95 protein-coding genes and 6 tRNA genes (2 of these 101 running past the window's edge) are annotated in these 115,343 nt (G+C 37.1%); 85 read left to right on the top strand and 16 right to left on the bottom strand.

The annotated features are described in order from the left end of the window. From J4771_RS07185 to J4771_RS07160, 6 genes are all read left to right on the top strand, one after another. A protein-coding gene (locus tag J4771_RS07185) for a bifunctional 4-hydroxy-2-oxoglutarate aldolase/2-dehydro-3-deoxy-phosphogluconate aldolase (protein ID WP_224134305.1) crosses the window boundary here: on the top strand, nucleotides 1-271 show its 3' portion. The gene continues 395 nt to the left of window position 1, outside the view; the window shows 271 of its 666 coding nt (coding positions 396-666); its start codon lies beyond the left edge, outside the window; the stop codon is at nucleotides 269-271. 182 nt (nucleotides 272-453) lie between these two features. Continuing rightward, nucleotides 454-1,989: an MFS transporter gene (locus J4771_RS07180; protein ID WP_224134304.1), complete on the top strand. Its 1,536-nt coding sequence runs from the start codon at nucleotides 454-456 to the stop codon at nucleotides 1,987-1,989. Nucleotides 1,990-1,997: 8 nt separating this feature from the next. After that, nucleotides 1,998-3,467, top strand: a complete 1,470-nt coding sequence (locus J4771_RS07175) for a tagaturonate reductase (protein WP_224134303.1) — start codon at nucleotides 1,998-2,000, stop codon at nucleotides 3,465-3,467. 12 nt (nucleotides 3,468-3,479) lie between these two features. Then, on the top strand, nucleotides 3,480-5,090 hold the full coding sequence (locus J4771_RS07170) for a UxaA family hydrolase (protein WP_224134302.1): 1,611 nt from the start codon (nucleotides 3,480-3,482) through the stop codon (nucleotides 5,088-5,090). 216 nt (nucleotides 5,091-5,306) lie between these two features. Beyond that, nucleotides 5,307-5,501 (top strand): type II toxin-antitoxin system RelE/ParE family toxin, encoded by a 195-nt coding sequence (locus tag J4771_RS07165; RefSeq protein ID WP_262900156.1) that lies wholly within the window; start codon nucleotides 5,307-5,309, stop codon nucleotides 5,499-5,501. A 38-nt stretch (nucleotides 5,502-5,539) separates the two neighbouring features. After that, complete coding sequence (locus tag J4771_RS07160) at nucleotides 5,540-5,848, top strand: HigA family addiction module antitoxin (protein ID WP_224134301.1); 309 nt, start codon at nucleotides 5,540-5,542, stop codon at nucleotides 5,846-5,848. A gap of 69 nt (nucleotides 5,849-5,917) precedes the next feature. Here J4771_RS07160 and J4771_RS07155 read toward each other — a convergent pair whose 3' ends face one another. Then, nucleotides 5,918-6,934 carry a LacI family DNA-binding transcriptional regulator gene (locus J4771_RS07155; RefSeq protein WP_224134300.1) on the bottom strand — a complete coding sequence of 339 codons (1,017 nt, stop codon included), beginning with the start codon at nucleotides 6,932-6,934 and terminating at the stop codon, nucleotides 5,918-5,920. 179 nt (nucleotides 6,935-7,113) lie between these two features. Here J4771_RS07155 and J4771_RS07150 point away from each other — a divergent pair, with 179 nt between their 5' ends. The 7 genes from J4771_RS07150 to J4771_RS07120 all read left to right on the top strand — a co-directional run bounded on the left by J4771_RS07150 (nucleotide 7,114) and on the right by J4771_RS07120 (nucleotide 20,275). After that, complete coding sequence (locus J4771_RS07150; RefSeq protein WP_224134299.1) at nucleotides 7,114-8,595, top strand: glycoside hydrolase family 28 protein; 1,482 nt, start codon at nucleotides 7,114-7,116, stop codon at nucleotides 8,593-8,595. Nucleotides 8,596-8,605: 10 nt separating this feature from the next. Then, nucleotides 8,606-11,605 (top strand): SusC/RagA family TonB-linked outer membrane protein, encoded by a 3,000-nt coding sequence (locus J4771_RS07145; RefSeq protein WP_224134298.1) that lies wholly within the window; start codon nucleotides 8,606-8,608, stop codon nucleotides 11,603-11,605. Between the two features lie 69 nt (nucleotides 11,606-11,674). Beyond that, on the top strand, nucleotides 11,675-13,468 hold the full coding sequence (locus J4771_RS07140; protein ID WP_224134297.1) for a RagB/SusD family nutrient uptake outer membrane protein: 1,794 nt from the start codon (nucleotides 11,675-11,677) through the stop codon (nucleotides 13,466-13,468). Nucleotides 13,469-13,649: 181 nt separating this feature from the next. Beyond that, nucleotides 13,650-16,868 carry a pectinesterase family protein gene (locus tag J4771_RS07135; RefSeq protein ID WP_224134296.1) on the top strand — a complete coding sequence of 1,073 codons (3,219 nt, stop codon included), beginning with the start codon at nucleotides 13,650-13,652 and terminating at the stop codon, nucleotides 16,866-16,868. A gap of 55 nt (nucleotides 16,869-16,923) precedes the next feature. Then, nucleotides 16,924-18,258 (top strand): T9SS type A sorting domain-containing protein, encoded by a 1,335-nt coding sequence (locus J4771_RS07130; protein ID WP_224134295.1) that lies wholly within the window; start codon nucleotides 16,924-16,926, stop codon nucleotides 18,256-18,258. A 207-nt stretch (nucleotides 18,259-18,465) separates the two neighbouring features. Then, nucleotides 18,466-19,254 (top strand): T9SS type A sorting domain-containing protein, encoded by a 789-nt coding sequence (locus J4771_RS07125; protein WP_224134294.1) that lies wholly within the window; start codon nucleotides 18,466-18,468, stop codon nucleotides 19,252-19,254. A gap of 202 nt (nucleotides 19,255-19,456) precedes the next feature. After that, nucleotides 19,457-20,275: a T9SS type A sorting domain-containing protein gene (locus J4771_RS07120; RefSeq protein WP_224134293.1), complete on the top strand. Its 819-nt coding sequence runs from the start codon at nucleotides 19,457-19,459 to the stop codon at nucleotides 20,273-20,275. 483 nt (nucleotides 20,276-20,758) lie between these two features. On the opposite strand, the gene J4771_RS07115 is transcribed toward J4771_RS07120, so the two are convergent. After that, a complete protein-coding gene (locus tag J4771_RS07115) occupies nucleotides 20,759-23,257 on the bottom strand; it encodes a pectate lyase family protein (protein WP_224134292.1) in 2,499 nt (832 codons plus the stop codon). A gap of 328 nt (nucleotides 23,258-23,585) precedes the next feature. Here J4771_RS07115 and J4771_RS07110 point away from each other — a divergent pair, with 328 nt between their 5' ends. Genes J4771_RS07110 through J4771_RS07090 form a run of 5 tightly spaced genes read left to right on the top strand, consistent with a single transcriptional unit; the run spans nucleotide 23,586 to nucleotide 29,383 of the window. Next, on the top strand, nucleotides 23,586-24,464 hold the full coding sequence (locus J4771_RS07110; RefSeq protein WP_224134291.1) for an alpha/beta hydrolase: 879 nt from the start codon (nucleotides 23,586-23,588) through the stop codon (nucleotides 24,462-24,464). A gap of 23 nt (nucleotides 24,465-24,487) precedes the next feature. After that, nucleotides 24,488-25,465 carry a DUF4861 family protein gene (locus J4771_RS07105; protein ID WP_224134290.1) on the top strand — a complete coding sequence of 326 codons (978 nt, stop codon included), beginning with the start codon at nucleotides 24,488-24,490 and terminating at the stop codon, nucleotides 25,463-25,465. A gap of 5 nt (nucleotides 25,466-25,470) precedes the next feature. Continuing rightward, nucleotides 25,471-26,676, top strand: a complete 1,206-nt coding sequence (locus J4771_RS07100; RefSeq protein ID WP_224134289.1) for a glycoside hydrolase family 88/105 protein — start codon at nucleotides 25,471-25,473, stop codon at nucleotides 26,674-26,676. A 6-nt stretch (nucleotides 26,677-26,682) separates the two neighbouring features. Beyond that, nucleotides 26,683-28,647: a pectate lyase gene (pelA, locus tag J4771_RS07095; RefSeq protein ID WP_224134288.1), complete on the top strand. Its 1,965-nt coding sequence runs from the start codon at nucleotides 26,683-26,685 to the stop codon at nucleotides 28,645-28,647. Then, nucleotides 28,634-29,383 (top strand): rhamnogalacturonan acetylesterase, encoded by a 750-nt coding sequence (locus tag J4771_RS07090; RefSeq protein WP_224134287.1) that lies wholly within the window; start codon nucleotides 28,634-28,636, stop codon nucleotides 29,381-29,383. Before pelA ends, J4771_RS07090 begins: the two co-directional genes overlap by 14 nt. A gap of 8 nt (nucleotides 29,384-29,391) precedes the next feature. Here the strand turns inward: J4771_RS07090 and J4771_RS07085 are convergent, their stop codons facing one another. Then, a complete protein-coding gene (locus J4771_RS07085; protein ID WP_224134286.1) occupies nucleotides 29,392-29,625 on the bottom strand; it encodes a discoidin domain-containing protein in 234 nt (77 codons plus the stop codon). 67 nt (nucleotides 29,626-29,692) lie between these two features. Between J4771_RS07085 and J4771_RS07080 the strand changes: the two genes are divergently transcribed. From J4771_RS07080 to J4771_RS06995, 18 genes are all read left to right on the top strand, one after another. Further along, nucleotides 29,693-30,796 carry an Mrp/NBP35 family ATP-binding protein gene (locus tag J4771_RS07080; protein ID WP_224134285.1) on the top strand — a complete coding sequence of 368 codons (1,104 nt, stop codon included), beginning with the start codon at nucleotides 29,693-29,695 and terminating at the stop codon, nucleotides 30,794-30,796. 120 nt (nucleotides 30,797-30,916) lie between these two features. After that, a complete protein-coding gene (locus tag J4771_RS07075; RefSeq protein WP_224134284.1) occupies nucleotides 30,917-31,165 on the top strand; it encodes a NifU family protein in 249 nt (82 codons plus the stop codon). A gap of 135 nt (nucleotides 31,166-31,300) precedes the next feature. Then, a complete protein-coding gene (locus J4771_RS07070) occupies nucleotides 31,301-32,161 on the top strand; it encodes a BadF/BadG/BcrA/BcrD ATPase family protein (protein ID WP_224134283.1) in 861 nt (286 codons plus the stop codon). A 94-nt stretch (nucleotides 32,162-32,255) separates the two neighbouring features. Further along, nucleotides 32,256-34,538, top strand: a complete 2,283-nt coding sequence (locus tag J4771_RS07065) for an NADP-dependent malic enzyme (protein WP_224134282.1) — start codon at nucleotides 32,256-32,258, stop codon at nucleotides 34,536-34,538. A 196-nt stretch (nucleotides 34,539-34,734) separates the two neighbouring features. Next, entirely contained in the window at nucleotides 34,735-35,319 is a 585-nt protein-coding gene (gene ruvA / locus J4771_RS07060) for a Holliday junction branch migration protein RuvA (RefSeq protein ID WP_224134281.1), read from the top strand. A gap of 3 nt (nucleotides 35,320-35,322) precedes the next feature. Next, nucleotides 35,323-42,405 carry a T9SS outer membrane translocon Sov/SprA gene (gene sov / locus J4771_RS07055; RefSeq protein WP_394369762.1) on the top strand — a complete coding sequence of 2,361 codons (7,083 nt, stop codon included), beginning with the start codon at nucleotides 35,323-35,325 and terminating at the stop codon, nucleotides 42,403-42,405. A gap of 52 nt (nucleotides 42,406-42,457) precedes the next feature. Beyond that, entirely contained in the window at nucleotides 42,458-43,456 is a 999-nt protein-coding gene (locus J4771_RS07050) for an acyltransferase family protein (RefSeq protein ID WP_224134280.1), read from the top strand. Nucleotides 43,457-43,510: 54 nt separating this feature from the next. Then, nucleotides 43,511-44,176 carry a GTP cyclohydrolase I FolE gene (folE, locus tag J4771_RS07045; RefSeq protein ID WP_224134279.1) on the top strand — a complete coding sequence of 222 codons (666 nt, stop codon included), beginning with the start codon at nucleotides 43,511-43,513 and terminating at the stop codon, nucleotides 44,174-44,176. Nucleotides 44,177-44,249: 73 nt separating this feature from the next. After that, the gene (gene cysS, locus J4771_RS07040) at nucleotides 44,250-45,716 is read left to right on the top strand and encodes a cysteine--tRNA ligase (protein ID WP_224134278.1); all 1,467 of its coding nucleotides are present in this window, start codon (nucleotides 44,250-44,252) and stop codon (nucleotides 45,714-45,716) included. 263 nt (nucleotides 45,717-45,979) lie between these two features. Continuing rightward, nucleotides 45,980-47,143, top strand: coding sequence for a T9SS type A sorting domain-containing protein (locus tag J4771_RS07035; RefSeq protein WP_224134277.1), 1,164 nt, complete (start codon nucleotides 45,980-45,982; stop codon nucleotides 47,141-47,143). A gap of 250 nt (nucleotides 47,144-47,393) precedes the next feature. After that, a complete protein-coding gene (locus tag J4771_RS07030) occupies nucleotides 47,394-50,015 on the top strand; it encodes a 4-alpha-glucanotransferase (RefSeq protein ID WP_224134276.1) in 2,622 nt (873 codons plus the stop codon). 474 nt (nucleotides 50,016-50,489) lie between these two features. Further along, complete coding sequence (locus tag J4771_RS07025) at nucleotides 50,490-51,479, top strand: hypothetical protein (protein WP_224134275.1); 990 nt, start codon at nucleotides 50,490-50,492, stop codon at nucleotides 51,477-51,479. 134 nt (nucleotides 51,480-51,613) lie between these two features. After that, nucleotides 51,614-52,123, top strand: coding sequence for a hypothetical protein (locus J4771_RS07020; RefSeq protein WP_224134274.1), 510 nt, complete (start codon nucleotides 51,614-51,616; stop codon nucleotides 52,121-52,123). A 119-nt stretch (nucleotides 52,124-52,242) separates the two neighbouring features. Then, the gene (locus J4771_RS07015) at nucleotides 52,243-53,223 is read left to right on the top strand and encodes a glycosyltransferase family protein (RefSeq protein ID WP_224134273.1); all 981 of its coding nucleotides are present in this window, start codon (nucleotides 52,243-52,245) and stop codon (nucleotides 53,221-53,223) included. A 307-nt stretch (nucleotides 53,224-53,530) separates the two neighbouring features. After that, nucleotides 53,531-53,941, top strand: coding sequence for a hypothetical protein (locus J4771_RS07010; RefSeq protein ID WP_224134272.1), 411 nt, complete (start codon nucleotides 53,531-53,533; stop codon nucleotides 53,939-53,941). A gap of 106 nt (nucleotides 53,942-54,047) precedes the next feature. Beyond that, nucleotides 54,048-54,554: a ferritin gene (locus J4771_RS07005; protein ID WP_224134271.1), complete on the top strand. Its 507-nt coding sequence runs from the start codon at nucleotides 54,048-54,050 to the stop codon at nucleotides 54,552-54,554. Nucleotides 54,555-54,575: 21 nt separating this feature from the next. After that, a complete protein-coding gene (locus tag J4771_RS07000) occupies nucleotides 54,576-56,462 on the top strand; it encodes a DUF3857 domain-containing protein (protein WP_224134270.1) in 1,887 nt (628 codons plus the stop codon). Beyond that, a complete protein-coding gene (locus J4771_RS06995) occupies nucleotides 56,459-58,387 on the top strand; it encodes a DUF3857 domain-containing protein (protein ID WP_224134269.1) in 1,929 nt (642 codons plus the stop codon). Before J4771_RS07000 ends, J4771_RS06995 begins: the two co-directional genes overlap by 4 nt. Before the next feature lie 50 nt (nucleotides 58,388-58,437). On the opposite strand, the gene J4771_RS06990 is transcribed toward J4771_RS06995, so the two are convergent. Then, on the bottom strand, nucleotides 58,438-61,596 hold the full coding sequence (locus J4771_RS06990) for a UvrD-helicase domain-containing protein (protein ID WP_224134268.1): 3,159 nt from the start codon (nucleotides 61,594-61,596) through the stop codon (nucleotides 58,438-58,440). A gap of 3 nt (nucleotides 61,597-61,599) precedes the next feature. After that, nucleotides 61,600-61,959 (bottom strand): GIY-YIG nuclease family protein, encoded by a 360-nt coding sequence (locus J4771_RS06985; RefSeq protein ID WP_224134267.1) that lies wholly within the window; start codon nucleotides 61,957-61,959, stop codon nucleotides 61,600-61,602. Between the two features lie 578 nt (nucleotides 61,960-62,537). On the opposite strand from J4771_RS06985, the gene rpsU reads away from it, so the two are divergent. From rpsU to J4771_RS06940, 9 genes are all read left to right on the top strand, one after another. After that, nucleotides 62,538-62,735, top strand: coding sequence for a 30S ribosomal protein S21 (gene rpsU / locus J4771_RS06980; RefSeq protein WP_224134266.1), 198 nt, complete (start codon nucleotides 62,538-62,540; stop codon nucleotides 62,733-62,735). Nucleotides 62,736-62,816: 81 nt separating this feature from the next. Further along, nucleotides 62,817-63,704 carry a tyrosine-type recombinase/integrase gene (locus tag J4771_RS06975; protein ID WP_224134265.1) on the top strand — a complete coding sequence of 296 codons (888 nt, stop codon included), beginning with the start codon at nucleotides 62,817-62,819 and terminating at the stop codon, nucleotides 63,702-63,704. After that, a complete protein-coding gene (locus J4771_RS06970; protein ID WP_224134264.1) occupies nucleotides 63,701-63,991 on the top strand; it encodes an HPF/RaiA family ribosome-associated protein in 291 nt (96 codons plus the stop codon). Before J4771_RS06975 ends, J4771_RS06970 begins: the two co-directional genes overlap by 4 nt. A 103-nt stretch (nucleotides 63,992-64,094) precedes the next feature. Continuing rightward, nucleotides 64,095-64,168 (top strand) — tRNA-Thr (locus tag J4771_RS06965). A 15-nt stretch (nucleotides 64,169-64,183) separates the two neighbouring features. After that, nucleotides 64,184-64,266 (top strand) — tRNA-Tyr (locus tag J4771_RS06960). A gap of 83 nt (nucleotides 64,267-64,349) precedes the next feature. Continuing rightward, nucleotides 64,350-64,422, top strand: a tRNA-Gly gene (locus J4771_RS06955). 50 nt (nucleotides 64,423-64,472) lie between these two features. Next, nucleotides 64,473-64,544, top strand: a tRNA-Thr gene (locus J4771_RS06950). 74 nt (nucleotides 64,545-64,618) lie between these two features. Next, the gene (locus J4771_RS06945) at nucleotides 64,619-65,302 is read left to right on the top strand and encodes a response regulator transcription factor (protein WP_224134263.1); all 684 of its coding nucleotides are present in this window, start codon (nucleotides 64,619-64,621) and stop codon (nucleotides 65,300-65,302) included. Further along, on the top strand, nucleotides 65,299-66,648 hold the full coding sequence (locus J4771_RS06940) for a sensor histidine kinase (RefSeq protein WP_224134262.1): 1,350 nt from the start codon (nucleotides 65,299-65,301) through the stop codon (nucleotides 66,646-66,648). Before J4771_RS06945 ends, J4771_RS06940 begins: the two co-directional genes overlap by 4 nt. A gap of 1 nt (nucleotide 66,649) precedes the next feature. Here the strand turns inward: J4771_RS06940 and J4771_RS06935 are convergent, their stop codons facing one another. Further along, entirely contained in the window at nucleotides 66,650-67,291 is a 642-nt protein-coding gene (locus J4771_RS06935; protein ID WP_224134261.1) for a very short patch repair endonuclease, read from the bottom strand. Between the two features lie 292 nt (nucleotides 67,292-67,583). Between J4771_RS06935 and tuf the strand changes: the two genes are divergently transcribed. The 22 genes from tuf to J4771_RS06825 all read left to right on the top strand — a co-directional run bounded on the left by tuf (nucleotide 67,584) and on the right by J4771_RS06825 (nucleotide 90,198). Continuing rightward, nucleotides 67,584-68,771, top strand: coding sequence for an elongation factor Tu (tuf, locus tag J4771_RS06930; protein WP_224134260.1), 1,188 nt, complete (start codon nucleotides 67,584-67,586; stop codon nucleotides 68,769-68,771). Between the two features lie 56 nt (nucleotides 68,772-68,827). Beyond that, nucleotides 68,828-68,898 (top strand) — tRNA-Trp (locus J4771_RS06925). Nucleotides 68,899-68,911: 13 nt separating this feature from the next. After that, the gene (gene secE / locus J4771_RS06920) at nucleotides 68,912-69,115 is read left to right on the top strand and encodes a preprotein translocase subunit SecE (RefSeq protein WP_224134259.1); all 204 of its coding nucleotides are present in this window, start codon (nucleotides 68,912-68,914) and stop codon (nucleotides 69,113-69,115) included. Between the two features lie 14 nt (nucleotides 69,116-69,129). Continuing rightward, a complete protein-coding gene (gene nusG / locus J4771_RS06915; RefSeq protein WP_224134258.1) occupies nucleotides 69,130-69,672 on the top strand; it encodes a transcription termination/antitermination protein NusG in 543 nt (180 codons plus the stop codon). A gap of 156 nt (nucleotides 69,673-69,828) precedes the next feature. Continuing rightward, on the top strand, nucleotides 69,829-72,114 hold the full coding sequence (locus J4771_RS06910; RefSeq protein ID WP_224134257.1) for an esterase/lipase family protein: 2,286 nt from the start codon (nucleotides 69,829-69,831) through the stop codon (nucleotides 72,112-72,114). 207 nt (nucleotides 72,115-72,321) lie between these two features. Further along, nucleotides 72,322-72,765 (top strand): 50S ribosomal protein L11, encoded by a 444-nt coding sequence (rplK, locus tag J4771_RS06905; RefSeq protein WP_224134256.1) that lies wholly within the window; start codon nucleotides 72,322-72,324, stop codon nucleotides 72,763-72,765. An 11-nt stretch (nucleotides 72,766-72,776) separates the two neighbouring features. Then, nucleotides 72,777-73,469: a 50S ribosomal protein L1 gene (gene rplA, locus J4771_RS06900; protein WP_224134255.1), complete on the top strand. Its 693-nt coding sequence runs from the start codon at nucleotides 72,777-72,779 to the stop codon at nucleotides 73,467-73,469. 17 nt (nucleotides 73,470-73,486) lie between these two features. After that, the gene (gene rplJ / locus J4771_RS06895) at nucleotides 73,487-74,125 is read left to right on the top strand and encodes a 50S ribosomal protein L10 (RefSeq protein WP_224134254.1); all 639 of its coding nucleotides are present in this window, start codon (nucleotides 73,487-73,489) and stop codon (nucleotides 74,123-74,125) included. Between the two features lie 101 nt (nucleotides 74,126-74,226). Then, complete coding sequence (gene rplL / locus J4771_RS06890; RefSeq protein ID WP_224134253.1) at nucleotides 74,227-74,598, top strand: 50S ribosomal protein L7/L12; 372 nt, start codon at nucleotides 74,227-74,229, stop codon at nucleotides 74,596-74,598. Nucleotides 74,599-75,065: 467 nt separating this feature from the next. After that, entirely contained in the window at nucleotides 75,066-78,893 is a 3,828-nt protein-coding gene (rpoB, locus tag J4771_RS06885; protein ID WP_224134252.1) for a DNA-directed RNA polymerase subunit beta, read from the top strand. A 104-nt stretch (nucleotides 78,894-78,997) separates the two neighbouring features. Further along, nucleotides 78,998-83,263: a DNA-directed RNA polymerase subunit beta' gene (gene rpoC, locus J4771_RS06880; protein ID WP_224134251.1), complete on the top strand. Its 4,266-nt coding sequence runs from the start codon at nucleotides 78,998-79,000 to the stop codon at nucleotides 83,261-83,263. A 110-nt stretch (nucleotides 83,264-83,373) separates the two neighbouring features. Beyond that, a complete protein-coding gene (locus J4771_RS06875) occupies nucleotides 83,374-83,679 on the top strand; it encodes a DUF3467 domain-containing protein (protein WP_224134250.1) in 306 nt (101 codons plus the stop codon). Between the two features lie 222 nt (nucleotides 83,680-83,901). Then, a complete protein-coding gene (locus tag J4771_RS06870) occupies nucleotides 83,902-84,303 on the top strand; it encodes a thermonuclease family protein (RefSeq protein ID WP_224134249.1) in 402 nt (133 codons plus the stop codon). 336 nt (nucleotides 84,304-84,639) lie between these two features. Then, a complete protein-coding gene (locus tag J4771_RS06865) occupies nucleotides 84,640-84,966 on the top strand; it encodes a helix-turn-helix domain-containing protein (RefSeq protein WP_224134248.1) in 327 nt (108 codons plus the stop codon). A 3-nt stretch (nucleotides 84,967-84,969) separates the two neighbouring features. Further along, entirely contained in the window at nucleotides 84,970-86,139 is a 1,170-nt protein-coding gene (locus J4771_RS06860; RefSeq protein ID WP_224134247.1) for a DNA cytosine methyltransferase, read from the top strand. After that, complete coding sequence (locus tag J4771_RS06855) at nucleotides 86,139-86,909, top strand: DUF3883 domain-containing protein (RefSeq protein WP_224134246.1); 771 nt, start codon at nucleotides 86,139-86,141, stop codon at nucleotides 86,907-86,909. The genes J4771_RS06860 and J4771_RS06855 overlap by 1 nt, the downstream gene beginning before the upstream one ends. Nucleotides 86,910-86,912: 3 nt before the next feature. Next, a complete protein-coding gene (locus tag J4771_RS06850; RefSeq protein WP_224134245.1) occupies nucleotides 86,913-87,182 on the top strand; it encodes a hypothetical protein in 270 nt (89 codons plus the stop codon). Further along, nucleotides 87,182-88,042 (top strand): DNA damage-inducible protein D, encoded by an 861-nt coding sequence (gene dinD, locus J4771_RS06845; RefSeq protein ID WP_224134244.1) that lies wholly within the window; start codon nucleotides 87,182-87,184, stop codon nucleotides 88,040-88,042. Before J4771_RS06850 ends, dinD begins: the two co-directional genes overlap by 1 nt. Further along, nucleotides 88,043-88,378, top strand: a complete 336-nt coding sequence (locus tag J4771_RS06840; RefSeq protein ID WP_224134243.1) for a hypothetical protein — start codon at nucleotides 88,043-88,045, stop codon at nucleotides 88,376-88,378. After that, complete coding sequence (locus tag J4771_RS06835) at nucleotides 88,379-88,750, top strand: hypothetical protein (protein ID WP_224134242.1); 372 nt, start codon at nucleotides 88,379-88,381, stop codon at nucleotides 88,748-88,750. 11 nt (nucleotides 88,751-88,761) lie between these two features. Beyond that, nucleotides 88,762-88,983, top strand: a complete 222-nt coding sequence (locus J4771_RS06830; RefSeq protein ID WP_224134241.1) for a hypothetical protein — start codon at nucleotides 88,762-88,764, stop codon at nucleotides 88,981-88,983. A gap of 159 nt (nucleotides 88,984-89,142) precedes the next feature. Further along, nucleotides 89,143-90,198, top strand: a complete 1,056-nt coding sequence (locus tag J4771_RS06825; RefSeq protein WP_224134240.1) for a DUF3644 domain-containing protein — start codon at nucleotides 89,143-89,145, stop codon at nucleotides 90,196-90,198. Between the two features lie 265 nt (nucleotides 90,199-90,463). On the opposite strand, the gene J4771_RS06820 is transcribed toward J4771_RS06825, so the two are convergent. From J4771_RS06820 to ribB, 3 genes are all read right to left on the bottom strand, one after another. Then, nucleotides 90,464-91,228, bottom strand: a complete 765-nt coding sequence (locus J4771_RS06820; protein WP_224134239.1) for a TIGR03915 family putative DNA repair protein — start codon at nucleotides 91,226-91,228, stop codon at nucleotides 90,464-90,466. A gap of 4 nt (nucleotides 91,229-91,232) precedes the next feature. After that, nucleotides 91,233-92,489, bottom strand: a complete 1,257-nt coding sequence (locus tag J4771_RS06815) for a putative DNA modification/repair radical SAM protein (RefSeq protein ID WP_224134238.1) — start codon at nucleotides 92,487-92,489, stop codon at nucleotides 91,233-91,235. A 279-nt stretch (nucleotides 92,490-92,768) separates the two neighbouring features. Continuing rightward, complete coding sequence (gene ribB, locus J4771_RS06810; protein ID WP_224134237.1) at nucleotides 92,769-93,890, bottom strand: 3,4-dihydroxy-2-butanone-4-phosphate synthase; 1,122 nt, start codon at nucleotides 93,888-93,890, stop codon at nucleotides 92,769-92,771. Nucleotides 93,891-94,115: 225 nt separating this feature from the next. On the opposite strand from ribB, the gene J4771_RS06805 reads away from it, so the two are divergent. Both J4771_RS06805 and J4771_RS06800 read left to right on the top strand, forming a co-directional pair. After that, nucleotides 94,116-94,295: a type II toxin-antitoxin system HicA family toxin gene (locus J4771_RS06805; RefSeq protein WP_224134236.1), complete on the top strand. Its 180-nt coding sequence runs from the start codon at nucleotides 94,116-94,118 to the stop codon at nucleotides 94,293-94,295. Between the two features lie 10 nt (nucleotides 94,296-94,305). Further along, nucleotides 94,306-94,698, top strand: coding sequence for a type II toxin-antitoxin system HicB family antitoxin (locus J4771_RS06800; protein ID WP_224134235.1), 393 nt, complete (start codon nucleotides 94,306-94,308; stop codon nucleotides 94,696-94,698). A gap of 20 nt (nucleotides 94,699-94,718) precedes the next feature. Here J4771_RS06800 and J4771_RS06795 read toward each other — a convergent pair whose 3' ends face one another. Then, nucleotides 94,719-95,717 (bottom strand): LLM class flavin-dependent oxidoreductase, encoded by a 999-nt coding sequence (locus J4771_RS06795; protein ID WP_224134234.1) that lies wholly within the window; start codon nucleotides 95,715-95,717, stop codon nucleotides 94,719-94,721. Between the two features lie 68 nt (nucleotides 95,718-95,785). Between J4771_RS06795 and J4771_RS06790 the strand changes: the two genes are divergently transcribed. The 11 genes from J4771_RS06790 to J4771_RS06740 all read left to right on the top strand — a co-directional run bounded on the left by J4771_RS06790 (nucleotide 95,786) and on the right by J4771_RS06740 (nucleotide 105,945). Then, nucleotides 95,786-97,162 carry a DUF4403 family protein gene (locus tag J4771_RS06790; protein WP_224134233.1) on the top strand — a complete coding sequence of 459 codons (1,377 nt, stop codon included), beginning with the start codon at nucleotides 95,786-95,788 and terminating at the stop codon, nucleotides 97,160-97,162. A 59-nt stretch (nucleotides 97,163-97,221) separates the two neighbouring features. Next, nucleotides 97,222-97,292 (top strand) — tRNA-Cys (locus J4771_RS06785). A gap of 149 nt (nucleotides 97,293-97,441) precedes the next feature. Then, nucleotides 97,442-98,002, top strand: coding sequence for a YMGG-like glycine zipper-containing protein (locus tag J4771_RS06780; RefSeq protein WP_224134232.1), 561 nt, complete (start codon nucleotides 97,442-97,444; stop codon nucleotides 98,000-98,002). 61 nt (nucleotides 98,003-98,063) lie between these two features. Continuing rightward, on the top strand, nucleotides 98,064-99,596 hold the full coding sequence (locus J4771_RS06775) for a T9SS type A sorting domain-containing protein (protein WP_224134231.1): 1,533 nt from the start codon (nucleotides 98,064-98,066) through the stop codon (nucleotides 99,594-99,596). After that, entirely contained in the window at nucleotides 99,597-101,237 is a 1,641-nt protein-coding gene (locus J4771_RS06770; RefSeq protein ID WP_224134230.1) for an LIC_10190 family membrane protein, read from the top strand. It abuts the gene before it with no gap. 87 nt (nucleotides 101,238-101,324) lie between these two features. Beyond that, a complete protein-coding gene (aroC, locus tag J4771_RS06765) occupies nucleotides 101,325-102,386 on the top strand; it encodes a chorismate synthase (RefSeq protein WP_224134229.1) in 1,062 nt (353 codons plus the stop codon). 120 nt (nucleotides 102,387-102,506) lie between these two features. After that, a complete protein-coding gene (locus tag J4771_RS06760; protein ID WP_224134228.1) occupies nucleotides 102,507-103,079 on the top strand; it encodes a thioredoxin family protein in 573 nt (190 codons plus the stop codon). A gap of 32 nt (nucleotides 103,080-103,111) precedes the next feature. Next, on the top strand, nucleotides 103,112-103,663 hold the full coding sequence (locus tag J4771_RS06755) for a TlpA family protein disulfide reductase (RefSeq protein WP_224134227.1): 552 nt from the start codon (nucleotides 103,112-103,114) through the stop codon (nucleotides 103,661-103,663). Nucleotides 103,664-103,738: 75 nt separating this feature from the next. Continuing rightward, the gene (locus J4771_RS06750; protein WP_224134226.1) at nucleotides 103,739-104,080 is read left to right on the top strand and encodes a YkvA family protein; all 342 of its coding nucleotides are present in this window, start codon (nucleotides 103,739-103,741) and stop codon (nucleotides 104,078-104,080) included. Between the two features lie 325 nt (nucleotides 104,081-104,405). Continuing rightward, entirely contained in the window at nucleotides 104,406-105,311 is a 906-nt protein-coding gene (miaA, locus tag J4771_RS06745) for a tRNA (adenosine(37)-N6)-dimethylallyltransferase MiaA (RefSeq protein ID WP_224134225.1), read from the top strand. A gap of 76 nt (nucleotides 105,312-105,387) precedes the next feature. Then, complete coding sequence (locus J4771_RS06740) at nucleotides 105,388-105,945, top strand: thioredoxin family protein (protein ID WP_224134224.1); 558 nt, start codon at nucleotides 105,388-105,390, stop codon at nucleotides 105,943-105,945. 178 nt (nucleotides 105,946-106,123) lie between these two features. Here J4771_RS06740 and J4771_RS06735 read toward each other — a convergent pair whose 3' ends face one another. Both J4771_RS06735 and J4771_RS06730 read right to left on the bottom strand, forming a co-directional pair. Further along, nucleotides 106,124-106,762, bottom strand: coding sequence for an MBL fold metallo-hydrolase (locus J4771_RS06735; RefSeq protein ID WP_224134223.1), 639 nt, complete (start codon nucleotides 106,760-106,762; stop codon nucleotides 106,124-106,126). A 40-nt stretch (nucleotides 106,763-106,802) separates the two neighbouring features. Next, nucleotides 106,803-106,961 (bottom strand): hypothetical protein, encoded by a 159-nt coding sequence (locus J4771_RS06730; protein WP_224137864.1) that lies wholly within the window; start codon nucleotides 106,959-106,961, stop codon nucleotides 106,803-106,805. Between J4771_RS06730 and J4771_RS06725 the strand changes: the two genes are divergently transcribed. Continuing rightward, entirely contained in the window at nucleotides 106,918-108,129 is a 1,212-nt protein-coding gene (locus J4771_RS06725; protein WP_224134222.1) for a type IX secretion system plug protein, read from the top strand. The genes J4771_RS06730 and J4771_RS06725 overlap by 44 nt on opposite strands. Before the next feature lie 487 nt (nucleotides 108,130-108,616). On the opposite strand, the gene J4771_RS06720 is transcribed toward J4771_RS06725, so the two are convergent. From J4771_RS06720 to J4771_RS06710, 3 genes are all read right to left on the bottom strand, one after another. Then, the gene (locus J4771_RS06720) at nucleotides 108,617-109,183 is read right to left on the bottom strand and encodes a Crp/Fnr family transcriptional regulator (protein WP_224134221.1); all 567 of its coding nucleotides are present in this window, start codon (nucleotides 109,181-109,183) and stop codon (nucleotides 108,617-108,619) included. A gap of 143 nt (nucleotides 109,184-109,326) precedes the next feature. Continuing rightward, nucleotides 109,327-110,355 (bottom strand): ferrochelatase, encoded by a 1,029-nt coding sequence (gene hemH, locus J4771_RS06715; RefSeq protein WP_224134220.1) that lies wholly within the window; start codon nucleotides 110,353-110,355, stop codon nucleotides 109,327-109,329. A gap of 78 nt (nucleotides 110,356-110,433) precedes the next feature. Continuing rightward, a complete protein-coding gene (locus J4771_RS06710; protein ID WP_224134219.1) occupies nucleotides 110,434-111,312 on the bottom strand; it encodes a NifU family protein in 879 nt (292 codons plus the stop codon). Nucleotides 111,313-111,499: 187 nt separating this feature from the next. Between J4771_RS06710 and J4771_RS06705 the strand changes: the two genes are divergently transcribed. The 3 genes from J4771_RS06705 (at nucleotide 111,500) to J4771_RS06695 (ending at nucleotide 113,839) form a co-directional block, all read left to right on the top strand. Continuing rightward, the gene (locus J4771_RS06705; RefSeq protein WP_224134218.1) at nucleotides 111,500-112,012 is read left to right on the top strand and encodes a gamma carbonic anhydrase family protein; all 513 of its coding nucleotides are present in this window, start codon (nucleotides 111,500-111,502) and stop codon (nucleotides 112,010-112,012) included. Between the two features lie 314 nt (nucleotides 112,013-112,326). Beyond that, nucleotides 112,327-112,887 (top strand): GNAT family N-acetyltransferase, encoded by a 561-nt coding sequence (locus J4771_RS06700; RefSeq protein WP_224134217.1) that lies wholly within the window; start codon nucleotides 112,327-112,329, stop codon nucleotides 112,885-112,887. Between the two features lie 16 nt (nucleotides 112,888-112,903). Continuing rightward, nucleotides 112,904-113,839: a YihY/virulence factor BrkB family protein gene (locus J4771_RS06695; protein WP_224134216.1), complete on the top strand. Its 936-nt coding sequence runs from the start codon at nucleotides 112,904-112,906 to the stop codon at nucleotides 113,837-113,839. Nucleotides 113,840-114,120: 281 nt separating this feature from the next. Here the strand turns inward: J4771_RS06695 and J4771_RS06690 are convergent, their stop codons facing one another. Beyond that, nucleotides 114,121-114,573: a hypothetical protein gene (locus J4771_RS06690; protein ID WP_224134215.1), complete on the bottom strand. Its 453-nt coding sequence runs from the start codon at nucleotides 114,571-114,573 to the stop codon at nucleotides 114,121-114,123. Between the two features lie 126 nt (nucleotides 114,574-114,699). Here J4771_RS06690 and J4771_RS06685 point away from each other — a divergent pair, with 126 nt between their 5' ends. Next, nucleotides 114,700-115,343: the 5' portion of a helix-turn-helix domain-containing protein gene (locus J4771_RS06685; RefSeq protein ID WP_224134214.1), read on the top strand. The gene runs 1,483 nt beyond the window's last position; only the first 644 of its 2,127 coding nucleotides appear in the window; the start codon lies at nucleotides 114,700-114,702; its stop codon lies beyond the right edge, outside the window.

The following is a 115,343-nucleotide window of genomic DNA, read 5'->3' as shown; positions in this document are numbered from 1 at the left end:
AAATTTCATCAAATTATTTCCAGGAAATATGCTCGGTCCTGATTTCTTAAGTGGAATCAAAGACATTTTCCCAAATCTACTTTTTATGCCGACAGGAGGAGTTGACACGACTCGCGAAAACATCGAAGGTTGGTTTAAAGCAGGCGTTTCCGCAGTAGGAATGGGAAGCAAACTCATCAGCAAAAAACTGATGAGCGAACAAAATTATGCTGTAATCGAATCTGAAACGAAAAAGGTTTTGGAAACGGTACATTCAGTAAAAAAATCGTAAAAATAGTTTAGGAATTTATTCGTGTTTTAAAGGCTTCGAGAACCTCAGCCTCAGAAAGAGCTAAATGTAAACAGTTAGTATTAGAGATGTCATGTTGAGGCTCTCGAAGCGTCATGATAGATTAAAAACTCCAAAAAGTAAATTAAAACTTTCAAGAATTTAACCAACCAAAACCAGAATCTATGAATCAGGGAACCAATACAAAAGCAACAAACTTCAGGTGGTCCATCTGTGTGATGCTGTTTTTTGCTACGACCATTAATTATTTGGACAGGCAAGTACTTTCTTTAACTTGGAAAGATTATATGCAGCCAGAATTCCATTGGGACAATAATGATTATGGAAATATTACGGCATTGTTCTCGATTTTCTATGCGGTGAGTATGCTTTTCGCAGGAAAATTCATTGATTGGATGGATACCAAAAAAGGTTTTCTTTGGGCGATTTTCATTTGGTCGCTTGGTGCGGTAATCCACGCTTTTTGTGGAATTGCAACTTCGGGAATTCTTACAGGAAATTGGTTCGTAGGTTTTGAGGGAGCAAAAGAACACATTGCAACGGTAAATAACGTAGGTCTTGTTATCAGTACGAGTGTTACGCTTTTCATTTTTGCGAGATTGATTCTTGCCATCGGTGAAGCGGGAAATTTTCCTGCAGCAATCAAGGCTACAGCGGAATATTTCCCAAAAAAAGACAGAGCATTTGCAACAAGTATTTTCAATGCAGGTGCAACAGTTGGAGCATTAGCTGCACCGATTTCCATTCCGTTTATCGCAAAAGCGTATGGTTGGGAAATGGCGTTCATCATTATTGGTGCGCTTGGTTTTGTTTGGATGGGATTTTGGATTTTTTACTATAAAAAACCACACCTTCATCCAAAAGTTAATACAACGGAACTTGCCTATATCAATCAAGATATCGAAGATACACCAGCAATTAATGTGGAAGGAGAAGATACAGGCAAGAAATTCACATTGGCAGAAAGTTTCAAATACAGACAAACTTGGGCATTTGCATTCGGAAAATTTATGACCGATGGCGTTTGGTGGTTCTACCTTTTTTGGACTCCGGCTTATTTAAGTTCGGTTTACGGAATGGACAGTACGCAAGCTGCTTTACCGCTTTTCGTGTTGTATGTCATCACTTTATTGTCGATTATCGGAGGTTGGCTACCAAGGGTTTTTGTGGAGAAATTTGGGATGAATCCTTACTCAGGAAGAATGCGCGCAATGTTGATTTTCGCATTTTTCCCATTGCTTGCATTACTTGCACAGCCAGGAGGAAACATCAGTTATTGGATTCCCGTAATCATCATCGGTATTGCAGGAGCGGCGCATCAAGCGTGGTCTGCCAATATTTTCTCAACCGTGGGAGATATGTTCCCGAAAAAAGCCATCGCAACCATCACAGGAATCGGTGGAATGGCGGGAGGAATTGGTTCTTTTTTAATTAATAAAGGTTCAGGAAAACTGTTCGATTTCGCCCATAAAAATTGGACCACTGTTGATGGAGTTCCTTTCCTACAGAAATATCCACAATTCAACACCGAAAGAATTCCTGATGGTTTCTTCACAAAACTGAAAGAATCGGGTGCGGTAATTTCAGACGGAATCAACACGGGTTATATGATTATCTTCTCAATTTGTGCGGTGGCTTACTTAATTGCGTGGTTCGTGATGAAAACTTTAGTTCCGAAATATAAAATAATTCAAGAATAAAAATTAAAATGGACACTCAAATCAATAATAAGCTTAAACTGAACCGCGAAAATTTTGGCGGCGGTAAAACATACCCCATCAAAGTTCTTCAGTTCGGGGAAGGAAATTTCCTTCGTGCATTCGTAGATTTTGCTTTTCACAAACTGAATAAAGAAATGGATTTCAACGCAGGAGTTGCAGTAGTTCAGCCACTTCCGGGAGGAATGGTGGAAATGCTCGACGAACAGGATGCAATGTACACCGTTTTCCTAAATGGCGTAAAAAACGGAAATAAAATTCAGGAAATTCATCTGGTGGACAATATTGTTAAAACCATCAATCCTTATAAAAATTTCCAAACACTTCTCGATGTGGCGAAGTTGGATTCTTTGGAATTCATCATTTCCAATACGACAGAAGCAGGAATTGAATTAGTGGAAACCGATGTGCTCTCAGAGGAATGTCCGAAATCTTATCCCGCAAAAGTTGCCGCAGTTTTGTATGAAAGATACAAACATTTCAACGGTGACCGAAGCAAAGGTTTGACAATTATTCCGTGCGAGCTTATCAATTACAATGCAGATACATTAAAATCGATTTTGTTGCAATATTGTGAGTTGTGGAATTTGGAAAAAGATTTCGCTGATTGGATTAACGAAGCCTGCGCTTTTCACAATACTTTGGTGGACAGAATTGTTCCGGGTTATCCGAGAGAAGAAGCAGAAGAATTTGGGAACAGAATCGATTATCAGGATAAATTTATGGTTGCAGCAGAACCTTTTTTCCTTTGGGTGATTGAAGGTGACGACCAGCTGAAAGCGAAATTACCTTTCGACAAAATCAATCTCGATGTGAAAATCGTGAAGGATATGCAGCCTTACCGAAACAGAAAAGTGAGAATTTTAAACGGAGTTCACACGGCGATGGTTCCATTTTCATTGATGTATGGAAATGAATTGGTTCAGGAAACAGTAGAAAATCCTTTCACAATGAATTATGTTTCAGAGATTGCATTCAATGAAATTGTTCCAACTTTGGATATGGATAAAAAAGAGTTAAAGGACTTCACTGAAGAAGTTCTTGACCGTTTCAGAAATCCGTTTATCCGTCACCAACTTTCAGATATCGCCTTGAATTCAGTTTCTAAATTTAAAGTCCGGGTTTTGCCAACAATTTTGGAATATTTCGAACAAAACGGAAAACTTCCTTATCATTTGGTTTTCGGATTTGCGTGTTTGATTCGTTTTTATGGAAAAGAATGGAACGGGAAATCCCTTCCTGTAAAAGATTCCGCAGATGTTGTACAAAAGATGAACAAAGCGTGGTCGAACCCTTCTTTGGAACAAACCGTTGAAGAAGTTTTGGGCAATGAAGAATTTTGGGGTGAAAACCTTAACAGCGTAAATGGTTTGAATGAGGCAATCACTTTTGCCATTAAAAATATTGATGAAAAAGGTATCGAAAAAGGATATCAGGATTACATCAAACATTTTTCTTAAAAATTTGAAATAATGGAAAATAAACTCATAAAAGTAAATCCCCACGACAATGTTTTGGTTGCTTTGGCAGACGTGAAAAAAGGGGAAATTCAAAGATTTGAAGGAACAGATTATGTCGCGTTAACCGATGTTCAGGCCAAACACAAAATGGCGGAAAACGATTTCGAAGTGGGCGATCCAATAACAATGTACGGAGTTTTGGTTGGAAAAGCAGTGCAGCCTATAAAAAAAGGAGAAGTTTTGACGACCGAAAACGTAAAGCATCAAAGCGAAAAAGCAACAAAAAAAACAGGAGAACTTGGTTGGACTGTTCCCAATGTTGACCGATGGAAAGACAGAACTTTCATGGGCTATCACCGAAATGACGGACAAGTTGGCGTGAAAAATATATGGTTATTTTTCCCGTTGGTTTTCTGCGAAAATAAAAATGTGGAGAAATTGGAGGCTGTTTTCAAAGAATTGATGCCGAAAAAAGAAGATCCACACAAAGCCTATTTACGCTCACTTCTTGGTGGAACTGAACAAGAACCAAAACCTGAAACAAGAGAAGATAACTTCTTCGACAATATTGAACTGAAATTCCTTCGTCACGAAGGCGGTTGCGGCGGAATTCGTCAGGATTCTGATTTGTTGGCGAAACTTTTCGCAGGTTATGTAAACAATCCTAATGTGGCAGGAGCAACGGTTTTGAGTTTGGGTTGTCAAAATCTTCAGGTTCAAATTTTCAAAGATGCTCTGAAGAACATGAATCCAAATTTGGATAAAGAAGTCTTGACTTTTGAGCAGCAACAAATTGGAACGACAGATGAAATGATGCAGTTAATCATCAAAGATTCTTTTGAAGCCATAAAACGAGCCAATAAAATTGAAAGAAAACCTGCACCTATTTCCAAATTGACGATTGGTTTGGAATGTGGCGGTTCAGACGGATTTTCAGGAATCTCTGCAAATCCTGCATTGGGAGTGGTTTCTGATATTTTTGCGGCTTTGGACGGAAAAACCATTTTAGCGGAATTCCCTGAACTTTGCGGAGTTGAACAGGAATTGATGAACCGTTGCGTAAACGAACAAGATGCAGACAAATTCATCGGTTTGATGCAGGATTTCGAGAAAGCCGTAGTTGCAGCAGGTTCAGGTTTCGACATGAATCCAAGTCCGGGAAATATCAAAGACGGTTTGATTACGGACGCGATGAAATCTGCAGGTGCAGCAAAAAAAGGCGGAACTTCACCGGTTGTTGATGTACTCGATTACGGTGAATACGTTTCAAAACCAGGTCTCACTTTACTGAACACACCAGGAAATGATGCAGAATGTACCACAGGATTGGTTGGAGCAGGTGCGCAGATTGTTTTATTCACCACAGGTTTAGGAAATCCGATGGGGAACCCCATTGCACCCGTTGTGAAAATTTCTTCAAACACGGGAGTTGCAGAAAGAATGCACGACATCATCGACGTGAACGCGGGAACCGTGATTACAGGCGAAAAATCAATTCAGGAAGTAGGAGAGGAAATCGTAGATTACATCATCGATTTGGCAAGTGGAAACGTGAAGACCAAAGCAGATATTTTGAAGCAGGATGTTTTTATTCCTTGGAAAAGAGGAGCGGTTTCGCTGTAAATTTTAGAACTATTTCAGAATAAAAATTTTATAAAAAATCCGCTTAACAATATGTTGAGCGGATTTTTTTATTCGAGAAAATAAAGGGTTAAAATTTGTTTATTAAAATTGTAAAGTAACTTTATACTTTCGGAATTTGAAATGATTGAAAATTCAATCATAAAGGGTTGAAATTATTTTGGATAAAAGGAGATTCAAGTAAAAATTCCGGATGAAATGGTTAATAAGATTAGATTAATCTCAGATTTACTGGACAGCGTGGAAGTAGTTCCGCAAGACTTTGAACTGTTTAAAAGTTTGAGAATACATCCTTTGAAAGGCGACTTAAATGGATTTTGGTCTGTGGATGTTAAAGGAAACTATCGAATTATTTTTAAGTTTGAAGATAAAATGCCTTTGATATCGATTTAGTTGATACCCATTAAATTTTTGAAAAAAGATAAGAAGCAATGAAAAATATAGAACTAGGAATAAAACATAATACGCATCCCGGAGAAATTCTTTCCGAATTAGTTTTGAAGCATCATCAGTTAACTGTGGAAAAAGCATCGCAACTTCGAGGTGTTTCACGTCCAAATCTTTCAAATATTGTTAATGGAAAAAGTGCAATCAGTCCTAAAATGGCGATTAGAATTTCGAAAGTTTTTGGTGGAACTCCGAACGTTTGGGTCAGTTTACAAACTGCCTATGATTTAAGAAAGGCTGAACAAGAGTTTGAAGATGAAAACATACAACTCGAAAAGTTTGTAGTGGTTTAAACATTCTAAAACAATCCAAAAAATCCGTTCAGCATTATGTTGAACGGATTCTTTATTATATTTACAATTTTAATTTCTCGTGGATTTTCTTGCAATCAATTTCGGTTGAAGCACCACTTTTTTCTGAACATTTCCGCCAGCTTCATCACCCGTTTCTTGATTCAGGTAAACTCTCGCCACGGTACGTCCCATTTCCAAAGGAAACTGGTCGATGGTACTGATCGAAAGTTCAAGAAAATCGGTGAAAGGTTCGTTTGCGAAACCAATGACAGAAACTTCGTCGGGAACTTTAATTCCTCTTTTCTGTAATTCCTGAATTGCGCCTAATGCAACAAAATCTGATGCTGAAAATATAGCGTCCGGTTTTTCATTCAAACTAAATAATATTTCTACAGCTCTTTTTCCTTCTTCAATGCTACTGTTTGTTCTTAAAACATAATCTTTTCTGTAATCGATATTATGATCTTCGAGAGCCTGTTGATAACCTCTGTGACGCTCTTTGAAGATTTCTAATTCGATTGGACCTGAAATAATATGTGCAATTTTTCTGCAACCTGAATCAATTAAATGTTTTGTCGCCATGTAACCACCTGCAAAATCATCGATGGTTACTGAACTTACATTGTTCATGATTTTTCTACGGTCAAAAAATATGAGCGGAATTTTCTCGTCTAAAACTTTTTGCAAAGACGCCGAACTTTTACTTGAAGATGAAATGAAAATAGCGTCAACGTGAGAATCAATAAGGGTTTCAATGTTTTTCGCTTCCATTTCTTCGTCGTTGTGGCTTTGGCAAATAATGATATTGTAACCTTTTGCATTAAGCTCTTCTTCGATGCCGCGAATTACAGAACCAAAAAAGTTGGTGTTGATCCTGGGAACGATTACACCGATATGGTTGCTTTTTCCACTTTTTAAAGCCAATGCTAATTTGTTCTGCTTGTAATTCATCTCCTTTGCAGCAGCGAGAACGGTTTCGCGAGTTTTTTCGCTGATGTTTGGATTTCCGTTGAGTGCTCTGGAAACAGTTGCAGCGGTAATGTTCAGTTTTTCTGCAATGTCGTAGATGGTGACCTTGTTGTTCATAGTTTTGTTTTTGTAATTGCCAAAAAAATATCAAAAAATTTTCATTACAAATCTTCGACTAAATAAGCGATTCGCAAAGATATGCTGAAAATCAGTTGAAAAAAAAATAAAAAAGATTTTTTATTTGTACAAAGTAACAATTTTTTATTTATATTTGTAATCGATTACATTAAATAATTATGAAGAATTGTTTCACTCGTTTTATGTTTGGTAAATCAAGACTGTTTCTTTTTGCACTTGTTTCTGCATGGGGATTTTTTAATGCTTGTAATGCGCAAAAAGCATCAGTTTCCGAGCAATCTTTTACGGAAAGTTTCCCAATGGAACGTATGCTGAAATTGGAAAAATCCATCAAAGAACCCAAATTTCGTAATGCAACTTACAATATTCGGGATTTTGGAGCGGTTGCAGATGGAAAAACAATGAACACGGAATTTATTAAAAAAGCGATCCAAAAATGTTCACAAGAAGGTGGCGGAAAAGTGGTCGTTCCTGCAGGAAAGTTTTTGACAGGACCGATTCACTTAGAAAATAATGTAAATCTACATTTGGAAGATGGAGCAGAGGTTTTATTCAGCACCAATCCAAAAGATTTTTATCCTTTAGTTCACACTTCTTTTGAAGGAATGGAATTGATGAATTATTCTCCGCTTATTTATGCTAAAGGCAAAAAGAATATCGCTGTTACCGGAAAAGGAACTTTGAATGGACAAGCAAGTGTTGATAACTGGTGGACTTGGAAAGGAAGCACAGAATACGGTTTCGTAAAAGGAATGCCAAGTCAGCTCGATCCGCAGAATCTTCCTTTATTAATGGAAATGGCTGATAAAAATGTTCCAATTGCTAAGAGAGTTTTCGGGGACGGAAAATATTTGAGACCTAACTTCATTGAGCCTTTTGAATGCGAAAATGTTTTAATTCAGGGAGTTAACATCATCAATGCACCGTTTTGGATTCTTCATCCCATTAAAAGCAAAAATGTAATTGTGGATGGTGTCAATATCAACAGTCATGGTCCAAACAATGATGGTTGTGATCCGGAATATTCGCAAAACGTTTTAATTAAAAATTCGATTTTTAATACAGGTGATGACTGTATCGCTATAAAAGCCGGTCGTGATGAAGAAGGTAGAAGGGTAGGAATTATGACAGAAAATGTCATCGTTCGCGACTGTAAAATGATCGACGGACACGGTGGAGTTGTCATCGGAAGTGAAATGTCTGCAGGTGTAAAAAATGTATTCGTATATAACAATCACATGGACTCTCCTGAACTAGACAGAGCAATTCGTTTAAAGACCAACAAAGTAAGAGGTGGAGTTGTGGATGGACTTTACGTAAAGAATATCACAGTAGGAGAAGTTAAAGAAGCGGTTCTTCACATCACGATGAATTATAAAGATTATTCAAACAGGGTTGGAATCGCCATTCCGCAAATCAGAAATATTTTGATGGAAGATATTAAAGTGAAAAACGGAGGCAAGTTCGCAGTTTTTGCAGAAGGTTTGGAAGAATCCCATATCAAGAACATTACTTTCAAAAATGTAACGATTGACAAAGTGAAAAGCAATTTTAACGTGAAGTTCGTTGAAAACTTAAAGTTGATCAATACAACAATCAACGGTCTGAAAACCGAATACAATCAGAATCATAAAAATTAAATATATACTTATGAAAAGCAATACAATTAAAGTGACCTGCATTGCAGCTCTATTTTTTCTGGGAATTGGAGTAAGTGCGCAAAAAAATGACACTTTAACCCGAGAGAAAAAAATCGAGGAAGTGGTGATGATCGGTTATGGTACCGCTAAAAAAAGTGATTTAACGGGATCGGTTGCAACTGTAAATGCAGCTTCTTTAAAAGCGGTTCCGGTATCCAACGTAGCAGAGGCACTCACTGGAAAAGTTGCAGGACTTACCGTAACTACAACCGAAGGTTCACCAGATGCTGAAATTAGTCTTCGTGTTCGTGGTGGCGGTTCTGTGACACAGGACAGTTCGCCATTAATTATTGTGGACGGATTTCCTGTGAACAGCATGAGCGATGTTTCGCCTTCGGATATTGAAAATGTGTCAATCCTTAAAGATGCATCTTCTACCGCAATTTACGGTTCCAGAGGATCAAACGGGGTAATTTTAATTACTACGAAAAGTGGTAGAACGGGCAAAGTAACGGGACAGTTCAATTCGTACATGGGTTTCCGATCTTTGGCTAACAAGATTGATGTTCTTTCTCCTTATGACTATGCAAAATGGCAGTATGAAAATGCTTTGCTTTTAAATAATGTCTCGACTGGTTACAATCCCTATTTCTTGCCTTTCAACAGAATCGGGGAATATAAATCTTATACACCCATCGATTGGCAGGAGAGAATTTATGGAAGAACAGGAACAACCAACAGCAACGACTTCAGTTTACGAGGAGGTTCTGAAAGTACAAGTTTCAGCTTAAATCTTGCTAATATTTTGGAAGAAGGAATCATGATTGGCTCTAAATTCAGAAGAGACAATATTTCGTTCAACGTTAAAAACAAGCCTAAAAGCAATCTAGACCTTTCATTGACTTTACGTTATTCAGGCTCTAAAATTGAAGGTAGTGGAGCGAACGATCAAAAAGAATTCTCATCTGCCGATGCGCGTTTGCGACACAGTGTAGGTTATTCGCCAATTGATATTCCTGCATTAACCACTGATGATACCGATGATGCTGTTGCAGGATATTTGGTAAATCCTTATTTGGCGGTGGAAGATAATAACAGAAAGCAAGATCGAAAATTATACAGCATTCAGGCTGGTTTAGGTTGGACTCCGATTAAAAATTTGAGGTTCCAAACCAATATCGGGACTGATTTTAATCGTTACAAAGATTACCGTTTCTACGGAAGATCAACTTATTATGTACAAAACATTCCTTCGGTAGAAAATCAGGGAAAACCTGCATTGATTTTTAGCAATCGTGAAGACCAGAGTTTCAGAATTGCCAATACTTTAAACTATGATTTCAAACAGTTTGTAGGCGATAAACATTCCTTAAAGGTAATGGTGGGTCAGGAATTCATCAATACCCAACAAAATATTTTAACAAATACCGTTCATGGTTATCCGAAGTTGTTTTCTTTCGATGATGCAATGAATTTAAGTTCCCAGGGAAAACCACAATCTGTTGATAATTTCTACTTTGCCGATGACCGTTTGCTTTCATTTTTCAGCCGTTTGAATTATGAATTTGCCAACAAATATCTTTTAACCGCAACGATTAGAGGAGATGCTTCCAGTAAGTTCCTTGGTGATAATAAGTGGGGATATTTTCCGTCTGTAGCATTGGGTTGGAAGGTGAATGCAGAAAACTTCCTTAATGATGTTTCCTGGTTGAATTTATTAAAATTGAGGGCCAGTTATGGTGAGGCAGGAAATAATAATATCCTTTCAGACCAAACTAAACAATTGTTCCAGTCTACTGCCAATTCTTGGATTAATAATGTGTTTAATTATTGGTCTCCATCAAAACTCATGGCGAACCCGGATTTGAAATGGGAAACAACAGTTGCGCAAAATGTTGGTTTGGATTATGAATTATTCGACCGAAGAGTTTCCGGAACTTTTGAAGTTTATAAAAACCTGAATAAAGACTTATTAATTCTTTTCCCAACCACAGGAACTGGCTATGATGCACAGTTCAGAAATATGGGTGAAGTTCAGAACAAGGGAATTGAAGCTTCATTAAGTGTGGATGCGTTGAAAAAAGATGATTACTCCTTAAATTTTGCCTTCAATATCTCTATGAATCAGAATAAAATTAATTCTTTGGGAGACGGAATGACCAACTTTAGAGATTTTACCAACTGGACTTCTTCAGCTTCTGTGGGAACCGACTTTATCGTGGAAGTAGGTCAGCCAGTAGGTTTGATGTATGGTTTCAAGAGTGCAGGAAGATATGAAGTTTCTGATTTCGATTACAACAGTACAACAGGAACTTATACCCTTAAAGCTGGAGTCCCAAGTGCTTCATCCGTTGTGGGAGCAATTGTTCCAGGATCTATGAAACTTCAGGATATCAATGGTGATGGTAAAGTAGATATTGAAGACCGTACCATCATTGGTAACCCAAATCCAAAACATACAGGAGGATTTAACATCAATGCAACTTTCAAAAATTTTGATCTGGGAGCAGCATTCAACTGGAGCTACGGAAATGATGTTTACAACGCTAATAAGATTGAATTCTCAACTTCTCCACAATCTTCACCTGCGGGACAATACAGAAATTTATCAACGGTAATGGCAGATGGAGTTAGATGGACCAATATTGATGCTTCGGGTAATCTGGTAACTGATCCAACGGCACTTGCAGCATTAAACGCCAATACAACCATGTGGTCTCCATACCAGGCAAGATATGTTTTCAGTGATTGGGCAGTGGAAGACGGCTCATTCTTAAGACTGAACACCGTGACTTTAGGCTACACTTTGCCGGAATCGTTTGTAAGAAGCATTAACCTTTCTAAAATTAGACTATATGCAAGTGCTTACAATGTCTTTGTTTGGACGAAATACTCCGGGTTAGATCCTGAAGTTTCGACAAGACGAGCACGTCCTACAACTCCAGGTGTAGATTATTCACCGTATCCAAAAAGCAGACAGGTTGTTTTCGGTTTAAACTTTAACTTCTAAACTGACAAACTTTTAAAATAATATTCAGAACCGAAAATTCGGTTTGTTTAAAACCAAAATATTCAGAAAATGAAAATATCAATCAAAATATTCGGATTAATGTGTGCGCTAGCTTTAGCCTCATGTAATCAGTTGAGCGACGAGCTTCTTACGGTAGAATCGCAGTCTTCGCTTGATGAATCGGTGATTTTCTCAAACCCAGATTTAGCGAAAGGAGCTGTTGACGGAATTAAAATCCCAATGGGAGAAACCAATTCCTACAGAGGAAGATGGACGCCATGGTACGGAATGAACACCGATACGGAATGGTATAATTCTTCAGAATCTACTTCAAATGACAACGCAGATTTATGTGTGTATGATTCAAAGCCGAGTAATTCGCAAATGAACACGGCGAACAATGCATGGGCGATGATGTTTCAGGGGATTGAAAGAGCGAATATCTGTATCCGCGGTATCAGAAAATATGGTAATCCAACACCAGGTTCAGAATTAGGTTATCTTTTAGGTGAGGCACTCGCTTTAAGAGCAGTTTACTACGCTGATTTGGTTAAAGGGTGGGGCGATGTTCCTGCAAGATTTGAACCCATTACCACTGAAACAATTTATCTTCCAAAATCAAGCAGAGACGTAATCTACAAACAATTGCTTGCAGATTTGGCAGAAGCTTCTACGCTGGTTCCATGGCCAAATTCAAGTGCTGCAACTGCTTCAGTAGAAAGAATCAACAAGGCTTTTGTAAAAGGTTTGAGAGCGAGAATCGCTTTGGCTGCTTCTGGTTATTCGCAGTATCCGGATGGAATTAGAAGAAGTACAGATCCTGAACTTTCTGTAGCAAAATTGTATCCTGTTGCATTACAGGAAACTCGTGACATCATCAATAGCGGATCGGCAAAGCTTGAGCCTACGTTCGAGGGATTCTGGAAAAAATACAACCAGGAAAATCTTGCGGCTGGAAATGAATCGCTTTGGGAAATTCCTTTTGCGGCAGGTAGAGGTAGAGTGCTTTTCACTTTTGCAGTGAATCACTCAACCAACGACCAATACCAACAAATGGGAAGCAACAGAGGCGGTCAAGCTGGTCCTCTTCCAAATATTTGGTATGATTTCGATGAGAAAGATACCAGAAGAAGTGTGACCTGTGTTCCTTACAAATGGGGAAATGCTGTAGCTGGAAAAGCAAAGCAGGAAATTACAACAGCTTCTTTCAACAGATGGTATTTAGGTAAGTACCGTTTCGAATGGATGAACAGAATCGTTACTTCAACAAACGATGATGGTGTAAATAAAATCTATATGCGTTATGCTGAAATTTTGTTGATGGCAGCAGAAGCAGCAAACGAATTGGAAGGGCCTTCTTCAGCGGCTCCTTATTTAAAGCAGATAAGAAACAGAGCGTTTGCAGCAGCGGACCGACCTGTAAAGGTTGAAAATTATGTGAATGCACTAACTTCAAAAGAGGCAATGTTTAACGCCATCGTTGATGAACACAAATATGAATTCACCGGTGAAATGGAAAGAAAATTAGCGTTGATCCGTTGGAATTTATTAGGTACAAAATTAGCAGATGCTAAAGACAGGCTTACCGAGTTGAAAAACCGTACCGGTCGTTACACAGACGTTCCAACTGTGGTGTATTACAAGTATGCAGCAGACAACGAAACTTTGCAGTTTTATGGTCTGAACCGTGGTGAAACTACAAATCCAGGTGCAGGTTGGACTTCAGTGGACTGGACTTCGCTTTCAGATTCTAAAATTGCTGCCCTTTACAGAAAAGATCCGAATACCAGACAATTCTGGCCAATTTGGCAAGTTTTTCTTGATTCCAGCAACGGAACGCTGAAGAACGATTACGGTTACTAGTTTTAAAAGTATAGTTTAGTTTCTCTATAAAAACCTGCTGTCTGATTTTTATTAAAATCAAATGGTGGGTTTTTTTGATAAAATCTTACAGACAAAGCAACATTTTTTTTCATCCTGAGGTTCTCGAAGGATTATTATAACCGAAATCAATTTTAATTGATTTTTCCAAACAAACAATATTATGAAAAAATTATCCTTACTTATCTATTTCCTTCTTCCGGTTTACACTGTTTTCGGACAGTTGACGGATGTTTGGGATTTTGGAGCGCAACAATTAGATGCTTCCCAATACAACAACAAACTGAATGTTTCCATTATCAATGCATGGTATCCGGGAACAATAACTCCCGGAAGTTCAAGTACAACAAATGTTTTTCCGTCAAGTTTTACAGCAGGTGAACTTTCTTGGACAGGAGGAACCAACGACCGTTTAAGAACTACCAACACGGCTTTAACAAGATACGACCAAAATATTGCAAGCGTTGTAGATTACACAGGAAGACTTTATTGCAACGCTGTACCTACAGTCACAAACGGACAACCCAATTCAAGATATTTAACCATCAGTCTGAACGAAGATGATGAGGTGAAAGTGATTACACGTGGTGACACCGCAGGAAATTTGAAATTCAGTTATGTATCAAATCCTTCCTCACAAACAGATTCTTACGCAACTACCGCAACTTCCGGTGCAGTTTCTGAAGCGACTTTTATGGCAAAATCAACAGGAAATTATTACATTTACGATGCGGCTGCAAAAGCAAGTTATTACCGAATTTATAGAAAAGCCGCAGTTTATACCACTGTTTCAGGGACAATCGACGTTTCACAGGCAAGTGGAATTCCGTCAGGTTATTCACTGATTTTTACGAATGCAGCCGGAAAAACCTGGAGCGTTCCGGTTAATTCAAACTCTTATTCTGTAAATCTTCCGGTTGGTTATTCTTATACCGTAAGTTTGGCCAATGCAAGTGGATTCATTATCACTTCAGGAGAAAATTTAAGCACAGTTGGCTCAACTTCCACCACTACCCACAATCTTTCTGTTGCTGCGGTAAGTTTATATACGATTACCGGAAATATTACAGGTTTGGGAACCAATATCTCAAACCTTGGTTTAGCTTTCACCGCTGATCCGGCAAGTGGAAGTATTTATGTTCCGAATCCTACCATTAACACTACGAACTCAACTTACACAGTTCAGTTGGCTCCAAATGTTCAGTACACCATTTCTGCAACCGGAGTGAATGATTATCAAATTACGGATAATACGATTACGGTTACAGGAAATACGACTTCCAATATTGATTTTGCTTTAAAACCAAAATATTTGGTTACCTTAAATATTTCAGGTTTAAATGCAACACAACTTGCCGCTTTAAACGTAACTTTCGCCAATATTAATGAAGAGGGTTATTCCTACAGTTTCACCGATCTTTCCAACATTACTTTAAGAGACGGAACCTATAAAATTTCTGCTTCAGGTTTAAATCAATATCCAGTTGAGCTTTCATTAACCTCCAATTTGAAAGTAAATGGAGCAGCGGTTTCAAAATCTTTGATTTTTAAGCCAGTAACAGTGTGGTCGTTTGATGATCAAACCATTAATACATCTACAACCGCTTATTACAAAGGAATGCAGCTGAATGGTCAGGTTTCCAATCAGCTTCCACAAGGACATTTGGTTGCAAAACAGGGCGCAACTCTTTTAGTTCCTGTAAATCCGGGACAGAAAGTGATTGTTTCTTACTATTATTCTGCAAATTTTTCGGTTGATGGTGGTCCAACATATTCTACGGCTTCCAACTCTACATCTTTGATTGAATCGATGGAATATATCTATCCTGGAACTTCCGCAGGAAATGCAACCATCACAGTTGGTGGAGCTGTTGGTTCAACTTCTTATTTTACTGAAATTCGAGTGACTCAAAATGTTCCATATTCAGCAACAATCACGGTAGGAACTGATAAGCAATATCAAACCATTAATGCGGCTTTAACAGCTGTTTCAAATATGGTGAGAAGCGCAACAGATAGAGTGACCATCATGGTTGATCCCGGAAATTATGAGGAAATGTTGGTGATTTCTCAACCGAATGTCACTTTGAAAAACGCTTCAACTGCTCCAGATACTTCCATCACAAACAAAGGAATTGATATTTCTCCGAATGCAGTGCGCGTAACTTCTTATTACGGACATGGTTACAATTATTATTCAATGGGAAATAACCAGAAATGGAATCAAGATATTTTAAATGTAAATAAAGAGAACGGAAATTATTCGTACACCAACACCGGAGCCGGAACTACAAACGGTTCTTACTGGAATGCGACCGTTGTGGTAAGTGCCGCAGGTTTCGAAGCGGAAGGAATTATCTTTGAGAATTCATTCAATCAATATATTTCAACAAAAGAATCGCAGGATGTGGTAGTTCCGTGGACTTCGGGAAGTCCGGGAGCAAGACCGACTGATGCGCAAAATGTAACAGTTCAGAGCAAATCTTTGGTCGAAAGAGCCGCTGCAATTGCCTTCACCGCAAGTGGAGACCGAGCTTTTCTAAAAAATTGTAAAATTATTGGTAGACAAGATACGTTCTACGGAGCGCAAGGAGCGAGAGTTGCACTTTACAAGGGAGATGTTTTGGGAGCTGTTGATTTTATCTTCGGGGGAATGACGGCTGTTTTCTATGAAACGAAAATGGTGATGAACACAAGTGATGCGTCCAGTGATTTATCTTATATCGTTGCGCCGCAACAGTCTTCAGGAAGAGGTTTCCTCATGTACAAAACCACAATCACTTCTACAAATCCATTGGTTGAAACAGCTTCAAGTTACCGCTCAAAACCTGGATATTTCGGAAGACCATGGTCGGCAAATACCAGTGAAGCGGTTTTCTACAATACCACAATTGAAACTTCAAATTTTCCAGGCTCAGTTGGAGTTTCTTTAATTCAACCTTTAGGATGGCTCAATTCTTTGGGTGGAACTTCACCGGGAATGTATGAATATGCAACTACAGAGGTTTCAGGGGTAAATAATGCTGCAAACCGTGCGACTTGGGCAACTTATTTAACACAACCCGTTTTGAACGATGGAACACCCATTACCACTTTAAATTTCACTAAAGGTAATGATGGTTGGGATCCATTTAACACTATCGTTTTATCAGCAGCTAACATAAAATCTGACATTGGAGTTAAAGTTTTCTCCCTCAAAAACGAAGTTTTCATTAAGGATGTGAAAGAGAAAACTTCAATAAAAGTTTATGGAATGAGTGGAACTTTGTTTAAATCTTTTGACATAAAATCAGATCAAAGCTTTTCTTTACCAACAGGAATTTGGTTGGTTAATCTTCAAAATTCGAAAGGAGTAAAGTCATTGAAAATCAGAACAAACTAAAAATATTTCGATTCATTATCCATGATAATTCTGAATCATCATTAAAGAAAAGATTATGAAAAAATTAATTGTAATAGCAAGTTTAGCTTTTGGAACAATAAATCTGAATGCGCAAGTCTATTTTCAGGCAAACCCTGAAGGTTATGGCGCTGCAACAACAGGTGGCGGAAATACTACTCCCGTTACAGTAAGCGATTATGCAACGCTGAAGACGCAGCTCACTACAGTTGGATCCAAAGTGATTCTGGTTTCGGGAACGATTACCATTCCGCAAAACGGACAAATTAGCGCAGTAATTTCTAATAAATCTTTAATAGGACTTCCCGGTGCAAAGCTGGTGAACGAAAACCAAACCGGCGCTGGAATACTCAACTTGCGAAGTGGATCCAACAATGTCATCATCAGAAATCTAATTTTCGTTGGTCCCGGTGCGTATGACATCAACGGTCCCGATAACTTGACCAACCAAGGTGGAACCAATATTTGGGTAGATCACTGTGAATTTCAGGATGGACAAGATGGAAATTTTGATAATTCAGGTTTGTCGGATAATATCACCATCTCTTGGAACAAGTTCACTTATTTAAAAGCTCCAATTCCTGGCGGTTCTGGAGGTAGTAATGATCACCGTTTCTCTAATTTGGTAGGTTCAAGCGCAACCGACGCTCCAGCTGATGGAAATTATAGCATCACTTTTCAGAGTAATTATTGGGCAGAAGGTTGCAAAGAAAGAATGCCACGTGCAAGAAATGCACAACTTCACATTCTGAATTCCTATTACAACACTTCTGTGCCAAGTTCACTCGCAATCGGACTTGGTGGTGGTTCAAAAAATTCTAATGTTTATGTAGAGAATACCAATTTTGCTAACGTGACTTCGATTTTCAGAAATTATGTATCTACTGATGGCGGAACCATTGCAATCAATTACGTGAACAGTCTCTTCAAAGGAAATCCTGTGTCAACAACTTATGATGTAGGAACTGTCTCAAAACCGAATTATTCTTATACTGTGATGCCGGTTGAACAGGTTGCGCAATACGTTCCTGATCCAGGATGTGGAGCAGGAGCTACTTTACTAGTTGCTGCGGATGGAACAATTACACCGGGAGTTTGTAGTTTTATGGCGGTTGAAAATACCGAAAAATCTTATGTCAAAATTTATCCGGTTCCAGTGAAAGAGGTTTTGAATATTGAAATTCCACAAAGCAGAGGTCGAAGTTTACAGGTGGATATATTTTCAGCAACGGGAAGAAAAGCGATCTCTACTTCCCTCAATAATAATGGAAAAGCAGCAACCATCAATGTTCAACATCTTCCAAAAGGAGTTTATTTTGGGACATTAAAAACTGCTGAAAATTCTTATCCAGTGAGATTTATCAAGAATTAAACTGAAGTAAAGAATCTCTTTATAATTAAATCCGGCAAAGAATTGATTTTGTCGGATTTTTTAATTTTTGTTTGAAGTAATTTTATTTTATAAAAAATAAACATAAAAAATATATAAAAATTGTTTGTTTTAAAATAATTACTAAATTTGTGTAATCGATTGCAATTAAAAATTGTATTTAAAATTAACAACTTAAAATCATTTATTATGAAAAAAACATTACTGCTTTTAGCTGCAGGTTTAATGAGTGCCGCACTAACTGCGCAGATTACTTTACCAAAAACTTGGGATTTTGCAAATGATACAACAAATTGGCCACTAAATTCGGGGACAGGAGTTGCAGACAAGACTATAGATCAGCTAGGGCTTTTCAGTAAAGCAGATGGATCAATTGTAAATTTTGGTGCAATTACTGCAACAGCATATACTTTTTCTGATGGTTATAGTGGTCCTAATAGATTACAACTAAATGGAGCCGGTTACTCTTCAGGGTCGTTTTCTACTACACCAACTCAAAGATATCTGTACTTTGATGTTGCCGGTCCAGCTGATGTAAAGATTTGGTTTAGATCTGGAAGTAACAGTTCGGCCCGTACCGTTTTTATTACGGATGGGACCAACATTTTGGGACAGGCAACTACTGATACCGCTGGAACCGGAGTAATTTTTACAGGAAGCAAAACTTCTACAGGAACACAAAGACTTTATGTTTACGGAGATGCAGCATGTAATCTATATAAAATGACTGTCACGGGATCAAGCTTGGGAGTGAACACAGCAAATCAAAATTCAATGAAAGTTTTTGCATCCGGAAATTTGGTCCACATTAACAATGTGAAATCTGATGCGTCTGCTTCTGTTTATACCATGAATGGGGCACTCGTAAAATCGGTTTCCTCTAAATCGGATTTTGCCTTCGACTTGAATCCAGGAATGTATATCGTGAATGTAAAATCAGCTAAAGGAACTGTTTCACAAAAAGTTATTGTAAAATAATTTGTTTTATTATAAAAAAAATTATTTGTATTTTATTTGGTTAAAAGCGGTCGGAAAAGACCGCTTTTTATTTTTATAAACCACACTTATTGATTTAAAAATGTTAAAATTTGTGTTGAATTCAAAAAAAAATGTAAATTTGTGTAATCGATTGTAATTAATTTAACAAACAAAAAATCAGAAACTTAAAAAATCAGTTATTATGAAAAAATCAATACTTTTTGCTGCAGCATCTTTTTTGTTCAGCGCATTTTCGTTAAACGCCCAAAGTAAGACTTGGGATTTTAGTAATGATACAGCCAATTGGCCAATAAACGCAGGAATTGGTAATACACCAATGGTAAAGGACGGACTTGGTCTTTTCCCAATCTCAACCAATACAAATTTTGCAGCGATTACAAATTCGTCGCAGGTTTCATTTTCTGATGGTTATGTAGCGACCGGAAACAGATTGCAAACTAATGGAGGAGGAGCTGTTTCTACTGGAACTTATCACCCAACTCAAAGATATTTTTTCATCGAAGTTTCGGGACCGGTAACTTTTAAAGCATGGTATAAGGCGGGAAGTACAGGTGCTGTAAGAACTACCTTTGTAAGCAACGGATATGCGACTCTTTACGGATCTGCCGCTACAAGTCCAGCTGCTTCTCCAGCAGATACAGCAATTCTTACGGCAACTATTCCAACTGCGGGAACATTTTACGTTTATACCGATGCAGCAATTAATTTCTACAAAATGGAAGTTTCAGGTGCGAATGTAGTTACTACGTTAAATTCTAACCAACTTTCAGCTATTGACTCATCTGTAAAGGTGTCGGCAAATATTTTTACAAACGGAAGCGACTTGCATATCGCAAACCTTTCAGGAAATACCAAAGTAAATGTGTACACTGCAAACGGAGCGTTGGTGAAAACTTTAGAAACCAAATCTGACGTTAATTTCGGGCTAAAAACTGGACTCTATATCGTAAACGTCCAAACCGATAAAGGAGTAAAGTCACAGAAAGTTTTAATAAAATAATTTTTGGATTACTTTTTTTTGTTAATGAAAGCAACATTTTTCGGAATGTTGCTTTTTTTATTTGAGTTTTTAACAGGTTTTCATTTGAGAAAACGCGTATTTAAGTAGGAAGTATATTATTATCTGTGAAAATTATTACCATAAGATACTTAAAATTGGGATAATGTGTGCTTTTAAATTATGCCACTTAAAATTTAGTTATAGATTTAACTAAAATTTTATTCGGGGGAACGGCTTCGTAGAAGCCGAAAGTTTTTAGAATAGCAGTTAAGGTGACTTCGAGCTCTGTAGGATCGGCACGTAGTTGATGTGCAGAGAAGTTTTATTCAAGGCAATTATTAATTTTTCTAATGACGTATCAAAAATTTTTTAACTTAAAAATTTGCTTTCAAATACGGACATATAAGTTTTATGCTCAAACACAAAAGAAAAACCTTCCCCAATATCGAGGAAGGTTTCATCTTAAAACAGGATCAGAATAACCTATTTCTTGATGATTTTCTTGGTAGTGTTTCCATTTGTTGTGGTAATTTTCACCATATAAATTCCGCTGCTCAAATGAGTCAGATTAATTGATTTGACTTTTTGGTTAACTGATTTTACCAAACCTCCGTTCATGTTGAAGATTGAAATTTGCTTCACATCTTCAGTAGTTTTGATGTTTAAAACGTTCGATACAGGATTCGGATATACCGCCAATTCTATTGCTTTTTTCGGATCCGCTGTCGCTAAAACAGCATTGTCGTAAACCGTCTTGATGTAATAAAGATTTGCAACCGCATCTTTTGTAATTGCATTTGCACCAACCGGAATATTAGGAATAGAAATTACTCCGTTTGCACCTGCAGGAACCGTGTAAGAAGTTCCGTTCACTTTTACTTTCCCTGCGAATGTTGGGTCAAATACCAAAGTTAAAGTAGAAGTTTTTGAAGTAGTATAACTGATGTTGGTTGTACTTTCAATTTTCAGTCTTTTTGTTAAAGTTAAACCGTCATAAGTGTTAGAACCGTCGGTTGAATTCATATTTCCGGTGATAGAGTAGAAAGTACTTAATTTTCCGTCGGTAGTAAAGTTGTGGATGAAAATGCTCTCGTTGGAAACCGCACCAACAGTAATATTTCCTGAACCTGAAACCGGCGTTCCCGAAGTTCCGCTCGTTGTAATCGTAAACGAAAGATCTGCAGATGGTGTTCCTGAAACGGTGATGGTTTTTGCTGCAACATCTTTGGTGAAAGTAATTCCATTTGCAGGTAAACCTGTTACTGTTGCATCAGTTGCAGTTCCACCCCAAGTAAATACCATGTTTGCAATTGCACTTCCTGAAGTTACCGTTTGGTCGTTATTGGATGGGATTGCTAAAGTTTGAGTGCTCACTACAACCGGAGTTTCTCCTTGAACATAAACCATTGAACTTGAATATCCTGTTAAAAGAGCTTTCAGACCTGCATTCACATCATAAGAAGTATCATCAGTTGCATTGTTGAAAGTCCATTTCAAATCTCCGCCATCAACTCGTCCTGCAAATTGCATTACTTTTGTTTTGGCGGTTTCAGGATCATCTACCACAAGATTACTCACATAAAGAGCAGGATCATTATCAAAATTATTATAAACATTTCCGCCCAATTTTGATTTAATTGCGCTACTTACAACCTCATCGCGAGAAGAAGCAACGTAGGCATCAAATTCTACTGGATAATTTAAGGCGTCATAAGCAACAAACCTTTGCTGTCCGCTCATGGAATTATTAAATGCCTTGATCATTCCACCTGCTTCACCGGAAAAAGTTCCCTGTGCTCCTCCAAAAACATCAGTTCCCTGCATGGAAATCAACATCGGATATTTGCAGTTTCTGAAATAATTGCCTTCTAAGAATAAGGATGAACCCAACGTAGAACCTGAACCATATTTTGAATTTCCGTCAAAATAATTATTGTAAACGTGTGCAGAATAATATCTTACTCTGGGATGTCTAGAATCTGAATGGTCGTACCAATTATGGTGATAAGTCACATAAAGTCCCGCTGCAGTTCCTTCGCTTAAACCTAAAAGATTTGCTTTTCCACTGTCCCAAAAATGGTTGTAAGAAAGCGTCACGTATGTGGATTTTTTTACGTCGAGTGCACCGTCACCTTTTACCTGATCTGCATCTCCACCTGCAGCACCGTAAAACATGTCGTTATTGTGAACCCAAATATGGTCATTTCCTTGTTGTAAACCAATATTGTCGCCTTCTGCAGCATCAGTCAGCATAAAACCAAGGTTTCTAACTTCCACGTTTGATGCATTTTTAATTCTAATTCCCCATCCGTTCGCATAAGCGTCGTCCCCAATTCCTTCGAATGTGATTGAACTTGTCGCCAAATTATTGTTTTCGATCACAATGTCGCCGTTCAACATGTAACTTAAATCGGTAATGTTTCCAATAAATCTCACCGCTAAAGGTCGGCTGTCTTTTCCTTTTTTGAATCCGTCAAGAATAGTTTGCAAGCCAACGCATGGATTTGTAGTTGCGCCTGTAACGTTCAATGAAACCGTGTTTTTTGTATTTTGGGTAATGTAAAGAACCACCGCATTTGCTTTCAAAGTTCCGTCCATATTATAAGCACCGGGAATTCTTCCGCCTTGATGAGCAAAACCTGTTCTGTCATGCGCCAAAACGGTAACTGCGCTTGAAGTTGAAGCAGTTCCTTCAACTCCACCGACTACAGGAACGACCTTCATGGTATAAGTTCCTGCTGCAAGTCCCAAAACATCTGCACGGAAATAATTTCCGTAGCTGCGGATTAATTGGGTGTCAATTTTTTTGTCCGTAATTCCTCCTCCGGAATAATAGACATTGTAACTTTCGGCTCCGCTTACAGGATCCCATTTTACATAGGCGCTTTCCAAGGAGCCTGATTGCTGTGTGATGTTTGGCGACTGTGCGTGAAGCAAAACCGTTGCAAACATCCATGTTGTAAATAATAGAAGTTTGTTCATTAGGTAAATGATTTTACGAATATTAAAGTTTATGTAATGGATTACACAAATTTATATTAAAAATTAATGTGAGCAAGAAAAATCTTATTTTATTTTCAAAATCTGTTTGAATGTCTTTTAAACATTGAATTACAAAGATTATTTTTTAATGATTTTAGTAGAATTTTAACTGAAATTCACAAGAATCAAACAATAATTTAATGTTAAAATTATGACTTACAGGTAAAAATATAATGATCATTTATTAAAAAGTTGTAGATTTGTGTAATCGATTGCTAAAATTTTTACCTAATTATTGTTACCGATTAGAAGTGAAATGAGATTTGTAATGTTGTCTTCTTTTTTGATTTTTTTTCAGCTGAATTTCGCTCAGATTCAGAAGGATACAACGTTTACCGACCATTCTGAATTTCAGAAAGTCGTAAAGAAATTTCCATTTATAAAAGTAGTAAAACCTGAAATTTCAAATTCCGTAAAAGAAGAATACAATATTGTATATCACAAAATTGGGAATCGTACCTTACTTTTAGATGCTTATCTCTATAAATCTGAAGAAAAGAAACCTGCAGTAATCCTCATTCACGGTGGCGGTTGGAAATCGGGCGACAAAAGAATGATGAAAACTTTGGCACAGAAAATTGCTGAAAATGGGTATCAATGTTTCGCGATAGAGTACAGATTATCAGATGAAGCAAAATATCCTGCAGCAATCAACGATGTAAAAAAAGCAATTAAATTTTTAAAGAAAAATGCAGAGAAATTTAATTTCGGTAAAAATAAAATCGCGATTTTGGGAACTTCTTCAGGCGGACAAATGGCAGCTTTGATTGGTGCAAAATATCCAAATTTGGTAGATGCAGTTATCAATATTGACGGAGTTCTCGCTTTTCATCATCCGCAATCGAAAGAAGGTGAAGTTGCTGCGAAATGGTTGGGTGGAACTTTTGATGAGAAGCCAAAAATTTGGGAAGACGCTTCACCTTTAACGCACGTCAATAAAAATTCAAACCCCATTTTGTTCATCAACAGTCAGTTTGATAGGTTTCACGCGGGAATAGACGATATGATCAAAATTTTAGATCAGTATAATATCTATTCAAAAATAGAAACAATAGAAAATTCACCGCATACTTTTTGGATGTTTGAACCTTGGTTCGAGCCAACCGTGAAATATGTTGTGGATTTTCTAAATCAACAGTTTAAGTAAATTTCAAGTCAAAAGTATACCTAATGAAAATAGCAAAATCACTTTTCGCAGCTGCAACAATTTCACTTTTGTTAAGTTGTGGTGCAACAAAAACGCCATCACTCTCAAGTAAAAACGGAAAAACCTATGCAGAAATTTCTGTAAAAGAAGGCGGAACTTGGAATGGCAGAAAACATTCAGGCGGAACTTGGAAAAATTTTCAATCTCACACGTTGAATCCACTTCACACCGATCATTCTTTCGACATCCGTTACGAAGGTCCGGGTTGGGAAAGCAGCAAAATCGGTTACCGACTTTATTTGGATTGGAGAAACGCCATCGATATTTTTGGAAAGAAAACGGAAAACATCGTGCTTCCAAACGTTGGTTTAGACGGTTTTGATTCCTACCACGAAATGAGCGATTGGGGCGGAGATATCCTAAAAGTGGGGAAAGGTTTGGGAATTGGCTCGATCGGAAGAGTTGTAAATGATGAAGTTTTGCATTTTAATGAAGTTAAAAACACCACTGCAACGGTAGAAAATTCCAAATCAGATTCCAAAGTTTTTGTAAATTATGAAGGTTGGAAAACCAACGGTCAAACCACGGATTTGTCTTCGGAACTAACCATTTTTCCCGACCAAAGATACACGCGACACACCATCAAAAGCAGCGTTGCGCTCAACGGAATTGTTACAGGAATTGTAAACCTTTACAAATTGCCTTTAATCCAAAGAACGGTTCCAAATCAAAATTGGGGTTACATCGCAACTTATGGTAAACAGACGCTTTTTGACGATAATTTGGGAATGGCAGTTTTTTACAGAATTTCAGATTCTGAAAAAATATTTAAAGGAAAAGACGATTATTTGATTCAGTTTAAACCAACAACGGATAAAGTTACGTTCTACTTTTTAGGAGCTTGGGAAAAAGAACCGAACGGAATTAAATCCGAAAAAGAATTCCTGAAATATTTGGATGACAATCTTTCTATCTTAAACAAAACCAATCAGTTAAAATAAATAGTATGTTGAAAACAATTCATCAGTTCATTCTTTTAATTTTGGCGATTTTCTTGGTGACTAGTTGTAAAACGGTTACAAAATCTGAAAGCTATTCCGAAATTCCTGCCACCAAAAAATGGTCGGAAAGAATGGCTTTAACTTTACTGAAAAAATATCCCGAAGCGTATATGCTCGATGACAAAACAGCTCCGAAATGGGATTATGTTCATGGTCTGAATATGATCGCTTTTGAGGAACTGTACGCTAAAACAGGAAATCAAAAATATATTGATTACGTAAAAGGTTACGCCGATGCAACCATCGATAAAGACGGAAAAATTCCTTCTTACAAATTCGAAAACTACAACATCGATATGATTATCGCAGGTCATCATCTTTTTGATTTGTACGAAAAAACCAAGGATGAAAAATATTTGACTGCACTGAAAACGCTTCGTCTGCAACTCGAAAAGCAGCCACGAACTTCTGAAGGTGGTTTTTGGCACAAAAAAATCTATCCAAACCAAATGTGGTTGGATGGACTTTATATGGGTTCGCCGTTCTATGCACGTTACAACACGACTTTTGAAAACGGAAATAAGTTAGACGATGTGGCTCTGCAATTTGAACTGATTCAGAAACATTTGCTCGACAAAAAAACAGGATTGCTTTATCACGGTTGGGACGAAAGTCGTGAAATGGGTTGGGCAAACAAAGAAACGGGAGTTTCCCCGAACTTTTGGTCACGTTCGCTCGGTTGGTATGTGATGGCTTTGGTGGATGTCCTCGATTATTTCCCGAAAAATCATCCTAAAAGAGCCGAACTGATTCAATATTTGAATTCCACAAGTTCTGCCATCGCAAAATATCAGGACAAATCAGGACTTTGGTATCAAGTGACGGATCAAGGAAACCGCGACGGAAATTATTTAGAAGCATCAGGTTCCGCGATGTTTGCGTACGCTTTTGCAAAAGGAGCGAACAAAGGATATCTTCCAAAAGAATTTAAGAATATTGCCAATAAAGCTTTTGACGGTTTGCTGAATGATTTGGTGAAGGTTTCTCCTGAAGGTTACGTCACTTTAACCAACGTTTGCGCGGTTGCAGGATTGGGCGGAAAACCCTTCAGAGACGGTTCTTTCGAGTATTATGTAAACGAAAAAAAGAAAGACAACGACCCAAAAGCGACGGGACCTTTTATTCTTGCCGCGCTTCAACTTGACCGATAAAATTTTATGAAAATCCGCCTAATTTTTCTCTTTCTAATTTTTGCATTTCAATTTGCAAGCGGTCAACTTATTGACAAAAATTGGAACAGAATTGCTTTATCTAAAGATGAAAACTTTCTGAAATCTGCGGAAGCAAAAAGAATCGCAGAAAATGTAATTCTTTACCAAAAAAATAATGGTGGTTGGGAAAAAAACAAGTCTATTAATAGGGAACTTTCATCAACAGAAAAAAAGAAACTTCTCGATTCTAAAAATGATTTTTCGGGTACCACGATAGACAATAATGCGACAAGTCAGGAAATGAAATTTCTTGCAAATGTTTACCGGTTTCAACCCGATGAAAAATATCGGGCAGCTTTTCTTAAAGGAATTGAATATCTTTTCACTGCACAGTACGAAAATGGAGGTTGGCCACAGTTTTTTCCTTTGCAAAAAAATTACAGTTCGCACATTACTTTCAACGATAATGCGATGGCGAATGTTTTATTTCTTTTTCAGGAGATGATTAATGAAGGCGAAAAATATCCAATCAAAATTCCATCAGAAACTTTAGGAAAAATAAAGAATTCTTTTGATAAAGGAATTGATGTTATTCTAAAAACCCAATACAAACAGAACGGAAAACTCACCGTTTGGTGCGCTCAACACGATGAATTTTCGCTTTTTCCTGCGAAAGCAAGAGCGTATGAATTACCTTCATTAAGCGGAAAAGAATCGGCAAAACTTACCTTATTATTAATGTCGTTGAAAAATCCTTCAAAAGAAATTATCAACGCTGTAGAACACGCGGTTCATTGGTTTCAGGAAACAAAAATTACGGGTTTTAAGGAAGTACGAATCGAAAACGACAAGCATTTAATTGCAGATAAAAATGCAGAACCAATTTGGGCAAGATTCAGCGATTTGGAAACCAACGAGCCTTTTTTTAGTGACAGAGATGGAATTCGTAAAAAAACGTACGAAGAAATTGGTGCAGAAAGAAGAAACGGCTACGCTTGGTTCACCGACGAACCTGAAGAAGTTTTGAAAAAATACGAATCTTGGAAGAAAAAAAATGTAAAAACGGTGGAAGACAAAAATTTCTACACCGTTTCAAAAGATGGAAGCGGCGATTTTAGCAATATTCAAGACGCGATTGATCAATGCAGATCTTTTCCGTATGAAAGAATTACAATTTTCGTTAAAAACGGAATTTACAATGAAAAAGTAGTACTGCATCAATGGAATACCAACATTAAAATTCTTGGCGAAGACCGCGAGAAAACCGTGATTCGATTCAATGATTATTTTGCAAAAATCGACCGAGCAAGAAACAGCACTTTTTTTACGCCAACTTTTTTAGTGGAAGCAAATGACACCGTTCTTGAAAATCTCACGATTGAAAATTCGGCAGGCGAAGTTGGACAGGCGATTGCTTTGAGCATTGTTTCAAACCGAGTTGCGGTGATGAGTTGCCAAATTTTGGGAAATCAGGACACCCTTTATCTTGACAATGAAGGAAAGATTTACATCAAAAATTCCTACATCGAAGGAACAACCGATTTTATTTTCGGAAGTGCGACGGCTTATTTTGAAAACTGCGAAATTCACAGCAAGAAGAATTCATTCATCACCGCACCTTCGACACCTCAAAACGCTGAATTCGGTTTTGTTTTTAATCAATGTAAATTAACAGCGGATGAAAATATTTCGCAAGTTTTTCTTGGAAGACCTTGGCGAATTTATGCGAAATCTGTTTTTATGAACAGCAATTTTGGAAATCATATCACCGAGAAACGTTGGGACAACTGGAATAAAACCGAAGCAGAAAGTACGGCTTTTTTTGCAGAGTATAATAACTCGGGAAAAAGTTCGGAGGTCAAAAATCGCGTAAGTTGGTCGAAACAGCTTTCAAAAAGGCAGGCTAGAAATTACACGAAAGAAAATGTTTTAAAAGATGATTTTAAACGAAATTGGTATGAAAATCTATAAGTTAATTTTGCTCTCTACATTATTATTGATGAGTTGCGCCACAACAAATCACTCCAAAAAAATTACCATTCACACCATCGGCGATTCCACAATGGCGATAAAACCAGATCCCGACAAAAACCCTGAAAGAGGGTGGGTTCAGGTTCTACCATCGTTTTTTAATGATAACGTCCAAATTTTCAATCACGCCGTCAACGGAAGAAGTACCAAAAGCTTCCGCGAGCTCGGTCATTGGAAACCGGTTTTAGAATCTTTAAAAAAAGGCGATTATCTTTTCATTCAGTTCGGTCACAACGATGCGAAAGATACCGATCCGACTCGTTACACCAATCCACAAACTTCTTATCGATACAATTTAATTCGTTACATCGAAGAAGCAAGAGCAAAAGGAGCGATTCCTATTTTATTTTCATCAATTGCCCGCAGAAAATTCAACAAGGAAGGCGTTTTGCTCGATTCACACGGAAATTACACACTCATTGCACGATTGGTTGCGCAGGAAATGAAAGTTCCATTTTTCGATATGCAGTATCTCACTGAAAATTTGGAAAACAGTTATGGAGTAGAAGAATCCAAAAAACTTCATCTTCATTTCAAACCGGGGGAAAATGCATTTTTCCCTGAAGGAAAAGTAGACGACACCCATCTTTCAGTTTTGGGAGCAACGGAAATTTCAAAGATTTTTGTGAATGAATTGAAAAACCAGAAACATCCTTTAGAGAAATACTTAAAATAAGAACAGCGTTATTTCACCATAATCTCATCCACGAAAATAAATGCATCCCCGCCAAAACCTTGATGCCATTCCGGAAGTTTGCCGAAATTTTTGGCAACCACTTTTACAAATCTCGCTTCAGTCGGAAGAATTTCTGCACTGAAATCGCGAATCGTGGGTTCCGTATTTTTTGGGTCTACAGTATTTTCTACCGTCGCTACTTTTACAAAATCTTTGTTATTGTTAGACCTGAAGTTTATCAATAGATTTTATTCATTCTAAATAAGAAAAAATTGCCTAAATTTGTCAATCAATTTTTAGAAGATAATTATGTTGACGAAAGCAAAAGTTCAGGACTTCCTGAAAGAGATCGAAGTGGATGATTTGGTGCACAATTTTCAGGTGATGGGAAATGATGTGTATATCGATATGACGGCACATTCACCTGCAATGCACGAAAAGAAAAAGTTGGAAGCGGCAATGAAACAGGCATTTGCATCGCAGTTTGGGGATGATGTGGTTTTAAAGTTGAAAATCGCTTCTCCGGAACCTTCTGAAATTCGGCAAAGTCAAATCAAAGGAAAACAAATTCCAGGAATTCAAAATATCATCGCCATCGCTTCAGGAAAAGGCGGTGTCGGAAAATCTACCGTTGCAGCAAATCTTGCGGTAACTTTAGCAAAAATGGGTTTCAAAGTCGGGATTTTAGATGCCGATATTTATGGACCTTCAGTTCCAACCATGTTTGATACAGTGGGGGCAAAACCAATTTCTGTAGAAGTTGACGGAAGAAACTTGATGAAACCCATCGAAAATTATGGGGTAAAAATGCTTTCCATCGGATATTTTTCGGGAGCAAATCAAGCCGTAGTTTGGCGTGGACCAATGGCTTCAAAAGCTCTAAACCAAATGATTCGCGACGCAGCGTGGGGAGAACTGGATTTTCTTTTAATCGACCTTCCTCCGGGAACAGGCGATATTCATTTGTCAATTATTCAGGAAGTTCCGGTAACGGGAGCCGTAATTGTTTCAACGCCACAACATATCGCTTTAGCTGATGTGAGAAAGGGAATCGCAATGTTTACCATGGAAAGCATCAATGTTCCGGTTCTGGGTTTAATTGAAAATATGTCGTATTTTACCCCTGCAGAATTGCCTGAAAATAAATATTATATTTTTGGAAATCAGGGAGCACAGTTTTTGGCGGAAGATTTAGGAATTCCTGTTTTGGGCGAAATTCCATTAATCCAAAGTATTCGCGAAGCGGGTGATGTTGGAAGACCGGCTGCATTACAGGAAGGTTCGAAGATTGCGGAAATCTACACCACAACCACCCAAAATATGATTGAAAGTTTGGTGGAAAGAAACAAAAATTTACCTCCAACAGAAGCGGTAAAAATTACTACAATGGCGGGATGTTCGCCGAAAAAGTAGGAAGGTTTGAGTGTGGGAGAGAATTCCCTCTTGTGGATGTAGTGGTTTGTAAGGACAAATCACGGTTTGTCCAAAAGACATAGTTTACCTGAAACCTGAAACTTGAAACAAAATTAGAAGATGAACACAGAAATAAAACACGAAGAAACCGTAATCAAAGTGTTGGAAGCACTTGAAACAATCCGCCCGTTTTTGAATAAAGACGGTGGTGATATTGAATTGGTTGATGTAAAAGCCGAAACGGTTTTCGTAAAACTTATTGGAAACTGCAACGGTTGTCCGATGAGTTTTTCTACCATGAAATTAGGCGTTGAAAATACTATCAAACAACATGCTCCCGAAATTTTGGAAGTGGTGAGTGTGGAATAAATTTTATTGTTTATAAAAAACTGAGCGGACATTTTTTGTTCGCTTTTTTATTAGATATTATTCATAAAATAATAGCTTTAAATCTAAATTCTTTTAAATTAAATTAATATTTTAGCAGACTAAACTTTTTACCATATGATTGCCATTGTTGACGGCGGTTCCACGAAATGTGATTGGGTGATTCTCGACAAGTTCGGGAAGGTTTTTTTGAAGACCGAAACCATTGGTTTCAATCCCAATATCATCGATTCGGAAATGATAGTTCCCGAAATTGAGAAAAACAACAATCTTCTCACCATCAAAGATTCTTTGCAGAAAGTCTTTTTCTACGGTTCCGGTTGTGGAGTTCCTGAAAATGTGGCGTTGGTTGAAAATGAATTTCAAAAAGTTTTCAAAAATGCGGAAGTCACGGTGAAAGAAGATTTAACCGCCGCTGCTTATGCCGCCTATAACGGAAAACCTGCAATTGTCTGCATTCTCGGAACAGGTTCAAATTCCTGCTATTTTGATGGTGAAAAAATAAAAAGAGAATTGCCTTCTCTTGGATTTTTAATTGGTGATGAAGGAAGCGGAAGTGCCATCGGAAAAAATCTTTTGCGAAGATTTTTCATGAAGAAACTTCCTTCCGATTTACAGAACGATTTTATCGAAAAATATAATCTTACGATTGAAGACGCGATAAAAAACATGTACCACAATCCACGTGCAAATGCGTACCTTGCTGATTTCAACAAATTTGTGGTGGAAAGAAAAAGTCATCCTTACTTCCAAAATATGGTTTTTGATGAGATGAAAAACTTTCTCGATTATCAGGTTTTGCCGTATGAAGAAGCGAAAGACGCAGAAATCAATTTCATTGGTTCAATTGCGTTTTATTATGAAGATATTCTTCGCGCCGCAGCGGCAGAACTCAATTTGAATGTGGGTTGCATCGTGCAAAAACCCATTGAAAGTTTGGTAGATTATCACAAAAAATATATTCTGAATTTGAATTAATAGTTCAGAAAAAGCATTATTATAAAGCCTTAAGGAAACATCAAGTAGAAAATTGAAACCTTAAACGTGAAACCTTAAACCCGAAACAAAACTTATGTCCAACAAAAATAAAAGAGACGAAAAACATTTTAACCAAGCCGCACTCGATTACCATAAATCAGAACCAAAAGGAAAAATTGAGGTGATTCCATCAAAGCCGCATTCTTCGCAGCGGGATTTATCTTTGGCGTATTCTCCCGGAGTTGCAATTCCATGTTTGGAGATTGAAAAAGACCCGAAAACGGTTTACGATTATACAGGAAAAGGAAATTTAGTTGCGGTTATTTCCAATGGAACTGCGGTTCTTGGATTGGGAGATATTGGTGCAGAAGCTTCAAAACCGGTGATGGAAGGAAAGGGTCTTTTGTTCAAGATTTTTGCGGACATCAATGTTTTCGATATTGAAATTAACGAAAAAGATCCCGATAAATTCATCGAAATTGTAAAAGGAATTGCTCCAACTTTTGGCGGAATCAACCTTGAAGACATTAAAGCTCCCGAAGCTTTTTACATCGAACAGCGTTTGAAAGAAGAGCTCGATATCCCTTTGATGCACGATGACCAACATGGAACGGCGATTATTTCTGCGGCGGCTTTAATCAACGCTTTGGAAATTGCAGGTAAAAAAATCGGTGAGGTAAAAATGGTCGTGAATGGAGCAGGAGCGGCTGCAATTGCCTGTACAAAACTGTACATCGAACTTGGTCTGAAAAAGGAAAATATATTGATGTGTGATTCCAAAGGAGTCATCAATCATAAACGAGAAAATCTCACTCCTGAGAAATTGGACTTCATTGCCAAAACTGATTTGGAAACGTTGGAAGACGCGGTGAAAGGTGCTGATGTTTTCATCGGACTTTCCAAAGGAAATGTGATGACGCCTGAAATGTTGAAATCGATGGCTGAAAATCCTGTCGTGTTCGGTTTGGCAAATCCAAATCCTGAAATTGAGTATGAATTGGCGATGGAAACCCGCAAAGACACGATTATGGCGACAGGAAGAAGCGATTATCCTAATCAGGTGAACAACGTTCTTGGTTTCCCTTATATTTTCCGTGGCGCACTCGATGTTCAGGCTTCTGCGATTAATGAGGCGATGAAATTGGCTGCAGTTTATGCGATTGCAGATTTGGCGAAAGAACCCGTTCCTGAAGCGGTAATTTTGGCCTATAATTTAAAAGGATTGAATTTTGGTAGAGAATATTTTATTCCGAAACCATTCGATAACCGGCTGATTACCAAGGTTTCCATCGCAGTTGCAAAAGCCGCAATGGAAAGTGGAATTGCCGGAAAACCAATCGAAAATTTTGAGGATTACGAGACGCATCTTCTCGACAGAATGGGTCGTGATGAAAAACTCATCCGAATGATGCAAAACCGCGCCCGTTCCAATCCGAAAAGAGTGACACTTGGAAATGCTGAAGAATACAATGTTTTGAAGGCGGCTCAAATTCTTTACGAGGAAGGGATTGCTCAACCGATTTTATTGGGCGAGAAGAAATACATTCGGGAACAAATGAAGAAATTCGGTATCGAATTAAATGTTCCAATCGTTGATCCAATGGACGATGACCAAGAAGAAAACCGCGTGAAATACCGCGAAACTTTATGGAAAATGCGCCAAAGAAAAGGAATGAACGAATACAAAGCAAAAAGATACGTTCGTCAAAGAGATTATTTTGGTCCATTAATGTTGCAGCACGGTGATACAGACGCTTTGGTTGTCGGTTTTTCTAAAAATTACCAATCTATTTTAAAACCTGTTTTGGAAGTCATCGAACGCGAGAAAGGCGTGGATAAAATTGCTTCCATGATGATGATTTTAACGGAGAAGAAGCCGATTTTCTTTGCAGATACGTCCATCAATCAAAATCCAACTGCGGAAGATTTGGTGAATATTGCCAAAATGTCGGAAATGACCGTGAAAACTTTCGCTATCGAGCCGAGAATCGCGATGCTTTCTTTTGAAAATTTTGCAGCGATTTCCGATACTTCCAAGAAAGTAGCGAAAGCGGTTTCCATTCTTCATGAAAAATTCCCTAAAATGATTGTGGATGGTGAAATTCAGCCAGATTTTGCGATGAATTCCGATCATCTTTCCGACTATCCGTTTTCGAAATTGGGAACGACTCCTGCAAACGTTTTCGTTTTCCCGAATTTGGAAAGTGCGAATCTCTCTTACAAAATCATCCGTGGAATGAAGGTGGCGCAAGTTGTGGGTCCAATTTTAATGGGCCTGAAAAAACCTGTCCACGTTTTGCAGATGCGCGCAAGTGTTGATGAAATCGTGAATTTGGCTACCATTGCAGTTTTGGATGCGCAAAGACGGGAATTGTAGGGACAAATCGTGAAACCTAACCAAGTGGTTCGACGAAGTCAATTGTCCGAAAAACGAAGTTTTTCAAAAAATTTAAAATTGCTGATGAATTTTGGTTATCGCCTTTATTCATCATAAAATATTATATTTAACCCAGTTTTAAAACGCACAACCAGAATCTCGCAACTCGTATCTCGAATCCCGTAACTCTTATAAAATGATTTATTCCCTAAAAGGTATCGTTCAAGAACTTAATCCAACTTCAGTCATCATCGATGTAAACGGAGTTGGTTATTTCGTAGGCATCAGTTTGCAGACTTCCGAGAAGTTGGTTTTAGGAAAGGAAACTTTTCTGAACATTCAGCAAATCATCCGTGAAGACGCCCATTTGCTTTTCGGGTTTAACACCATTTTAGAAAAAGAAATGTTCAATCTGTTAATAAGTGTTAACGGAGTTGGTCCGGTTTCCGCCATCATCATGCTGTCGTCTTTATCACTTGAAGAAATCTCTTCCGCAATACTTTCCAACAACAGTTTGCTCCTTCAAAAGGTAAAGGGAATCGGTACCAAAACCGCTGAAAGAATCATCGTGGATTTGCGCGATAAAGTCCAAAAATTCAAGATTTCCGAGGAAAATATTTCTAACTTTGCGAATAATAAAATTAAAGAAGAATCGTTATCTGCTTTAGAAGTTTTAGGGATTCCCAAGAAGACGAGCGAGAAGATTGCAGACCGAATTCTGAAACAAAATCCCGATCTTACCGTGGAAGATTTGGTGAAACAAATTTTAAAAAATATTTAACATTTGGACAAGAAAATTACCATTCAGCATAAATTTTTAGCATTTTTATTTCTGTGTTTTTCCTTTGCAACAACTTTTGCACAGGTGAAACCTTCCGACAGTTCCTCTGTTCGTCAGGATTTTTCTTTGCCGAATCCGATTCGTTATGAAGCTTTCTACGATGTACAAAGCGGGATGTACATTCTCTATCCGAAAATTGGGAATATGGTGGTTGGAAATCCGGTTTCGATGACTTCCGCAGAATATCATCAATATATGCTGAATAATCAACTTGCAGCTTATTACAGAGAAAAATCTTCTACAAGTGCACTTGGTTATAGAAAAGATCAAACGGATGCCGTAAAAAAAGGACTTCTTCCGAGTTTAAATATCAAGAATAAACTGTTTGAAACGATTTTTGGAGGAAATAAAATCGAAATTATTCCTCAAGGTTTTGCCTCTTTCGATTTAGGTGCGCTTTACCAAAAAATTGATAATCCCTTAATTTTACCACAAAACAGAACCAGTTTCGCCATCGACATTCAGCAAAGAATTCAGTTGGGATTGTTGGGAAAAGTGGGCGAAAATTTGCAACTTAAAGCTAACTACGATACGCAGAGCGGATTTGCGTTTGAAAATAAAATGAACCTTGTTTGGCAGGCAAAGGGAACCTGGAAAGATTTACAAAGCAAAGGTTTACACGACAAAACAACAGGCGGCGAAGATAAAATTATTAAAAGGGTAGAATTCGGTAACGTGAATATGCCGCTTTCGACCAGTTTAATTCGTGGCTCAGAATCTCTTTTTGGTTTAAAGACGGAGTTTCAGTTGGGTAAGACTACTGGAACTTTGGTTTTCTCGCAGCAACAGGGTGAAGCCAGAAATATTATTGCACAGGGAGGCGGTGTGATGAACACCTTTAAACTGAACGCAATTGATTATGAGGATAATCAGCACTATTATTTGGGACATTATTTCCTGAATAATTATGATAATGCCTTATTGAGCTATCCGCAAATTAACTCCAGAATTAATATCACCAGAATTGAAGCTTGGGTTTTGGATCAAGGTTCCGGAAATCTCCAGGATCAGAAAGGTATTTTGGGGATTCGTGATTTGGGAGATGGCGTTTCTGGATTTCCGGACAATTCACAAAATAATCTGTATCAAAGCATCACCGCTTTGGGAGCGCCAGTTCGGGATGTAAATACGGCCTACAATGCAGTTAATGGTCAAAGTTTTCCGAGCGCAAATGGAACTCCTGAAACGTATACAGACGGAGAACAATTTATCTTCAACAGAAAAGCCAGAAAATTAGGTCAGAACGAATTTACTTATCATCCACAATTGGGCTACTTATCATTGAATCAAAGACTTAATGATAATCAATTATTGGCGGTTTCTTATTCCTACACCTTAAATGGTGATAACAAAGTTTACAAAGTCGGGGAATTTTCCGAGGAAAGTCCAGTTTTGATTACCAAGCTCTTAAAACCTAATACCACGGTTAAAACCACTTCACCAATGTGGCAGTTGATGATGAAAAATATTTATTCGCTCAACACCAATCAGATTAATAGTGACGGATTCTTGCTTAATGTATATTATCGGGATTCGCAAAGCGGAAAAGTAAATTATTTACCAGTAAATATTACCGTAAACAATAATCCAGTCACCAATCCCAACCTTTTGAAACTTTTCAATTGGGATCGTTTAAATATGAATAACGATTTACAGGAAAATGGAGGCGTAACCGGTGATGGAATTTTCGATTTTGTGCCAAATATCACCATTGATCCAGAAAATGGTAAGGTAATTTTTACTAAAGCAAAACCTTTCGGTGCTTACTTACAAAATGTTCTTGGAAGTAATGATCCAAAATTTGTTTTCAACGATTTGTATGATCAGCAAAAACAGGTGGCGTCACAAAGTAACCTTGCTTTGCGATATACCATGGAAGGTCGCTACAAAGGCTCACAAGGAAGCGGCATTTCTCTCGGAGCAATCAATGTTCCACAAGGTTCGGTGAAAGTTACAGCAAACGGAGTACAGCTTCAGGAAGGGGTGGATTACACGGTTGATTATATGCTTGGAACAGTAAATATCATCAACGAGGCTGTAAAGCAATCCGGACAGGCGATCAATATTTCCATGGAAAACCAATTGACCTTCAATACCCAAAGAAAGCGGTTTTTAGGTCTAAATTTGGAAAGAAGATTCAACGAACACCTTACTGTGGGTGGAACGGTGGTAAATTATGCCGAAACACCTTTGACTCAAAAAGTTAATTTCGGTCAGGAAGCGGTGAATAATACCATGGCTGGTTTCAACTTATTGTACAACAACGAATTGCCTTTCCTGACCAGATTAACCGATAAAATCCCATTAATCAATACCGAAGCCCCGTCGAACCTTAATTTCATGGCTGAAGGAGCTTATTTAATTCCTGGCCAGAGTAAAGGTATTAATGACCAATCCTATATCGACGATTTTGAACAGAGTACTTCCAAAATTTCATTGAAGGAACCTGCAATGTGGGGATTGGCTTCCAAACCTGAAAAAAATCCGGAACCTGTTTTTTCTACATCGGGTTTAAGTGATGACCTTTCTTATGGAAACGGACGAGGCTTGTTGTCTTGGTACAATATCGATCCGCGATTTTATGGCGTTGGAGGAAAAGCTCCAAACGGAATTAACGCACAAGCTGTCTCTAATCATGCTTCACGAAGAGTACAGACCAAAGAACTCTACAACAGCAGAGATTTTGTGGCGGGCGAACAGCTTTATACCAATACTTTAGATATTACCTATTTTCCAAAGGAAAGAGGACCTTACAACGTGAATCCATTGAACGAAACTCCGTTGCAGCGATGGGGCGGATTAATGCGTCCGATTTCTGTTTCCAATTTCGTGAACTCCAATATTGAGTATGTAGAATTTTGGATGATGGATCCTTATGCAGACGGAAACCAGTTCGGAGCCGCGCCAAAACTTTTATTGCAGTTAGGAAATGTTTCGGAAGATGTTCTGAAGGACGGAAAACTTCAGTATGAAAACGGAATGCCTACACCAAATGTACCATCCAACACCACCACAACCAATTGGGGAACACAGCCCAACCAGCAACCCATTCTCTATGCATTTTCTACGGAAGGAGAAGAAAGAACAGTGCAGGATTTAGGTTACGACGGTTTGGATGCGGCAGGTGAAGCCTCTAAATTCAATACCAATTTTGTAAATCCGGTAACCAATCTTCCCGATCCGGCTTCAGATGATTTTTTATTCTATCTTTCCGATAAATTCCAGGGAACACAGGCTGCATCTGTAACCGAACGCTATAAATATTTCCGCGGTCCGGAAGGAAACTCCAAATCCAACACGTTGGAAGTTGCCACCCAAACTCCAGATGCTGAAGATATTAACCGGGACTATAATTTGGATCAAAACGAAAATTATAATCAGTACACGATTAGTTTGGATCCAGCAAATATGGTTCTAGGAAAAAACAACATCGTGGATGTAAAAACCGTGGAAGCAAAATTCCAGAATGGGCAAACCAGTACCAACAAATGGTATCTATTCCGTGTTCCTGTTTCGCAGTTTGATGATAAAGCAATTGGTGGAGAGGCAGATAATTCTATTTTAAATAATGTGCGTTTCGCAAGAATGCTTTTAACAGGTTTCGATCAAACAGCAACCATCCGTTTCGGGACTTTGGATTTGGTAAGAAGCGACTGGAGAAAATACACTAAAAATATTGCAACAACTGATACCGATAACGAGGGTACAATTTTAGTAACTGATCAAAATCTTGATGTTGGAAGTGTGAACCTCGAAGAAAACGGATTGAACGAACCACCTTATGTTCTTCCTCCAGGAATCGACCGACAGGTTTTGAGCGGAAATGCAGGTGCACAAAGACAAAACGAATCCTCACTTTATATGAAAACAGCTCCTTTGATGGGCAAAACTTCAAGAGGGGTCTTCAAAAACGTACAGTTGGATATGCGTCGTTATAAAAAATTGGAACTTTTTGTACATGCTGAAGATTTGAAGAATGCAGCATCAACTGCTTATGATAAAGATGCCAAATTCTTTATCCGTTTTGGTAGTGATGCGACGGATAACTATTACGAATACGAAGCATCGTTGAAATATACCTCGAAAACTGCAAGATCACCGCTAGAAATTTGGCCAACAGAAAACAACGTAAATCTTGAAATTCAAAATTTTGTGGATGCGAAGTTGAGAAGAGACAAAAATTCACCAACAGGAATCGATTTAAGAACTGAAGATTTAGAGTACAGCGCACTGGATCCAAATAAAAAGATTTTCATCAAAGGTCGCCCAAGTTTAGGAAACGTCACTACCATCATGTTGGGTGTTCGAAATAAAAGTGCAACCACGTCTAAAGATTTGGTACTTTGGGTGAATGAAATCCGACTTTCTGAAATCGAAAACAAAGGCGGTTATGCAGGAAATGCAAGTTTGAATTTCAACTTAGGTGATTTTGCCATTGTGAACGCGAACGCATCTTACATGTCGGTTGGATTTGGAGCAATTACCGACAAACCTTCGGAACGTTCACAAGCTACTCGTTCTGCATACAGCATCAACACAACGGTAAACGCTGATAAGTTTTTGCCTGAAAAAGCGGGAATGAAAATTCCGGTGAATTACTCGTACACGCAAACTATTGAAGACCCAAAATACAACCCTATCGATAATGATGTAACTTTTGAAGACGCTCCGAATAAGGAAGAACTGAAAAAAGTGGCACGAACTTATACCCAACAGAGAAGTATTGGTGTGGTAAACATGCGTAAAGAACGTATGAATCCTAATAAAAAACCAAAATTCTATGATGTGGAAAATCTTTCGGTAACAGCAATGTATAATGATGATTATTACAGAGATGTTTACACCAAAAAGAACTACCGACAGTATTTGCGTGGTTATATCGATTACAATTATTCCTTCAAACCGTGGGTTTTGAGGCCGTTCAATAAATTAGTAAGCGACACGGCAAAATCTTATAAATATTTGAAGTGGGTTAAAGAGTTCAACTTCAATCCAGTTCCAACGAGATTATCTTTCAGAACTGAACTCGACCGAAATTATAACGAGCTCGAATTTAGAAATATCGAAGCCATTTTGAGTGGGAATGCAGGTCAGAATTTTGATGTCATCAGAAACAGAAACTTCTTCTTTGGATGGCAATATGGTTTAGGATTTAATTTTACCAAATCTTTGAAATTAGAAATTAATTCCGCGATGCGAACCCTGAACGACAACCTGAACGTCGCAGATATGAACACGAAATCGATTTTCGCAGATCCGTTCCGGGCAGGAAGACCTGTTCTTTACAATCACAGAGTTCAGTTGAATTACCGTTTCCCATTTGAACATTTGCCTTATCTCGATTTTATCAATGCAGAACTTGGATACGGATTTACGTACAATTGGAATGCAAGAAGTACCGTGATGACAAGGTTTGTAAATCCAGAGACCCATCGTGAAGAAAGTTTAGGAAGCATCGGCCAAAACACCAACAATATTGTGGGAACAGCAACGGTGGATGTTCCGAAATTCTTCAGTAAATTCAAATATTTCCAGAAGATCAACACCAAGATGCAGAAACGCAAGCAGGAGATCGATTCACTGAATAACGCATATACTTTGTTGTGGCAGAAGAAAAATTCAAAGAAAACTTTCAAAAGCTATAAGTTTAAGAATAAGCTAAATCCATTGCAAAGTATTGCTTATGCTCTAACTTCAATTAAACAATTTGATGTTTCATATAATGAGAATAATGGTACAGTTCTTCCTGGATTACTTTCTGCACCGAATTGGTATGGTTACGGACAAACTTTAGGCGGACCAACTTATGGATTCCTTTTAGGTTCGCAAGCAGATTTAAGAAGAACGGTGATTGAAAACGGTTGGATTTCCAACTCAAATTACATGACGGATCCTTTTACGCAGATGAAGAATCAAAATTTCCTGGCGAATGTACAGATTATGCCGGTAAATGATTTTAGGATTGACGTGAATGTATTGAAAAATTATACCAGAAATTTCATGCAGGGCGGTTGGAACGTTGACGCGGACTCAGACCCGGCAAATGGTTTCCAGTTTTCCTTTGGGAATGAATTAATTACTTTTTCACGAACAGCGTGGACTTTCAAAACAGCATTCACAGACGGAGCAACCATTTATGACAATATGATTGCCAACGCAAGACAAATTTCACAACAAATGGGCGGACCTCTTGCTGCAGATGGATTTACCGAAGGTCATTCCTTGGCAAATGCCTATGTTTTGGTTCCAGCATTTCAAGCCGCAGTAGAGGGAAAAACGCCAAACGGTCCAATTTCTGAACCGAAAAAATCTGGATTCCCGCTTCCTAATTGGAGGGTAACTTATTCTGGTCTGAAAAATATTCCGCTTGTAAACAGTCAGTTCTCCAAATTTGATATTCTCCATGGTTATGCATCAACTTACACCGCCACGGGAATTCAGTCGAGTATTGATTATTATAATGTGCAGAATAATACAGTTCCTAATAAAGATGCGTTTGGAGATTTCTACAATCCGTACACATTCTCGCAAGTAGGCTATGTAGAAGCTTTTGCGCCACTTATCGGAGCAGATATGACGATGCGTAACAATATGCAGTTTCGTGCTTCCTACAACCGCGACAGAATGTTCATGCTCGGTTTGGTAAATCATACTTTAACAGAAGATATCGGTAAAGAATACATTCTTGGTTTTGGTTATATCCTTAAAGACTTAAAATTGAAAATGAACTTCAGAGGTAAAGAACGAACCCTTAAAAGTGACTTAAATATTCGTGGCGACTTTTCTCTCCGAGACAGCCAAACAAGAATTACCAATATTCTTCAGAACGATTCGCAGGTCACTGGTGGACAAAGAATGATGAGTATTAAACTTTCTGCAGATTACAATATGTCGCAAAACTTCAATCTGAGATTGTTTTATGACCAGTTGTTGACCCGTTACAAAATTTCCACGGCGTTCCCACTATCAACCATTCGGGCGGGATTAACAGCTACGTTTACCTTTAGCGGAAGTGGTGGATTTTAAATAGATTGATAAAAACTCAGAATTTCGGTTCTGAGTTTCGTTTATTAATGACATGAAGTTTAGCTTTATTAATTCAGCAAGAGGAATTGCCATTTTAATGGTGGTAACCCTCCATGTTTCCCAACTAATTACTATGGAGGGATACTGGAAGTTATTAAAATTCTTCTGCAATTATGGGCAGCTTGGCGTACAGTTTTTCTTCATTGCTTCCGCCTATACCTTGTGTCTTTCTGCAGACCATCGAAAATCTGAATCGCACGCCTTGAGAAATTTCTACATCCGCAGATATTTCAGGATTTTTCCGGTTTATTATTTGGGAATTATCGTGTATTATTTGATGAACTTATTTTATCAAGACGCAGGAGCTTATACTTTCAAGAATGTTTTTGCCAATGTTTTATTTATTCATGGCTTTATTCCGTCGGCAAATAATAAGATTGTTCCGGGTGGGTGGTCTATCGCAACAGAGATGCTTTTCTACTTCATATTTCCTGTGTTGCGTTGGTTTTTATTTTCTGGAAAAATAATTTTTAGGGCTTCATTAATTGTTTGTGCGTGTTTTCTGGGACTTTATTTGTTACAGATTAAAGTTGATAACAATACTTTTTGGTATTACAACATCATCACACAATTGCCTGTATTTGTTGTTGGAATGGTTTATTACAAATATGTTGGTCAAATTTCATTGAGGATTGGATTTGCGCTGTTCGCCTTATTTACTTTGGTCACATTATTTTTTTGGCAGTTCCGTTGGTTTGAATTTGTACCGCTATCTTCTGGAATTTCTTTTTGTGGGCTGCTTAAAATTTTAGAGAAAACTTCATTGGATCACCCCTTTTTTCAAAAAATTGGAAAAGTTTCCTATTCCGTTTACGTTGTGCATTTTATTTTTGCATTTTTTCTGCTCCCGGAAAACCAAAGTATAGTATGGTTCCTTCCTTTCTTGGTGCTGACTTTTGCTTTAAGTTATTTTATTTCGGTTTTACTCGAAAAGTATATCGAAAAGCCATTTATCAAGATAGGTTCAAAATTGACTTCTGCAAGTAATTAATTTGTCGGCATTCAAAAATTAAATCCCTAATTTTGTCCTTTCATTAATAAAAACATGAATTACGAAATCGAAAACGACGACGACCTCTTTACCGGAAAGGACCACACTCCTTTGCGGAAAGATGCTTTCGAGAAATCACCACAGGAAAAAATGGAGATTATTCAAGAACATTTCCACGCAATCATGGAAACTTTGGGAATGGATATGACCGATGATTCATTGAAAGACTCCCCGAAACGTGTCGCAAAAATGTATGTCAACGAAATCTTCGGCGGCTTGTTACCCGAAAACAAACCTGGAATTTCCACTTTTTCGAACAAATACAAATACCGCCAAATGTTGGTGGAAAAAGACATTACCGTATATTCTTTCTGCGAACATCACTTCTTGCCAATCATCGGAAAAGCGCATGTTGCCTACATTTCCAACGGTGAAGTGATTGGACTTTCAAAAATCAACAGATTGGTGGATTATTATGCGAAACGTCCGCAAGTTCAGGAAAGATTAACCATGCAGATTGTGGATGCGCTGAAAGAAGCGCTCGGAACAAAAGACGTCGCCTGTATCATCGATGCAAAACATTTGTGCGTGAATTGTCGCGGAATTAAAGACACCGCAAGTTCCACCATCACTGCAGAATTGAGCGGAATCTTCCGAACCAACCCCATTACAAGACAAGAATTCCTGCATTATGTGGGAAGTCATGCAAAGTTTGATTAGTTCTACTTTGTTTTATATTGTTTGATAAAGTTGTGAAATCAAACAAAATCAAATCATATCCAATTTAATGAAAATGAATTTAAAAATATACAACTCCCTTTCCGGCGAAAAAGAAAACTTCAAACCCATTCACGAAAACAATGTCGGAATGTACGTTTGCGGACCCACTGTTTACAGCAATGTTCACCTTGGAAATGTGCGTACTTTCATGTCGTTTGATTTTATTTACAGAACGCTCTTATTTCTTGGATATAAAGTGAGATACGTTAGAAATATTACCGATGCAGGTCACTTAACTGATGACGGCGATGTGGACAACGACCGATTTGTAAAACAATCCCGCCTCGAAAAGCTGGAGCCGATGGAAATCGTACAGAAATATACCGTGGATTTTCACAAGGTTTTGGATACTTTTAATCTTCTTCCGCCAACAATTGAACCTACTGCAACCGGACATATTTTGGAGCAGATTGAATTAACACAGAAATTAATTAACAGCGGTTTCGCTTACGAAAGCAACGGCTCCGTTTATTTCGACGTATTGGAATACAACAAAAGAGGTTTGAATTACGGCGAACTTTCCCGAAGAAACATCGAAGAACTTTTTGCCAACACAAGAGATTTGGATGGGCAACACGAAAAGAAAAACCCGCAAGATTTTGCACTTTGGAAAGCCGCTTCACCTGCACACATCATGCGTTGGAATTCTCCGTGGGGAGAAGGTTTTCCCGGATGGCATTTGGAATGTACCGCGATGTCAACTAAATATTTAGGTGAAAAATTCGACATTCACGGCGGTGGAATGGATTTGAAATTCCCGCATCACGAATGTGAAGTCGCCCAAGGAAAAGCCTGCAACGGAACCGAACCCGTAAATTATTGGATGCACGCAAACATGTTGACCATGAACGGACAGCGAATGAGCAAATCCACAGGAAATTATATTCTTCCGATGGAATTGGTTTCAGGAAATAATGATTTTTTCGAGAAACCGTTTCATCCTTCGATTGTGCGATTCAACTTTTTACAGGCGCATTACAGAAGTGTTCTCGATATTTCCAATGAGGCGATGGTGGCGAGCGAAAAAGGATTTCAAAGATTGATGGAAGCGCTTAATTTGGTTTCAAGTTTCAAGTTTCAAGCTTCAGGTTCGTCAAGTTTTGATTTAGCAAGTTGGAAAAGTAAATGTTTGGAAGCATTGTGTGATGATTTCAATTCCCCGATTTTGATTTCACATCTTTTCGAGGCGGTGAATTTCATCTTCAAATTAAAAGACGGCAAAGAAACCATTACTTCAGAAGATTTAGAAGAACTGAAAAAACTGATGCACGATTTCGTTTTTGAAGTTCTAGGTTTAAAACCGATTGAAGAAAACAACAACGAAAAACTTGACCAAACTTTGCAGGTTTTAATCGAGTTGAGAAATCAGGCAAGAAAATCAAAAAATTTCGAACTTTCCGACCAAATTCGTGACCGTTTACTTGCAGAAGGAATTGAGTTGAAAGACGGAAGAGACGGAACCACTTACAGTATTAATTAATTTGTTCTTCAATCGAAGCGATTGTCACGTTGAGGTGAAGTTTATCCTGAGCTTGCCGAAGGAAAGCGTATTATTTATGGATAAAATCCAAAATAATTTTACAAAACCTTTCAGTTTTTCAAATGCTGAAAGGTTTTTTTTATTTCATTCGTGAATTCGTGGCAGGTTTTCTTTTCAATATATTTTAAATTAAATTTTCCACAACCGATTAAAATATTTCCTAATTTAGTTTACTCAAAATCACCACCTTAAAAATTTAAATTATGAAAAGAAAACTACTCTCTTTAGCAATGTTGTCCATTGCGATTTGCGCTTCTGCACAACAGGATATCTACGCACTTACTGGAAAAAATTCGCAGAATATTGTGTTTAGTGATTTCCGTACTTTGGACGTTCAACACGGGGTTTCGGGAAATATTATTTTCGGAGCAGAATCTACACCAAAGGTTTTTTCGCAGGTTTTCAATAAAAATGTTACGGAAGACAAAAACACGGTGAATCATTCTCAAGCGATTTCGATGGCTGCTTTAGCGTATGACGAATTGAATGGAAAGCTAGTTTACATTCCGATGTTTACATCCAATATTTATGTCCTAGACCAAAAATCAAAAGACATAACTTTGCTGGAAAGTCAGGCCATCAAAACTTCGCAGTGCGACAATGGTTCGCACATTACGAGAATGACGACAGGTTACGACGGAAATATTTATGCGATGAGCAATTCCGGTTCGCAACTCATCAAGATTTCTAAAAAAGATGGGAAATACATTTCAACAGATTTAGGCGCAATTAAAGATGATTTTTCCAACGGAGAAAACTCTTTAAAAGTAATGACGAAAGGTTTCGGTGGAGATATGGTTGCAGCTGCTGACCATAATTTCTATGTTTTTTCAGCTTCGGGAAATGTATTTCAAGTTTCTCCGAAATACATGAATGCTAAATTTTTAGGAAAAATTTTGGGACTTCCACAAAATTATTCTTTAAACGGAGCCGCGGTAAATTCCGCGGGAAATGTCGTTGTAGCAAGTGCACGCGGCGAAAACATGTATGAAGTTACGTTGAATGATTTACAGGCAAAACCGATCGCAGGAGAATTAAAAATTCCGATCTACGATTTGGCGAGTCCTTACGTTGTGGGCGAAAAATTAAGTTCGTTTGCCAATTCAGGAGTGGATGTTTATCCGACAAAAGTGGATGAAAACTACATCAATATCAAGTTGGAAGATGCAAAAATTACAGGAAACATTTCTGTTGAAATCTACGATTTCGCAGGTGTTAAAGTAATGCAGAAAAATTTAACTTCCATTGAAAAGAACAAAACGCAGAAAATAGACTTAAACAGTTTGAATTCAGGAGTTTATGTGGTCTCAGTTTTGAATGGCGCAAAAAAAGTCATTCTTAATAAAAAGATTTATGTGAATAAATAAAATTCGTTTACATCTGAGTTTAAAACCTTTTCGAATTTATTTTCGGGAAGGTTTTTTTATGATTTTTCGCATCTTTTCAAAGTAAGTTTGTAATATTTTGAAAATCAATATATAAACTATTGATTTCAATTAGAAATTTTACTTAAAATATCCAAACATTCATCATATTTTTCATAAATTGCAGCCACGAAATTCGCATTAAAGAATTACATCAATGAAACTTTATTTTAACATTAATTTCCACACTAAAATGGGCGAGAAACTCCAAATTTTGGTGATGGAAGAAGGGAGTGAAGACAAACTATACTTTTTAAATTACACCGATAACGGAAATTGGAATGGCGAAGTTGATTATTTCTCCAAATCCATTTCCTACAAATATCAATTGACCGATGAAAGCGGAACTATTTTAGACGAGGAATTTTCTTCGCATCATTTAAACCTTCCGCACAATTACAACGAGTTTGTGATTTATGACGTGTGGAACAAAAAGAATTTCCCTGAAAATTATCTGAACAACAAAATTCTAAAAAATAAATTAAGCGGTTTCAAAGCGGATAAAATTTCTGTACTGAAAAAACATACGCACCTTTTCCGTTTGGAAGCACCAATTTATCATCCAAATTGGAAAGTCGTAATGTTTGGAAACAGCGACGCACTCGGAAATTGGGAATGGTTGAAAGCGGTTGAAATGGCTCAGACCGATTTTGGTATTTGGGAAGCCGCGTTGGAATTGCCGACCAATCAAATGATTCAGTACAAATACGGTTTGATGAATACCGATTCGGGAGAAGTTTTCGATATTGAATACGGCGACAATCGTTGGGCTTTACCGAACGTGGAAAAAAATACGTTGCAGATTAAAGCAGACCATTTTTTCAAATTTAAGTCTTACGAACTGTATCATGCAGCAGGAGTTGCGGTTCCTGTTTTCGCTTTGAGAACGGAAAACGGTTTTGGTGTTGGTGAATTTTCGGACCTTAAAAATTTAGCGGATTGGGCAAAAAAAACCAACCTTTCCATTTTACAGATTTTGCCAATTAATGACACGACTGCAAATTACACTTGGACGGATTCTTATCCTTATGCGGCGATTTCGGTTTACGCGCTTCATCCACAATATCTATCCATCAAAAACCTTGATTATGCTTTACCGAAAGATTTAGTTAAAGAATTTAAGGCTAATAAAGAAGAACTGAATTCATTGAATCTCATCGATTACGAACAAATCATTTCAGGAAAATGGAAATATGTGAAAGCTGTTTTCGATGCGAATAAGGACAAAATTTTAAAGGACAGAAACTTCAAAAAATTCATCAAAGACAATGAAGAATGGTTGATTCCTTACGCAGCTTTTTGTGTTCAACGCGACAAATATAAAACGCCCAACTTCAACGATTGGAAAACCCATAAAAAATACATCGCAGGAAAAATCGCTCCATTCTTTACGACAAAAAGTAAAGATTACGAAACCACGATGCTTCATTCCTGGGTTCAATATCAATTGCATTTGCAGTTGAAAGACGCGGTGGATTATATGCACAGTTTAGGAATTTCCGTGAAAGGAGATTTGCCAATTGGGATTTACCGATATTCCGTGGAAGCGTGGACGGAACCTGAACTTTTCGGGATGGATTTTCAAGCAGGAGCACCGCCTGATCAATTCACGGATTTAGGGCAAAATTGGGAATTCCCGACCTACAATTGGGAGGCGATGAAAGAGGACGGTTATCGTTGGTGGAAAAATCGTTTCAAAGCTTTGGAGCAATATTTTGATGCGATGCGGATTGACCATATTCTCGGTTTCTTCCGAATTTGGAGAATGCCGATGAGTGCAACACAGGGAATTTTGGGCTATTTTTACCCTGCAGTTCCGGTGAGAATGGAAGAATTTGCAGCGAGAAATATTCCGTTTAATTACGATAGATATTGCAAACCTTATATCAACGACCAAATTCTTTGGGATTATTTTGGGGACGAAAGAGATGCGATTCACAACTTCTTCATGAATAACCATTTTAATGGAACTTACAGTTTCAAAGAGGAATTTGATACGCAAAGAAAACTTCGAAACTATTTTGACGAATATCCACATCCATGGGCGGAAGATAAATTGATTTCGCTTTGTGCAAACGTGCTTTTCTTGCAGGAAGACGCAGGAAACGGCGATTATGTGTATCATCCGAGATTCAACATCAACAAAACCGATTCTTACAAATATCTTGCAGATTGGGAAAAACAGGCGGTTTACGATTTGTACATCGATTATTTCTTCAAAAGACAGGACGGATTATGGTATCAAAAAGCCATGGAGAAACTTCCTGTAATTTTGAATTCTACCGATATGTTGATTTGCGGCGAAGATTTAGGGCTCGTTCCGGATTGCGTTCCGCAAGTCATGGACAGATTGGCGATTACTGCCTTGAAAGTTCAGAGAATGCCGTCGGAAAACATTTTATGGTACAACCCGAAACATGCGGGTTATCTGAATGTGGTTACCGCAAGTTCGCACGACAGTTCAACGCTTCGTCAATGGTGGCATGAAGATCGAAATTTCACGCAGAAATTCTTCAATGAGCAACTCGGTCAATACGGAACTGCACCGTGGAATTTGGAACCCGAATTGGCTGAAATCATCATGAAACAGCATCTTTACAACGAATCGATGCTCGCGATTTTCCCGCTTCAGGAATTTTTGGCAACGGATTATGAGTTGACGAATCCAAATATGGATGACGAAAGAATCAACCAACCTGCAGTTTTCCCGCATTATTGGAGATACAGAATGCATTTGAAGTTGGAAGATTTGGCAACGAAAGAAGATTTCAACAACAAAATTGCTTCCTGGATTTCGGATTCGAATAGAGTTTAATTTTTTAGCCACATAGTCACATAGATTTTATGTTTAAATTAAGATAGTATACAGCGTTTTTCTATTTTAAATTGAAGCTTCTTGCACAAATGCTGTATTCTATGTGCCTATGTGGCAAATAAAAATAGCAGATTAAATTTTAAAATATTTTAAAAAAATTCAAATTATTTGGTTGATTTTTTTTCTTTTTTTGATATCTGATTATCAATCTATTAAATAAATTTTCAAGGAAGTTAGAGCTTTAGTTTTAACTTCCTTTTTTTATTTGAATCAAAGAAATAGAGTTTTAATGTAAATCCGTTATTGAAAGGCGATTCGAGGAATTTTTAAATAAAATTTGGCACGCTTTTCTAATCATTTAAACTGAACTTTTAAAAAGATTTAAATAAAATGAAATCGCTGTCAAAAGTTTTGTTAAATCAAACACATTAAATGGCGATTGCATCATGCAAATAAAAATACAGGCAACTAATTATGAAAAAAATACTTTTGGGACTTTCGGTGTTTTTTGCGACATTGATTTCCGCACAGAATTATCCGGATTATTATCCGAACAGCAACAATAATAACGGTGGTTATTATAGTGATTATGATGATGAATATTATTTTCCTGACGATTATTATTACCAATATCCGTCTGATTATTATACCAACGACTATTATCAAAGTTACTACAATGATTATCAGCGAAGTATCTACGATATCAATTGGAACAGATTCTTTAGGACATATCGACTTTCACCGTGGCAAATCGATCAAATCATGATGTTGAATGATATGTTTCCAACATTTGCAGCGTGGGATAATTATTACCGATACAATCCGGACCGTTGGTATTACGACAGATTCTATGCATTGGAGAGAATTTTAGGACCGAGAATCTTCATCGTTTTCCAAAATAATTATTACCGAGGCTACAATCCGGTGGTGTATTATCAAAATTACAGAAGACAGCATTATGCGACCAATATTTACATCGTTCCGAGATACAGAAACATTAATGTAAACCGTTATAGAATTGACAGAAAGGAATATCATGAAAACAATCCTAGACAGAATTTTGGATTCAGAGACAATATAAGTAATGGTGGAAATGGAACCTATAATAACAGCAATACACCAAGAACAGGAGGTTTTCGAGATAATGGAAATCTAAATCAAGGCGGTACAAGAAGTGGCGGTTTCAGAGATGGTTCCAACCAAAATAGTACAGGAAGCGATTCTTCACCAAGAATTAATAATGGCGGTAAAAGAAGCGGCGGTTTCAGAGGAGAATCAACTGTACCTCAAAGCAATGGTGGTTTTAGAAACAATGATTCAGGAACGAGAGAAAATTCCATCAGAAATTCAGCTCCTCAAAGAAAAATAGAAAACAATTCCGACGGACAAAGAAATTTAAGTCCCGGATTCAGAACACAGGAAAACTCTACAAGAACTCCTGGAATGCGATTGACTTCGCAATAATTTTAGTTTTTTTAATGTTAATAATGATGGAGAGCAGTTTCAGTGATGGAACTGCTCTTTTTCAATTCAGGTAAAAACCCAATTTGGCACAAAAATGGAAACCACCTTATTACCAAATTAAAAAAATTATCAAAATGAAAAAGTTAATCACATTCTTAAGCTTAGGTTTTTTCACCTTCGGATATTCGCAATCAGATTATTATAACGATTATCAAAACAGTATCAATTCAATCAATTGGACGGATGTTGTGGCATCGCTTTTATTGTCGCCTTCGCAGCAAAATCAGTTGATGGCGCTCAACAATCAATATCCTGATTACAATTCATGGAACAGAGTTTATGGCAACAATCCCGATCGATGGAGAACCGACCGTTATAATTCCATGGCGCAAATCATGGGAAGTGAAAAATATGTAAAGTTTAAAAATAAATATTACAAAGGTCAAAATCCTGTAGCAGTTTACAACAGAAACAAAAACAACTACAAGAAATATCAGAACCAAAAGTACAAAAACATCAAAAAAGCTCAAGCAAACGGTGTAAATTCAAAATCGATGAAGGAGTATGAAAGAAGAAAAAAATTGAACGACGGAAGTCACCTTTATATCAAAGGAAACAACGGAAAGGCGAAAGGAAAAAAATAGAGCTAAATAATTTCGAAAAAGAAGAGCAAATTTGTTCTTCTTTTTTGTTTCAGTTTTAATTAATCATTAATTCTTATTTAAAGATTTGTGAAACAGCATTTTAAAATTAGTTTTGTAAGATGAAGATTTTATACGCCATCCAAGGAACGGGAAACGGTCATGTTAGTCGGGCCCGGGAAATTATTCCGCACCTAAAAAAACATGGCGAACTTGATTTGTTAATCAGCGGAACTCAAGCCGAAGTTGGTTTGGAGGACGAGGTGAAGTATCAATTCAATGGTTTTAGTTTTGTTTTCGGGAATAAAGGCGGTGTAGATTTCAAAGAAACCTGGAACAGGTTTCACTCGACGCAATTTATTAAAGACGTAAAAAATCTTCCGGTAAAAGATTATGATTTGATTATCAATGATTTCGAGCCGGTTACAGCGTGGTCTTGTAAATTGAAAGGAAAGAAATCGGTCGCAATGAGTCATCAATCAGCTTATCTTTCGCCGAAAACACCTCAATTGCAAGGTTTTCATTGGGGAAAATTCATTATGAATAATTATGCTCCTGCAAAAAATCACGTTGCTTTTCATTTTGAAAGATATGATGATTTTATACATACTCCCGTTATCAGAGGTGAAATCCGCAACTTGAAGACCCAAAATCTTGGACATTACACGGTTTATCTTCCCGCCTATTCCGACGAATTTATTTTAGATAAGGTTAAAAATATTCCCAATTCTAAATGGGAGATTTTTTCGAAACATTCTAAGATACACTATCAAAAATTCAATGCAGAAGTTTTTCCTGTTAATAATGAAAAGTTTCAAAATTCTTTGGCAAATTGTACCGGTTTATTAACAGGTGGCGGTTTTGAAGGTCCCGCTGAAGCTTTGTTTCTCGGTAAAAAAGTTCTCGCAGTTCCGATGCATCATCAATATGAGCAACAGTGCAACGCTTTGAGTATGGAAAGATTAGGAGTTCCCATCATTTGGAAAGAAAGCGAATTCGACGAAAAACTCAAAAATTGGGTAGAATCTGATCAACTGATTGAAGTAAATTTTCCAGATGAAACAGCAGAAATTGTGAGGAAAACTATTGCAAAATATAGTTGAACTTTTTCACAACCATTCCTTTGTTTTTCAAAAATAATTGAAACGCCTTTGTTTATTTTAAAAATTGCATTCACAAAATACGCCTTGTTTGGCTTAGCGATATCAATTTTTGCATGAAATAAGTTGATTTAAAAAAGTTATTAACTTTCTTAAAAATTTCAATTAGAATTGTTTTAATATCTCAACTCGAACCCCGCATCTCGCAACTCTTATCCGCTTTAACAAAACTTTATGAGTCAAATATTTAACTATTATTGAATTTGTACATCAAAAAGACAAATAACAATACTAACGAAATATTTACAAAATGAAAAAAATTGTTTTAAGCGCAGCGTTCGCAGTTTTCGGAACATTCGCAATGGCACAGCAAGATGGAAAAATGATGCAGAAAGATCCCGCTCAAATGGAACAAAAGAGAGCAGAACATTTGAAAAAAATGCAGGCTGATTTAGGGCTTTCTGATGCGCAGGTTGCTCAAGTAAAAGCATTGCAGGACAAAAGAATGGCTGAAAGAAAAGCTCAAGCGCCACAAATCCAAGCTGAAAGAAAAGCAAAAATGGAACAGTGGAAAGCTAAAAAAGAACAGCACATGGCTGAAATGAAACAAATCTTAACTCCTGAACAATACAAAAAGTGGGAAGCACAAAAACAGGAGCAAATGGATAGAAGAGGCAAAAAAATGCATGATATGCAAATGAGAAAAATGCCGGCAAAATAACAAGTTCATAATTTTTATTTTTAAGTGGGAGCAGAGAATTTTATTTCTCTGCTTTTTTTGTGCTGTCAAAGGAAATTCTTTATATTTGGTAAAAAAGAGATAAATTATGATCAGTGAAAAAATCGCCACGTTAATCAACGAACAAATTACCAAAGAACAATACGCCGCACAATATTATTTGTCAATGTCTGCCTGGTTTTCCGCCAGGGATTTGGATGGGATTGCCAATTATTTCCGTGTTCAAAGCAAAGAGGAATTGATGCATGCCGACAAAATGTTTGATTACCTGAATGATGTGGGTTCAGAAATCATCATAGGACAAATCGATCAGCCGCCGCATGTGTTTGCAGACGCAAAAGACGTTTTCGAAAAAGCTTTGGAACATGAAAAAATCGTCACCCAAAGTATTTTCAATATTTTGAAAAATGCGAATGAAGAAGGTGATTTCGCAACGGTTTCATTTCTGCAATGGTTTGTAAACGAACAAGTGGAGGAGGAAGCAAGTGCATCACAACTCGTTACCAAAATAAAAATGGTTTGTGATAATCCTTCCGCGATGTATCTTTTTGACCAGGAATTGTCTCAAAGGGTTTTTGATCCGAACGCTGTTTAATCATCATCTGTCTAAAATTACATGAAGCAGCTCTACAGATTGTTATTTTCGATTCTGCCACTATTCGGTTTTACCCAAAATTACAGTATGGCAGAAATTCCAGAAAACCTTTTGGCCAATGCGAATGCGGTCATTCGTGAAAACACCGAAAATTATGTGTTGAAATCGGTCAATGATATGACGGTTAAGGAAACAAAAGTCATCACGATTTTGAATAAAGCAGGTGAAGATTTTGCCTTGGTCGCGATTCCCTATAATCCTACGACAAAAGTGAGCGACATCAAAGTAGAACTTTTCGATTCCTCCGGAAAATTGATCAAAAAATTTGGAAAAAGCGATTTTTCAGATTATACCAATAACCGAAGTGCCGCTCTTTATGTTGATGACCGGATTTTGGTTTTCAAACCGGTGGCTACAAATTATCCTTATACCGTTAAATATTCTTATGAAACCAATACCTCAAATACAGTTTATCTGAATAACTTTCTCCCCTATCGTTCATTTGATGTTGCCCTGCAGAAAAGTGAACTTACAATTACCAACAATTCGGGGATTAAGATCCGAACCAAAATCAGCGATAAACCATTGGCAAAAGTTTCGAGATCTGAAGAAGGAAATGTGTCGAAGTATTCCTATGAAAATATTCCTGCCTTAAAAGAGGAAGAACTTTCCCCAAGTATAGATTACCTGCTTCCAAAAGTCGAGTTTTCACCGGAAAAATTTTCACTTGCAGGAAAGCAGGGAGATTTAACGGACTGGAATTCTTTCGGAAAATGGTATTACAGCCAACTTATTAATCCGGTTTCAAGTATTACTCCAGAAATTTCGGCGGAAGTTGCCGCTCTAAATTTATCGGGAACAACTTCTGAAAAGGTTAAAGCCCTTTATCAGTACATGCAGAACAAGACGCGATATGTATTAATTGCAATGGGAATTGGTGGATGGCAACCGATGCCCGCATCGGAAGTAAGCAAAAAAGGTTATGGCGATTGTAAAGCTTTGACAAATTATATGCGAACTTTACTTACCGCAGCTGGAATTCCATCTTATTATGCGGTGATTTATGATGACGAGTCTGTAATCAGTTTTGACAAAGATTTCCCAAAACTTTCTGGAAACCACGTGATTTTGATGGTTCCAACCGAGAAAGAGACGATATGGCTGGAAAATACTTCACAAAAGATTGCCTTTAATCATCTTTCTTATTCCTCACACAACCGAAATGTTCTTGCTGTAAAGGAAAACGGAATCGAAATCATCGATACGCCAGTTTACAAACCAGAAGAAAGCAAAGAAAAAATTATGGCAAAAATCAAACTCGCCGAAGATGGAAGTATTGATTCGTACGCAAACTTTGTTTTTACTGGCGGTCAATATGATATGAATCTAAAATTTTTCGCCATGAATAATGACGAAATTCAGGAAGCGTTAAAGAATAGACATTACCACTTGAAAATCGATCAACTCAAAATTCAGAATTTGACGAATAATCGAGATGATGCTAAGATTGTTTATGATTTAAACTTTAAGGCGAATGGTTTCTCAAAAAAAATCGGGAATGACCTGTTTTTTCCGGTGATGCCTTACTACAGTGCAGTTACATTTTCGGGAAATGATGAAAGAAAACTTCCCTTTGAAACCGCTTTTCCGTTTCAAGACGACTACGAAATTGAATACAGTATTCCGGAAGGATACAAATTTTCGGAAATTCCCAAATCTTCCGAGATTAACACGGAGTTCGGGAGTTATACCATTAATTACAACCTTAAAGACGGTAAATTATTAGTTCACAGAGTTCTTACCATTAAAAAGGGAATTTATCCCGTTGAAAAGTATAAAGAATACGTCGCCTTCAGAAAAAAGACTGCTGGAAGTGATTACACTAAAGTTTTAATTACCAAATTATGATCAAGAGAAGTTTACTTTTTATTCCTGTTTTTGTTTCCGGAATTTTCTTTGGACAGCACAAATTTCTTAATACACCTAAACTCTCGGAAGAAGATTTGAAGAGCGAAAAATCAACAGCTCAACAAGATGCACCTGCGGAAGTTTTGTACCGATCCATCCACATGCGGATTGATTACAACGGCTATTTATATAAAGATGTGGTTGATCGTGTGAAAATCTACAACAAAGACAACGCCTCCAAATTTTTGAATCAGGAAATACAAACCTATGATAACAACAAGGGAAGTAGAGAAACTTTGAGCAACCTAAAAGCCAATACTTTTAATTATGAAGGTGGCAAAATTGTTGTGACTAAGGTAGAACGCGATCAAAAGTATAAATCAACCGAAGATAAAAATTACAACATCACGAAATTCGCTTTTCCGAACGTTAAAAATGGGTCGGTTGTAGAATACTCTTATTCAGTTCTTACCCCATTCTTAGGCTCTACACCAAGAGTTTTGATCGAAGAGGAAATTCCTGTCCGTTACGTGGAATATGTTTTCGAAACACCAAAACCGCTTGGTTACAGTATTAATTACAAAGGAAGTATTTCGCCAACGCACAGAGAGACGGGTCCTCAAAATATTTATGGCGGCGAATATGAGGTGTACCGCTTTGGTTATGAAAATGTACCCGCTTTCAAGGATGAGAAATATGTTCAGAACAACGAAAATTATAAAACCGGAATCAAAGCAGAACTTAATTCTGCCGTCTTTGACAATCAGCTAAAATCGTACACGCTTTCCTGGAACGATGTTCGAAAAAGACTGATGGAAAATGACGATTTCGGTGAGCAACTAAAAAAGCAAAGCCTGGTAAAAGAATTGCTGCCAACAGAAATCAAAGCGCTTCCCACAATGGAAAAAGCCGCCGCAATTCTTAAATTCGTTCAAAAAAATTATACATGGAATAAGGAGGACGATGTCTTCACCGACAAAGGAATCAGGAATTTAATCAGTAGCAAAACCGGAAATACGGCAGAAATCAATCTTTTGCTTACCATGCTTTTGAGAAGTGCAGATATCGACGCAGATCCTGTCGTGCTTTCAACAGTAAAAAGAGGTGTGCTCCTTTCTTATAGTCCCTCAATAGCGCAGTTGAATTATGTGTTGGCTTCATTTGAAGATGAAGGAAAATTTTATCTTTTGGATGGGACGGTAAAACAAAGCGAAATCAATATGATTGCACCCAAAGCGTTGAATTATTATGGCTTGGCCGTTGGTAAAAAGGAAATGAAGCAAATCGATATCTTCTATCCAGACACAAGTAAAACGCTTCTAACGGTTGATGCTAAAATGAATCCGGATGGAACTTTCGAAGGACATTTTTCGGATCGCGACACCAAACTTTACGCAATGGTTGTTAATGAAAATTATCTTGAAAATAAAGAGGACTATACAAAAACATACAAAGACAAATACAAATTTTCTCTCACCAATTTAAAGCACGGTTTGCAGGAAAACAATGATTTTGAAACCAGTTTCGACTTTACCTCCGATACTTTTGTGGACGTGATTGGTAATAAGTTGGTTTTTAATCCGCTATTGTTTCTTTACTCCCAAAATCACGACTTCAACCAAAAGGAACCACGCAAAGCTCCGCTGGAATTTTACTCCGCTTATGATAAAATTAAGAAAGTAACCATTACTTTACCAGAAGGTTACGTATTTGAAAACGTGCCAAAATCTAAAAAATTCAGAACCGAGGACAGTGCACTGCAATATACGTATCTCGTAACTCAAGCGGGAAATAAACTTACGGTCGAAAGTATTGTAAACGTGGACGATTCGGTTTTCCCGAAAGAATATTACCCAGCTTTTACCCAAATTTTCGACAACATTGCCAAACAGGAAGCGCAAGTTGTAACCGCGGTTAAAAAATAGTTTAAGTGTTGAAGTTTCGTAATTCACATTTCGTACTTCACATGTCGTGTTTATACATATACAATCTTCGTTTCCACCACGGTTTTACCCAATTTTTCAAGCACCGATTTGTACTCATTGAGTTGCTGTTGGTGCTTTTCTTTTTCCTCTCCTGTCTTGAAATCGATGATTATGGTTCCGTTTTCAGTTTCAATCATTCGGTCGGGACGATAAATTTTGGAGTCACCGTTTTCGGAAATCATGATGTCTTTTTCATTGATAACCAATTGATTTTCAATAAAATATTTTGAGTATTTTTCGTTATTAATGATATTGAAAATCCGATCGGTGATTTCAATTTTTTCCTCGGAAGTTATTGTTCCTTCTAAAAGGTAGGCTTCCAAAACTTTTTCCACGTCTCTTGCGGAATTGATCTTTGCTAGGATTTCATGGGTGAAGATTCCGATTCTAACTTTTTCAATACGGTTTTGGTAGCTTTTTGAAGGAGTTGCAATTTTAATTGCTTCGGGATTTTTTTCTTTTTCAGGACTAAAATCAATCGGCATCGTTGCAAACTCCGAACTTTTTGAAGGAATCTGCTTTTTCAATTCCGGCTCTGAAACTTCATACAAATCAAAAGATGAATATTCTTCTCCAAATTCATTTGTGGGGATTTTTGGTTCAAAAAATTCGTAGATTTCAAGGTGGTTGCTCGTTTTGTTCGGCTTTTGGATGTAGAAAAAAAGTTGTTCTACAGCCCGGGTTGTCGCCACATATTGCAAACAAAAACGGTCAATTAAATTCTGATAAATGTTTTTCTGATTAAAATCTGCCATTTCGGAATCGTAAGTTTCCAACGCTTTTTCAAACCCATTAATATTTACAGAACTCAAACTGTTTTCCAAATCCACGTTTAGCCAATTGGAAAATTTGCCGTCCTTATTTTCGTTTTCCATCGGTAAAAAAACCACGGGAAACTCCAATCCTTTTGCTTTGTGAATCGTCATAATCTGTACTGCATCGACATTCTCCGAAGCTTGAATCGTGGTGGAATTGGCTTCTTCATCCCAAAATCTTAAAAAATCTTTCAAAGTAGAACCCGCGTTTTGCGAATAACCGAAAAGCATTTCCAGATAATTGAAGAGAAAATCGGTTTCTTTTCCTTTTACAGAAAATTCTTGCAGAAAATGTTCGATGAAATTATACAGATTCAATTGAAGCAAATCTTTGCTTTTCAAATCGATGCTGTATTTCTCAAAAATGAAGTTTTCCATTTCGGATTTGTTGCCAAGTTGCAGCATTTCCAACATTTCCGCACTGAAATCTTCCACATTTATTCTTCCTAAAACTTTCAAATAATACAGCATTTTCACCGGAAACTGCAAATTTTTCGGATTTTGTTCCCAACGCAAAAATTCGGTTAAAGCCAAGAGAGTTGCCGATAAATTTAGTGTTAAGCCCGATTCTGAGATGGTTTTGATGTAAACTTCTTCCCCGTGATAATTCACTTTTAAATTCCCCAAGAGTTGCGAGAAACTGAAAATATCAAAATTTCCACGACAAAGAATGGTGATGTCGGAAAACTTGAAACCATTATCCAAACAAGATTGAATATCTTCCTGCATTTTCGCGGCCACTTCTTCGTAATAAATTGATTTTGTTGCGTTTTCAATTAAATTCACCAGAACTCGACCATTAATTTTTGACTTTGAAATCTGATGAGAGCCGTTTCCAAAAATATCCCTGTGTTCATCTTGCGTAAAATTCGACATGAATTGGTAAAGCTCATTGTTGAAATCCACAATGTTTTTCGCACTTCGCCAATTGTTTTCGAGGTTTTCTAATTCTGCAAATGATTGTGATTTTTCCTTCTTATTAATAATGTCGAGCATCAATTGCGAATCACCGCCACGAAAACGGTAAATACTTTGTTTCGGGTCTCCAACCAATGTGAAACTCATGTTTTCTTGCGAAATAGCGTGGTCTCTCAACGGCAGAAAATTTTGCCACTGAATAAATGACGTGTCCTGAAATTCATCGAAGAAATAATGTGAAAACTTAGTTCCCACTTTTTCATAAATGAATGAGGAAGGTTCTTCCCGAAGATTTTCATGAATCAAAACATTGAATTTCGAGAGCAAAACCAAATCGTTTTCTTCCTCGATTTCCGCTAATTTGTCCTGTATTTCTTTATTAACTTTTAATGGCAGAATCGCTTGAAGAATTTTCTCCTTTTTCTTGGAAAGAATATAATTTGAGATGATTTTTTGACGGCTATCAATCAAATAATCGAGGATTTCAAGAATTTCTGCTTGTCGGTTTTTTGACTTTGAGGAAGCGCCTTTCCTATAATTTTCCTGCACCGCTTCTTCATCCGCAGGAAACGGGAATTTGTCTTTGTTAAAAAAATGATTCAAAACATTTTCAAAGAATTTGCCGATTGTTCCGCCACTTGCACGGGAAAAATCATCGGGTTGAAGATTTTTTTCTTTCATTAAACTTAAACAATCCTGCGCGATTTGAATGGAATCTTCCTTTAAATTTTTAATGCTTTCACGCAAATTTTTCTTCGATTGCTCGTAAACTTCCCAATCGAAATCCTTGTTTTCATTCAGTCGGAAATAATGTTTGTCTTGCACATATTCCTTCGCAGAATCATACAAAGTTTTGTTGAGATTGATTCGATCATTATTATCCAAACTGTAATTCACATAATCCATAAACGCATCGGACACGTTGTTTTCAGCGCCGATTTCCTCTAACATTTTATCCACCGCTTCCATTAGAAAAGGTTCTGCATTGATTTCCAAATTGAAATTCTGTGCTAAACCTAGTTCGTGCGAAAAACTTCGAACCAATCGTGAATTGAACTTGTCGATCGTTCCAATATTCAAAGTCGAGTAGTGGTGCAGAATATAATCGAGAATGTTTTTCGAGCGTTCGTGAAGTTCTTTCAAAGAAACATTTACCCCTTCCTTCTTCAACTTTTCCTGAATGTTGATTAAATCCTGATTGCTCTCGAAATCTTCTTTTTTAAAATTTTTCAGCCACTCGATAATTCGGTGCTTCATTTCGTTTGCTGCTTTATTGGTAAAAGTCAGCGCCAAAATATTTCTGATTTTATCGGATTGGGAAGGATATTTCAAACAGATTGCGAGAAGATTCTGCACCAAAGCATAAGTCTTTCCCGAACCGGCAGAAGCGTTGATGACGGTGTAATTGTTGCTCATATTCTATTCCTCGGTTTTTAGTTGATTCATGATATTTTTGATTTCTTCAGAAAATGAAGAAGCGACTTTAAACCCTTTTTCCGTTGCTGCAATTTCCCATTTAGGATTTACTTTATTTATTAAGGATTCCTTTTTCTGTCGATTCCATTTTTTGATTTCCTTTTCCCTTTTTATGGCTAAATCCATTCTTGCGTATTCCTCAAAATAAATGCAGTACTCTAGATTGTACTTGTCTGTGAAAGAATTTTTGATTAGATGGTTTTTGTGTTCATAAATTCTTCTGCATAAATCATTTGTAACACCTAGGTAAAGTGTCGTGCGATTTTGATTGGTCATTATGTAAACAAAACCTAATTTACTCATTTTACTTTTTTTTTCAATTCAAAAGATTCCTCGCTTCGCTCGGAATGACTTTTATTTTATGAGGTTTTGGCGGGATTCTTGCGGCGGCTTCGCCGCCGCAAGAATCCCGCCTCCGTAATAATAGTGAGGACTGTCATTTCGAACCATCGTAGATGGTGAGAAATCTCTATTTAAAGCTACAGCTTAAAAAAATATCTTTATAAATCTTCTGCATTTACTCATTTTTCTGTCAACTTTTTTTGGAGATTCCTCGCTTCGCTCGGAATGACTTTTATTTTATGAGGTACGGTCGGGATTCTTTGCGGCGGCGAAGCCGCCGCAAAGAATCCCGACCCACAATAATTGGTAAATACGTCATTTAGAACCAACGAAGGTGGTGAGAAATCCCAATTTAAAGCTATAACTTATATGTAAAGTCAGTGTTACAAGAAAAAATCCTTATTTGTAAATTTTTTAACTCAACAAACTTTCAGCGTGAACACTATTATAGTGTCCAATATCAATTTTTAAAAATAACAAAATAATTTGTCATTTCAGAAAAAAATCTTACTTTTGCAGTCCAAAATGAGATGTAAATTATGTTAATTATCCCAGTAAAAGATGGCGAAGCTATCGACAGAGCACTAAAAAAATACAAAAGAAAATTTGATAAAACAGGAGTTGTAAGAGCTTTAAGAAGCAGACAGCAATTCATCAAGCCTTCTGTAACAAAAAGACAGGCTAACTTGAAAGCGGCTCACAAACAGAGAATCGCTAGTAGAGAAGAGCAGGCTTAATTAAAGTTTTCTTTAGAAAATACTAAAATCACTTTTCGAATAGTTATATTTGAAGAGTGATTTTTTTGTGCCCTATTCATAATGATTGAGAGATTTTTGGAATACATCTCCGTAGAACGGCGCTATTCGCCAAACACGGTGATTAGTTATGAGAAGGATTTAAAAGATTTTTCAAAATTTCTTTTGGAGACAGAAGCTCATCAAGATTTCTCGAAAGTCGACAAAAAAATCATCAGAAATTTCATGGTCGAGTTAAGCGAGCATCAAATTTCAAAACGAAGCATCAACCGCAAACTTTCTTCTTTGCGCAGCTTCTTTCTTTTTCTATTAAAAGTGGGTGAAATAAAGTCCACACCTTTAGAAAATATTCAGTCCCTAAAATTTTACGCAGAAAAACAAATTCCTTTTTCAAAGGAGGAAATGGGTCATCTCGAAGTTTTGGATGTTCAGCCAAAAAACGGAAGTCTATTAAAAGAACTCATCGTCGAAACCCTTTATCAAACAGGAATGCGTCGTGCCGAACTCTGCAATCTCCTTTTTGAAAACGTAGATTTCAGCCAAAAAGAAATCAAAGTCATAGGTAAAGGAAATAAGACGAGAATTATTCCCGTTTCAGACTCGTTGCTGCAAAGATTTGAAATGTACCTTGAAGAAAGGAAGCCGCTGAAAGACAACGATATTTATTTTTTCGTGAATGAGAAAGGTAAAAAATTGTACGATAAATTTGTCTATTCTGCGGTAAATTCCTACCTTAGTCTTGTCACTTCGAAGACCAAGAAAAGCCCTCATATTTTAAGACACAGTTTTGCGACTCACGTTTTAGAAAATGGGGCTGAAATTTCTAAGGTCAAGAAGTTGATGGGGCATTCGTCGCTTGCTTCCACGCAGGTTTATACGGATGCGAATATTGAACAGTTAAAAAAAGTGTTTAACAGCGCTCATCCACGAGCCAAAAAAAGTAGATTATGAAAATTAAAGTTCAGTCAATGGGATTGACGCCACATGCGCCGCTTGAAGAGTATTTAGAAAAAAAATTAAGCAAGCTCGAAACTTTTTACGATAAAATTCACGGTTGCCAAGTTTTTCTTAAAGTTGAAAATGCTTCAGACAAAGAAAACAAAACAGCGGAGATTAAACTGGAAGTTCCAGGTGATGATATTGTGGTGAAAAAGACTTCGGCGTCTTTTGAAGAAAGTATTGATCTTTGTGCAGAAACCGCTAAAAAGCTGTTAATCAAGAAAAAAGAATTAGCATAACGAAAATTCATAAAAATTTTTAAAATTTATTTGTAGATTTCAAAAAAACAACCTTATATTTGCACTCGCAAAAAGAGATAAGAAGTTCTTTTGAAATCTATTTGCCTCCTTAGCTCAGTTGGCCAGAGCACGTGATTTGTAATCTCGGGGTCGTGGGTTCGAATCCCTCAGGAGGCTCATTTTTGTAAAATTGGGGAGATTCCAGAGTGGCCAAATGGATCAGACTGTAACTCTGCTGTCTTACGACTTCGCAGGTTCGAATCCTGCTCTCCCCACATTTTATGAAAAATATTTTGTAAGTTTTAAAATTAGTTTTAAATTTGCAGACCGTTTACCAACAAATTTTGTAAACAAAATTGCGGAAGTAGCTCAGTTGGTAGAGCGTCAGCCTTCCAAGCTGAATGTCGCGAGTTCGACCCTCGTCTTCCGCTCAACAGAAATCACAACCAAAAAACGGCTTGTGATTTTTTTTTAAAATTTTGCCGACTTAGCTCAGGGGTAGAGCGCTTCCTTGGTAAGGAAGAGGTCGTGAGTTCAAATCTCATAGTTGGCTCTAAAAATCACAATCGGAAATGGTTGTGATTTTTTTTGTTCACAAATCCTTAAATTTGTTCAAAATAGCATTCTATGAGGATACTTTTATTGGAAGATGATTTAATCCTTTCGGCCGAACTTAGCAAATTTTTGGAGGACAATAACTTTGAGGTAAAGCGGGTTTATGACGGCAATTTGTTCTTGAGCGAAGTGAAGCAAAATAATTATGAACTATTTCTTCTAGACATCAACGTTCCAAAAACCAATGGTTTGGAAGTATGCGAAAAAATCCGTGAGGAAGACAAAAATACACCCATTATCATGATTTCTGCGTATGGTGACCTTTCTGATAAAAAGGACGCCTTCAACAGGCTTGCTGATGATTACCTGGTAAAACCTTTTCAGTTCGAGGAGCTTTTGATGCGAATGAATTCCTTAATAAGAAGAAGGTCTTCCGATAAAAATGTTTCGGCGAAAGTTATTACCATTGAAGATTTAAAGATTAATAAAACGGAACAAAAAGTCTTTAGAAAAGGCAAAGAAATTATTCTTACGGTGAAAGAGTTCCAGCTGTTATTGCTTTTGGCGGAAAATCCGGGCAAAACTTTTTCCAAGCAGCAGATATCTGAAATGGTTTGGCAGCACAATTTTAATACAAATACCAACACTGTTGAGGTTTACATTAACTTTTTAAGGAAGAAGATTGATAAGGGTTTTGATGTGAAGCTCATTCACACCCGTTCTGGCTTTGGATATTTCCTAAATCCACAAAAATGAACATCAAGAATAAAATCGCACTGAACCTCAGTTTGCTTTTTTCCGTATTTCTGGGGACGATTCTTATTATCATCTACCTGTTTTTTGCAGAATTCAGGAAAAGTGAGTTTGTGAATGTTCTAAAGGATCGGATTTCCACGATTTCCAATTATTTTAATGAAGATGAAGCGATTGTTGATGAATCGAAGATGATTAATGACACTCCAACTTATTCGATACATCAAGAAGAAATTGAGGTTTTTAACGAAAAGTTTGAACCCATTTTCAGCAACATCACAGGAAAAAAAAATATTTGGAATGAGGGCGACCTTCTTGCCCTCAAGAATACCGGTTCTGTTTATCGACGGGATACAAAGGCTGAAATTTATGGCGAAAAAATTGGTGGAAGATATTTTTTGATTGCTTCTGAAGACTTTATGGGAAAAGAGAAATTGAAATATCTGGGTTCACTCATGCTAATTTCTTTCATTGTTGCAAGTTCGCTCGTTTGGATTTTAAGTTTTCTCTTTGCCAAACGAATGATGGCTCCATTGGACATTTTTCAGGATAAAATCACGAGAATTTCGGCAAACAATTTAACAGAAAGACTCCCTGAAACCGACAAAAAGGACGAGATTAATCTTCTGGCAAAAGTCTTCAACACGATGCTCGGAAGAATTGACCGATCCTATTCTTCACAAAAAGAATTTAATGCAAGTGCTTCACATGAGATTAAAACACCGTTGACGAGAATGGCTTTTCAACTTGAGAATCTTGCAAAACTTGAAAACGAGAATCCGCAAACGAAAAAGTATATCCAGGGAATTTCTGATGAGGTTTACCAGGTTTCGGATACAGTAAATTCCTTATTGCTGCTTTCGAAACTGGAGGAGGAGCATTTACGGGACGACCGTTCTTCGGTTCGAATCGATGAGGTGATTTTTGATGCTTTTGAGGACGTGAAGAGGAATTTTGAAAATTTTGAAATCAACTTCGATATTCATGAAGAGAACGATTCAGGGAATTTAACGGTGAAGGGAATTAAACCACTTTTAGAGATTGTTTTCATCAATTTGTTTAAGAATGCTTGTCTTTACTCATTTAAAAAAGAGGTGAATGTTGATATTTCGGAGGACGATTTAAACTTAACTGTCGTCGTAAAGTCGAAAGGGGATTTGATTTCCGAAGATGATTCGCAAAAAATTTTCGACGCCTTTAAAAGAGGTGCAAATTCGCAACAAAGGAGCGGTTCCGGACTTGGTTTAAGGATTTGCAAAAGGATTCTTGATTTTCACCATGCAGAAATTTCATACCGTTCTGAAGGTTCAGAGCTGAATGTTTTTGTTGTGAAATTTCCTTTGGTATAGTTTAGTTCTTCTTTGGTGCGCCATATTGCAATAGATCTTCGGCAACTTTCGGCGTAAATTCCTCTTCAGGATATTTATGGTGAAGAATTTCTTGTGTAAATTTCACTGCAGATCGCTTTAATTTTTCAGGGAATTCGCTGTTTTTTCTTTCTAAATAATTCTGTATTAAAGCCTCCTTTTTTTCGTTGATTTTTTGTTTTTTCAAAAGCTTTTGTTCTTCGAATCTTTGTTTTTTAAAGTCAAAAATTTCTCTGGTGAATTCGGCTATTTGATGCAGTTTCTTATTAATGTCGCTTTCCCAAAAACGTAAGACCGTCCAACCTTCTTGCCGCAGTTTTTTGTTGACTTTGAAATCACGCTCCATGTTTCGCTCGATTTTATCAAACCAAAAGCCTGCATTTGTTCCCAACTTTTTCTTTCTCGTTTCCCAGTCTTTTCCGTGCCAGTAATCACCATCGGCAAAAATGGCGATTTTGTATCGGGTTATAGTAAAATCGGGGGTTCCGTAAATTTTCTTGTTATTTTTTCTGTAGCGGATTCCTTTCGCAAACAAAGCTTTTCCCAAAAGGATTTCTATTTTGGTTCCCTTGGATTTATTTGCCTGCATATTTTTTCGGCGTTGTTCGGGAGAGAGTTTGTTCACTATAATAATTGCTTCTGAAGGGTAAAGTTAAATTTTCTTTAACTAAATATATGTTATTAGGTGAGAATAGGCTTTGGTTCATTTAAAGTTTTCACAAATTATAATTTGTGCGATTGTGTTTTAAATAAATTTCCATAAATTTGCAGTCCGGTTTTCACGCAATATCGTATGTTGCAATCTGCTGAAATTGAATCTTAAAAACTTTTTTTAACTAATGGTTTTTGATTTTCAAAAAATCACTATATTTGCAAACCGAAAAATTAAATAATTAATTAAATAAATAATTTAAATCATGGCAAAGGAAACGTTTAATCGTAACAAACCACACTTGAACATTGGTACCATCGGTCACGTAGACCATGGTAAAACTACTTTGACAGCTGCTATCTCTAAAGTATTGGCTGAAAAAGGTTTAGCACAAATGAGAGATTTCTCTTCAATTGACTCTGCACCAGAAGAAAAAGAAAGAGGGATTACTATCAACACATCTCACGTAGAATACGAAACAGAAAACAGACACTACGCACACGTTGACTGTCCAGGTCACGCCGACTATGTAAAAAACATGGTAACTGGTGCTGCTCAAATGGACGGAGCAATTCTTGTGGTTGCTGCAACAGACGGACCTATGCCTCAAACAAGAGAGCACATCCTTCTTTGTCGTCAGGTAAACGTACCTAGAATTGTTGTTTTCATGAACAAAGTTGACATGGTAGATGATGCTGAATTGTTAGAACTAGTTGAACTTGAAGTGAGAGATCTTCTTTCTTCTTACGAATATGACGGTGACAACTCACCAGTAATTCAAGGTTCTGCTCTAGGTGGTCTTAACGGAGATGCTAAATGGGTTGAGAAAATTGAAGAACTTATGGCTGCTGTTGATACTTGGATCGAGCAACCACAAAGAGATCAGGATAAGCCGTTCTTGATGCCAATCGAAGACGTATTCTCTATTACAGGTAGAGGAACTGTTGCAACTGGTAGAATCGAGGCTGGTGTAATCAACTCTGGTGATCCTGTTGATATCGTAGGTATGGGTGATGAAAAATTAACATCAACTGTAACTGGGGTAGAGATGTTTAGAAAAATCTTGGATAGAGGTGAAGCTGGTGATAACGTGGGTCTATTGTTGAGAGGTATTGAAAAAACCGACATCAAGAGAGGTATGGTAATCGCTAAGCAAGGATCTGTGAAACCACACAAAAAATTCAAAGCTGAGGTTTATATCTTGTCTAAAGAAGAAGGTGGTCGTCACACTCCATTCCACAACAAATACCGTCCACAGTTCTACGTAAGAACTACTGACGTAACTGGTGAAATCTTCTTGCCAGAAGGTGTAGAAATGGTAATGCCGGGTGATAACTTAACAATTACTGTAGAATTGTTGCAACCAATCGCTCTTAACGTAGGTCTTAGATTTGCGATCAGAGAAGGTGGTAGAACAGTTGGTGCAGGTCAGGTAACTGAAATCTTAGATTAATTTCTAATTAAATAATTAAAAGTTCCGTAAGGAAACTTGCGGAACTTTTTATAACTACGGGCATCGTCCAATGGTAGGATACCGGTCTCCAAAACCGTTGATCAGGGTTCGAATCCTTGTGCCCGTGCAAAAAAAAGATAATGAGCTTAGTTGATTTTATAAAAGGTTCGTATCACGAATTCAAAGATAAGGTAGAGTGGCCGAAATGGTCAGAATTGCAGTCATCTACAATAGTGGTAACGGTGGCAACCGTTATTTTGGCATTATTTACTTTCGGTGTTGATTCAGCTTTTAGTAAGGCTATTACTAACGTCCTTACACTCTTTATCAACCTCTTTAATTAAAATTATTTTCCCAAATGAGTGACTTGAAGTGGTATGTTCTGAAATCCATCAGCGGACAGGAAAATAAGGTGAAAACCTATATTGAGAACGAAATGAAGAGGCTTGGTTTCGAACATTTCGTAACTCAGGTGGTTATTCCTATGGAAAAAGTGATCCAGATGAGAAACGGTAAAAAGGTGCCAAAAGAAAAACCTTATTATCCGGGTTACTTAATGGTGGAAGCCAATCTTATAGGTGAAATTCCTCACATCATCAAAAATATTCCAGGCGTTATTTCTTTCTTGAGTTTAACGAAAGGAGGAGATCCTGTTCCGATGAGAAAATCTGAGGTAAACAGAATGCTCGGAAGAATGGATGAACTTTCAGAATTCGCGGTGGAAACTGCAATTCCGTTCGTAGTAGGAGAAAACGTAAAAGTAATCGATGGTCCATTCAACGGATTTAACGGAACGATCGAAAAATTACACGAAGACAAAAAGAAAATTGAAGTTTCTGTAATGATTTTCGGTAGAAAAACTCCAATGGAGTTGAGCTATATGCAGGTTGAAAAAGTGTAATACTTTTTATAATATTGTAAAAGGACTGTTCGAAAGAACGGTCTTTTTTTGTGCCTCAATCAAAAATTTTGATCCATTAAAATAATTTTTATAATATACAGTGCGTAGTAAACATTGTTTTCATTAAATCTTTATATTTGATGAAATTAATTTATTATGAAAACTAAATTTACCTTTTTATTCCTATGGATTTTCGTCATCCATGGATTTTCGCAGGATCAATCGTTTGACTTATTGAAGAACGATACCAAAACCAAAATACTTTACGACCGTGTTTTCGCAGTTTCGAAAGCAAATGAATTAAAACCAACCGGTGTTTCAGCGGCAAACTTTCTTCAGGTTTATCACGAAATGCAGAGAGCGGATTTTCTGCAAAGGATGCCGAATTTAGAAGTCATACAGAAAAAAGCAGATGAAGGTTTTAGCAAAAACTACATTCCGCTTTCTTTATTAATCGTAGATTTTGAAAGCATTAAACCAAGTTTTTTGGAGTCTAAAAGTGTAGCACTAAACACAAAAAACCAATATGTTATTACCGATAAGTCACAAAATGTTTTCAACGAAAATGAAATTAGTCTTTTGGCGCCAATTTTAGGCAAAACAAAGGAAAATCATGTTGAATTTATTTTGAAAAGTGATTTAGTTTTCAATACATCCAACAGAAAAGTTGCTTTTATAGAAATTCAATATGGAGCTCATTGGAACAAAATTTATCAGGATCAAGCAATAACAATTAATTTTTCAAAAAATGGACTCAATGCGATTCCGTACAGAATTCATTTTTCCGACGGGAAAGTTTTGGAACAATCTTTCGTCATGGATGTTCAATATCAAAGAAGGGCAAAAGAAAATAAGGGATTTAAAAGCTTTGAACCAAATATAGTAACGTCTATTTCTTCCACCATTCCGTATAAAGGTTACGGGGAAACGGCCGCCTTTACAGGAAACGGTGAATATGAAGTTTATATGGGAAATGACGGTGTTTTGGACAAGCCTATTATTTTGGTTGACGGTTTCGATCCGGGTGATACCAGAAATACCGCCGGAATTTATCAAATGTTGAATTATGGAACGTCCCAGAATTTAGGAGATTTGATTAGAGCTCAAGGTTATGATATCATCGTGCTGAATTTCCCAACTTACACAAGATCAGACGGAACAACAATTATTGATGGTGGTGTTGATTATATTCAAAGGAACGCCATGATTTTAGTAGAACTCTTGACACAAATTAATAGTGCCAAAACGGGCAATGAAAAAAATGTAGTTATTGGGCCGAGTATGGGTGGGCTTATTTCTCGCTATGCATTACGATACATGGAACAGAACAGTTTAAATCCGGACACAAGGCTTTATCTCTCATTTGATTCGCCGCATTTGGGAGCAAATGTTCCACTTGGTTTTCAACATCTCTTCAATTATATGGGATTTGGTCCGGTGGGAGATGTCACGATGCAAGGAATCGTAAACGGAATGCTGAAAAGTCCGGCTGCCAGAGAAATGCTGATTGATCATTTTGAAGGTCATCTGCAAAGCGGAAGTACTACAGATTTTGACGGTACAAAACTATTGCCTGCAGGTTCACCGAATTACAGGACTCCTTTTCAGAACGAATTAAATGCAATCGGTTTCCCTACGAGTACAAGAAATATTTCAATAAGCAACGGTGCAGGTAATGGCGCAATGACCGGGACTCCGGGAATGGTCGTGATGGATCATACTTTTAATACTTCATCTACGCAGAGAGCCATTATTAAAACCAATTTTACACCCGCACAAAATGTTACAGCGCAAGTAAGCAGTTTTCAGGGGCAGCAATGGATTTTGTTCTGGATTACTTTTTATAACAGCGCCGCAAGTGCAAAGTCACCTGCAACTTCAGATGGATTGGATTCCGCTCCTGGTGGAAGATTTGATCTACAAAAATTTGAAGACGCAGCCAACGGAAATGCAATGCTGACAGAATTTATGAATAATCTTAAGATTTTGTATTTCAATTTTATTCCTGCAACCAGTTCAATGGCAGTAAGCAATAACAACGGAAATTATTATTCAAATATAAATTCTTCTTCTACAACGCCGTTTGCGTCTTATTATATACCAAATGAAAATCAAAATCACGTGACTTTAAATGACCAAAATGTGCAGTTCGCTTTAAACGAAATCTTAAATTATGCGACACTTGGAAACAATGAAGCAGGTAAATTAAAAAATATTACCATTGAAAATCCAGTAAAAAATTCATTGCGAATTAAGTCTGATTTTGTATTGAAAAACACGGAGGTTGTCATCACTGATTTTTCTGGAAGAAAAACATTCTCAAAAACAATTGACATTGCAGGGAATATTGAAATCCCAATTTCATTGTTAAATGGAGTATATATGGTTTCAATTACTTCAGGTAGCGAAAAAATAACTAAAAAGGTTATTGTGAATAGATAAATTGAATACACGACTACATCAACGGTTTCTTAGGAAGCGGTTTTTTATTTTCAAAATTCTTCTTAAAAATCAACACTTTACACTTGCAGAATTAAAAATTATTCTTAATTTTGCAGTCCGAAAAGCAGGTTAAAAAGGTGAGATAGTTTAATCTGCTGATTTATAAATGCTTCCACATTCATAAATTAAAAATCTTAAAACAAAAAAATGGCTAAAAAAGTCTTTAAAATGGTAAAACTTCAGGTGAAGGGTGGCGCTGCCAATCCTTCTCCACCAGTAGGTCCAGCTTTGGGTTCTGCAGGTGTGAACATCATGGAGTTTTGTAAACAATTTAACGGAAGAACACAAGACAAGCCAGGACAAGTTTTGCCAGTGGTAATCACTGTGTACGAAGACAAATCTTTTGAATTCGTCATCAAAACTCCTCCTGCCGCAATCCAACTATTGGAAGCTGCGAAATTGAAAGGTGGATCCGGAGAACCCAACAGAAACAAAGTAGGATCTGTATCTTGGGCGCAAGTTCAAAAAATTGCTGAAGATAAAATGACGGATTTGAACTGCTTCACAATGGATTCCGCACTTACCATGGTTGCAGGTACTGCAAGATCAATGGGAATACGAGTAACAGGAACGAAACCAACTAACGCTTAATACTTATTGAAATGGCAAAATTAACGAAGAAGCAAAAAGAAGTTGCAAGCAAACTAGAGAAGAACAAAATTTATAATTTGGACGAAGCATCGGCATTGGTGAAGGAACTGAATTATGCAAAATTCGACGCTTCTGTAGATTTAGCAGTTAGATTGGGTGTAGATCCTAGAAAAGCAAACCAAATGGTGAGAGGAGTTGTTTCTCTTCCTCACGGAACTGGTAAAGACGTAAAAGTTCTTGCATTAGTAACTCCAGACAAAGAAGCAGAAGCTAAAGAAGCCGGAGCAGACTATGTAGGATTAGACGAATATTTAGATAAAATCAAAGGAGGTTGGACAGATGTTGACGTTATTGTAACAATGCCTGCTGTAATGGGGAAATTAGGACCATTGGGTAGAGTTTTGGGACCAAGAGGTTTGATGCCGAATCCAAAATCCGGAACCGTAACGATGGAAATCGGAAAAGCGGTATCTGAAGTAAAATCAGGTAAAATTGATTTTAAAGTTGACAAATACGGAATCATCCACGCTGGAATCGGTAAAGTATCTTTCGACGCTGCGAAAATCAAAGAAAACGCTTCAGAATTGATCCAAACTTTGATTAAATTGAAACCAACTGCCGCTAAAGGAACTTATGTGAAGTCAATCTACTTGTCTTCTACCATGAGCCCTGGAATCGCTGTTGATACTAAATCTGTAAACTAATATAAATCCTTAAGACAATGACTAAAGAAAATAAAGTTGTAGCAATACAAGAGATTAAAGATTTGCTTCAGGATGCAAAAGTAGTTTATGTAGCAGATCTAGAAGGTTTGAACGCTGGAAAATCATCAGATTTCAGAAGACAGGCCTTCAAAAACAACATCAAAGTAAAAGTGGTAAAAAATACTTTGCTTCAGAAAGCAATGGAACAGATTGAAGGAGTGGATTACTCTGAAATGTTCGATACTTTCAAAGGAAACTCTGCATTGATGATTTCTGAAACAGCAAACGCACCGGCGAAGTTGATTCAGTCTTTCAGAAAAAAAGAGGAAAAACCGGCTTTGAAATCCGCTTTCGTTCAGGAAACTTTCTATTTGGGAGATAACAATCTTGATACATTGGTAAACATCAAGTCAAGAGAGGAAATGATTGGAGAAATCATCGGATTACTTCAGTCGCCTATCCAGAGATTGGTTTCTGCGCTTCAAAACAAAGAAGAAGCTACAGGAAAAGCAGAAGAAGCACCAGTTGCTGAAGTTGCTGCACCTGCTGAAGAGCCAAAAACTGAAGAAGCAAAAACAGAGGAAGCTCCGGCTGCAGAAGCTGCTCCTGAAACACCGGAAGCAAGCGCAGAAGGAGAAGCTCCAGCTGCAGAATAATTTTTAGATTATTCAATCCGCTTGAAGCATAAAGCCGAGAGCAAACTGAGATTAACTCAAAAAAACAAAAATAAATCGTTCAACAACAAAAACATTACAAAATGTCAGATTTAAAAAATTTAGCTGAAACGCTAGTAAACTTAACAGTAAAAGACGTAAATGAATTAGCTGCAATCCTTAAGGATGAGTACGGCATTGAGCCTGCTGCTGCTGCGGTAGTTGTATCAGGAGGTGCAGGCGGTGGAGAAGCTGCGGAAGAAAAAACAGAATTCGACGTAATCTTGAAATCAGCCGGTGCTTCTAAATTGGCTGTAGTTAAATTGGTAAAAGATTTAACAGGTGCAGGTCTAAAAGAAGCTAAAGATATGGTTGACGGTGCTCCAGCTCCAATTAAGCAGGGTATTTCTAAAGACGAAGCTGAAGCTTTGAAAAAGCAACTTGAAGAAGCTGGTGCTGAAGTAGAATTGAAATAATTCTTTTTACTAGAATACAAATAAGACTCCCGATTTATCGGGAGTTTTTGTTTAACAAAACTTTATAACCTCATCAAGTTTAAAGATGTCCTAATTATTTGCTAATGTGGATAAGTTTTTTTAAATTTGCACTCGTTTTGGCGCTAATAATTGTTTGTAAATCAGTAAAATATTGAAATTCAACTCTTTCGGTAGATCCGGAAGGGGTTTCGTGTTTTAGGGATCTATGTCCTTTTATCGCCCAAAGCAAAAATTCAAGAAAAATATTTTGCACTACTCCGTGAAAAGATATACCGGCGTTGCAGTTAGAAAGGTGAATGAGCCAAAAGCCAAGTAAAAAGAACCACGACTTACTGATAGCGCCAAAAATCAACAGTCTTATCTTCCAGCTTCGGACTTCCAACTTCCAGCTTTTCTGATATTTTTTAACCAAAATATTTTTTAACCCCCATTCTTTACAAATTTTTATGAGTAAATCTAAAGCAGTCGCAAAAACTCAGAGTAACGAAAGAATTAATTTCTCTGCAGCAAAGGGGAAAATCGAGACTCCTGACTTTTTGGACATTCAGATCCAGTCATTCAAAGAGTTCTTCCAGTTGGATACCCTTCCGGAGCAGAGAGTTCACGAAACCCTCTACAAAACCTTTGAAGAAAATTTCCCCATCACAGACTCCAGAAACCAATTCGTTTTGGAATTTTTGGATTATCTAGTGGATTCACCACGTTACTCGATCGACGAGTGTGTGGAAAGAGGACTGACTTATTCGGTTCCTTTGAAGGCAAGACTTAAATTGTATTGTACAGACCCTGAACACGAAGATTTTCAGACCGTTGTACAGGACGTTTATTTAGGTCCGGTTCCTTACATGACTCCTTCGGGATCATTCATCATCAATGGTGCGGAACGTGTTATCGTAACGCAGCTTCACCGTTCTCCGGGTGTGTTTTTCGGACAGACTTATCACGCCAACGGAACCAAGTTGTATTATTCCAGAATTATCCCTTTCAAAGGATCTTGGATGGAATTCACAACCGACATCAACAACGTAATGTACGCTTACATCGACCGTAAGAAAAAATTACCGTTGACGACTTTATTGAGAGCAATCGGGTATGAATCCGATAAAGATATCCTTCAAATTTTCGATCTTGCCGAAGAAGTGAAAGTTTCTAAAGCAGCGTTGAAAAAAGTAGAAGGTAGAACTTTGGCAGCGAGAGTTTTGAACACTTGGTTCGAAGATTTCGTGGACGAAGATACAGGTGAAGTAGTTTCCATTGAAAGAAACGAAATCATCTTGGATAGAGAAACTGTTCTTGAAAAAGAACATTTAGACCTTATTTTGGATGCAGGTGTGAAATCGATTTTGATTCACAAAGAAAATTCAAACGAGTTCTCTATCATCCAAAATACATTGCAAAAAGACCCTACAAACTCTGAAAAAGAGGCAGTAGAATACATTTACCGCCAGTTAAGAAACGCAGATCCGCCCGATGAAGAAACGGCAAGAGGAATCATTGAAAAATTATTCTTCTCTGAACAGCGTTACTCATTAGGTGAAGTTGGCCGTTACAGATTGAACAAAAAATTAGGTTTAAATATTCCTGAAAAAACGGAAGTTTTAACCAAAGAAGACATCATTTCCATCGTTCGTCACTTGATCGAATTGGTAAACTCCAAAGCGGAAGTTGATGATATCGATCACTTGTCAAACAGAAGAATTAAAACTGTTGGTGAGCAATTGGCAGGACAATTCGGTGTTGGTCTTTCAAGAATTGCAAGAACAATCCGTGAGAGAATGAACGTTAGAGATAACGAAATTTTCACACCGATCGACTTGGTAAACGCAAAAACTTTAACATCGGTAATCAACTCGTTTTTCGGAACCAACCAACTTTCACAATTCATGGATCAAACTAATCCATTGTCGGAAATCACTCACAAGAGAAGACTTTCCGCTTTAGGACCGGGTGGTTTATCCAGAGAAAGAGCAGGTTTCGAGGTTCGTGACGTTCACCATACCCACTACGGAAGAATTTGTCCGATCGAAACTCCGGAAGGACCAAACATCGGTTTGATTTCTTCTTTAGGAATTTATGCGAAAATCAACAATTTAGGATTCATCGAAACTCCGTACAGAAAAGTTAAAGACGGAAAAGTGGACCTTAAAACTGCTGCAGTTTTCTTAAATGCTGAAGACGAAGAAGATAAAGTAATTGCACAGGCAAACGTTGAAATGAATGATGACGGTACCATTTCTACGGAAAGAGTGATCGCTCGTCTTGACGGTGATTATCCTGTAGTTGAGCCACAACAAGTTGACTTAATTGACGTTGCGCCAAACCAAATTTCGGGAATTTCTGCGTCATTAATTCCGTTCTTGGAGCATGATGATGCGAACCGTGCATTGATGGGATCCAACATGATGCGTCAAGCAGTTCCATTGTTGAAACCTGAAGCTCCGGTTGTAGGAACAGGTCTTGAAAAACAGGTGGCAACCGATTCAAGAATTTTGATTAATGCAGAAGGAAACGGTGTTGTAGAATATGTTGACGCAGATAAAATCACCATTAAATATGAAAGAAGCGAGGACGATGATTTAGTATCATTCGAATCTGCGACGAAAACATACAATTTGACCAAATTCAGAAAAACCAACCAAAGTACCACCATCACTTTGAGACCAAACGTAAGAGTAGGCGACAAAGTAGTAAAAGGTCAGGTTCTTTGCGACGGTTACGCAACTGAAAACGGTGAATTGGCATTGGGAAGAAACCTTACTGTAGCGTTCATGCCGTGGAAAGGTTACAACTTCGAGGATGCAATTGTGATCAACGAAAAAGTAGTTCGTGAAGATTGGTTTACTTCAATCCACGTGGATGAATATTCTTTGGAAGTTCGTGATACCAAATTAGGTATGGAAGAATTAACCGCAGATATTCCAAACGTTTCGGAAGAAGCTACCAAAGATCTGGACGAAAACGGGATGATCAGAATTGGTGCGGAAGTAAAACCGGGCGACATCATGATTGGTAAAATCACGCCAAAAGGTGAATCCGACCCAACTCCGGAAGAAAAATTATTGAGAGCGATTTTCGGTGACAAAGCAGGTGATGTGAAAGATGCTTCTTTGAAGGCGGATTCATCATTGAGAGGTGTTGTCATCAATAAAAAATTATTCTCAAGAAATATTAAAGACAAAAAGAAAAGAACCGAAGAAAAACTGAAACTTGAGGAAATCGAAAACACGTACAAAGCGAAATTCGACGATTTAAGAAATACGCTTCTTGAAAAATTAGGAACTCTTGTAAACGGTAAAACTTCTCAAGGTGTGAAAAACGACCTTGATGAAGAAATCATCGGAAAAGGAGTGAAGTTTACGACCAAATTGCTTCAAAGTGTTGAAGACTATGTGAACGTAAGCGGTTCTGATTGGACAGTTGATGCTGATAAAAATGATCTGATCAAGCAATTGATCCACAACTATAAAATCAAGTACAACGATATTCAAGGGGTGAAAAACCGTGAGAAATTCGCAATTTCAATCGGGGACGAGCTTCCGGCAGGGATCATCAAGTTGGCCAAAGTCTATATCGCTAAAAAACGTAAGTTGAATGTAGGTGATAAAATGGCGGGACGTCACGGTAATAAAGGTATCGTATCAAGAATCGTTCGCGAGGAAGATATGCCGTTCCTGGAAGACGGAACTCCTGTTGATATCGTGTTGAATCCATTGGGTGTACCTTCACGTATGAACATCGGACAGATTTACGAAACCGTTCTCGGTTGGGCAGGTAAAAAATTAGGCTTGAAATTCGCGACACCGATTTTCGACGGAGCAAATCTTGACCAAATTACCGAATACACCGATCAAGCGGGACTTCCAAAATACGGAAGCACGTATCTTTATGATGGTGGAACAGGTGAAAGATTCTCACAACCTGCAACTGTTGGTGTAATTTACATGTTGAAATTGGGACACATGGTTGATGATAAAATGCACGCACGTTCTATCGGACCTTACTCATTGATTACGCAGCAACCATTAGGAGGTAAAGCACAATTCGGTGGACAGAGATTTGGGGAGATGGAAGTTTGGGCGCTTGAAGCGTTCGGAGCATCAAATATTTTACGTGAAATCTTGACCGTAAAATCTGATGACGTGATTGGTAGAGCGAAAACGTATGAAGCGATTGCAAAAGGTGAAGCGATGCCTGAACCGGGTATTCCTGAATCTTTCAACGTATTGCTTCACGAACTTCAAGGTCTTGGATTAGACGTTCGTTTGGAAGAATAAAAATTAAGAAATTAGGAAATTAAGAAATTGGAGTGGGAATAAATGAGGTGGTAATTTCTTAATCACTTAATCTCATAATCTCTTAATTAATTTTTAAAAAAGTTATGTCAAATAAAAATAAAACAAGTAATTTCAACAGAATTACGATCGGTCTTGCTTCTCCCGAATCTATTTTACAGGATTCAAGAGGTGAAGTCTTAAAACCGGAAACCATTAACTACAGAACGCACAAACCTGAACGTGACGGTCTTTTCTGCGAAAAAATCTTCGGGCCTGTAAAGGATTACGAATGTGCTTGTGGAAAATACAAAAGAATCCGTTACAAAGGAATCGTGTGCGACAGATGTGGGGTAGAAGTTACCGAAAAGAAAGTGCGTCGTGAAAGAATCGGGCACATCAATTTGGTCGTTCCTGTAGCACACATTTGGTATTTCCGTTCATTGCCGAACAAAATCGGTTACCTTCTTGGATTGCCGTCCAAAAAGTTGGACATGATTATCTATTACGAAAGATATGTCGTGATTCAACCGGGAATTGCAAAGAAAGCAGATGGTTCCGATTTCGAGGACAAAGAATTTTTAACAGAGGAAGAATATTTGGATATCCTAGATACGCTTCCTGCTGAAAACCAATATCTTGATGATTCCGACCCGAATAAATTTGTTGCCAAAATGGGAGCAGAAGCGGTGGAAGAATTATTGAGAAGAATCGATTTGGATGCGTTGTCTTTCGACCTTCGTCACAAAGCTCACAACGAATCTTCAAAACAAAGAAGAACAGAAGCTTTAAAGCGTCTTAACGTTGTAGAAGCTTTAAGAGGAGCAAACACAAGAATGATCAACCGTCCTGAATGGATGATTATGAGAGTTCTTCCCGTAATTCCACCTGAACTAAGACCTTTGGTTCCATTGGATGGTGGTCGTTTCGCGACTTCGGATTTGAATGACCTTTACAGAAGAGTTATCATCAGAAACAACCGTTTGAAGAGACTTTTGGAAATTAAAGCTCCTGAAGTGATCTTAAGAAACGAAAAGAGAATGTTGCAGGAATCTGTAGATTCATTATTCGATAACACAAGAAAATCTTCTGCAGTAAAATCTGAATCAAACAGACCATTGAAATCACTTTCTGATTCATTGAAAGGAAAACAAGGTCGTTTCCGTCAGAACTTATTAGGAAAAAGGGTAGATTATTCTGCACGTTCGGTAATTGTTGTTGGTCCAAACCTTCAACTTCACGAATGTGGTATTCCTAAAGATATGGCGGCAGAACTGTACAAACCGTTCATCATCAGAAAATTAATCGAAAGAGGAATTGTAAAAACCGTAAAATCAGCAAAACGTATCATCGACAGAAAAGAACCTGTTGTTTACGATATTTTGGAAAACGTGATGAAAGGTCACCCAGTACTTTTGAATAGGGCACCTACGCTTCACAGACTTGGTATTCAAGCATTCCAACCAAAAATGATTGAAGGGAAAGCGATTCAACTTCACCCATTGGTAACTACAGCATTCAACGCGGATTTCGATGGTGACCAAATGGCGGTTCACTTACCTTTAGGACCGGAAGCAATTTTGGAAGCGCAGTTGCTAATGTTGGGTTCTCAAAATATTTTGAACCCTGCAAACGGTTCTCCAATCACGGTTCCTTCTCAGGACATGGTTCTTGGTCTTTATTTCATGACTAAAGAAGCACATTCAACAGAAGATTACAAAGTAAAAGGTGAATGTTTGGCGTTCTATTCCCCTGAAGAAGTGGAAATCGCTTATGCTGAAGGACAAGTTTCTTTAAATGCAAAAGTAAGATGCAGATTGCCAATCAAAGAAAACGGTGCTTTGGTAACGAAACTCACGGAAACTACTGTTGGTAGAATTTTGTTCAACCAAATCGTTCCTAAAGAAGTGGGATACGTCAATGAACTTTTGACTAAAAAATCTTTGAGAAACGTTATCGGTAGAATTTTGGCGGATACAGATTTCCCAACTACCGTGAAGTTCTTGGATGATATGAAAAACCTTGGATATTCAAACGCGTTCAAAGGTGGACTTTCTTTCTCATTGGGAGACATCGTGATTCCTGCAGAAAAGAAAACCATGATTGCAACAGCAGTAGAAAATGTGGATGAAATCAAGGCAAACTATAACATGGGTCTTATCACAGACACAGAACGTTACAACCAGGTAATCGACGTTTGGACGAATACCAACGCAGGATTAACCGAGATGATTATGAGCAGAATGAAAACCGACCAAGGTGGATTCAACTCTGTTTATATGATGCTTGATTCCGGAGCGAGGGGTTCAAAAGAACAGATTCGTCAGTTATCCGGAATGAGAGGTTTGATGGCAAAACCACAAAAAGCAGGTTCTACCGGAGCAGAAATTATCGAAAACCCGATTGTGGCTAACTTTAAGGAAGGTCTATCAATTTTGGAATACTTTATTTCTACCCACGGTGCTCGTAAAGGTCTTGCAGATACCGCTTTGAAAACGGCGGATGCAGGTTACTTGACAAGAAGACTTGTTGACGTGGCTCAAGACGTGATCATCACCGAAGACGACTGTGGAACTTTAAGAGGTACCGAAGTTGCTCCATTGAAGAAAAACGACGAAATCGTTGAAAGACTTTCTGAGAGAATTTTGGGTAGAGTTTCTCTTCACGATGTTTACGATCCTGAAACCGATGAGGTGATTGTTACTGCTGATTCCATCATTGATGAAGCATTGGCAAAACAAATCGAAAATGCCGGAATTGAAGTGGTAGAAGTTCGTTCACCGTTAACCTGTGAAGCGAAAAAAGGAATCTGTGCAAAATGTTACGGACGTAACTTGGCAACCGGAAAACCAATTCACATGGGAGAAGCTGTAGGAGTTATCGCAGCACAATCCATTGGTGAACCGGGAACACAGTTGACGTTGAGAACTTTCCACCAAGGAGGTACTGCAGGAAACATTTCAGAAAATCCATCCATCGTTGCAAGACGTGACGGTATCGTGGAAATGGATGAGGTGAGAACTGTAACTTCAGAAAACGACGAAGGTAAAAAAGCTGAAATCGTGGTTTCCCGTTCTACGGAATTCCGTTTGGTTGCAGACAATGCAGCAAGAACTCCACTAATGGTCGGAAACTTACCTTATGGTTCCGAGATTTTCGTGAAGCCGGGTGATAAAGTTGCCAAAGGTGAAATGATCGCGAAATGGGATCCTTACAACGCGGTAATCATCGCTGAAACTTCCGGAAAAGTGGAGTATGAAGACATCATTCAAGGGGTTTCGTTCCAGTTGGAGATCGACGAACAAACCGGTTTCGAGGAAAAAGTAATTTCGGAATCCAGAAACAAAAAAGCGGTTCCTACCTTGAAAGTGGTAGATTCCAAAGGTGTGGAACAGAAAGCGTACAACCTTCCTGTTGGAGCTCACTTAATGGTCAACGACGGTGAAAAAATTAAGGCAGGTAAAATCTTAATTAAAATTCCTCGTAAATCTGCAAAAGCAGGGGATATTACCGGTGGTCTTCCAAGAGTTACCGAATTGTTCGAAGCAAGAAATCCATCGAATCCGGCTGTAGTAACCGAAATCGACGGGGTAGTTTCTTACGGAAAAATCAAGAGAGGTAACCGCGAATTAATCGTGGAAGCAAAAACAGGAGAAATCTCTAAATATTTGGTAAAACTTTCCAACCAAATCTTAGTACAGGAAAACGACTTTGTGAGAGCAGGTTCGCCACTTTCCGACGGTTCCATCACTCCCGATGACATCCTTAAAATCAAAGGACCAACCGCAGTTCAGGAATATTTAGTAAATGAAATTCAGGAAGTTTACCGTCTTCAAGGGGTAAAAATCGACGACAAGCATTTCGAAATCATCGTTCGTCAAATGATGACCAAAGTAGAAATCGTGGACGGAGGTGACACCCAATTCTTGGAAGGCGCTCTTGAACACAAATACGATTTCTTGGAAGAAAATAACCGAGTTTTCGGATTGAAAGTAGTAACAGAAGCCGGAGATTCCAAAGAATTCAAACCGGGACAAATGATTACGGCAAGAGAATTAAGAGATGAAAACTCTAAACTGAAACGTGAAGATTTAGCATTGGTAGAAGTTCGTGAAGCGCTTCCTGCAACGGCAACTCCGGTTCTTCAGGGAATTACCAGAGCAGCGTTGCAAACCAAATCCTTCATGTCTGCAGCATCGTTCCAAGAGACTACAAAAGTTCTTAACGAAGCGGCGGTTTCAGGAAAAGTTGATTATCTTAGCGGTCTAAAAGAAAACGTAATTGTAGGACACAGAATTCCTGCAGGAACAGGGCTTAAAGAATATCAAAACGTAATCGTGGGTTCTAAAAAAGAATTCGAAGACATCAATTAAAAAATTTGAAATAGTTTGAAATTGGTTTGAAAGTTTGATATTGTTCAGGCTTTCGAACCAAATCAAACCAAATCAAACAATATCAAATAACATAAAACAAAAGAAACAAAATGGACAACAATCAAAATCAAGATCCAAACAACATCAACATCGAATTGAACGAAATGGTAGCTGCAGGAGTTTATGCAAACTTGGCTTTAGTGAACCACTCTCCATCTGAATTTGTAGTGGATTTCATCCAGTTAATGCCGGGAGTTCAGCAAGCGAAAGTAAGATCAAGAGTAATCTTGGCTCCACTTCATGCAAAAAGAGTTCTTTCTGCATTGCAACAAAACATCGCAAACTACGAACAGCAATTTGGAGAAATCAAAGAAGTTGAACCTTTCGTATTAGGACAAAACAACGTTCAGGCGTAATTTTTCCTGAAAGTTAAATATAGAAATCCCGACTGTGAAGTTGGGATTTTTTCATTTATATTTGAATTTTTCTACTAATGATGAAAATTTTAATTTATAAACGAGTTTTTCAATTTTCCTAAATAAATAATGAATAAAATATTTTTCCTATTCCTGTTATTCTCAAGTAATTCATTAATTCCCGGAACTTTCCACCTCCAAAAAAACCAAGTCGTTCTAAAAATGAAAATCATCGGTGTGAAAGATGGCGACACCGTGGAAGGACTGTATTACCAGTTCCCGATCAATATTCGGCTTGAACACATCGACGCGCCTGAAAAAAGACAACCTTTCGGAACGAAATCAAAAGAAAAACTTTCGGATTTGTGTTTTGGGAAAAATGTCACCATAATCAGCAACGGCAGAAATGGGAATTACGATTCCAGAGGCAGACTGATTTCTGAAATTATTTTGGAAGACGGAACTAATGTCAACAAAGAAATGGTGAAATCAGGTTTAGCATGGTATTACAAAAAATATTCTTCCAATTTAGAATATGCAAGATTAGAGGAATTGGCGATGAAAAACAAAGTCGGTTTATGGAGCGACCCAAATGCAGTTTCACCGTGGAGTTTTAGAAAGTGATGCGAGTTGCGAGTTACGGGATTAGAGATACGAGTTTTTTAATTATATAATTATTAAGAGTTTCGTTGCTAAGTGTAACGCCTTTGAGTACTTAACAGTTTCAAGAAAAGCAGCATTATTATCAAAGCAACTTTGCGTCTATTGCGTTTGTTATTCCTCACTCTAAAACCCACCGCACATTCAAGCACATTTGGTTTTCCAACCGCACAAACCCACCGCTAAAAACCAAAAGAGCTTGAATTTTCCCAACGCTCAAAAAAATCCGACAAAAAAATTGTAGAACTAAAATATTTAGCTAACTTTGTCAATGATTGACAAGTTAAAATTTACAAGCAAATGAAAGCAACGTTTGGAGAATATATAAGACAATTAAGGACAGACAAAGGTTTTACTTTGACTGAACTTGCCGCACTTCTCAAACTTGACTCTGCAAATTTGAGTAAAATTGAAAATAACAAACGAGAATTTGACGAAAAGCGATTAGATAAATTGGCAACCGCTTTTGACCTTGATTTTGAAAAACTGAAAACCGAATATTTTGGTGACCAATTCGCTAAAAAAATGTACGCTTACAATTGTTCGACTGAAACTCTAATTGTAGCCGAAGAAAAAGTTAATTATTTGAAAAGCAAGAACGTAAAACAAACCGAAATAAAATTCTAAACTATGAACAAACCATTGACATATATAAGTTTATTTAGCAGTGCGGGAGTTGGTTGTTTTGGTTTCAAACAAAACGGTTTTGAGTGCATTGCAACAAACGAAATCTTGACAAAACGCTTGAAAATTCAAGTGTTTAACAATAAATGTAAATACGATACAGGTTATTTGGACGGAGACATTTCAACAAAAGAAATCAAAAACAAGCTTTTTGAAGAAATCAAAAAATGGCAAGCTGAATACAAAATTTACGAACCTGATGTAATTATAGCTACTCCACCTTGTCAAGGAATGTCAGTTGCCAACCACAAGAAAAACGAAGAATTGACAAGAAATTCTTTGGTTGTGGAATCCATAAAAATCACGAAAGAAGTCAATCCGAAATTCTTTATTTTTGAAAATGTAAGAGCATTTTTAAATACAACTTGCACCGACATTGACGGAATGGAAAAAACAATTGAAGAAGCTATAAAATTAAATTTAGGAGGACATTACAATATACTTTTTAAGGTTGTAAATTTCAAAGATTATGGTTCCAATTCGAGCAGAACAAGAACGCTTGTAATTGGCGTTAGAAAAGATTTACAAAACATTAGTCCGTTCGATATTTTTCCCGAAAAACAAAAGCCAAAAACATTAAGAAAACTTTTTAAAGGATTGGAAGAACTCAATGAAATGGGACAAATATCTCAAAGCGATATTTTCCATTCGTTTAGAGAATACAATCCCAAAATGTTACCTTGGATTGAGAATTTGAAAGAAGGAGAATCCGCATTTCAAAACACTGAAAAAGAACGTATTCCGCACCAAATTAAAGACGGAAAAATTGTTTTTAACGAAAGTAAAAACGGAGACAAATATGCTCGTTGGTATTGGGATAGAGAAGGTCCTTGCGTACATACAAGAAACGACATTTTATCAAGTCAAAATACTGTTCATCCATCAGAAAACAGAGTTTTCAGCATTAGGGAACTAATGCTGACGATGAGTATTCCCGATACTTTTCAATGGTCAAATACATCAACTGAAAAGTTGAATAATTTGAGCATTCTCGAAAAGAAAATGTTTTTGAAATTGGGCGTTCCCTACGGTCGGGCTTTCCGTTCCAATCTTTCGCTCGTTCCTCTCAAAAGGATTTCCACTGCAATCCCTAACGCATTAAAACAAGTCACTTAATGGAAAATGAATTGAACGAAAGTGAAAGACAATCAGAAATAATGAATTTGATTGGTTACGGATTAGCAAAATTCGATTTGGCTTTTGCGAAAGAATTTGGATGCAATACAAAAACAGCGTTCAATAAATTTGTTGTAGAATTAGGCTTGGCAAAAACAGAAAAAGCAGTTTCAAATCGACAAGATAGTTTCGACCCATATTTTGAAAATGGTAGAAAAGGTTGGTGGCAAAGAAATCAAAGAGAACACGTTAAGTTATTTATTGATAGTCTTTTCGGAAATGAAGATGTAACATCATTTGCAAACATTGTAAAATTATTCATCAAGGAGTACGACAAAAAATTGATACTTCCGACAAAAGAAGTTCAGCCGATTGTAAAATCAAAATTCAAACAATTACAAGAAACGGGAAACGAAGCGGAATTTTTCTTTATGAGCAATTACAAGGCTGTTCCTGTTTTTGAAAGTGGCTTGTTACAAGATGCAAGATTATGGGGCGATGGTTATGATTTCCAAATTCAATTACAGGAAAAATTTGTTTTAGCAGAAATAAAAGGTGTAAGAAATAAAAAAGGTTCAATCAGAATTACACAAAATGAATTTGTCAAAGCCGAAGAATATAAAGATGATTATTTTCTTGTAGTAGTTAGCAATTTATCAAAAACACCGCAATTAAATGTTATTGAAAATCCTTTGAAAAATTTAAAATTCAACCGAAAAGAGTTGAGTTCTATACAAGTTAATTATCATACAGAACACTTAAATTGGTAAAATATGGAAACAAAAATAATGTATGCAGTTGAGCATTATTATACAGATGACCGTTCAACTTATGAAATTTTTGAAACTTTAAGTGAAGCCGAAAATTTTTGTTTAGATAAGAATAATTGGGACAAAAATCATTTTCCATTATTCATTTTCAAAGCCGATTTTAATTCAGAATTGATATATCAAGAAGAAAACGGGAATTGGAACTATGATGATTTTTACGATACAATTTTGAAATATCATTCTTTCAGAAAAACATTAAATACAATCAACTGATGAAAAAGGAATTTATATCCGAACTTTTTAAGAAGTTTGAAGATGCTTGTTACGATTATGAGGACGTAGAATGTTGGAGTGCAAGAGAATTACAAAACATTCTTGGATATTCTCAATGGAGGAATTTTAAAAATGTTATTGAGAAAGCTGAAAAATCTTGTGAACAGGCAGGAGAAGATACTAAAAACCATTTTGCTGAATTCAGCAAAATGGTCGAAATCGGTAGCGGAGCCCAAAAACCAATTGAAGATATTGCTTTGACAAGATACGCTTGTTATTTGATTGCACAAAATGGTGATTCAACTACAAAATCAGAAATTGCTTTTGCTCAAACCTATTTTGCAGTTCAAACTCGGAAACAAGAAATTATAGAAAAAAGATTATTAGATGTAGCAAGAGTTACGGCTCGTGAAAAACTATCTCAATCCGAAAAGAAATTATCAGGAATTATTTTTGAACGAGGAGTTGATAATAAAAGCTTTGCAATTATTCGTTCAAAAGGAGACCAAGCGTTATTTGGAGGAAGAACCACAAACGATATGAAACGTATCTTGCAAGTTCCTGCAAATCGACCATTAGCCGATTTTCTTCCAACTCTAACAATTAAAGCAAAAGATTTTGCAACAGAATTGACAAGCCATAATGTTGTAGATAAAAATTTAAAAGGCGACAATCAAATTACTAAAGAACATATCGAAAATAATTTGGCAGTAAGAAAAATGTTACACGATAGAGGTGTAAAACCAGAACAACTTCCACCAGCAGAAGATGTCAAAAAAGTAGAAAGAAGATTAGAAAGTGAAGAAAAGAAAATCTTGAAAGAGGTAAAGAAAATTCAAGAAAAGAACAACAAAATATAAGTGAAATATATTTTTGAAGATTTGCAAAAGCGTTTTATCAAATTCATTATCGGAAATACAGCAATCAAAGGAGATGTTGAAGTAAGGCGTATTTATCCGAAGTTACTGAATATTTATGCTTGTGAAAACAATTTACCTGTTTCGGTAAAAGGTCGAATGTCTGATAATGAATTTTATTACACGGACTTAATGTATAACCGCAAAAATTGGCGTGATGTGTCAAAAGACAAAACCATTTCACGACAAGAAGCAAATACCGAAAGTGAACAAAATGTATTAACTGATACAGCATTTAACGTTTATTTGGTTCAAAAAGCAATGAACCAAATCAAGTAAATGTATTCTGAAAGTGAAGTTAGAGACCAATGGGCAAATGGCGATGCAACGCAAATACATCACATTTTTCCAAAAAGTAAGTTTCCACAACTCGCTCACTATTTGGAAAACTTAATCAAACTGACAGCAACGCAATATTATACAAAGGCACACCCAAGTAACAAAACAGATGCGATAAATCCCGATTATCAACTTGTTTGCTTACTTGCAAAATCGGACAGCATTGAAAAATCGTTAAAGAAAAACGAGTTGTATTACCGAAAAGAATCGTTCATTTATTGCATAAACACAGGATTGAGCCAAGAACTGAATTTTGATTTGAGTTTCAGACAAATCAAAACGGAATTGGCAACAATTTATAATGACCTTTAAAACCAAAAAATATGACACAACTAATTTTCGGGACAAAACAGCAAATTCAATTTGCATCGAACAGCGATTTTTTTGAAGCACTTGGCTTTCTCTCAAAAAATGACGGAACAACTTCTATTCATTGGGAACATAACGAAAATCAAGGTGCTTGGGGAAGTGAAGGAAGAATACATTGTTATCAAAACGTTGCAAACTTTCCTGCATATCCAGCAATGCTTTTTCGGCAGGAGTAAATAATATTATTCACAGGATTAACTGTAACGAATACATAGAATATCTTGCAACAAATCATGCTGTTCAACTTGGACACAACCAAGACGTAAATGCAATTACAGCAACAATTGCAGCACAACATTTAGCAGACTTTAATCGTGGTTTAAATTTGTAGGATTATGCCAAGGGGATTACCAAAATCTGTAAAAAAATGTTTAGAAAAATCCGTTGACTCAGCATTATTGGCGGTTGAAACGTACAATAAACCTGCCGTAAAATTTAAGTCGGGGGGTTATATTGTTCTAATGGTAATTTCTTGGACTTCTTTATTTCACGCTATATTCTTTAAACAAAAAAAGAAACCTTTTTACAAAACCAACAATAGATTTGACAAGAAAGATGGAGATTATTGTTATTGGGAATTGAGCACTTGCTTAAAGGAATATTTTAAAACTGACACAAATAATCCTATAAGAAAAAACCTTGAATTTTTTATTCCGCTTCGTAATATGATTGAGCATAAATCTATCCCCGAAATAGATTCTGATATTTTTGCAGAATGTCAATCATTACTATTGAATTACGATAAGATAATGGAAAAAGAGTTTGGAAAAGAATATTGTTTACGAGAATGTTTATCGTTCGCTTTACAATTGTACCCCTCCTCCAAAAGTTTGAATAATGCTGTTGTTGCCAATCCTACAACAAAACCTATTGTAGATTTCATTAAATCATATAGAAGTGCCATAACGGCAGACGTATTAGATAGTGGAGAATATTCATTTAAAGCGTTCTTAATTCAAGTCGCAAATCATCAGTCAAAAAACACATTACCAATTCAATTTGTAGCTTATGATAAACTTGATGAAAATCAAAAAACTAATGTTAATAGAGTTGCCGCACTCGTTAAAAACAAATTCATTCAAGTAGCAGTAACAAATAAGGATTTATTAAAACCAGGAATTGTTGTTGAAAAAGTTCAGTCTGCATTAGGTAGTCCCAAAATCCATAAAAATGGAAAAGAAAAAGATAAGTTCAATATGGACACGCATACGAGATGTTGGAAAAAATATGAAGTAAGACCTATCAATAATGCTCAACAACCTGAAATCACAAAAGCAGAACATTGTGTTTATGACCAACCTAACGAAACATATCTTTATACAGAAGATTGGGTAGATTTTCTTGTTGAAGAACTATCAAAAGACGGAATTTATGAAAGTCTATATGAGTAACCCAACGCAATTGGTAGCACATTTGCATTTTTCCAAACGCACAAATCCAAACAAAATTGCAAAAGAGCTACCAAGCCAACTCACCAACAAACGGACTGCCAAATAGGACGAAAACAGGAGGGCGAAGGCATAACAAGGGTTTGGAGTAATTGCGGGCGAAGTGTTTCGTATGAACATTTTTGCTAAATTTGAACGTTCTTGCTTCGTATCAACTGTAGTGCTTTAAAACCGCCACTACGCCAAGCCCTAAACCGATTAAAAACCATCAATTTTTTTCAGTCAAATATTTCCAATACCTTTTCGGGAGCCACTGAATGTGCAGTTTTATATTTTTACGCTCCACAATATTAGTTTTGAAAAAATATCGTTGCCATAATTTTTGGTATTTCTTTTCCTCGTCGTGATGTAAGTTTTTCGGATTTCTTAATTGCAAAATTTGATGTTCTTCGGGATAGAAAAAATCAGCGTTTTCTAAATCATAGAAAATTCCATAATTTCTTTTCAAGTCAAAAATCATCCATTTTTGGTCCTGATAACGGTTTTTGAAATGATTCAGAATCAAGGGCAAAACATTAAAATCAGGTTCGATTTTCGAGAAATAAACATCATCCTGTAGTTTTTCAAAACGAACAAAAGCCGTCATTCGATGTCGTTCACGACCGACGCTTTTGCAGATTTTAGAGATTTCTATGATATCGGGATGGGCAAAATCCTGTAAAATATTTTCTTTTGGATTTTTTATTGAATATCGAACCGCACTCAAAATCAAGCGTTCCAGATCCTTTCTTTCAGAAAGATAAACCCACAACAAATTTCTGATACCCTCTTTGCCTAAATTTTCCTCCAATTTTTTCAGAACGCGGTCTGCTTTTTCCTTTTGGGAAATGACTTCATGAATTTCCGCAAAAAAATCTTTCTGCTGATAATTTGCAGAACTGATGATTTCGGCATCGTCAAATTTATATTCAAAAACTTCGAAAATAGAAGTGAGCAATCCTTCAAAACTGCCGTCGTAAAGTAAGATGGTCATTTTTTTAGAATAAACTCAACTGTTGAGAAAAAGGATTTTGAAACTTTGATTTCATTCCGGAAAGTAAAATTTTACGCAAATTTTGTTCATCAAGTAATCGGTTGAAAATATTTTCACTTTCAAATTCCACGAAGTATTTGGCTCGGTTTACGGCAACTCCCATTTTTTGCAGATGTTCCAAATTTAATTTTTGAAATCTTCGTGCCATCAAAATTTTTCCTGTTGATTTTGTTCCGATTCCAGGAACTCTTAGAATCAATTCTTTGGGAGCAGTGTTAATGTTTACAGGAAATTTTTCGCGGTTTCTTAAAGCCCACGCTAATTTCGGGTCCACTTCTAAATCAAGGAAAGGATTGGTGTTTTCTAAAATTTCATCCGCTCTAAATCCGTAAAAGCGCATCAACCAATCCGCTTGATAAAGTCTATTTTCCCGCTGCATCGGAACTTGGGAATGTATCGAAGGAAGTCGGCTGTCTTCCAAAACAGGGACATAACCGGAATAATAAACCCGTTTCAAATTAAAATTTTGGTAGAAATGATTCGCAACTTTAATAATTTTTAAGTCAGTCTCATTCGTTGCGCCCACAATCATTTGCGTGGACTGTCCTGCAGGTGCGAACTTCGGGACTTTTTTGAAAATTTTTCGTTCGTCTTTATAGAGAATCAATTCGTTTTTCACAAAATCCATCGGCTTCATCATTTCCGCGTGAGATTTGTCGGGAGCCAAAAGTTTCAAGCCTTTTTCGGTCGGAATTTCAATGTTGATGGAAAGTCGGTCTGCATAAAGTCCGGCTTCTTTCATCAGTTCGTCACTTGCTCCGGGAATTGATTTTAAATGGATGTAACCGTTAAAACGATGTTCTGTTCGCAATTTTTTGGCGACCCGAACCAACCGTTCCATCGTCGTATCTGCATCTTTGAAAATCCCGGAACTTAAAAATAAACCTTCGATGTAATTTCTGCGGTAAAAATTGATCGTCAAATCCACCACTTCTTCCACGGTAAAAGCAGCTCGTTTGATGTCGTTTGACTTTCGGGAAACACAATATGCGCAATCAAAAATACAGTGATTGGTAAGGAGAATTTTCAACAACGAAACGCATCTTCCATCTTCGGTATAAGAATGGCAAATTCCCGAAGCGTGACTGTTTCCCAATCCGCCATTATTTTTTCGGTTTCCGCCACTTGAAGAGCAGGAAACATCGTACTTCGCAGCATCTGCAAGTATTTCTAATTTTTCCTGAATACGGGCAAAATCCATTTTATTATGTTAAGTTGATTAAACAAATTTAGTATAATTATTTTAAAAATAGATCAAAAATTCTACCGCAAAAGTCGCAAAAGAAATGTGTAAATGAGAATAGTTTTAAAATTATTGATTCTCAGTTTTGTTTACTTTAATTCTTTATTTTTCAGCATTGAAAACCATAAAATTTTTATGACTTTTGTGGTTTTAAGACATTACTAAATTTCTTTTGAATAATTTCGACAAAAAATCCCAACCGAAATTGGGATCTATTTTATTGAATCTTAATGATGATCAAAGTTCCACCATTTCCGTCACTTCCACGTCATAACCGCTTACTACAGGTTTCTGGTTGACATTTTGTGTAATCACGCGGAATTTATTGATGCCTAAATTTTTCAAAATCTGCGTCCCAATTCCATAATCTCTAAAATTAGAAGCGAGCGTAGGACGCTGTTCCTGTCCATCCTGAAAATCCAAAAACTGCTGCAATTTGCGCATCGTGTTTTCAGAATTCGAAACATTGTTAATGAAAATCAAAGCTCCTTTTCCTTCGTCATTAATCATTTTGGTCACTTTTTCAAGCAAAGGTTTTTCACCGGTAATCAATCTGCTCAAAGCATCAAAATAAGAATTGGAAGACTGCACGCGAACCAAAACCGGTTCATCATCCTTCCAAGAACCTTTGGTTAAAGCAAAATGGATTTGTTCTGTACTTGTTTCCTTAAAGGCAAAAAAATCAAAATCACCGTAAAAAGTTTTCACTTTTCTTTCTTCAATTCTTTCAATCAGGTTGCCCTTTCTCAGCTGATACTCGATTAAATCTTCAATGGAAACAATTTTCAAATCATGCTTTTTGGCAAGTTCCACCAATTGCGGCAATCTTGCCATGGAACCGTCTTCGTTCATGATTTCACAAATCACGCCGCCTTCTTTCAGTCCTGCAAGTTTGGTCAAATCAATCGCGGCTTCGGTGTGGCCCGCTCTTTTCAAAACACCGCCTTTCTTCGCACGCAACGGAAAAATATGACCGGGACGCATAAAATCGGTTGGTTTGGTTTTTTCATCCATCAACGCCAAAATCGTTTTGCTTCGGTCACTTGCAGAAATTCCTGTAGAAACGCCGTCTCCCAACAAATCCACAGAAACCGTAAAAGCCGTTTCTTTCGGGTCGCTGCTTCTCGTCACCATAATATCGAGCCCCAATTCATCGCAGCGTTTTTCGGGAAGCGGCGTACAAATCAAACCTCTTCCGTGAATGGTCATAAAGTTGATGATTTCGGGGGTGGTTAATTCCGCGGCTGAAAGAAAATCCCCTTCATTTTCACGGTCTTCGTCATCAACAACAATGATGATTTTGCCGTTTTTCAGGTCTTCAATAGCTTCAGGAATCGTATTTAATAGGATGTCGGACATTTTTACTTTTAGATTTTTGCAAAGATACTTAGAATTGGGGCGAACTGCAATTTTTATTTGGGCGTCTTTTTCCGCGCTCCACTCCCGCTTTTTTGTTACACTCCGTTCCACAAAAAGAGCTCCGTTCAGCTCGGGACGCGGGAAACTATATCTTCAGAATATAGTTTGGATTAAAAAATTTGCACATACGTATATAAATATATACCTTTGAATAAACAATAATGCATGAAATCAAATGAATTTTTAAGAGAAATCAAGCGAAAAGGTTGGATTCTGGTTCGGCAAGGAAAAGGAAGTCATGAAATTTATGAAAAAGATGGTGTGCAATTTTCAGTTCCGAATCACGGCTCAAAAGAAATGGGTAAAGGAATAGAAAATAAGTTGAGAAAAGAAATGAAACTCTAAAAATTTAAAAATGAAAACAATTAAAATAATAATCGAAAAAAGTAACGACGGATTTTTCTGGGCATATGCAGAAAATGTGGAAGGATTAACTGGCGGTGGCGAAACCGTTCAAGATGCAAAACAGGATATTTTGGATGGGATTGAAACCATGAAAAGTTTTGATAAAAAACCAAAAATTTTAGATGGAGATTATGAACTCGTGTATAAATTTGACACGCAAAGTCTTTTGAAATATTATAAGGGAATCCTTTCTAATCCTGCATTGGAAAAGATTACGGGAATTAATCAAAAACTAATTCACCAATATTCTACAGGTCTTAAAAAACCACGACCTGCACAAAGAAAAAAGATTGAAAACGGGATTCATGAATTCGCGAAGGAATTGTTGGCGATTGAACTTTAGAAGGAAATCATTTCACTAAATTATTGCAAACAGTCAGTCACCTTTTTAATAATCTCATAAGATTTCAATCTCGCTTCATGCTCATAAATGTGGGAAGTAATCATGATTTCATCCACATTGAAAGTCTCCTGAAAATGCTGAATTTGGTTCCGAACAGTTTCTGCACTTCCAACAAAACTGTAACGCAGTTTTTGTAAAACGCCTGCTTTTTCCATCGGATTCCAAATTTCATCCATGTCATCGATTGGCGGTGAAAAAGGTTTTCGGTCGTTTCTAATAATATTCACAAAAGCTTGATAGAGTGTAGTCGCTAATTTTTTGGCTTCATCATCCGTTCCCGCTGCAATTCCATTGACACAGGCAATGATATAAGGTTCAGGAAATTTTTCGCTCGGTTTGTAATTGTCTCGGTAAATTTCAAACGCAAAACTCATCATTTCGGGTGCAAAATGTCCCGCAAAAGCATACGGCAAACCAAATTCTGCAGCCAACCAAGCGCTGTCTGTACTCGAACCTAAAACATAAATCGGGATATCGCAACCTTCACCTGGAATCGCGCGAACTAAACTTTCAGAATTTTCTTCAGAAAAATATTGCTGCAATTCCTGAATCTGTCTCGGAAATTGCTCATTGATAATCATCGGATTTCTGCCCAAAGCTTTTGCAGTTAAGCCATCAGTTCCGGGAGCTCTTCCAACGCCCAAATCGATTCTTCCCGGAAAAAGATTTTCTAGTGTTCCAAACTGTTCGGCAATAACGAGTGAACTGTGATTCGGCAACATAATTCCACCCGAACCAACGCGGATTTTTTCTGTTCCGTTGGCGATAAATCCAATTAATACTGAAGTTGCAGAACTTGCAATCGACGCCATGTTGTGATGTTCAGCGAGCCAAAATCTTTTGTAGTTGAGTTTTTCAACAAATCTCGCCAAATCGAGACTGTCATTAAATGTATCGTGAATTGTCTTATTCTGTTTTACGGGCGCTAAATCAAGGACGGATATTTCGAAAGGTTTCATTGAAAGAAAATATTTTAAAGGTGATAATAAAATTTTGATGAAATTTGCGTTTCATTCAAAATGTAAAAATGCGAAAATTTTTAATAATGTTTTTGTTGGTTTTTGGTGCGAAAGTATTTTCACAACAAAATGTACAAGTCGTTTCAGCAACAGATTTAAATTTCCCGAAGATAAAATCTTCCATTACGATGCCTGTGAAAATTCCTCTTTCGGAGATTGCCAATATCATTAATAATTCCGTTCCGCAATTGGTTTTTCAGGACGATTCGTACACCGATAATGACAATGACCAATTCAAAGTAAAAGTCTGGAAAACCCGACCAATCCGTTTAGTTGGCGGAACAAATCAAAATTTACTCATTGAAGTTCCCTTAAAAATTTGGGCAGAAAAAGGAATCGGAACGTTCGGAGTTTACACTTACCAAAACACGACTTTTGAAACGGTGATGTATTTCAATTCTCAACTCACTTTTAATAATAATTGGACGATGAATACCAAAACACAACCGATGGGTTTTAAATGGGTGACAAAACCTGTACTTGATTATGGTAAAATTAAAGTTCCCATTACTAATTTGGTAGAATCAAGTCTGAAAAAACAGCAAGCCGATTTTTGTAAAACTATTGATGAGATGATGTTGAAGCAACTCAACTTTCAGCAATATGCTATTATGGCGTGGAATCAGTTTTCGCAACCTTTTAACATTTCGGAAGAGTACAACACTTGGCTGAAAATCACACCGATTGCTGTAAATATCTCACCATTAGTTTTCTACGGAAATCAAATTGAAGCCAATATCGGAATCGATACCTTTTCTGAAACGTTTACGGGACAAAAACCTGCAGCTTCGCCTTCAATTAAAACAATTGCAAATTTTAATTCTGTTCAAGCTTTGCCACAGAAATTTCTACTTCAAACTACGGCGAATATTCCGTTCACCGAAGCAACTGCAATCGCTGAAAAAATGTTTTTGAATAAGGAATTTGACTTTAGAGAAGGAAAATCCAAAATCAAAATCACAAAAATTAAAGTATATGGCGAAAATCAACGAATCATGATTGAAGCACAAACGGAAGGAACTGTTGACGGAACTTCTTTCATTTCGGGAATTCCGATTTATGATGAGCTGAAAAGAAAAATTGTTTTAAGTGATACCAAATTCAAACTGAAAACTAAAAATATTTTGCAGAAAACCGCAACATTACTTTTTCAAGGAAAAATCGTGAAAATGATTGAGGAGGAATATGGAATTCCAACCGCGGAATTAGAAAGTTCATCCAAGAAAAGCATTGAAGAAACCTTCAACAAAGAATATTTCAAAGGCTTGAAAATGCAGGGGAAAGTTTTCAAACTGAAACCTTCACAAGTTATTTTAAACCAAAATGGAATTACAGCAGTGATTGATACCGACGCACAACTGAAACTTTTAGTCCAGGGAATGTAATTTATACCGCAACAAATTTTTCAGTTTTTAGAAAAATTCCTATATTTGCAAACCCAAATGGTTCTTTGGCCGAGTGGTTAGGCAGTGGTCTGCAACACCATCTACAGCGGTTCGAATCCGCTAGGAACCTCTTAAAGCAAATTGTTAAATATCAGCAGTTTGCTTTTTTGTTTTAAGAAATTTTAAAGAGTTTAACGTTTCTTTAACACTCAATTGGTTTCGTTTTTGGCATACACTCCGTGACTATGATCAAAGATATATCATCTAAAATTTAAAATTATGAAAAATATATTGTTAGCAGGTGTAATGTCGGTATTTATGTTGACTGCCTGTAAAAAGGACAACACGGTAGCTGAAAAATCATTAGAACAGCAAAAAGTAGAATTTCAGCAAAGACAGCTTGAAATTGAACAACAAAAGTTGGCGATTGAAAAAGAAAGAATGGCTTACGAAACACAGAAAAAAGCCGATAGTATTGTTGAAGCCAACAAAGCGAAAGCAGCTGCAGCAACAGCAGTCGCTGCTAAACCTAAAGTGGTTACTAAAACGAGAACGGTTTATGTAAATAATACACCAAGAACATCTTCAAGTTCAGGGACTTATGCCGGAACACAGGGAACTTCTTCAGGAACAACTCAAGGTACCACCCAAAAACAAGGGATGAGTAAAGCAGCTAAAGGAACCATTATTGGTACAGTAGGTGGTGCAGCAGCAGGAGCGATTATCAACAAAAATAACCGTGGAGCAGGTGCCGTAATTGGAGGTATTGTAGGTGGTGCAACAGGATATGCAATTGGTAGAGCGCAGGATAGAAAAGATGGTAGAGTGCAACCGAGATAATTTTTAAACCAAATTACAATTTATATATTGAAAGATTGCTTAATTTTAAGCAATCTTTTTTATGCTTATGAAACTCAATTATTTTCTCGCAACTTTTGCCACAATGCTTTTTAGTGCCCAGCAAAATGTTGTTATTCACAGTGGTACACCCACTGAGCCAACGATTGCTGTTCATCCTAACAATCCCAACATCGTTGTTGCTGCCGCAAATATTAATAACTATTATTATTCAACCAATGGTGGTTTAAACTGGACGCGCAAAACTCTAAGTTCAACATTTGGAGTTTGGGGAGATCCGGTGATGGTTTTCGACAATACCGGAAATTTGTTTTTTGGGCATTTGTCCAACCCAAGTTCTGGGAGTTGGCTCGATAGAATCGTCGTGCAAAAATCAGCCGATGGGGGAGTATCTTATAATAACGGAAGTTTTGCAGGATTGAATGGAAAGCAACACGATAAACAGTGGCTTGCTGTAGACAGTAACAACAATCTGTACATGACCTGGACTCAGTTTGATTCTTACGGAAGCACCAATCCAAACGACAAAACCGCGATCTTATTTTCAAAATCTGTAGACGGAGGAAATTCGTGGAGCAATGCCCTCAAAATAAATCAAATTGATGGTGATTGTGTGGATGAAGATAATACGGTTGAAGGTGCAGTCCCAGCAATTGGTCCTAATAATGAAATTTACGTTTCTTGGGCAGGACCGGCTGGTCTTGTTTTTGACCGCTCGTTCGATGGCGGAAATACTTGGCTCACCAATGACATCAAAATTGCAGATATTCCAGGAGGTTGGGATTTTATGATTCCCGGGCTTGATCGAAGTAACGGACTTCCCATTACTGCATGCGACATTAGCAACGGTCCAAATCGCGGAACGATTTATGTGAACTGGTCTGATCAAAGAAACGGAACAGATAATACCGACGTTTTTTTAAGCAAGTCTACCGATGGCGGAAATACATGGACAAGTCCCGTAAAAGTTAATAACGACAATTCCGGAAAACACCAGTTTCTTACCTGGATGACCATCGATCACACCAATGGAAACCTTTATTTCGTATTTTACGACAGAAGAAGTTACACCGACAGCAGAACTGATGTTTATATTGCCAAATCAACCGATGGTGGACAATCTTTTGTGAATATGAAGGTGAACCAAACAACCTTCACCCCGAATGCGGGAATATTTTTTGGAGATTATACCAATATCGCGGTGAGAAACGGCGTCGTTCGTCCAATTTGGGGAGATCAGGTAGGTGGAGCAAGTAGAATCGTTACAGCAAATATCAACGATAATGAGATTTTGCAAACCAGTGAAGATTCTAGTGATCACAACATTTCTTTTTATCCAAATCCTGTTGTAAACGAAGCATACATTTCCTATAAACTTCATTCCCTATCGCAAGTTGAAATCAACATCTACGATATGAGTGGCAAAATGGTTCATCAGATTTTAAAAGAAAAACAGACTTATGGAAAATACATCCAAAAAATTGAAGTCGACCTTCTGAAACTGAAGAAAGGTAATTATGTGTGCGAACTAAAGGTGGATGGAACCACAAAGAAATCCGTGAAGTTTATTAAATAAGTGCTTTACATTTTATTTACAGTTATTTTCCTGCTTCCGGTTCTTTTGGGATTCGGAAGCATCTTTATGAAGCTAAGCGGAATTTACAAATCGAATATTTCTCTGAAAATATTAACAGGAATCATTTCGATTACCACTATTTTCACCATAACTGCATTTTTCTTTCCGCTGAATGTTCTGGTTGAAGCTCTAATTTTATTCATTGGTTTGGCGGCTTTCTTTTATTTTAAAGAATATAAATCGGTCTGGAATTTCTTTTCGGAACATCAATGGGAGTTTTGCGTTCTGGCTTTCATTACGGTTTTTTTCGGTTCCTATTATCCATTTATTTTAGACCATTTTGGTTATTATGTTCCAACCGTGAAATGGATCTCGGAAGTGGGATTGGTAAAAGGAATTTCAAATTTGGATTTGGTTTTGGGGCAAATGTCGATGTGGCATATTTTTCAGGCAGGATTATCTAATTTCTCTGATCCTTTCCTAAGGTTAAATACGATGGTTCTGATAACTTACCTGATTTATATATTTGAAAAAAAATCGTGGATAAATTTAATTTTCCTTCCAGTTTTGTATTTATTTACACAATCTCCAAGTCCAGATTTACCGGTTATTGCTTTTTCATTGATGGTTTTAAATGAAGTTTGGCGCGCCAACACAAATTCGGTTTTGCTTTTTTTGATATCCATTTTCATTTTCTGCATCAAACCAACTTTGATTTGGGTGCCACTCTTCGTATTTCTATATTCATTGCTGATCCTAAAAAAATCTGTGAAATTTGTACTTCCAGGGATTTGCATTCTTTTGTTATTCTTCATCAAGAATATTTGGGTTTTTGGTTATCCGGTTTTTCCGATGCAATTTTTAGATTTAGGGTGGTCCTGGAAACCCAATGCCCAACTTTTAAAAAATTCTGCAGAAATGGCAATCCAGAAAACTTATGACATGCAGTTCACCTACTCGAAGATTGACCAGTTTTCGCGGTGGGATTATATTAAAAATTGGTTTTTATTGGAAGGGATTAAAGGTAAAATCAACACATTATTTATCATCAGTTTAATTGTTTTTTTTGTTTTTGCCTTGAAGAAAAATTCAACATTAGTTTGGATTTTATTGGTGTCGGTTGTAACTAAAAGTGTTTTAGTTCTTTTGTTTTCTGCGCAGTACAGGTTTTTCATTGATGTGTTCTTCGTCATATTTTTTGTTTTTTTTGTCAACCGGTTTTCCAGGAAGTTTTCAATGACTGCTTTCTTTGTCATGTCGTCTGTTTTGGCACTTTTTCTTTCTTACCCTAATCTTTTCAAAAATCATCTGCCAAGTTTTCGGGTGGGATCATTAATGGGGAGTTTCAAAGCGGAACAGTTTATTCTACCCTCGACATACGATTGGAATCATTATCGAAGTTATCAAATCGGAAATCTTGATTTTAAGGTCGTGGATGGATATATTTTAAGTTTTGACATTCCTATTCCTGCCGTTTCACCTGATTACCTGAAAGAATATCACGATGCCGGAATTTTTCCACAATTGAAAGGAAAAACTTTGAAAGAAGGTTTTATCTGGAAGAATTTAACACCAAAAGAAAAAATGCAACTTCAGGAAGTTTTGGAGAATTACATCTTAAGTTTAGATGCTAAAAGGTAGTACATTAAAGATTTTTCATGCTTTTACCTGCAATTAAGTTCGCACCTCGTATCACGAAATCTCGCACGTTTTCATTAACTTTGTCACATGTTCAGTTTAGGAAATTTTCTCTCGCTTTCCACTTTTGGTGAAAGTCATGGAATCGCTTATGGCGGAATTTTAACCCATTTTCCAGCAGGTTTGGAAGTGGATTTGGAAGCAGTTCAGCATCAACTCGACCGCAGAAAACCTGGGCAAAGTTCCATCGTGACGCAACGCAAAGAAAGTGACACCGTGAAATTTCTTTCCGGAATTTTTGAGGGAAAAACCACTGGAACTCCAATCGGTTTCATCATCGAAAATGAAAATCAAAAATCGAAAGATTACGACCATATTGCAAAAGCATATCGACCAAGTCACGCAGATTTTACATACGACCAAAAATTCGGAATCCGTGATTATCGCGGCGGCGGGAAATCTTCTGCACGCGAAACCGTAAATTGGGTGGTTGCAGGAAGTTTGGCAAAGCAAATTCTCCCAAAAGACGTTGAAATCAGTGCTTACGTTTCTTCTGTTGGCGAAATTTTCTGTGAAAAACCTTATCAGGATTTAGATTTTTCTGAAATTGATTCCAATGAAGTTCGTTGTCCGGATTCGGAAACCGCCCAAAAAATGATTTCAAAAATTAAGGAAATTAAAAAAGAGGGAAATACAATCGGCGGAACAATAACCTGCGTCATCAAAAATCTTCCGGCTGGAATTGGCGAACCCGTTTTCGGAAAATTGCAGGCAGAATTGGCAAAAGCAATGATGAACATCAACGCAGCAAAAGGTTTCGAATACGGAAGCGGATTTTGTGGCGCAAAAATGACTGGAAAAGAACACAACGATTTATTCAACGAAGATTTCTCCACAAAAACCAATCTTTCAGGAGGAATTCAAGGCGGAATTTCGAATGGGATGGATATTTATTTTCGTGTCGCTTTCAAACCGGTTGCCACGATTTTGAGACCGCAAGAAAGTGTGGACAAAGACAGAAATCCCGTGATTGTGGAAGGAAAAGGTCGCCACGATCCGTGTGTTTTACCGAGAGCAGTTCCTGTTGTGGAAAATTTGGCTGCTTTTGTTTTGGCGGATTTGTTTTTGATTAATAAAATTCGCAAAGTGTGATACCCTTAAAGGAAATGATTTGGAAAATTACATTTCAAGAGTGATGGTTATCACAAATTAATCGTTTTTTAATCACGAAATTTGCAGAATAAATTAAATAATTTCAAACAAAATCAAATCATGTCAAACCTACAGAACTACTGGCAAAAAGCAATCAGTTTCGACGAATACCTAAAAATTTCCGAAGAAAGAGCAAATGATAATCCCGACAAAAACGACGAACATCAGGAATATTACGAACTCGGACTTCAAAGAATGAACCGAATTTTAAAAACTTTTAAAGTTGACGATTCACAACTTGAAACTTTAAAATCAAAAAATTTTAACGGCAAAATTCTCATGATTTCTGAACCTTGGTGCGGCGATGCAAGTGCGACTGTTCCTGCAGTTTCCAAGTTTTTCGAGGCAGCGGGAAATGAAGTGAAAATTTTTCTGCGTGATTCCGACCTTTCCCTAATCGACCAATTTTTAACCAACGGAACACAATCAATTCCCATTGTTATTATTTTGGACCAAAACTTCAACGTCATCAATCATTGGGGACCAAGACCAAAACACGGAATGGAACTTCTGAGAAAATTCAAGGAAAATCCCGAAGCTTATCCAAGAGAAGAATTCTACAACGATTTACAAGTTTATTATGCGAAAAACCGCGGTAAAGATGCCGTTCAAGAAATCCTCGAACTCATTTAAAAATGTGTTAATTTGAAAATTTAAAAATAAAAATGAACTTTGTTAAAAAAAATATTTTCTATTTAATTGCAACTGCAATGCTGATTATTCTTTTTGCCTTTCCAGAAGTTAAACTGAAAATAAAAGATTTGTTCTTTCCGGTTGCAGCCATTGAAAACGCAGTTACGTTGAACGATGCAGATTACGACATTCAATTAAAAGGAATAAACACCACTTCAACCAACCTTAAAAATCTGAAAGGGAATAAACTGGTTTTGCTGAATTTTTGGGGAACTTGGTGTCCTCCTTGTCGCGAAGAATGGCCAACAATTCAAAAACTTTATGATTCCAAAAAAGATAAAGTAGATTTCGTCTTGATTGCGATGCAGGATCAAGAAGAAGACGTGGTAAAATTTTTGAAAGACAACAATTACACGGCTCCAGTTTACATTGCACAAAGTCCGGTCACTGCGAACGTTTTACCAAAAGTTTTCCCGACCACATTTTTATTGGATAAAAACGGAAGAATCCTTCTAAAGGAAGACGCTTCCAAAGATTGGAACTCCAAATCCGTACACGAATTTATTGATAATATCGTAAAATAACTTTAACTAAAATTTACGAAATCTTGGTACAGATTTTGCGAAATTATCAGCGTTTTAAAATAATCAAACACAAGAATGAAACTATCAAAAATTCAACTGGCGAAAGAAGCTTTTAAGCACAAAGGATTCATCCAAAAAATTCCTGTTATCGCAAGAATGGTGAAGTCTATCATGTCAAAAGGCGGCTACAAACCAGAATTCAAAAACGTGATTTTACCAGCATTGGTCATGCTTTACCTGCTCTCACCGCTCGACATTATTCCAGACTGGATTCCTGTAATCGGTGTTTTAGACGACCTCGCTTTACTTGCAATGGCAATCCCGATGCTCACTTCCGAAGCCGAAAAATTTGTGGCATGGGAAGCTTCCAGAAAACAAAACGACAACAATATTGTAGAAGCAGAAATTGTAGGATAAATTACAAAGCAAAATACACAAACCGCTCAAGAAATTGGGCGGTTTTTTTAGGAGCTTGAAGTTTTATGCAATCTTTGCAAATCGGTCCCGCTTTTCGTTACAGTCTTTTTTGCGGCGGCGAAGCCGCCGCAAAAAAGGATTTTCACCGCAAAACCACAAAGGAGTTTGGACGATTCCTTTAAAAATAATAAGATTAGTGAGTCAATCGGGGCTAAAAATTAAATTTTGTTTCCTTTTGGAAAAAATCTGCGCCATCAGCAAAATCAGCGAGAAAACATCTAAAGCTTTTCGGAAAAATAAAAAAATTCAAGTAATTTGCAACGAAATGAAAACCCTCATCTCCATCATCGGAACAACAGGAATCGGCAAAACAAAACTCGCCATCGAAATTGCAAAACATTTCGACACCGAAATTATTTCCTGCGATTCCCGACAGTTTTTCCGCGAGATGAAAATCGGAACGGCAACCCCGTCCAGTGAAGAATTGGCAGAAGTTCCGCATCACTTTATCGGCAATCTTTCGGTGGAAGATTATTATTCAATCGGTCAATACGAAAAAGATTCTTTACAAAAAATTGCTGAACTTTTTAAAAGACATGATGTTTTGGTTTTAGTGGGTGGAAGTATGATGTACGAAAAAGCCGTGATTGAAGGACTGAACGATTTACCCGAAGCGAACGAAGAAAACCAGAGAAAACTCGAAAAAATTTTCAATGAAGAAGGAATCGAAACGCTTCAAAATATGCTTAAAGAACTGGATTCTGAATATTATCAAACCGTTGACAAAGGCAATCCCAGAAGACTGTTCAGGGCCATCGACATTATTTGGCAAACAGGAAAAACCTATACCGAAAACATTAGTTCACAGTTAAAAAAACGCGATTTCAAGGTCATCCGAATTGGAATTGAGGCGCCACGAGAAAAGATTTACGAAAGAATAAATCAACGCGTGGATAAAATGATGGAAGACGGTTTATTGGATGAAGCCAAAAATTTATTTCAATATAAAAATCTCGTTCCGCTTCAAACCGTAGGTTACACCGAGCTTTTCAAATATTTTGATGGAACTTGGACTTTAGATTTTGCAATTGAAGAAATCAAGAAAAATTCCCGCAGATTTGCAAAACGTCAGTTGACTTGGTATCGGAAAGAAGAAAACATCAATTGGGTAAATTTTGAAAATTCCCTTCAAGAATCGTTATCTTTGCTCCAGAATAATGTAAAAATGTAGCAATGTGAAAATGTAAAAATCTTGCGCAATCATTATTGATACATTGGTAAATTATAAAACTGTTAAATTGAAATTTATGGCAAACACTCCTTCAAATATGCTCGAACTCGGAACAAAGGCGCCTTTTTTTGAACTTCCGAATCCTTCTCACAGCAATGAAATTCAGTCTTTGGATGATTTGAAGGGCGAGAAGGGGACTTTGGTGATTTTCATGTGTAATCATTGTCCGTTCGTGCTTCACATCATCGATAAATTGGCAGAATTGTACGAAGATTATCAGGAAAAAGGCATCGAATTCATCGCCATCAATTCCAACGATGTTGAAAAATATCCTGCAGATTCTCCCGAAAAAATGGTAGAATTTCAAGTGGATAGAAAATTTGATTTCCCTTATTTGTTTGACGAAAGTCAGGCAGTTGCAAAAGCTTACGATGCAGCTTGTACTCCAGACTTCTACTTTTTCGACGAGAAACTTGATTTAATTTACCGTGGTCAAATGGACGATTCAAGGCCTGGAAATACTAAAGAAGTTACGGGTGAAGATTTAATTATCGCGTTCGAAAATCTACTCGCAGGTGAACCGCAGGATGAAATGCAAAGACCAAGTATGGGCTGCAACATCAAATGGAAGTAAATTAATTTTTTATTACCGCAAAAGAAACAAAAGAAAAAACTTAGAAATAAGCTTTTTAAAAGGTTTAAAAATATTATTGACAAAGAATTTGGATTAATTTTGCAGCCTTTTGCACCACTAAAAAAGCAATGTCTTTTTTTACTTTTGCGGTGAAAATATTGTTCTCTCGTACTATAAATTACCTAAAAAACGGATTATGCATTTTCTCAAAACCAATCGTCGTAGGATTTCCGTGTCCATTGTAAACTTTTGTTTCATCCTCTAAAACGAAAAGTTTAGTTTTGATGCTGTTGATGAGTTGTTCGTAATTTCCTTTGTATAAATCGGTTCTTCCGATGCTTCCTTCAAAAAGTACGTCACCTGAAATAACAAATTTTTGTGGTTGGTGATAAAAAGCGACATGACCTGGAGAATGTCCTGGAACATGAAGGATTTTGAATTTTTCCTCACCTAAATCTATAGTTTCGCCTTCTTTCAAATATTGAATTTCACCCTCGAAAGGTTTGAAGAAAAAACCAAAACGGTTTGCATCCATTGGATTTCTTTCAAGGATTTCTTTTTCGATTTCATGCAATAAAACGGGAACTTTAAATTGGTTGTAAATTTCTTGCAGTCCCAAAACGTGGTCGATATGTGCATGAGTCAAAAGAATGTTTTTAACCTTTAAATTATTTTCGGAGACCAATTTTATAACGGTTTCGGTTTCCTGTTCGCTGAAATTCCCAGGATCGATGATGAAAGCGTCATTCTTTTCATTAAAAATGACATACGTATTTTCGGAGAAAGGATTGAAAACGAAAGATTTAACAGTAATCATGATTCGAATAAGATTTTTAACAGTGACGAAAATACGAAATCTAATTCAAGACTTCCAAAGAACGGTATTTTGCTGAAAGCTCTTCGCCGAAAGCAGAAAGCACAAAAATAAGCTGTTCAAAATTTTTTGGCGTATTTTTCGTTATCTTCGTATTAATGAAATATCTACATTTTTTTTTATTATTTACTAGCAGTTTCATTTTCGGGCAGGATATTCGAAGTATTCAGTTGTTCAATCCTCAAACCAATGATGAAACTCCTGTAATTGGATTTAATGAACGTTTAATTCTTCGTTTTGACGACTTGTCTAATTCAAGCACCATTTATCGCTACACGATCAAACATTTCGACAGAAATTGGAATGACGACGGACTTTTCTTCACCGAATATGCAAACGGAAGTCTCAACGGAATGATCGACCAGTTTCAGTATTCCTTTAACACTTTGCAGAAATACACCAACTACACATTAACTTTTCCGAATGAAAAAATACAGCCAAAAATTTCGGGGAATTTTGAATTGGTCGTCTATATAGATTCGCAGGATAAACCTGTTTTTACCAAAAGATTTTGTGTCGTTGAAGATGGTGCAAATGTAGGGTTAAACATTTCAAGAACTTCAGATGCAAGAAAACCTGAAGTCAACCAAAGAGTTGAAGTTCAGGCGATTGGAAATAGCTCTGTATTAAGCTCAAATATGAATTCAGTTTCTTTAAATGTGATTCAGAACAATAATTGGAATGTCGCTGTACTCAATCAAAAACCGAGTTCCGCTTTAGGAAATAAACTTCTTTTCCAGCAGATGAATCTGGTTTTTCCTGGGAATAATGAATTTTATTATTTCGACAATAAAAACATGAACAACCCATTCGATATGGTTGCAAAAACAGAGAATATCGCTGAGGTAAATTACACCTATTTATATCCAGTTTGGGCTTTTCCGATGAATTACCAATATCAACCGGATGTGAACGGTGCCTTTTATTTCAGAAGAAATGATTTGGGAATCGAGCGAGATGCAGATCGAGAGGGAGATTATTCTTGGGTTTACTTCGCCCTTGAATCTGAGAAATCAGATAAGGAAATTTTTGTTTTGGGAGGCTTCAATGATTTTATTCCATCGAAAGAAAATCAAATGGTTTTCGATGAAAGCTCTAAAATGTTCATGGCAAAAATTTATTTAAAACAAGGTTTTTACAACTATATTTTGGCCACGAAAAATCCAGATGGAACCTTAAATTTTGGCGAAGTGAACGGTAATTTCTGGCAAACAGAAAATCTTTATCAGGCATTTCTGTATTACCAACCATTTGGAAGAAATTACGATGGACTCATTGGTTATGGTGAGTTTCGCAATCCAGTGCGGTAGCAATTTTATCTTTTTTTTTTGAAGTCATTCGAATGCTATGAATTGAAATAGATTTTTTCAACTTATTTTACTCGAATTCTTGATCTATTGCCATATTTTAATAAAATTTAATATTAGTTAATTTTTATGGAGAGATATTTGGAAAGTGTTTGATTATAATTACTTTATTCAGTTTTATTAAAATTTATTGTAAACTGTTTTGAATTTTACAATGATGTAATCAATAACGAAGGTGGTTTCAGAAAATGTCAGAAGTTTTGCACGAAGAAAAAATATTAAGTTTCAGATTCCTGCCAATGAACTTACAGGTGTTTATTATGTAATTGTAAACGGAGAAAAAGCTGGCTCCGTAGTAAAAAAATAAGACGTGTGATCAATAGAAACAGCGCTTCGTCTGGAAGCGCTGCTTTGATCACCTGTTTGTTTTCATCATTTACGTAATAGTGCAAATTTAGACTTAAAACCAACGATTAACAATGAACTTGAGTTAAAAAATACGTGCACGAATCCTACTTAAAGCCTGTGGAGTAATTCCAAGGTAAGAGGCAACATGTTTTAATGGGATATGCTGAAACCATTCGGGACTAGACTCTAAAAGTTCAAGATATTGCTGTTCAGGAGATTTTACTAACATATTAATTTCACGTGAAGAACTGGTGATGTATAAATATTCGGCAGAGATTCTACCCATTCTGTTGCCCTTCTCGATTTGAAGATAGCAATCTTGAAGGTCATCATAGGTAATGCGCCAACATTTGCAGTCGGACAGGGTTTCAATGGCAATTTCACTGGGTTTTTGCAAAATAAATGAGGCATAACTGCTCACAAAATTTCCCGGAAATGTAAAACGCAAAGTTTTTTCCCGACCATCATTTGGAAGAAAACTCCTTGTAAGACCTTCTTCTAAAAAGGTCAAGTGATTTTCTGTCGCCCCATGATTAAGCATTAAGCTTCCCTTTGGAAACTCTGCATAAGTAAATTTTGATGCAAAATAGTCCCATTCCTCATTTGAAATTTCCAAAAATGGATACGCTCTTTTTTTGTTCTTTTTCATGGCTATTAAAGATAATCAAAAAAAGGAACGACAAAATGAACTCAAGTTAATTTTTTACTTGAAAGGCTGATTAATAGGCAAAAGTTTAATAAATGATGGGTAATAAAATCTTAAGTTGCTGATAGGCAATTAACAAGCGGTTTCTAAACCAGGTAAAATTCTTCCAATTTCTCTTCACAAAGCATTTTTACCACCTCAATCCATCGGTCTTCATCATTCAAACAAGGAATGTAGTGGAATTTTTCGCCACCTGCATGAAGAAATTCTTCCCTTCCTTCCACCGAAATTTCTTCTAAAGTCTCCAAACAATCAGAAACAAAAGCGGGACAAACAATGGCTAAATTCTTAACCCCTTTTTTCGGGAGATTTTCCAAAGTTTCATCGGTATAAGGTTCAATCCATTTATCTTTTCCTAAGCGAGATTGAAAAGTTACCAACGCTTTTTCTCTCGGTAAATTCAATTTTTCTAAAACTAAATCCGTGGTTTTAAAACATTGATGACGGTAACAAAACTGATGACTCGGATTGTTTTCTCTTTGGCAGCAATCGTTTAAGTTACAGGTTTTAGTCGGGTCGGTTTTGTAAATATGTCTTTCGGGAACGCCGTGATAGGAAAACTGAAGTGCGTCGAAGTTTTCTGGTAGTTTTTCGTTAATGCTTTCCGCTAAACAGTTAATGTAGATTTCACGATTATAAAAAGGCTGAACATAATTAATTTTTACATTCGGAAAAAATTTCTTGCGAACTTCTTCTGCTTTGTCGACAACCGTTTCCGTGGTACTCATCGCATATTGCGGATAAAGCGGAAACAAAACAATTTCGTTCACACCTTGGTCAACCAACTTTTGAATTCCCGTTTGAATACTCGGTTCTGCATAACGCATCCCGATTTCCACAGGAACGTCAACCAATTTCTGTAACTTCTTCTGAATTTTTTCAGTGATGACAATTAAAGGCGAACCTTCATCGGTCCAAACGGTTTTGTAGGCTTCCGCGGATTTTGCGGGACGGGTTCTCAAAATAATTCCCTGCACGAGAAGCGAGCGAAAAAACCATCGGTAATCAATCACTTTTTCGTCCATCAAAAACTCGTCGAGGTATTCTTTTACATCTTCAACTTTGGTCGATTTCGGCGAACCGAGGTTGACTAATAATATTCCTTTTTTATTCATAAGTAATGAGTAATGGGTAATAAGTAATTTTTTATATGCGCATCATTGCTCATTGCTGGTTACTTATTGCTCCTATTTTTAACCATTCACCGCTTCCACTTTTTCCACCAATTCGGGAACGAACTGTTTCAGCACATTTTCAATTCCGCCTTTCAACGTTGCCGTAGAACTTGGGCATCCTGAACATGCACCTTGAAGCAACATTCTTGCGATTTTGTTTTCCTCGTCATATTCCAACAGGGAAATTTTTCCGCCATCGCCTTCTACAGCCGGAGCGACATATTCGTTTAAAATATCTGAAATTTTCTGCTCGTTTTCGGTATAATCACGGTTAATTAATTTCTCAACTGGATTTTCATGTTTTTGCGGTGCAAGGTTGGAGATTTTTCCGCCATTTTGTAAATAATCTGCGATAAATGCACGAACTGCAACCATCACTTCATGCCATTCCACGGAAACGTTTTTCGTCACCGCCACGAAATTATCGGAAATGAAAACTTCCTTCGCAAAATCAAATTCATCAAAAATCGCTTTTGCTAAAGGAACTTCTGTAGCTTCTTCACGCGACTTTACTTCCACAAATCCATCCATCAAAATTTTTGTCGAAACGAATTTCATCACCATCGGATTTGGCGTCATTTCGGCATAAATCTGATACATTTCCTTTTTCTTTTGAAGGTAAATTCTCGGGTTTGCCAAAAGTTCGTCTTCAATCACATTTTTCAGACTTTCCGCAACGTGTTCCCATTCTACTGTGTCTTGTTTTGCTACTGCGATAAAGTTTGCCGTGATAAAAATCCTGTCTACAAAAGGATAGTTGAAAAGTTCCTGCGCCAAAGGAATTTCGGTAATATCTGAACTTCTGTCCAACTCCAAAGAACCCGGAATCAAATTGTAGTCGGCTACAAACTTCATCACTTTTGGGTTTTCGGTAGGTTCTATAATAATTTGTCTCATTTTATTTCATTAAATTTGAGTTGCAAAAATAGGCAATAGATATTAGATTTCAGACAACAGACATTAGACTTTGTCAATCGTTAAATTTGGCAGAATGTTGGGTGATGAATGTAGGAAGCAAAATCTGATAATATCAAACACAAAACCTGAAACCCGAAACAATTTTGGATAAATTTAAACAATAAAAATGGCAATAATTCGTGAACTTTTAGGGAAAACTCCGCAAATTGGCAAAGGAACTTTTTTGGCAGAAACTGCAACAATAATCGGCGACGTGGTGATGGGAAAAGATTGCAGTATTTGGTACAATGCGGTCATTCGGGGCGATGTTCATTACATTAAAATGGGCGATAAAGTGAATGTTCAGGATAATGCGATGCTTCACTGTACTTATGAAAAATTTCCGCTGAATATTGGCAATAATGTTTCGATTGGTCACAATGCGATCGTTCACGGCTGTACCATTCATGACAATGTTCTGATCGGAATGGGAGCCATTGTGATGGATGATTGTTTGGTGGAAAGCAATTCGATTGTCGGTGCAGGTTCTGTGGTAACACAAGGAACGCACATCAAATCGGGCGAAGTTTGGGGCGGAGTTCCTGCCAAAAAAATCAAGGATATTTCTGCCGAATTGTTGGAAGGCGAGGTGAATCGGATTGCGAATAATTATGTGAAGTATTCGGGTTGGTATAAATAATTGAATTTGCTTCGCTGTGAATTCGCCTTCGTCGGTGAATTTTGCTTTGCAAGTGAAATTAAAGATTCGACGAAGTCAATGGCGAATTTCTGTCAAAATATTGTAGGGACAAGTCGTGACTTGTCCAAAAGCCGTAGGTTTTTCATAAAAATTAAATGTTATTTTTGGGCATAATTCGTATTTGTCCAAAAAACCGAAGGTTTTTTCTGCGTGATAAATTCATCAACAGGAACGGACTTTAGTCCGTTTGAATTAAAAGATAAAATACAATTTGGCTTTAGCCGAAATTTATTTTTTTGAACCAGGAGATCAAAATGACAAACTTTCCAACTTTAGAAACCGAAAGATTAATCCTCAATCGCCCAACAGAAAACGATTTGGGTGATTTAATTCTGCATCTAAATTCCGATAACGTTTTTTCAGAAAACACATTGAATATTCCTTTTCCTTATCAAAATGAAAATGCTGAGTTTTGGATTCATGAATTGGTGAACAAAGGTTTTGAGGAAAAGAAAAATTTCACATTCGCCATTCGTGAAAAAGAAAATCCAAAATTAATCGGTGCGATTGGAATTCATTTAGACAAAGTACATCTAAAAGCCGAAATCGGTTATTGGATTGGTAAAGAATTTTGGAATAAGGGTTTCGTGACAGAAGCCGTTCGAGAAATCATCAGATTTGGCTTTCAAGATTCAGGATTGAATAAAATTTACGCCACTCATTTTCCGCACAATCCCGCATCGGGAAAAATCATGCAAAATTGTGGTATGAAATTAGAAGCGACTTTAAAACAGGAATATTTCAAAAACGGAAAACCCCTTGATGTTTTGAAGTATTCTATTTTAAAGCAAGATTTTGTGAATCTTGAATTTTGAATCTTGAATTTTCAGCATGAAATACCTAAAATTCATTTGGGAACTTTTAAAAGAAACCTTCAATGAGTGGAACAATTCTTCCGCCTCAAAAGATTCTGCAAGCATCGCCTATTACGCCATTTTTTCTTTGCCCGGACTTTTGATTATCGTGATTTGGATTGCGGGAATTTTTTTCGGTGACGAAGCCATCCGTGGCGAAATTACCCGACAAGCAAGCGGAATTGCAGGAAAAGATATTGCAGACAGTATTCAAACCATGATCATGAGTGCAGTTTGGGACAACCAAAATATTTGGATGAAAATATTTGGGATTCTCACCCTTATTTTCGGGGCAACAACTTTATTTTTTCAAATGCAGCGAAGTCTGAACACACTTTGGGATGTGGAAGCTGCACCCAAAAAAGCCTTTCAAAAATATGTTCTCGACAGAGCCAATTCTTTGGGAATGATCCTCATCATTGCGTTTTTGCTTCTTATCAGCTTAATTCTTTCGTCCATTCTTGGTTTGGCAAATGAATGGATTACAAGACATTTTGGTTTGGAAACATTCTTTATGGCGAGAATCATCAATTTTGTGGTGAGTTTTCTTGTCGTGGTGGTGCTTTTCGCGTTTATGTTTAAAGTTTTGCCCGATGTGGAAATCTCGTGGCGTTCCGTTTGGATGGGCGCTTTCGTGACCGCTTTGCTCTTCAATATCGGAAAATTTTTACTGAGTTACTATTTTGAAATTTCAAAACCAACCTCCATTTTCGGTGCGGCGGGAACTATTATTTTGTTGATGATGTGGATAAATTATACGTGTCAATTGGTCTTTTTCGGTGCGGAATTTACCAAAGTTTATGCACAGAAAATGGGACACTTCATCCAACCATCGCGACACGCGAAATGGAGTGCCGCAAAATTGTTGAAAGATTCTTTGAACAAAAGAGAAAGCAATCAAAGCGTAGGATGAAAATTAATATGAGTTTCTTTTGATTTAAGTTTTTTGTCGTAGGAGATTTTTGCGTTGAAAAAAATTGAAATTTCTTTCGGCGAAGTTTTTCTTAATTATAACAAGATAAAAATTTCCATTGTTTGAATGGCGGCAATACAATGACTTAAAATCTATATTTAACTTCCCGCCCGAGTTTGGAAATTTTCTTGAAAGAAATTTTAATTTTTTAGCAAAAATATCCAGACTTGATTTTTTGTTACTTTTGCATCAAGGCAAAAGTAATTAATATCGTATTGAGATTATTGCGATTCCAATGCAGAATTTCTACTCACCAAAACCGCTTTTCCATCCACACATCTAATTCCTGAAGGCGGCATCACCATCATACAGTCCGAAACCAAACCGTATTTTGTGTTAAACGCCGACTGCATCTGGGTGAAATTTTTAATTTTCGGCACAATCTCATCTTCTATTTTTTTCGGATAAGCAATGTAGGAACTCGGTCCGCCACAAGGTTTTGAGCCAATCGCAGCGAAGTTCCAATCGGCGACATCACTGCAGGTTTCGGAATTGGCAAGCTTCTCAATTTCTTTAATTAAAGCTGAAAGCTTTTCTCTATCAGATTGTTGCGAAATATTATTATCTGGTTTTTGAGAAATATCTTTCGGTAAAGTTTCGGGATCAATTACTTTTTTGGATTTGCACGACGCTAAAGTCAGAAGAGAAATCGCGATGATGAGAATATTTTTCATTTTTATTTTTTCAGGGGTTTACAAAAATACTTCTTTTATTGAGATTTAGTTTATTCCAAAAAAACTATTGCAACCATTGCACCAACTGCAACTTGCGCCTCAAAAACAATTTAGTAAATTTGAAGGATGAACGAATCTCTCTTCAATTTAGCCGAACATACCAACAGAAGCATATTTCTCACCGGAAAAGCCGGAACCGGAAAAACGACTTTTCTGAATGAATTCGTGCTGAAAACCAAGAAGAAACACATCGTTGTAGCACCTACAGGAATCGCAGCAATCAATGCAGGTGGCGTTACGATTCACTCCATGTTTGGATTGCCGCCACGAACTTTTTTGCCAACTACCGAAAGAATCGACGGGAATTTGGCGATGAATATTGCCGATTTGATGCACCATTTCAAATACCGAAAAGACAAACTGAAACTTCTGCGTGAAATTGAAATCATCATTATTGATGAGGTTTCCATGCTTCGAGCGGATGTTTTGGATATGATGGATTTTTCGCTGCGTCATGTGCGAAGAAATCAGCAGAAATTTGGTGGCGTTCAAATGCTTTTTATTGGGGATTTGTACCAACTTCCACCGGTAGTCAGAGACGAATATCTTTTAAATCAATACTACAATTCTCCTTTTTTCTTTGAAAGCTTGGCGTTGAAGGAATTACCATTAATTACGATTGAATTAACCACCGTTTACCGACAGAAAGATGAAAAATTCCTGGATATTCTCAATGAAATTCGCGACGGGGAAATTGGCGACATCGATTT

Origin of the sequence: Candidatus Kaistella beijingensis (assembly GCF_020084865.1) — a bacterium.
Classification (GTDB): domain Bacteria; phylum Bacteroidota; class Bacteroidia; order Flavobacteriales; family Weeksellaceae; genus Kaistella; species Kaistella beijingensis.
This window is presented reverse-complemented; position numbering and strand designations above follow the sequence as displayed.

Bases quoted from the DNA above. Each gene is read 5' to 3' on its own strand.
- J4771_RS06940 (WP_224134262.1), top strand. From the start codon at position 65,299: ATGAACATCAAGAATAAAATCGCACTGAACCTCAGTTTGCTTTTTTCC.
- J4771_RS06705 (WP_224134218.1), top strand. From the start codon at position 111,500: ATGGCAATAATTCGTGAACTTTTAGGGAAAACTCCGCAAATTGGCAAA.
- J4771_RS06985 (WP_224134267.1), bottom strand. From the start codon at position 61,959: ATGAGTAAATTAGGTTTTGTTTACATAATGACCAATCAAAATCGCACG.
- J4771_RS06865 (WP_224134248.1), top strand. From the start codon at position 84,640: ATGAAAGCAACGTTTGGAGAATATATAAGACAATTAAGGACAGACAAA.
- J4771_RS07080 (WP_224134285.1), top strand. From the start codon at position 29,693: ATGTTGACGAAAGCAAAAGTTCAGGACTTCCTGAAAGAGATCGAAGTG.
- J4771_RS06910 (WP_224134257.1), top strand. From the start codon at position 69,829: ATGAAAACTAAATTTACCTTTTTATTCCTATGGATTTTCGTCATCCAT.
- J4771_RS07035 (WP_224134277.1), top strand. From the start codon at position 45,980: ATGAAAAGAAAACTACTCTCTTTAGCAATGTTGTCCATTGCGATTTGC.
- J4771_RS07015 (WP_224134273.1), top strand. From the start codon at position 52,243: ATGAAGATTTTATACGCCATCCAAGGAACGGGAAACGGTCATGTTAGT.
- J4771_RS06815 (WP_224134238.1), bottom strand. From the start codon at position 92,489: ATGGATTTTGCCCGTATTCAGGAAAAATTAGAAATACTTGCAGATGCT.
- J4771_RS06805 (WP_224134236.1), top strand. From the start codon at position 94,116: ATGAAATCAAATGAATTTTTAAGAGAAATCAAGCGAAAAGGTTGGATT.
- J4771_RS07120 (WP_224134293.1), top strand. From the start codon at position 19,457: ATGAAAAAATCAATACTTTTTGCTGCAGCATCTTTTTTGTTCAGCGCA.
- J4771_RS07130 (WP_224134295.1), top strand. From the start codon at position 16,924: ATGAAAAAATTAATTGTAATAGCAAGTTTAGCTTTTGGAACAATAAAT.
- J4771_RS07005 (WP_224134271.1), top strand. From the start codon at position 54,048: ATGATCAGTGAAAAAATCGCCACGTTAATCAACGAACAAATTACCAAA.
- J4771_RS07160 (WP_224134301.1), top strand. From the start codon at position 5,540: ATGAAAAATATAGAACTAGGAATAAAACATAATACGCATCCCGGAGAA.
- rpsU (WP_224134266.1), top strand. From the start codon at position 62,538: ATGTTAATTATCCCAGTAAAAGATGGCGAAGCTATCGACAGAGCACTA.
- J4771_RS07030 (WP_224134276.1), top strand. From the start codon at position 47,394: ATGGGCGAGAAACTCCAAATTTTGGTGATGGAAGAAGGGAGTGAAGAC.
- J4771_RS07165 (WP_262900156.1), top strand. From the start codon at position 5,307: ATGGTTAATAAGATTAGATTAATCTCAGATTTACTGGACAGCGTGGAA.
- J4771_RS06820 (WP_224134239.1), bottom strand. From the start codon at position 91,228: ATGACCATCTTACTTTACGACGGCAGTTTTGAAGGATTGCTCACTTCT.
- rplA (WP_224134255.1), top strand. From the start codon at position 72,777: ATGGCAAAATTAACGAAGAAGCAAAAAGAAGTTGCAAGCAAACTAGAG.
- J4771_RS07110 (WP_224134291.1), top strand. From the start codon at position 23,586: ATGTTGTCTTCTTTTTTGATTTTTTTTCAGCTGAATTTCGCTCAGATT.
- J4771_RS07105 (WP_224134290.1), top strand. From the start codon at position 24,488: ATGAAAATAGCAAAATCACTTTTCGCAGCTGCAACAATTTCACTTTTG.
- miaA (WP_224134225.1), top strand. From the start codon at position 104,406: ATGAAAACCCTCATCTCCATCATCGGAACAACAGGAATCGGCAAAACA.
- J4771_RS07070 (WP_224134283.1), top strand. From the start codon at position 31,301: ATGATTGCCATTGTTGACGGCGGTTCCACGAAATGTGATTGGGTGATT.
- cysS (WP_224134278.1), top strand. From the start codon at position 44,250: ATGAATTTAAAAATATACAACTCCCTTTCCGGCGAAAAAGAAAACTTC.
- J4771_RS06760 (WP_224134228.1), top strand. From the start codon at position 102,507: ATGTCAAACCTACAGAACTACTGGCAAAAAGCAATCAGTTTCGACGAA.
- J4771_RS06780 (WP_224134232.1), top strand. From the start codon at position 97,442: ATGAAAAATATATTGTTAGCAGGTGTAATGTCGGTATTTATGTTGACT.
- J4771_RS07025 (WP_224134275.1), top strand. From the start codon at position 50,490: ATGAAAAAAATACTTTTGGGACTTTCGGTGTTTTTTGCGACATTGATT.
- J4771_RS06860 (WP_224134247.1), top strand. From the start codon at position 84,970: ATGAACAAACCATTGACATATATAAGTTTATTTAGCAGTGCGGGAGTT.
- hemH (WP_224134220.1), bottom strand. From the start codon at position 110,355: ATGAATAAAAAAGGAATATTATTAGTCAACCTCGGTTCGCCGAAATCG.
- secE (WP_224134259.1), top strand. From the start codon at position 68,912: ATGAGCTTAGTTGATTTTATAAAAGGTTCGTATCACGAATTCAAAGAT.
- J4771_RS07115 (WP_224134292.1), bottom strand. From the start codon at position 23,257: ATGAACAAACTTCTATTATTTACAACATGGATGTTTGCAACGGTTTTG.
- J4771_RS06855 (WP_224134246.1), top strand. From the start codon at position 86,139: ATGGAAAATGAATTGAACGAAAGTGAAAGACAATCAGAAATAATGAAT.
- ribB (WP_224134237.1), bottom strand. From the start codon at position 93,890: ATGTCCGACATCCTATTAAATACGATTCCTGAAGCTATTGAAGACCTG.
- rplL (WP_224134253.1), top strand. From the start codon at position 74,227: ATGTCAGATTTAAAAAATTTAGCTGAAACGCTAGTAAACTTAACAGTA.
- J4771_RS06720 (WP_224134221.1), bottom strand. From the start codon at position 109,183: ATGAAAAAGAACAAAAAAAGAGCGTATCCATTTTTGGAAATTTCAAAT.
- rplJ (WP_224134254.1), top strand. From the start codon at position 73,487: ATGACTAAAGAAAATAAAGTTGTAGCAATACAAGAGATTAAAGATTTG.
- J4771_RS07180 (WP_224134304.1), top strand. From the start codon at position 454: ATGAATCAGGGAACCAATACAAAAGCAACAAACTTCAGGTGGTCCATC.
- J4771_RS07000 (WP_224134270.1), top strand. From the start codon at position 54,576: ATGAAGCAGCTCTACAGATTGTTATTTTCGATTCTGCCACTATTCGGT.
- J4771_RS07135 (WP_224134296.1), top strand. From the start codon at position 13,650: ATGAAAAAATTATCCTTACTTATCTATTTCCTTCTTCCGGTTTACACT.
- J4771_RS06690 (WP_224134215.1), bottom strand. From the start codon at position 114,573: ATGAAAAATATTCTCATCATCGCGATTTCTCTTCTGACTTTAGCGTCG.
- J4771_RS06990 (WP_224134268.1), bottom strand. From the start codon at position 61,596: ATGAGCAACAATTACACCGTCATCAACGCTTCTGCCGGTTCGGGAAAG.
- J4771_RS06735 (WP_224134223.1), bottom strand. From the start codon at position 106,762: ATGATTACTGTTAAATCTTTCGTTTTCAATCCTTTCTCCGAAAATACG.
- J4771_RS06700 (WP_224134217.1), top strand. From the start codon at position 112,327: ATGACAAACTTTCCAACTTTAGAAACCGAAAGATTAATCCTCAATCGC.
- J4771_RS06795 (WP_224134234.1), bottom strand. From the start codon at position 95,717: ATGAAACCTTTCGAAATATCCGTCCTTGATTTAGCGCCCGTAAAACAG.
- pelA (WP_224134288.1), top strand. From the start codon at position 26,683: ATGAAAATCCGCCTAATTTTTCTCTTTCTAATTTTTGCATTTCAATTT.
- tuf (WP_224134260.1), top strand. From the start codon at position 67,584: ATGGCAAAGGAAACGTTTAATCGTAACAAACCACACTTGAACATTGGT.
- rpoB (WP_224134252.1), top strand. From the start codon at position 75,066: ATGAGTAAATCTAAAGCAGTCGCAAAAACTCAGAGTAACGAAAGAATT.
- J4771_RS06710 (WP_224134219.1), bottom strand. From the start codon at position 111,312: ATGAGACAAATTATTATAGAACCTACCGAAAACCCAAAAGTGATGAAG.
- J4771_RS06790 (WP_224134233.1), top strand. From the start codon at position 95,786: ATGCGAAAATTTTTAATAATGTTTTTGTTGGTTTTTGGTGCGAAAGTA.
- J4771_RS07155 (WP_224134300.1), bottom strand. From the start codon at position 6,934: ATGAACAACAAGGTCACCATCTACGACATTGCAGAAAAACTGAACATT.
- J4771_RS06970 (WP_224134264.1), top strand. From the start codon at position 63,701: ATGAAAATTAAAGTTCAGTCAATGGGATTGACGCCACATGCGCCGCTT.
- J4771_RS06825 (WP_224134240.1), top strand. From the start codon at position 89,143: ATGCCAAGGGGATTACCAAAATCTGTAAAAAAATGTTTAGAAAAATCC.
- J4771_RS06755 (WP_224134227.1), top strand. From the start codon at position 103,112: ATGAACTTTGTTAAAAAAAATATTTTCTATTTAATTGCAACTGCAATG.
- J4771_RS06875 (WP_224134250.1), top strand. From the start codon at position 83,374: ATGGACAACAATCAAAATCAAGATCCAAACAACATCAACATCGAATTG.
- rplK (WP_224134256.1), top strand. From the start codon at position 72,322: ATGGCTAAAAAAGTCTTTAAAATGGTAAAACTTCAGGTGAAGGGTGGC.
- J4771_RS06775 (WP_224134231.1), top strand. From the start codon at position 98,064: ATGCTTATGAAACTCAATTATTTTCTCGCAACTTTTGCCACAATGCTT.
- J4771_RS06725 (WP_224134222.1), top strand. From the start codon at position 106,918: ATGAAATATCTACATTTTTTTTTATTATTTACTAGCAGTTTCATTTTC.
- J4771_RS06975 (WP_224134265.1), top strand. From the start codon at position 62,817: ATGATTGAGAGATTTTTGGAATACATCTCCGTAGAACGGCGCTATTCG.
- J4771_RS06850 (WP_224134245.1), top strand. From the start codon at position 86,913: ATGGAAACAAAAATAATGTATGCAGTTGAGCATTATTATACAGATGAC.
- J4771_RS07150 (WP_224134299.1), top strand. From the start codon at position 7,114: ATGAAGAATTGTTTCACTCGTTTTATGTTTGGTAAATCAAGACTGTTT.
- J4771_RS06730 (WP_224137864.1), bottom strand. From the start codon at position 106,961: ATGAAACTGCTAGTAAATAATAAAAAAAAATGTAGATATTTCATTAAT.
- J4771_RS07090 (WP_224134287.1), top strand. From the start codon at position 28,634: ATGAAAATCTATAAGTTAATTTTGCTCTCTACATTATTATTGATGAGT.
- J4771_RS07020 (WP_224134274.1), top strand. From the start codon at position 51,614: ATGAAAAAGTTAATCACATTCTTAAGCTTAGGTTTTTTCACCTTCGGA.
- J4771_RS06870 (WP_224134249.1), top strand. From the start codon at position 83,902: ATGAAAATCATCGGTGTGAAAGATGGCGACACCGTGGAAGGACTGTAT.
- dinD (WP_224134244.1), top strand. From the start codon at position 87,182: ATGAAAAAGGAATTTATATCCGAACTTTTTAAGAAGTTTGAAGATGCT.
- J4771_RS06995 (WP_224134269.1), top strand. From the start codon at position 56,459: ATGATCAAGAGAAGTTTACTTTTTATTCCTGTTTTTGTTTCCGGAATT.
- J4771_RS06695 (WP_224134216.1), top strand. From the start codon at position 112,904: ATGAAATACCTAAAATTCATTTGGGAACTTTTAAAAGAAACCTTCAAT.
- J4771_RS07100 (WP_224134289.1), top strand. From the start codon at position 25,471: ATGTTGAAAACAATTCATCAGTTCATTCTTTTAATTTTGGCGATTTTC.
- J4771_RS07175 (WP_224134303.1), top strand. From the start codon at position 1,998: ATGGACACTCAAATCAATAATAAGCTTAAACTGAACCGCGAAAATTTT.
- J4771_RS07050 (WP_224134280.1), top strand. From the start codon at position 42,458: ATGAAGTTTAGCTTTATTAATTCAGCAAGAGGAATTGCCATTTTAATG.
- J4771_RS07065 (WP_224134282.1), top strand. From the start codon at position 32,256: ATGTCCAACAAAAATAAAAGAGACGAAAAACATTTTAACCAAGCCGCA.
- J4771_RS06750 (WP_224134226.1), top strand. From the start codon at position 103,739: ATGAAACTATCAAAAATTCAACTGGCGAAAGAAGCTTTTAAGCACAAA.
- ruvA (WP_224134281.1), top strand. From the start codon at position 34,735: ATGATTTATTCCCTAAAAGGTATCGTTCAAGAACTTAATCCAACTTCA.
- J4771_RS07010 (WP_224134272.1), top strand. From the start codon at position 53,531: ATGAAAAAAATTGTTTTAAGCGCAGCGTTCGCAGTTTTCGGAACATTC.
- J4771_RS07125 (WP_224134294.1), top strand. From the start codon at position 18,466: ATGAAAAAAACATTACTGCTTTTAGCTGCAGGTTTAATGAGTGCCGCA.
- J4771_RS06830 (WP_224134241.1), top strand. From the start codon at position 88,762: ATGACACAACTAATTTTCGGGACAAAACAGCAAATTCAATTTGCATCG.
- J4771_RS07145 (WP_224134298.1), top strand. From the start codon at position 8,606: ATGAAAAGCAATACAATTAAAGTGACCTGCATTGCAGCTCTATTTTTT.
- J4771_RS06945 (WP_224134263.1), top strand. From the start codon at position 64,619: ATGAGGATACTTTTATTGGAAGATGATTTAATCCTTTCGGCCGAACTT.
- nusG (WP_224134258.1), top strand. From the start codon at position 69,130: ATGAGTGACTTGAAGTGGTATGTTCTGAAATCCATCAGCGGACAGGAA.
- J4771_RS06800 (WP_224134235.1), top strand. From the start codon at position 94,306: ATGAAAACAATTAAAATAATAATCGAAAAAAGTAACGACGGATTTTTC.
- J4771_RS07170 (WP_224134302.1), top strand. From the start codon at position 3,480: ATGGAAAATAAACTCATAAAAGTAAATCCCCACGACAATGTTTTGGTT.
- folE (WP_224134279.1), top strand. From the start codon at position 43,511: ATGAATTACGAAATCGAAAACGACGACGACCTCTTTACCGGAAAGGAC.
- J4771_RS07140 (WP_224134297.1), top strand. From the start codon at position 11,675: ATGAAAATATCAATCAAAATATTCGGATTAATGTGTGCGCTAGCTTTA.
- J4771_RS06740 (WP_224134224.1), top strand. From the start codon at position 105,388: ATGGCAAACACTCCTTCAAATATGCTCGAACTCGGAACAAAGGCGCCT.
- J4771_RS07075 (WP_224134284.1), top strand. From the start codon at position 30,917: ATGAACACAGAAATAAAACACGAAGAAACCGTAATCAAAGTGTTGGAA.
- J4771_RS06835 (WP_224134242.1), top strand. From the start codon at position 88,379: ATGTATTCTGAAAGTGAAGTTAGAGACCAATGGGCAAATGGCGATGCA.
- rpoC (WP_224134251.1), top strand. From the start codon at position 78,998: ATGTCAAATAAAAATAAAACAAGTAATTTCAACAGAATTACGATCGGT.
- aroC (WP_224134229.1), top strand. From the start codon at position 101,325: ATGTTCAGTTTAGGAAATTTTCTCTCGCTTTCCACTTTTGGTGAAAGT.